73 protein-coding genes, 4 tRNA genes, 4 pseudogenes and 1 riboswitch (1 of these 82 running past the window's edge) are annotated in these 115343 nt (G+C 71.6%); of the genes and pseudogenes, 63 read left to right on the forward strand and 18 right to left on the reverse strand.

What is annotated here, in order from left to right; all coding sequences use genetic code 11:
* Positions 1 to 242 (reverse strand): hypothetical protein (locus IF83_RS30585; RefSeq protein ID WP_037680993.1); only part of this gene is annotated, 242 nt, incomplete at its 3' end.
* Between the two features lie 17 nt (positions 243 to 259).
* Between IF83_RS30585 and IF83_RS31355 the strand changes: the two genes are divergently transcribed.
* From IF83_RS31355 to IF83_RS0123230, 7 genes are all read left to right on the forward strand, one after another.
* Positions 260 to 1861, forward strand: coding sequence for an ADP-ribosyltransferase (locus IF83_RS31355; protein ID WP_051723225.1), 1602 nt, complete (start codon positions 260 to 262; stop codon positions 1859 to 1861).
* A 60-nt stretch (positions 1862 to 1921) separates the two neighbouring features.
* Complete coding sequence (locus IF83_RS0123205) at positions 1922 to 2353, forward strand: hypothetical protein (RefSeq protein WP_030547217.1); 432 nt, start codon at positions 1922 to 1924, stop codon at positions 2351 to 2353.
* A 13-nt stretch (positions 2354 to 2366) separates the two neighbouring features.
* Positions 2367 to 2639 (forward strand): hypothetical protein, encoded by a 273-nt coding sequence (locus IF83_RS0123210; RefSeq protein ID WP_051723227.1) that lies wholly within the window; start codon positions 2367 to 2369, stop codon positions 2637 to 2639.
* A gap of 41 nt (positions 2640 to 2680) precedes the next feature.
* Positions 2681 to 4024 (forward strand): type VII secretion integral membrane protein EccD, encoded by a 1344-nt coding sequence (gene eccD, locus IF83_RS0123215; protein ID WP_030547221.1) that lies wholly within the window; start codon positions 2681 to 2683, stop codon positions 4022 to 4024.
* A gap of 40 nt (positions 4025 to 4064) precedes the next feature.
* Positions 4065 to 5222, forward strand: a complete 1158-nt coding sequence (locus IF83_RS0123220) for a nucleotide-binding protein (RefSeq protein WP_078843775.1) — start codon at positions 4065 to 4067, stop codon at positions 5220 to 5222.
* The gene (locus IF83_RS0123225; protein WP_030547225.1) at positions 5219 to 9208 is read left to right on the forward strand and encodes a type VII secretion protein EccC; all 3990 of its coding nucleotides are present in this window, start codon (positions 5219 to 5221) and stop codon (positions 9206 to 9208) included. The genes IF83_RS0123220 and IF83_RS0123225 overlap by 4 nt, the downstream gene beginning before the upstream one ends.
* Before the next feature lie 76 nt (positions 9209 to 9284).
* Positions 9285 to 10730 carry a DUF6177 family protein gene (locus tag IF83_RS0123230; RefSeq protein WP_030547227.1) on the forward strand — a complete coding sequence of 482 codons (1446 nt, stop codon included), beginning with the start codon at positions 9285 to 9287 and terminating at the stop codon, positions 10728 to 10730.
* A 189-nt stretch (positions 10731 to 10919) separates the two neighbouring features.
* On the opposite strand, the gene IF83_RS0123235 is transcribed toward IF83_RS0123230, so the two are convergent.
* A complete protein-coding gene (locus tag IF83_RS0123235; protein WP_030547229.1) occupies positions 10920 to 12140 on the reverse strand; it encodes an acyltransferase family protein in 1221 nt (406 codons plus the stop codon).
* 426 nt (positions 12141 to 12566) lie between these two features.
* On the opposite strand from IF83_RS0123235, the gene IF83_RS0123240 reads away from it, so the two are divergent.
* The gene (locus tag IF83_RS0123240; protein ID WP_030547231.1) at positions 12567 to 12761 is read left to right on the forward strand and encodes a hypothetical protein; all 195 of its coding nucleotides are present in this window, start codon (positions 12567 to 12569) and stop codon (positions 12759 to 12761) included.
* Between the two features lie 101 nt (positions 12762 to 12862).
* On the opposite strand, the gene IF83_RS0123245 is transcribed toward IF83_RS0123240, so the two are convergent.
* Together IF83_RS0123245 and IF83_RS0123250 are read right to left on the reverse strand one after the other, a co-directional pair.
* Positions 12863 to 13228 carry an ArsC/Spx/MgsR family protein gene (locus IF83_RS0123245; RefSeq protein ID WP_030547233.1) on the reverse strand — a complete coding sequence of 122 codons (366 nt, stop codon included), beginning with the start codon at positions 13226 to 13228 and terminating at the stop codon, positions 12863 to 12865.
* Positions 13229 to 13308: 80 nt separating this feature from the next.
* Positions 13309 to 13382: transfer RNA gene (locus IF83_RS0123250), tRNA-Gly, on the reverse strand.
* Between the two features lie 147 nt (positions 13383 to 13529).
* On the opposite strand from IF83_RS0123250, the gene IF83_RS0123255 reads away from it, so the two are divergent.
* The 5 genes from IF83_RS0123255 to clpX all read left to right on the forward strand — a co-directional run bounded on the left by IF83_RS0123255 (position 13530) and on the right by clpX (position 18483).
* Positions 13530 to 13606: transfer RNA gene (locus tag IF83_RS0123255), tRNA-Pro, on the forward strand.
* A 289-nt stretch (positions 13607 to 13895) separates the two neighbouring features.
* A complete protein-coding gene (gene tig, locus IF83_RS0123260; protein ID WP_037680995.1) occupies positions 13896 to 15350 on the forward strand; it encodes a trigger factor in 1455 nt (484 codons plus the stop codon).
* Positions 15351 to 15667: 317 nt separating this feature from the next.
* On the forward strand, positions 15668 to 16270 hold the full coding sequence (locus IF83_RS0123265; RefSeq protein WP_030547236.1) for an ATP-dependent Clp protease proteolytic subunit: 603 nt from the start codon (positions 15668 to 15670) through the stop codon (positions 16268 to 16270).
* 68 nt (positions 16271 to 16338) lie between these two features.
* Positions 16339 to 17016 (forward strand): ATP-dependent Clp protease proteolytic subunit, encoded by a 678-nt coding sequence (locus tag IF83_RS0123270; RefSeq protein ID WP_030547238.1) that lies wholly within the window; start codon positions 16339 to 16341, stop codon positions 17014 to 17016.
* A gap of 180 nt (positions 17017 to 17196) precedes the next feature.
* Complete coding sequence (gene clpX, locus IF83_RS0123275) at positions 17197 to 18483, forward strand: ATP-dependent Clp protease ATP-binding subunit ClpX (RefSeq protein ID WP_030547240.1); 1287 nt, start codon at positions 17197 to 17199, stop codon at positions 18481 to 18483.
* A 117-nt stretch (positions 18484 to 18600) separates the two neighbouring features.
* On the opposite strand, the gene IF83_RS0123280 is transcribed toward clpX, so the two are convergent.
* From IF83_RS0123280 to IF83_RS0123290, 3 genes are all read right to left on the reverse strand, one after another.
* Positions 18601 to 19443, reverse strand: a complete 843-nt coding sequence (locus tag IF83_RS0123280) for a hypothetical protein (protein WP_030547242.1) — start codon at positions 19441 to 19443, stop codon at positions 18601 to 18603.
* A gap of 115 nt (positions 19444 to 19558) precedes the next feature.
* On the reverse strand, positions 19559 to 20473 hold the full coding sequence (locus IF83_RS0123285; RefSeq protein WP_030547244.1) for a hypothetical protein: 915 nt from the start codon (positions 20471 to 20473) through the stop codon (positions 19559 to 19561).
* A 28-nt stretch (positions 20474 to 20501) separates the two neighbouring features.
* Positions 20502 to 21455 (reverse strand): hypothetical protein, encoded by a 954-nt coding sequence (locus tag IF83_RS0123290; protein ID WP_030547246.1) that lies wholly within the window; start codon positions 21453 to 21455, stop codon positions 20502 to 20504.
* A gap of 118 nt (positions 21456 to 21573) precedes the next feature.
* Here IF83_RS0123290 and IF83_RS0123295 point away from each other — a divergent pair, with 118 nt between their 5' ends.
* The 10 genes from IF83_RS0123295 to IF83_RS0123340 all read left to right on the forward strand — a co-directional run bounded on the left by IF83_RS0123295 (position 21574) and on the right by IF83_RS0123340 (position 35491).
* Positions 21574 to 24210, forward strand: a complete 2637-nt coding sequence (locus IF83_RS0123295; protein WP_030547248.1) for a valine--tRNA ligase — start codon at positions 21574 to 21576, stop codon at positions 24208 to 24210.
* Positions 24211 to 24410: 200 nt separating this feature from the next.
* Complete coding sequence (folC, locus tag IF83_RS0123300; RefSeq protein WP_030547250.1) at positions 24411 to 25940, forward strand: bifunctional tetrahydrofolate synthase/dihydrofolate synthase; 1530 nt, start codon at positions 24411 to 24413, stop codon at positions 25938 to 25940.
* Between the two features lie 3 nt (positions 25941 to 25943).
* Positions 25944 to 26282 (forward strand): DUF4233 domain-containing protein, encoded by a 339-nt coding sequence (locus tag IF83_RS0123305; protein WP_030547252.1) that lies wholly within the window; start codon positions 25944 to 25946, stop codon positions 26280 to 26282.
* Positions 26283 to 26399: 117 nt separating this feature from the next.
* Positions 26400 to 26813 carry a nucleoside-diphosphate kinase gene (gene ndk, locus IF83_RS0123310; protein WP_030547253.1) on the forward strand — a complete coding sequence of 138 codons (414 nt, stop codon included), beginning with the start codon at positions 26400 to 26402 and terminating at the stop codon, positions 26811 to 26813.
* A 317-nt stretch (positions 26814 to 27130) separates the two neighbouring features.
* Complete coding sequence (locus IF83_RS0123315) at positions 27131 to 28150, forward strand: rod shape-determining protein (protein ID WP_030547255.1); 1020 nt, start codon at positions 27131 to 27133, stop codon at positions 28148 to 28150.
* A 203-nt stretch (positions 28151 to 28353) separates the two neighbouring features.
* Positions 28354 to 29292, forward strand: a complete 939-nt coding sequence (gene mreC / locus IF83_RS0123320; RefSeq protein ID WP_030547257.1) for a rod shape-determining protein MreC — start codon at positions 28354 to 28356, stop codon at positions 29290 to 29292.
* Positions 29293 to 29295: 3 nt separating this feature from the next.
* On the forward strand, positions 29296 to 30003 hold the full coding sequence (gene mreD / locus IF83_RS0123325; RefSeq protein WP_030547259.1) for a rod shape-determining protein MreD: 708 nt from the start codon (positions 29296 to 29298) through the stop codon (positions 30001 to 30003).
* 94 nt (positions 30004 to 30097) lie between these two features.
* Positions 30098 to 32227, forward strand: a complete 2130-nt coding sequence (mrdA, locus tag IF83_RS0123330; RefSeq protein WP_051723229.1) for a penicillin-binding protein 2 — start codon at positions 30098 to 30100, stop codon at positions 32225 to 32227.
* Entirely contained in the window at positions 32224 to 33423 is a 1200-nt protein-coding gene (gene rodA, locus IF83_RS0123335) for a rod shape-determining protein RodA (protein ID WP_030547263.1), read from the forward strand. The genes mrdA and rodA overlap by 4 nt, the downstream gene beginning before the upstream one ends.
* A 121-nt stretch (positions 33424 to 33544) precedes the next feature.
* A complete protein-coding gene (locus tag IF83_RS0123340; protein ID WP_030547265.1) occupies positions 33545 to 35491 on the forward strand; it encodes a TIGR03960 family B12-binding radical SAM protein in 1947 nt (648 codons plus the stop codon).
* Between the two features lie 1184 nt (positions 35492 to 36675).
* Here the strand turns inward: IF83_RS0123340 and IF83_RS0123345 are convergent.
* Positions 36676 to 38289, reverse strand: a complete 1614-nt coding sequence (locus IF83_RS0123345; RefSeq protein WP_051723231.1) for a recombinase family protein — start codon at positions 38287 to 38289, stop codon at positions 36676 to 36678.
* A 294-nt stretch (positions 38290 to 38583) separates the two neighbouring features.
* On the opposite strand from IF83_RS0123345, the gene IF83_RS0123350 reads away from it, so the two are divergent.
* The 6 genes from IF83_RS0123350 (at position 38584) to galE (ending at position 47668) form a co-directional block, all read left to right on the forward strand.
* Entirely contained in the window at positions 38584 to 39387 is an 804-nt protein-coding gene (locus IF83_RS0123350; protein WP_037681001.1) for a TIGR03936 family radical SAM-associated protein, read from the forward strand.
* 217 nt (positions 39388 to 39604) lie between these two features.
* Positions 39605 to 43765, forward strand: a complete 4161-nt coding sequence (locus IF83_RS0123355) for an Rne/Rng family ribonuclease (RefSeq protein ID WP_030547271.1) — start codon at positions 39605 to 39607, stop codon at positions 43763 to 43765.
* Between the two features lie 518 nt (positions 43766 to 44283).
* A complete protein-coding gene (gene rplU / locus IF83_RS0123360; protein WP_019709073.1) occupies positions 44284 to 44604 on the forward strand; it encodes a 50S ribosomal protein L21 in 321 nt (106 codons plus the stop codon).
* A gap of 14 nt (positions 44605 to 44618) precedes the next feature.
* On the forward strand, positions 44619 to 44876 hold the full coding sequence (gene rpmA, locus IF83_RS0123365) for a 50S ribosomal protein L27 (protein ID WP_019709074.1): 258 nt from the start codon (positions 44619 to 44621) through the stop codon (positions 44874 to 44876).
* Between the two features lie 181 nt (positions 44877 to 45057).
* A complete protein-coding gene (gene obgE / locus IF83_RS0123370) occupies positions 45058 to 46497 on the forward strand; it encodes a GTPase ObgE (RefSeq protein WP_030547273.1) in 1440 nt (479 codons plus the stop codon).
* Positions 46498 to 46687: 190 nt separating this feature from the next.
* Positions 46688 to 47668, forward strand: a complete 981-nt coding sequence (gene galE, locus IF83_RS0123375) for a UDP-glucose 4-epimerase GalE (protein ID WP_030547275.1) — start codon at positions 46688 to 46690, stop codon at positions 47666 to 47668.
* Between the two features lie 153 nt (positions 47669 to 47821).
* Here the strand turns inward: galE and IF83_RS32495 are convergent.
* A pseudogene (locus tag IF83_RS32495) lies at positions 47822 to 49765 on the reverse strand (hypothetical protein); the annotation flags it as partial.
* Between the two features lie 444 nt (positions 49766 to 50209).
* Between IF83_RS32495 and proB the strand changes: the two are divergent.
* The 5 genes from proB to IF83_RS0123405 all read left to right on the forward strand — a co-directional run bounded on the left by proB (position 50210) and on the right by IF83_RS0123405 (position 55545).
* Positions 50210 to 51328, forward strand: a complete 1119-nt coding sequence (proB, locus tag IF83_RS0123385; protein ID WP_051723232.1) for a glutamate 5-kinase — start codon at positions 50210 to 50212, stop codon at positions 51326 to 51328.
* 361 nt (positions 51329 to 51689) lie between these two features.
* The gene (locus IF83_RS0123390; protein WP_078843777.1) at positions 51690 to 52205 is read left to right on the forward strand and encodes a hypothetical protein; all 516 of its coding nucleotides are present in this window, start codon (positions 51690 to 51692) and stop codon (positions 52203 to 52205) included.
* Between the two features lie 102 nt (positions 52206 to 52307).
* Positions 52308 to 53630: a glutamate-5-semialdehyde dehydrogenase gene (locus IF83_RS0123395; RefSeq protein WP_051723234.1), complete on the forward strand. Its 1323-nt coding sequence runs from the start codon at positions 52308 to 52310 to the stop codon at positions 53628 to 53630.
* Between the two features lie 91 nt (positions 53631 to 53721).
* Positions 53722 to 54330, forward strand: a complete 609-nt coding sequence (locus tag IF83_RS0123400; protein WP_030547283.1) for an SCO2584 family spore wall biosynthesis protein — start codon at positions 53722 to 53724, stop codon at positions 54328 to 54330.
* 93 nt (positions 54331 to 54423) lie between these two features.
* Positions 54424 to 55545, forward strand: a complete 1122-nt coding sequence (locus IF83_RS0123405; protein WP_030547284.1) for an SCO2583 family membrane protein — start codon at positions 54424 to 54426, stop codon at positions 55543 to 55545.
* Between the two features lie 14 nt (positions 55546 to 55559).
* On the opposite strand, the gene IF83_RS0123410 is transcribed toward IF83_RS0123405, so the two are convergent.
* Positions 55560 to 56642, reverse strand: a complete 1083-nt coding sequence (locus tag IF83_RS0123410; RefSeq protein ID WP_030547286.1) for a M48 family metallopeptidase — start codon at positions 56640 to 56642, stop codon at positions 55560 to 55562.
* A gap of 201 nt (positions 56643 to 56843) precedes the next feature.
* Between IF83_RS0123410 and IF83_RS34155 the strand changes: the two genes are divergently transcribed.
* The 8 genes from IF83_RS34155 (at position 56844) to IF83_RS0123450 (ending at position 61569) form a co-directional block, all read left to right on the forward strand.
* A complete protein-coding gene (locus IF83_RS34155; protein ID WP_037681011.1) occupies positions 56844 to 57008 on the forward strand; it encodes a hypothetical protein in 165 nt (54 codons plus the stop codon).
* 43 nt (positions 57009 to 57051) lie between these two features.
* A complete protein-coding gene (gene nadD, locus IF83_RS0123420; protein ID WP_030547287.1) occupies positions 57052 to 57675 on the forward strand; it encodes a nicotinate-nucleotide adenylyltransferase in 624 nt (207 codons plus the stop codon).
* A 31-nt stretch (positions 57676 to 57706) separates the two neighbouring features.
* Entirely contained in the window at positions 57707 to 59578 is a 1872-nt protein-coding gene (locus tag IF83_RS0123425; protein ID WP_051723236.1) for a LytR C-terminal domain-containing protein, read from the forward strand.
* A 139-nt stretch (positions 59579 to 59717) separates the two neighbouring features.
* Positions 59718 to 60158, forward strand: coding sequence for a ribosome silencing factor (gene rsfS / locus IF83_RS0123430; protein ID WP_030547291.1), 441 nt, complete (start codon positions 59718 to 59720; stop codon positions 60156 to 60158).
* A complete protein-coding gene (locus tag IF83_RS0123435; protein WP_030547293.1) occupies positions 60155 to 60808 on the forward strand; it encodes a histidine phosphatase family protein in 654 nt (217 codons plus the stop codon). The genes rsfS and IF83_RS0123435 overlap by 4 nt, the downstream gene beginning before the upstream one ends.
* A 136-nt stretch (positions 60809 to 60944) precedes the next feature.
* Positions 60945 to 61017 (forward strand) — tRNA-Ala (locus tag IF83_RS0123440).
* Positions 61018 to 61174: 157 nt separating this feature from the next.
* Positions 61175 to 61336, forward strand: a complete 162-nt coding sequence (locus IF83_RS34160; RefSeq protein WP_167343622.1) for a hypothetical protein — start codon at positions 61175 to 61177, stop codon at positions 61334 to 61336.
* Positions 61336 to 61569 carry a hypothetical protein gene (locus IF83_RS0123450; protein ID WP_019706682.1) on the forward strand — a complete coding sequence of 78 codons (234 nt, stop codon included), beginning with the start codon at positions 61336 to 61338 and terminating at the stop codon, positions 61567 to 61569. The genes IF83_RS34160 and IF83_RS0123450 overlap by 1 nt, the downstream gene beginning before the upstream one ends.
* Here IF83_RS0123450 and IF83_RS0123455 read toward each other — a convergent pair.
* The gene (locus IF83_RS0123455; RefSeq protein ID WP_107046857.1) at positions 61548 to 62921 is read right to left on the reverse strand and encodes a glycosyltransferase 87 family protein; all 1374 of its coding nucleotides are present in this window, start codon (positions 62919 to 62921) and stop codon (positions 61548 to 61550) included. The two genes, IF83_RS0123450 and IF83_RS0123455, sit on opposite strands and share 22 nt — an antisense overlap.
* Positions 62922 to 63171: 250 nt before the next feature.
* Between IF83_RS0123455 and IF83_RS0123460 the strand changes: the two genes are divergently transcribed.
* A tRNA-Ala gene (locus IF83_RS0123460) sits at positions 63172 to 63244 on the forward strand.
* Between the two features lie 217 nt (positions 63245 to 63461).
* Here IF83_RS0123460 and IF83_RS0123465 read toward each other — a convergent pair.
* Together IF83_RS0123465 and IF83_RS0123470 are read right to left on the reverse strand one after the other, a co-directional pair.
* A complete protein-coding gene (locus IF83_RS0123465; RefSeq protein ID WP_030547296.1) occupies positions 63462 to 65033 on the reverse strand; it encodes an NADH-quinone oxidoreductase subunit NuoF family protein in 1572 nt (523 codons plus the stop codon).
* Positions 65030 to 66457, reverse strand: a complete 1428-nt coding sequence (locus IF83_RS0123470) for a ferric reductase-like transmembrane domain-containing protein (RefSeq protein ID WP_051723238.1) — start codon at positions 66455 to 66457, stop codon at positions 65030 to 65032. The genes IF83_RS0123465 and IF83_RS0123470 overlap by 4 nt, the downstream gene beginning before the upstream one ends.
* A 372-nt stretch (positions 66458 to 66829) precedes the next feature.
* On the opposite strand from IF83_RS0123470, the gene leuS reads away from it, so the two are divergent.
* The 9 genes and pseudogenes from leuS to IF83_RS31360 all read left to right on the forward strand — a co-directional run bounded on the left by leuS (position 66830) and on the right by IF83_RS31360 (position 80909).
* Positions 66830 to 69736, forward strand: coding sequence for a leucine--tRNA ligase (gene leuS / locus IF83_RS0123475; protein ID WP_030547300.1), 2907 nt, complete (start codon positions 66830 to 66832; stop codon positions 69734 to 69736).
* A gap of 172 nt (positions 69737 to 69908) precedes the next feature.
* The gene (locus IF83_RS0123480; protein WP_030547302.1) at positions 69909 to 70691 is read left to right on the forward strand and encodes a hypothetical protein; all 783 of its coding nucleotides are present in this window, start codon (positions 69909 to 69911) and stop codon (positions 70689 to 70691) included.
* Between the two features lie 246 nt (positions 70692 to 70937).
* Positions 70938 to 71786, forward strand: coding sequence for a DegV family protein (locus IF83_RS0123485; RefSeq protein ID WP_030547304.1), 849 nt, complete (start codon positions 70938 to 70940; stop codon positions 71784 to 71786).
* A gap of 726 nt (positions 71787 to 72512) precedes the next feature.
* Positions 72513 to 73178: a ComEA family DNA-binding protein gene (locus tag IF83_RS0123490; protein ID WP_347877119.1), complete on the forward strand. Its 666-nt coding sequence runs from the start codon at positions 72513 to 72515 to the stop codon at positions 73176 to 73178.
* Positions 73175 to 75043: pseudogene (locus tag IF83_RS0123495) on the forward strand (ComEC/Rec2 family competence protein); the annotation flags it as partial. The gene IF83_RS0123490 and the pseudogene IF83_RS0123495, both read left to right, overlap by 4 nt.
* Positions 75044 to 75089: 46 nt before the next feature.
* Positions 75090 to 76634: a site-specific integrase gene (locus IF83_RS0123500; RefSeq protein ID WP_030547316.1), complete on the forward strand. Its 1545-nt coding sequence runs from the start codon at positions 75090 to 75092 to the stop codon at positions 76632 to 76634.
* A gap of 74 nt (positions 76635 to 76708) precedes the next feature.
* The gene (locus tag IF83_RS0123505; protein WP_030547318.1) at positions 76709 to 78385 is read left to right on the forward strand and encodes a hypothetical protein; all 1677 of its coding nucleotides are present in this window, start codon (positions 76709 to 76711) and stop codon (positions 78383 to 78385) included.
* Positions 78382 to 80481, forward strand: coding sequence for a hypothetical protein (locus IF83_RS0123510; RefSeq protein WP_030547320.1), 2100 nt, complete (start codon positions 78382 to 78384; stop codon positions 80479 to 80481). The genes IF83_RS0123505 and IF83_RS0123510 overlap by 4 nt, the downstream gene beginning before the upstream one ends.
* Entirely contained in the window at positions 80478 to 80909 is a 432-nt protein-coding gene (locus tag IF83_RS31360) for a hypothetical protein (protein ID WP_078843782.1), read from the forward strand. The genes IF83_RS0123510 and IF83_RS31360 overlap by 4 nt, the downstream gene beginning before the upstream one ends.
* 488 nt (positions 80910 to 81397) lie before the next feature.
* Here the strand turns inward: IF83_RS31360 and IF83_RS34995 are convergent, their stop codons facing one another.
* The 5 genes and pseudogenes from IF83_RS34995 to IF83_RS0123535 form a co-directional block, all read right to left on the reverse strand.
* Positions 81398 to 81595 carry a hypothetical protein gene (locus tag IF83_RS34995; protein WP_030547323.1) on the reverse strand — a complete coding sequence of 66 codons (198 nt, stop codon included), beginning with the start codon at positions 81593 to 81595 and terminating at the stop codon, positions 81398 to 81400.
* Between the two features lie 79 nt (positions 81596 to 81674).
* Positions 81675 to 82403 (reverse strand): annotated as a pseudogene (locus IF83_RS32500) (transposase); the annotation flags it as partial.
* Positions 82404 to 82558: 155 nt separating this feature from the next.
* Positions 82559 to 83272 (reverse strand): 4'-phosphopantetheinyl transferase family protein, encoded by a 714-nt coding sequence (locus tag IF83_RS35000; protein ID WP_347877120.1) that lies wholly within the window; start codon positions 83270 to 83272, stop codon positions 82559 to 82561.
* Between the two features lie 30 nt (positions 83273 to 83302).
* Positions 83303 to 84127 (reverse strand): annotated as a pseudogene (locus tag IF83_RS35005) (metallophosphoesterase family protein); the annotation flags it as partial.
* A gap of 67 nt (positions 84128 to 84194) precedes the next feature.
* A complete protein-coding gene (locus IF83_RS0123535; RefSeq protein WP_030547328.1) occupies positions 84195 to 85349 on the reverse strand; it encodes a phosphoribosylaminoimidazolecarboxamide formyltransferase in 1155 nt (384 codons plus the stop codon).
* Between the two features lie 29 nt (positions 85350 to 85378).
* Positions 85379 to 85465: riboswitch (ZMP/ZTP riboswitch) on the reverse strand.
* Between the two features lie 534 nt (positions 85466 to 85999).
* On the opposite strand from IF83_RS0123535, the gene fabD reads away from it, so the two are divergent.
* From fabD to IF83_RS31365, 11 genes are all read left to right on the forward strand, one after another.
* Complete coding sequence (gene fabD / locus IF83_RS0123540; RefSeq protein ID WP_030547330.1) at positions 86000 to 86866, forward strand: ACP S-malonyltransferase; 867 nt, start codon at positions 86000 to 86002, stop codon at positions 86864 to 86866.
* Between the two features lie 51 nt (positions 86867 to 86917).
* A complete protein-coding gene (locus IF83_RS0123545) occupies positions 86918 to 88177 on the forward strand; it encodes a hydroxymethylglutaryl-CoA synthase family protein (protein ID WP_030547332.1) in 1260 nt (419 codons plus the stop codon).
* 68 nt (positions 88178 to 88245) lie between these two features.
* Entirely contained in the window at positions 88246 to 88491 is a 246-nt protein-coding gene (locus tag IF83_RS0123550; RefSeq protein ID WP_030547334.1) for an acyl carrier protein, read from the forward strand.
* Positions 88484 to 89704 (forward strand): beta-ketoacyl synthase N-terminal-like domain-containing protein, encoded by a 1221-nt coding sequence (locus IF83_RS0123555; RefSeq protein ID WP_030547335.1) that lies wholly within the window; start codon positions 88484 to 88486, stop codon positions 89702 to 89704. Before IF83_RS0123550 ends, IF83_RS0123555 begins: the two co-directional genes overlap by 8 nt.
* A 20-nt stretch (positions 89705 to 89724) precedes the next feature.
* Positions 89725 to 90993: a hydroxymethylglutaryl-CoA synthase family protein gene (locus IF83_RS0123560; protein WP_030547337.1), complete on the forward strand. Its 1269-nt coding sequence runs from the start codon at positions 89725 to 89727 to the stop codon at positions 90991 to 90993.
* Positions 90990 to 91757 carry an enoyl-CoA hydratase/isomerase gene (locus IF83_RS0123565; protein ID WP_030547339.1) on the forward strand — a complete coding sequence of 256 codons (768 nt, stop codon included), beginning with the start codon at positions 90990 to 90992 and terminating at the stop codon, positions 91755 to 91757. The genes IF83_RS0123560 and IF83_RS0123565 overlap by 4 nt, the downstream gene beginning before the upstream one ends.
* On the forward strand, positions 91754 to 92503 hold the full coding sequence (locus IF83_RS0123570) for a polyketide synthase (RefSeq protein ID WP_030547341.1): 750 nt from the start codon (positions 91754 to 91756) through the stop codon (positions 92501 to 92503). The genes IF83_RS0123565 and IF83_RS0123570 overlap by 4 nt, the downstream gene beginning before the upstream one ends.
* Positions 92504 to 92508: 5 nt before the next feature.
* Entirely contained in the window at positions 92509 to 100104 is a 7596-nt protein-coding gene (locus IF83_RS0123575; RefSeq protein ID WP_030547342.1) for an SDR family NAD(P)-dependent oxidoreductase, read from the forward strand.
* The gene (locus IF83_RS30615) at positions 100101 to 107753 is read left to right on the forward strand and encodes an SDR family NAD(P)-dependent oxidoreductase (protein ID WP_158711099.1); all 7653 of its coding nucleotides are present in this window, start codon (positions 100101 to 100103) and stop codon (positions 107751 to 107753) included. The genes IF83_RS0123575 and IF83_RS30615 overlap by 4 nt, the downstream gene beginning before the upstream one ends.
* Positions 107750 to 113302, forward strand: coding sequence for a beta-ketoacyl synthase N-terminal-like domain-containing protein (locus tag IF83_RS0123585; RefSeq protein ID WP_051723248.1), 5553 nt, complete (start codon positions 107750 to 107752; stop codon positions 113300 to 113302). The genes IF83_RS30615 and IF83_RS0123585 overlap by 4 nt, the downstream gene beginning before the upstream one ends.
* Before the next feature lie 11 nt (positions 113303 to 113313).
* Positions 113314 to 115343, forward strand: partial view of a type I polyketide synthase gene (locus IF83_RS31365; protein WP_051723250.1) — the 5' end (the start) only. Its footprint extends 2515 nt past the window's final position; only the first 2030 of its 4545 coding nucleotides appear in the window; its start codon is at positions 113314 to 113316; the stop codon falls past the right edge of the window.

Here is a 115343-nt window from a genome sequence, read left to right on the forward strand (position 1 = left end):
ATCGATGAGCACAACGCGCTCCAGTCCGAGGTGACGGCCACGGTCGCGGCGTTCTGGGAGGCGGAGCGCACGGCCGCGAACAAGATCACGGCGTTGGTGGGCGGTACCCAGTACCGGGCGAATGACGGCTCGGACGGCAAGAACATGTACGGCTTCTCGGCCGAGGACATGAAGGACGCCGAGGTGCCGTGGGGGACGGCGGAGAACGAGAAGTACCACTGGTACGAGGTCCACCAGCACATCAAGAGAGGGCCTGGGCATGCTCGTCGTCGGCACCGCCCTCTACACCTCACCCCTCGCCTACGCCGTCCCCGACTCCGCCCTCCCGCAGTGGATGAAGGACTCCAAGCAGGTGGCCAAGGAAGCCGGCAAGGCGATGCTGGCCTGGGACACCTGGAAGGAGAACCCGGCCCGCGCCGCCGGAGCCGTCACCTTCAACGTCCTCACCACCGTCACCGGCGTCGGCAACGTCGCCAAGGGCGGCACGGCGGCCAAGGCCGCCGCGCTCGTCAGCAAGACGGGGAAGTTCATCGACCCGATGACCTATGTCGCGGGGGCGGCCGGCAAGGTCACCAAGATCTCGGACGTGCTCGGCGGGCTCAAGAACATGTTCCCCGAGAAGATGCCCGAACTGCCGGGCACGGCGAACATGCCGGACGGCACGGTCAAGCTCCCGGACGGTTCCCTGCTCTCGCCCGACGGCACCCTTAAGCTGCCCGACGGCACGGTGAACGTCCCCAACCCCTCGGCGCTGCCGAACGGTTCCGTCCTGCCCGACGGCTGGACGATCGACCCGGACACCACCCCGCCCACCGCGCCCGCGCACGCCCCGGCGCCAACCCCCGCCCTGGCTCACGCGGGTGCCCCCGATCCGGGCTTCCCCCGGCGGCCCGACACACTCGACAGCACGCCCCTGTTCCCGGCGGCACACGGTGACGCGCTGCCGCCCGGCGGCGTGATCGACCACACCTTCGGCGGCCAGGGCGGGCCCGCCGACTCCGTCGCGCACCACACGGATGCGGCCACCCACACGGATGCGGCCACCCACACGGACCCGGCGCACCACACCGATCCGGCCCACACCCCCGACCCCGCAGGCCCGGCCCCCGATGCCGGCGGCCCGGGCGGCCCGGGCGGTGGCGGTCCCGTTGACCCGCCGTACACCCATGCCGGCGACCCGCCGGGCACCCCCGCCGGCGCCGGCGATCCGCTGCCGGACCCGGCCAACTGGGACAACCTCACTCCGGAGGAGATGCACCGCCTCGCCTCCTGGGAGGTCTCGCAGGGCACCGTCCCCTTCGTCAACGACGTCGACGCCGCCCGCTACGGTGCGGCCTACTGGAACGACTACGCGGAGAACCTCTCCCCCTCCCAGAAGGAGGCGTTCCTCGACTACACGAAGGAGAGCAACCCGGGCGGCGTCACCTACCACGAGATCAACGGCTTCCTGCGCGGCAACGACGCCTACGGCCTCCCGGCCGTCCGGCACGACATCGCCGAGATCGACGGGGCGATGGCCGCCCGCCCCGTCCCCGAGGACGTCATGGTGGTGCGCGGCACCGGGCTCGGGCACCTCAACCTCTCCTCTCCGCTGGAGATGGAGGGCCGGGTCTTCGACGACGGCGCCTACATGTCCACCTCGCTCGGCGACCAGCCGGTGGCCGCGTTCGCGGACAAGGAGGCGATCCTGCATCTGCGGGTCCCGAAGGGAACCCCGGCGACCTGGGTCGAGAAGGTTTCGGCCTTCGGCGGCGGCGAGCGCGAACTCCTGCTCGCCCGTGGCTCGGCATTCAAGGTGACCAGGGTTTTCTGGGACAATGGCCAGTGGCAGGTCTACGGCGAGATCCTGCCCCGGCCGTAGCCGGTGAGCAGGCGGTACACCGCACCGGAAACGCGGCCGAAGCGGGAGAAGGGGGCACACATGGGAACGGATCCGCGCGCTGTACCGCGGTTCACGGAGGACCTGCGACTGCGGCAGACCGGCGGCCCCGCCGTCTACGGCCACACCACCGGCAAGCCGGTCCGGTATCTGACGGTCGCCAACGACCGCGCCGGCGTGATCGGTTACCTCTGGGCCAATGACGAGGACGGCGCCGCCGGCTGGGAGCCGCGCCCCGCCGCGGGCGGTGACGCCTTCAACGGCGCCCGGCCGTGGCTGGCGAGGCTCCGGGACGCCAAGGCCCGCGAACTGCCGCCCACCGCGGCGCTGCGGGAGATCGCCGAGGAGCCGGCTACCGAGGAGCCGGCCGCCGGTGAGCCCCCCGCCGGGGGCGCGGCCGGTACCGTCGTCCCCGGCCCGCTCGCCGAGGCACCGAGCCTCGCCGCCCTGCGCGACCTCGCCGCGAGCGGCTGAGGGCGCGGCGGCCATGGCCACCAAGGACTACGACAGCCAGCTCCTGGAGTCCGTCTCCGTACGCCGCCGGCGGATGCGGGACGCCCTCCTCTACGGCCCGCAGCGCGCCCGGCGCACGGCGGACGAACGGCTCGGCAAGCTCTTCGCCGGCATCGCCATCGCGGCGGTGATGTGCGCGGGCTGCGTCGGCTGGTCGTTCATCCAGGACAAGCTGGCGGAGCAGAAGGCCAACAAGCCCGGGCAGATCTCCTCGCCCGCGGTCGTCAGCCCGGAACCGAAGCGGTGAACCGGTGATATCCCGATGGTAGGTTCGATCAAGTGGTGAGCATGGGGGCGCGGAGCACGGAACTCAGCAGGGTCACCCTGGTCGGTGAGCGGAGGCGGGTCGATCTCGTCCTGCCCTCCGACGAGCCGGTCGGCCGGCTGCTGCCGGACGTGATCCAGCTGCTCGACGACCGCGTGGCCGCCCGGCCCGAGCTGCGCCGGCTGGTCACGGCCTCCGGCGCCGTACTGCCGCTGGACTCCACCCTCTCCTCCTCCGAGGTGCGCGATGGAGCCGTCCTCCGGCTGGTCCGCGCGCAGGACGCCCCGGCCGCGCCCGTGGTGCACGACGTCACCGACGAGGTCGCCGAGGACCTGGACCTGCGTGCCTGGCGCTGGCGGCCGGTGGCCCGCCGCGCCACCGCCGGAGCCGCGACCGTCGCCTTCGCCGTCACCGCGGCACTGCTCGCCCGGGACTCCTTCGACAAGTCCGCCGTCGCCGGGGCGCTGCTGGCGCTGACCCTGCTGCTCGCGGTCGCCGGAGCGCTCGCCGCCCGGCTCGGCGGCGGCAACCGCGGACTGGCCACCACGCTCCAGCTCGCCGCCGGCACGCTCGGCCTGCTGGCCGCCTGGACGGCCGCCGACGCGGGGTCCTGGCCGGGCGAGGCGCGGCTCGCCGGCGTCACCGCGGCGGTGGTCCTGACGCTGCTGCTGCTCGGGCTGTTCACCCCGGTCGGCCGGGGCGGACTCATCGGCGCGGCCGCCGCGTTCGTCACGACCGGCACCTGGCTGCTGACCGGCGCCCTTCAGGACGAGCCGGCCCGGGTCGGTGCCGTGCTGGGCGTGGTCTCCGTCGTCGTCCTCGGTCTGCTGCCCCGGCTGGCGCTGATGGCCGCCGGGCTGACCGCGCTGGACGACCGCCGCTCCGCGGGGGCCTCCGTCAGCCGCCACCAGGTCGACACGGCGCTGGCCGCCGCGCACCGCGGGCTGGCGCTGGCCACCATCGTCACCGCCGTGTCCGCCACCGCCGCCGGGCTGCTCACCTCCACCCTGTCGAACCCGTGGGCGATCTCACTGACCGCGGTGCTCGCACTGGTGCTCGCCTCGCGCGCGCGGGCCTTTCCGCTCGTGGCCGAGGTCGTGGTGCTGCTGGGCGCCGCCGCCGTGCTGCTGGTGCGGCTGGTGACGCTCTGGATCGACTCGCTGGACGGTGCGCCGTACGGGCCGCTCGGCCTGCTCGCCCTGATCGCGCTGCTGCCGGTGGGCGTGCTCGCCGTGCAGCCGCCGGAGCACGTCCGGGTGCGGCTGCGGCGCTTCGTCGACTTCATCGAGTCGGTCGGCGTCATCGCGCTCTTCCCGCTCGCCGTGGGCGTGTTCGGCGTGTACGGACGACTGCTCAACGCGTTCTGAACCACGGGACGCGGGACAACGCCTCTGAGGGGGGATACGGATGGCCGGGAACGATTGGCAGGGGGACGTCCTCCACCAGCTCAGCGGCGCCGGCGTCGGCCAGGCGCCGCCCGAGGCCGCTGCCGCCGCGGCACCGCGGCAGCAGGCCCAGCCGGGGCAGCCGGCCCCGCGGGACGGGGCTGCCGGCCCCGGCGAGCAGGCGCAACCGCAGCCTGGCATGAGCCCGTTCGCGCAGGCCCCGGCGGCACCGCGGCAGGCCGCCCCGCGCCCCGCGCCCGTCTCCGTCCCCGTGCTCAACCCCGACCTCGCCCGCGCGCAGGGCAAGCCGCGCCACGGCGAACCGGCCGCCGCACGGGCCGGGCGCGGGCTGCGCAAGCTCGTCGGCTCCTCGGCCGCCGCCGAGGTGGAGGCCGTCACCCGCGTCGCGCAGGACCTCCAGCAGCCCATCACCACCGGCCGCCAGATCGTCGTCACCAGCATCCGCGGCGGCGCCGGCAAGACGACCGTGGCCGCCCTCCTCGGCCGGACGTTCGAGCACTACCGGCACGACCCGGTGCTGCTCGTCGAGGCCGACCCCTCCCTCGGCACCCTTCCGATCCGGATGGGCGCCGAGACCGTCCGCTGGACCTGCGGCGACCTCGCACAGATCATCGACCCGTCCATGCAGCTCACCGACATCACCGGCTACCTGGTGCAGCTCCCCGAGGGCGGCTGGCTGCTCCCCGGCAGCCAGGGCACCGTCGGAGCCCGCCTCGAACTCGCGCAATACCGCGAGGTGATGGTGGCGCTCCGCCGCTACTTCGGCCTCACCGTCGTCGACTGCGAGACGCTGCCCAGCGAGCTGTCCCGCACCGCGCTGGTCGCCGCCCAGGCGCGCGTGCTCGTCGCCCCCGCCACCCTCGAAGGCGTCGCGAGCACCCGCGCCATCCTCGACTGGATGGCGGGCGTACCGCGGCCGAAACTGCTGCCGGGCACCGTCGTCGTCCTCGTGGCCTCCGCCCCGCACATGACGATGGACGAGGAGGCCGCCGCCGCCCACCTGCGGCTGGAGGGCGTCGAGGTGGTGCACCTGCCCTACGACCGGCACCTCGCGGCCGGCGGCGTCATCCGCACCGGGATGCTCGGCGAGAACACCCGCGCCGCCGCAACCCGGCTCGCCGCCGAACTCCTCAACCGCGCCGTGGGCGGCCGCCGATGACGACCCGGCTGATCCACCGCCCCGCCCGCACCGAGCGGCCCGCCGCCGCGCCCCCCGCCCGCACCATCGAGGCACCGCCCAACCTGCCGGAGGGCAAGACCGGCAGCGGCGCGATGGCCCTGCTGCCGATGGCCGGCGTGATGAGCTCCGTCGTGATGATGACGGTCGTGCGGAACAGCCAGTTCGCCGCCATCGGCGCCGTCGTGCTGGTCGTCGCCGTCATCGGCGGCGTCGGCATGCTGCTGTCACAGCGCGGCAAGGCCCAGCGCACCCGCCGCCAGCAGCGCGAGCGCTACCTGGAGTACCTGGAGGAGCTGCGCGAGGAACTGGCCGCCGAGGAGCGCGAACTGCGCCAGACGGCCCGGGTCCTCAACCCGCCGCCCGCCGCGCTCTACGACATCGTGCGGGACCCGTCCCGGCTGTGGGAGCGGCGGCGGCTCGACGCCGACTTCCTCAAGGTGCGCGTCGGCACCGGGGAGATGCCGCTGCGTCCCCTGACCGTCGGGCAGCAGAGCGGCAGCGTGCTCACCCCGCCCGACCGGTTCATGCTCAACGAGGCCGGAGCGCTCATCAGCCGCTTCGGCACCACCGGCGATCTGCCGCTGACCGTCCCGCTCGACCGCGCGGGCAACGCCAGCGTCATCGGCGACCGCGAGGGCGTGCTGCGCGTCGCCCGCGCGCTGCTCGTGCAGACCGCCGCCACCCACGCCCCCGACGACGTCCACATCGCCCTGGGCTGCCCCGGCGACCGGATGACCGACTGGGAATGGCTCAAATGGCTCCCGCACCTCCTCGACGGCGACGAGCGCGACGGCCCGGTCAGCGCCCGCCGCATCGCCCCGGACATCCACCAGCTCGCCCGGCTCCTCGGCCGCGACCTGCGGCAGCGCGCGAGCTACGCCGCCGAGCTGCGCCGCGGGCTGTCCAACCGGGAAGCCCTCGCCATGGCCGGCCGGCTGCTGGTCGTCAGCGACGAGTACGGCGCCACCGCCCAGGACCTGCCGCGGCCCGACGAGGCCGTCTCCCTGCGCGACATGGGTGTCACGGTGCTCCATCTGCTCTCCGAGCGCGTGCAGGAGCCCGGACAGGTGTCCCTGCGCATCACCGTGGACGGCGACCGGGTCACCGTCGAGGACCTGCGCGGCGAGCAGCCGCTGGTGGCGCACGGCACCGTCGACGACGTCACCACCGCCGGGGCCGAGGGCCTCGCCCGGATGCTGGCCCCGCTGCGCCTGTCCGCCGAGTCGCTGGTCGACGCGCCGCTGTCCGGGCCGGTCGACTTCGCCGACATGCTCGGCATGGACGACCCGGCCGCCGTCGACATCGGCGCCCTGTGGGCGCCCCGCGGCGAACGCGCGTTTCTGCGCGTGCCGATCGGCATCAACGACTCCCGCGAACCGGTCCTGCTCGACCTGAAGGAGTCCGCGGAGCTCGGCATGGGCCCGCACGGCCTGTGCGTCGGCGCCACCGGCTCCGGCAAGAGCGAACTGCTGCGCACCCTCGTCCTCGCCCTCGTCGCCACCCATCCGCCGGAGGACCTGGCGATGGTGCTCGTCGACTACAAGGGCGGCGCCACCTTCGCGCCCTTCGCGGACCTGCCGCACGTCGCCGGCGTCATCACCAACCTGGAGAACCAGGCCGGGCTGGTCGAACGCGTGCACGCCAGCCTCGCCGGCGAGGTGCAGCGCCGCCAGCGGGTCCTCAAGGACGCCGGGAACGTCGCCGACATCGCGCACTACGCCGCCCTCCGCGAGACCCGGCCCGACCTCGACCCGCTGCCGCACCTGTTCGTCGTCATCGACGAGTTCGGCGAACTCCTCACCGCCAAGCCCGACTTCATCGACCTCTTCCTGTCCATCGGCCGCATCGGACGCTCCATCGGCGTGCATCTGCTGCTCTCCAGCCAGCGCATCGAGGGCGGCAAGCTCAAAGGCCTGGACACCTACCTCTCCTACCGGCTCGGCCTGCGCACCTTCTCCGCCGACGAGAGCCGCACCGTCCTCGACACCACTGACGCCTTCCACCTCCCGCCGCTCCCCGGCTTCGGCTACCTCAAGGTGGACACCTCGGCGTACGAACGCTTCAAGGCCAGCTACGTCTCCGGCCCGTACACCGGGCCGGTGCGCCGGGAGAGCGAGGAGGACAGCGGCCCCGCCGTGCTGCCCTACCCGGCCTACAACACCCTCGACCAGCAGCGTTCCAAGGACAGCGGCTCCGCCTCCGAGCCCTACTCCCGGCACCGCAACCCGGGCCCGACCGTCATGTCCGTCATCGTCGACCAGCTCAAGGCGGCCGCCGCCCCCGTGCGCCGGATCTGGCTGCCGCCGCTGCCCGCCGCGCTGCCGCTCGACACCGCCGCCGGACCGGTCGAGGCCGGCGGACAGGGCATGCGGCTCGCGGTCCGGCCCGGCCCGATGAAGGTGCCGCTGGGCCTGCTGGACGACCCGGCCAAGCAGTGGCAGGGCCAGTGGGTCCTCGATCTGACCCTGGCCGGCGGCCATGTGGCCGTCATCGGCGGCCCGCAGTCCGGCAAGACCACCCTGCTGCGCACCCTCGCGCTCTCGCTCGCCATGACCCACACCCCGAAGGACGTGGGCATCTACGGGCTCGACCTGGTCGGCGGCGGCCTCCAGGCACTCGCCGGGCTGCCGCACGTCGGCGGCATCGCGGGCCGCGCGGACCGCGAGCGCGCCCTGCGCACCGTCGAGGAGGTGCGCGGCATGCTCGCCCTGCGCGAGGACCTCTTCCGCGAACAGAACATCGACTCCGTCGACCGGCTGCGCGAACTGCGCGCCGAGGGCAAGCTGCCGCAACTGCCGTCCACCGACGTCGTCCTGCTCGTCGACGGCTTCGGCGCCCTCCGCGACGACTTCGAGGAACTGGACGACGCCGTGGTCGACCTCCTCAAGCGCGGCGGCGGCTACGGCATCCACGTGGTTGCGGGCATGCTCCGCTGGAACGACGTCCGCATCGCCACCCAGTCCACCTTCGGCACGCGCGTGGAGCTGCGGCTCAACGACCCCAGCGACAGCAGCATCGACCGCAAGCTCGCCGAGACCCTGGCGCCGGACGAGCCCGGCCGCGTCCTCACCGACGGCAAGCTCTTCGCCCAGGTGGCGCTGCCCCGGATCGACTCGCTAACCTCCACCACGGAACTCGGCCCGGCGGTCGAGCAGGCGGCCCGCTCCGTCCGCGCCGCCTGGCCCGGCGACCTGGCGCAGCAGGTGCGGGTCCTGCCGCCGCGCGTCCACCTCTCCTCCCTGCCGTCGGTCACCGCCCAGCCGCAGCGCGTCCCGATCGGCCTCGACCAGACCGCGCTGGCGCCCGTCCTGCTGGACCTCTTCGAACGCGACCAGCATCTGCTGGTGCTCGGCGACAGCGAGTGCGGCAAGAGCAATCTGCTGCGGCTGGTCGCGAACGGGCTCATGGCGCGCCACGGCGAGGACGACCTCGTCTTCGCCGTCATGGACCCGCGGCGCGGGCTGCGCACCCTGGTGCCCGAGGAGTACCGGGGCGGCTACGCCCACAACTCCAAGATCTGCGGGGCGCTCTCGGCGGGCATCGCCAAGGAGCTGGAGAAGCGGATGCCCGACGACCTCGCCGACCAGGACGCCCTGGCCGACGGCGCCTGGTACACCGGCCCGCGGATCGTCATCCTCGTCGACGACTACGACATCCTCACCACCGCCGGGCAGCAGCCGCTCCAGCCGTTCCTGCCGTTCATCCCCTCCTCTGCGGACATCGGGCTGCACTTCGTCGTCACCCGCCGCGTCGCCGGCGCCTCCCGCGCCATGTACGACCCGTTCCTCACCACGCTGCGCGAGAGCGGCACCTCGGCCCTCGTCATGGCCGGTGACCGCTCGGAGGGACAGCTCTTCCCGGGCGTCTACGCGGGCGCCCAGCCGCCCGGCCGCGGACTGCTCGTCCGCCGCGGCGAGCCGAACCGGCTGATCCAGACCGCGCTCGCGGACGGCACCGGGGCATGACGCCGGCCACGCCGGCCGCGCCTTCGGCGGCACCCGCGCCGCCCGCGGCATCCGACCCGAGACCCGAGGATCCCGTATGACGAAGGACATCATCGCGCTCACCGGGAAGATGCCCGACGCCTGGAGCGTCGTCGCCGGCTTGCTCGCGGGCGGACCCGACCTGCGGCTCCGCACGGCCGGCGAGGGGGCGGTGCTCCAGCTCTGCGACGAGAGCGGCCGCCCGCTGGTGTCGGTCGAGTCGCCCGTGCTGGTGCAGGTGCCGGGCGAGACGGCCCGGCTGCTGGGCCCGGAGGCCGCGCCGGGCGGGGACGAGCCGCTCTGGTGGGTCGAGGCCCGGGCGTCCACGGCCGTGCCGGAGGCGGAGCGCCTGGCGGGCGCCTTCGCGGGACGGCTCGCCGGGATGCTCGGCGGCACGGTCTGGCCGCCGGGCGCGGGCGACGCGGCCGGCGACGGCGAACCGGTGCCCCCGGGCGTCACCGCCGCCCCGGCTCCGGTGGCCGCGCAGCCGGCTGTCGACGTCCTGACCGACAAGGTCGCCGTCGTCCTCCAGGACCGGCCCGTGATCGCCATGACCGCCTGGCTGTCCGACGCCCGCCGCGCCACCGTCGCCTCCGACCGCGGACTGCAGATCGTCACCCCGCACACCAGCCGGCTGTCGTTCGCGACCCGCTCCGTACTGTTCGGCCCGCCGTCGCGCTGGGTTGTCCAGGACGGCGAGGGCGGCTACTTCGACGGGCTGTCCGGCGCGGTGCTCCGCTGGCAGGACGGGGCCTTCGGCCCGGCGCCGGGGGAGTCCGGCGAGACCCCGGTCGCCGAGGTCTTCAAGGACACCGCGCCCACCGGGGAGCGCCAGCTCGCCGTGTCCGTGCGCACGGCGCACCCGGCCGACGACCAACTGGTGCTCGGCGGCGCGCTGGAAGCCGTCTGGCAGACGGCCACGGGCGGTCCGCCGGCCGGCTGGGGCACCGCGGAGCCGGTGAACCTGCCGTGGTCGCGGCGGCGCCTCACCGAGCTCGCGTACGAGCGGGCGCCCGAGCCGACCTGGACGGTCGCCGTCGGCACTCCGGAGCGCCCGGCCGTGGCCACCCTGCGCGTGATCCGCACCAAGGAGGGCGTGGAGGAGGACATCACGTTCACCGCCGGGTACGGCGAGGACGAGCAGCCGCCGCTCGACGCCCTCGCGGAACTCGCGGGCGAACTGGTGTCCCGGCACAACCTGGTCAGCATGCTCGTCCAACTGCGCGCCGCCGGCCGGGACCTGAGCGTGCCCGCCCGGCTCCAGGCGCCGCCCGTCCCGGTCGGCTTCGCCATCGGCGCGGAGGAGATCCGGGAGATCGGCGCGGACCACGCCCGCCGGCCGCCGCTGACCGTGCGCCCGGTCCAGCTCGGGGCCGCCGCCCGGCCGGGCTTCTACTACCCGCTCGGTGACGGCTCCTCGGCGGACGGCTGGACGAACCTCGACGTCCTGATGCGGCACCTGCGGCGCACGACGGCTCCGTCCCCGGAACCGCCCGGGGCGTAACGGCGGCCGGCGCGGCCGGCGCGGTCGGCGTTCCACGGCACACGAAGGCGCCGCGGCCCCCGGCGGGAAATCCCGGGGGCCGCGGCGCCGTGTTCGTGCGGGCTGTCCGTTGCGGCTGTCCTTGCGGCGGACGAGACGGCGGGACGGGGAGGCGGGACGGGGAGGCGGGGCGGGGAGGCGGTGGGGTGCCTAGCCGAGGCCGGCCGCCTTGCCGTCCCCGGCGGTCGCCGCCCCCGGCTGCTTCTTCGTCCGGCCGCGGGCCAGTTCGGCCGCGTCACGCCGGAACGCCCAGGTCATCTTCGGTTCCATGGCGAAGCGGAACACCCGCTGCACCGGCGTGGTGCACAGCACGGTCACCACGGCCGCCGCGAGGACCGTGAGCACGGCGGCGCCCCAGACGGTGTTCACCCAGGCCGCGTCGTACCAGTCCCAGAAGCGCGAGCCCTTGGCCAGGAAGCCGTGCAGCAGATAGCCGTAGAGCGTGCCGGCGCCGAGGGCGGTGAACCACATCTCGCGCCGCGGCACCCAGGCGTAGAAACAGGCGGCCAGCACCATGGAGCAGCCGAACAGCGCCGGCGTCATCACCAGACCGGTCCACCAGGGCGCGGTCAGCTCCTGCACGCTGTCGCGGTGGTAGAACCAGCTCGACGCCATCCGCGGCGCGGCCCAATAGGAGAAGAGCAGCGCGGCGGCGAACACCGGCACGGAGAGGATCCGCACCTCGCGGCGGCGTACCAGCTGGAAGTGCTCCGGCTTGAGCATCAGGCCGACCACGAAGAACGGCAGGAACTGCAGGACCCGCTGGAGGTCCAGGTCGTCGCCGATGTCGGGGGAGACCGAGGCCAGGACGGCGATGGCGAGCGCGAGCGGGACGGGCCAGCGCACGATCTTCCACAGCGGGGTGGTGAGCCGCCAGACGAACAGCGCGACCAGGAACCAGGTGAGGTACCAGGGGTCGAGCAGACTGATCGGGTAGCCGGGATCGTCGTTCGCGTACCGCTTGAAGTAGCTGTAGACCGTCTCGAAGATGACGTACGGCACGGCGACGCCGGTGACCAGCCGCTGGAGCCGGTCGGTCCGCATGTCGAAACTGCGGGAGAAATAGCCGGAGATGACGATGAAGGCCGGCATGTGGAAGGCGTAGACGAACATGTACGCCGCTTCGGCGATACGGCTGTCCGCGGTCAGCGGCTGCCAGGCGTGGCCGATGGCCACGAGGACGATCGCCAGGTATTTGGCGTTGTCGAAGAACGGATCGCGCTTCTTGACGGCGCCGTTTCCGCCCGGAGGAGTGGGGGAACCTCCGGGATGCGGCGTCGCGGAGCCGGGGGACGGGGTGAGGGGGGACGCGCGGGTCTCCGGGGGGAGCGGCGTCCGCTGATGGCCGTGGGGGCGCAGCACGTTCGTCACGGGCCCTCCCAGCGGAACTGGGGGAGGGCGGACCGGGACGTCACCGCGCACGAGGGGGACGGGGCAGCGTGCAACATCTGAGGCACCATAGCGTCGGGGGGTGTAGTCCGTAAAACCTTCCCCCTGCTCTCCTTCGTTGACGGCTGCTACCCCGTCCGGCGCAGCTCAAGGGGGGCGATCCGCCCGTTTGATGGGCATCGGTCCCCGTCCGCGAACATGACATGGATCACGCGCCCGGGCCCCCGCGGACCCGGTCGTTTGCTCGAGGGGGAGCCATGGGCATAGGGCTGGCGTGAACAGATGGCCGACGAAATACCAACAGGGAACAACCCCATCCCCCGTTGGTGGCACCATGGTCCCGGCGTGGGGTGCGGGGCCGCACTTCCGGGGCCGGTGACGTCGTTCCGACCGAGGGTGGGATCAGTTGTGGTCATTTCGCTGTCTGCTGTTGTCGTCCTGCTGATCATCATGATCGTGCTGATGAAGTCCGGGTCGCTCAAGGGCGGACCGGCCCTGGTGGCCGTGCTGTTCGGCTTCTTCCTGGCGTCGTCGGGCATGGCCCCGACCATCCAGAGACTGCTGGACTCGCTCGCGGACACGCTCAACCAGATCAGCTTCTGACGGGGGCGCCTCCGCACGGGGACCGCGGGCCGCCCGCAGGGGCGCCCCGCGGGCGCGCACCGGCTCCCCGCTCCCGCTTCCCGGCGCCCCCGGGCGCCTTGTCAGCGTCCCCGCGCGATGGTGTCCCGGACGGTGCCCTCGTCGCGGCCGACGGCGGCGGTGCCGTCGTCGGCGGTGATGATCGGGCGCTGGATCAGCCGCGGATGCGCGGCCAGGGCCCCGATCCAGCGTTCCCGCTCGGCCGGCTCCCTCGGCCAGGTGCCGATCCCCAGTTCCTTCGCCTCCGCCTCCTGGGTCCGCGTGATGTCCCAGGGCTCCAGCCCGAGCCGGTCCAGTACGGCGCGCAGCTCGTCCGTGCTCGGCGGGTCCTCCAGATAGCGGCGGACCGTGTACTCGGCGCCCGCCTCGTCGAGGAGCCGTACGGCGGAGCGGCACTTCGAGCACGCGGGGTTGACCCAGATCTCCATGCGGTCACCCTACTGATCCGGCCGTGAACGACCTCGGGGCCGGCCGGAAGAGAAGATCTTCCGGCCGGCCCCGAGGCCCGTGGAGCGGGCGACGGGAATCGAACCCGCGTAGCCAGTTTGGAAGACTGGGGCTCTACCATTGAGCTACGCCCGCATGCGCCGCGGAGGGAAGCGGAGTGACACCGCCGCGGCACGCTGAGCATCGTAGCGGGTCCCGGCGGCCGCTCGCACACCCGTAACCGGCCTCCCCGGTTACGGACCCCGGCGCACCTGCGGCCATGTACCCTACGTCTCGCACCAGCGGGGTGTGGCGCAGCTTGGTAGCGCGTCCGCTTTGGGAGCGGAAGGCCGTCGGTTCGAATCCGGCCACCCCGACCACCACCACCGTTCCCCGCCTCCCCGGGTGCGACGGTCCGCGTCGGGGCGGGGACGCGGCCCGGAGCGGCCGTCGGCGCGCAGCCGCCGCCGAGGAGCGCGGCCGGGGGCGGGCCGCTCCCGTTAGGGGCGGGATACGGCTTGCGGTTACTATGCAAGCTGCGTGCCCGTGTCCGTCTGTGTCGGTCATCCAAAGCGATCCGCCCAGTCGATCCACCGCATGGGGCGCCATCGGCAGAGAGTCGAGATCCCTCTGCAGAATCCCAGAAGTCAGCCCCAAGGAGACCGAACCGTGAAGAGCGCCGTGGAGACCCTGAACCCGACCCGGGTTCGGCTCACTGTCGAGGTGCCCTTCGAGGAGCTCAAGCCCAGCCTCGACGCGGCGTACAAGAAGATCAACCAGCAGGTCACGGTGCCGGGCTTCCGCAAGGGGAAGATCCCCGCCCGGGTGATCGACCAGCGGTTCGGCCGCGGCGCGGTGCTGGAGGAAGCCGTCAACGACGCGCTGCCGAAGTTCTACACCGAGGCGGTGAACGAGGGCGACCTCAACCCGCTCGGCCAGCCCGAGGTCGACATCACCGAGCTCAAGGACGGTGAGGTCCTGGCCTTCACCGCCGAGGTCGACATCCGCCCGTCCCTGGAGATCCCGGACTACTCCGGCATCGAGGTGACCGTGGACGCCGTCGAGGTCACCGACGAGGACGTGGACAAGGCGGTCGAGCAGCTCCGTGACCGCTTCGCCTCCACCACCCCGGTCGAGCGCGCCGCCGCCGAGGGCGACGTCGTGACGATCGACCTGGAGGCCAAGGTCGACGGCGAGGTCCTGGAGGACGGCGTCGCCAAGGGCGTCAGCTACACCATCGGCTCCGGCGAGCTGCTCGACGGGATCGACGAGGCCGTCACCGGTCTGGAGGCCGGCGGCAGCGCCACCTTCACCTCCGAGCTCAAGGGCGGCTCCGCCCAGGGCAAGGAGGCCGAGGTCAAGGTCGACGTCACCGCCGTCGCCGCCCGCGAACTGCCCGAGCTGGACGACGACTTCGCCCAGCTGGCCAGTGAGTTCGACACCCTTGAGGAGCTGCGCGCGGACAGCCGCAAGCGCCTGGAGCAGTCGAAGGTGTACGAGCAGGCGACCCAGGCGCAGGAGAAGGTGCTGGACGCCCTCCTGGAGCTGGTCGAGGTCCCGATCCCCGAGAAGCTCCTCGAGGACGAGGTGGGGACCCGCAAGCACAACCTGGAGCACCACCAGCTCGGCCAGATGGGCATGGACCTGGACGGCTACCTCAAGATCCAGGGCAAGACCGCCGAGGAGTTCGACGCCGAGCTGCGCGAGCAGGCGGAGAAGGGCATCCGCACCCAGTTCGTCCTGGACGAGCTGGTGAACAAGGAGAAGCTCTCCGTCGGCCAGGAGGAGCTCACCGAGCACCTCATGCGCCGTGCCCAGTCCTCCGGCATGAGCCCCGACCAGTTCGCCCAGGCCGTCGTCGAGGGCGGCCAGGTGCCGATGCTCGTGGGCGAGGTCGCCCGGGGCAAGGCGCTCGCCGTGGTCGTCGAGGCCGCCACGGTCAAGGACACCAACGGCGAGATCGTCGACCTGGAGGACGAGGAGGACGAGGCCGCCGCGGAGACCGCCGAGTCCGCCGAGACGGCCGAGGCCGCGACCGAGGAGTCCGCCCCCGAGTCCGGTGACATCGCCGCCGGCCAGGAGGCGACCGAGAAGGCCGCGAAGACCGGCGAGACCGGCGCCTGATCCTCTCTCCGCGCCCCGGCGCGGAACCCGCGGGACCGCTTGCGGCAGGCCCGGACGCGCCCCGCGTCCGGCCCTGCCGCGTCCCGGCGTGCCCCGTCCGGCCGCCCCGCGCCGCCGGGCCTGCGCTCACAGCGAACAGCTGACAATGCGGGATGGCGCCCGCCGACCAGCGCGTTAGGGTCCGTAGATACGGGGGCAGGGGAGTCTCCGGAAGGCGCCGGGAGCGCCCCGGTCACCACCCGGATCCCCGGCCCGAATGACACGCTGAGACGGCCCGTCGCCGTCCGACTAGAGCAGGTGGACACGTGACGATCCCGATGCCCTCCGCCGCCGCTGAGCCCAATTTCGGCGGTCTCGGCGACCAGGTCTACAACCGGTTGCTCAACGAGCGGATCATCTTCCTCGGCCAGCCCGTGGACGATGACATCGCCAACAAGATCACGGCGCAGCTGCTGCTCCTGGCCGCAGACCCGGACAAGGACATCTACCTCTACATCAACAGTCCCGGCGGCTCGGTGACGGCCGGCATGGCGATCTACGACACCATGCAGTACATCAAGAACGACATCGTGACCATCGGCATGGGCCTGGCCGCCTCCATGGGCCAGTTCCTGCTGAGCGCGGGGACCCGCGGCAAGCGCTTCGCGCTGCCGAACTGCGAGATCCTGATCCACCAGCCCTCCGCGGGCCTGGGCGGTTCCGCCTCGGACATCAAGATCCACGCGGAGCGGCTGCTGCGCAACAAGCGCACGCTGGCGGAGCTCACGGCCTTCCACACCGGCCAGACCGTCGAGCAGATCACCCACGACTCCGACCGCGACCGCTGGTTCACGGCCCAGGAGGCCAAGGACTACGGCCTGATCGACGACGTCATGCCCTCCGCCACCGGCGTTCCGGGCGGGGGCGGAACCGGGGCCTGAGCCCTGACGGCAGCCCCGAGTCCAGACCCCTCAGCCCATAGATCGCCACCAGGACGGTGAACAGTCATATGAACAATCTCTCCGGCAGCGGCCTCCCCGAGGGTCTGCGCGCTCAGTACGACACCGGTCGCCAGGCCGAGTCCCGCTACATCGTGCCGCGCTTCGTCGAGCGCACCTCCCAGGGCGTGCGCGAGTACGACCCGTACGCGAAGCTCTTCGAGGAGCGCGTGATCTTCCTCGGGGTGCAGATCGACGACGCCTCGGCGAACGACGTCATGGCCCAGCTGCTCTGCCTGGAGTCCATGGACCCGGACCGGGACATCTCGATCTACATCAACAGCCCCGGTGGCTCGTTCACCGCGCTGACCGCGATCTACGACACCATGCAGTTCGTGAAGCCGGACATCCAGACGGTGTGCATGGGCCAGGCGGCGTCCGCCGCGGCCGTGCTGCTCGCCGCCGGCACCCCCGGGAAGCGCATGGCCCTCCCCAACGCCCGGGTCCTCATCCACCAGCCGTACAGTGAGATCGGGCGCGGTCAGGTCTCCGACCTGGAGATCGCGGCGAACGAGGTCATCCGGACCCGCTCGATGCTGGAGGAGCTGCTCGCCAAGCACTCCACCACGCCGATCGAGCAGATCAAGGACGACATCGAGCGCGACAAGATCCTCAACGCGGACGAGTCCCTGGCGTACGGTCTGATCGACCAGATCGTTTCGACCCGGAAGAGTTCCGTTTCCGCATAACTGCGGTATCCCCCTTGGGCCGAGTCGGTCCAAGGGGGGCCCGGACCGGGGGCCCGGCAAGGTACCGTCGGGAGGGGGCGGCGGACCGTGACGACCGACCGCGTCGCGGACTCCGGACAACCCAGACAGGCACCAGGGTCCGATGATCAGGGCGGATCCCAGGCGAAGGGGAAGCACCTCGTGGCACGTATCGGTGACGGCGGCGATCTGCTCAAGTGCTCATTCTGCGGAAAGAGCCAGAAGCAGGTGAAGAAGCTCATCGCAGGCCCGGGTGTCTACATCTGCGACGAGTGCATCGACCTCTGCAACGAGATCATCGAGGAGGAACTCGCCGAGACCTCCGAGGTCCGCTGGGAGGAACTCCCCAAGCCCCGCGAGATCTACGAGTTCCTCGAGGGGTACGTCGTCGGGCAGGAGGCCGCGAAGAAGGCCCTGTCCGTCGCCGTCTACAACCACTACAAGCGGGTCCAGGCCGGCGAGAACAGCCGCGACAGCCGGGACGACGGGATCGAACTGGCCAAGTCCAACATCCTGTTGCTCGGCCCCACCGGTTCCGGCAAGACCCTGCTGGCGCAGACCCTGGCCCGGATGCTCAACGTCCCGTTCGCCATCGCCGACGCCACCGCGCTGACGGAGGCCGGCTATGTCGGCGAGGACGTCGAGAACATCCTGCTGAAGCTGATCCAGGCGGCCGACTACGACGTCAAGAAGGCCGAGACCGGGATCATCTACATCGACGAGATCGACAAGGTCGCGCGGAAGAGCGAGAACCCGTCGATCACCCGTGACGTCTCCGGCGAGGGCGTGCAGCAGGCCCTGCTGAAGATCCTGGAGGGCACCACCGCCTCGGTGCCGCCGCAGGGCGGGCGGAAGCACCCGCACCAGGAGTTCATCCAGATCGACACCACCAACGTGCTGTTCATCGTGGGCGGTGCCTTCGCCGGTCTGGAGAAGATCATCGAGTCCCGGGCCGGCGCCAAGGGCATCGGCTTCGGTGCGACCATCCGCTCCAAGCGGGAGATCGAGGCGAGCGACCAGTTCCAGGAGGTCATGCCGGAGGACCTGGTGAAGTTCGGCATGATCCCCGAGTTCATCGGGCGGCTTCCGGTCATCACCTCCGTGCACAACCTCGACCGCGAGGCGCTGCTGCAGATCCTGGTGGAGCCGCGCAACGCGCTCGTCAAGCAGTACCAGCGCCTCTTCGAACTGGACAACGTCGAGCTGGACTTCGACCGCCCGTCCCTGGAGGCCATCGCCGACCAGGCGATCCTGCGCGGCACCGGGGCGCGGGGCCTGCGCGCCATCATGGAGGAAGTGCTGATGTCCGTGATGTACGAGGTGCCGTCCCGCAAGGACGTCGCCCGCGTCGTCATCACCGCCGATGTCGTGCACTCCAATGTGAACCCGACGCTCGTGCCGCGCAGCCGCGGCGGCGAGCCGGGGGAGCGGCACGAGAAGAGCGCCTGAGCACCACGGCGTCGGCACAACGGCCTGCACAGCACAACGCCGAAGGGGCGGACCGGAGTTCACCGGTTCCGCCCCTTCGGCGTCTGTCCCGCGTCATGCCGTCACACTGTCACGCCGTCACTTCGGCTTGACGGTTTCCGCTTTGACCTTCCCGACCGTCTCGGAGAACTCCTTGAGGTCCACGGAGCCCTCGGAGGTGTAGTCGGCGGAGACGACGGCGACCACGGCCATGGTGGAGTTGTCCGCCCAGGCGCAGGCGGGCATGTAGATGTTCGCCAGGCCCTGGCCGGTCTTCACCAGCTGGCAGCTGAGGGTGTCGCCGTTGATCTCGTAGTCCGTCTGCTTCTGGACGACCTGGGAGCCCGGCTGGCCCTGCACCATGCCGTCCAGCGCGTCCTTGCGCATGTCCTCCGGGTCGGAGTCGATGTCGCCCCAGGCGCCCGAGAGGATCAGCGCGCCCTTCTCGATGCTGCCGCCCTTCAGATACTGGCCGACCACCGCGGTGCCGTCGGACGGCAGTTCGTCCTGGAGGATCTTGCGCTGCTGCTCCAGCTGCGCGCTGTCCTCGGCGCGTTCGTAGTCGCCGCCGAGCAGGGTCTGGGGCGTGGTGAGCTTCTCGGTGCCCTCCGGACCGCCGAGGAGCGCGGCGACCCCGATCCCGACCACGGTCAGCAGCGCCACCGAGCCGGCGACGATGCCGATGACGGCGCCCTTGCCGAGCCCGCGCGACGGGGGCGGCGGCGGGGTTTGCGGCCAGGGCTGCCCGGCGGGGCCGCCCTGCGGCGGGTACCCCGGGCCGCCCTGGGGCGGGTAGCCGTAACCGGGCTGGGGCTGCTGCGGGACGTGCGGCTGGCCCTGCTGGGGGTAGCCGTAACCCGGCTGCTGCGGGGCGCCGTACGGGTTGGGCGGCTGTCCACCGCCGTACGGACCGGGTGACGGCGGAGGCTGGTTGTGGCTCATGAGGTCCCCCCTCGGGACGCGCTCTGCTGGTGGTTCTCGCTCCCGGTGCTCTGGTGCGCCGAGGGCTGTGGACATGCGTGGTGCTGTCGCGCGCGGTGCGCGCGCTGTTCCGGGGTCACTTCTCGACGCGGGTTTCGTTCCGGGCCGTGTTCGTCATCTCCGCGACCTCGTCGGTGGACTTCAGTTCGCTGGAGTCGTCCATCGACGTGATCTGGAACTGGACCACGCCGAGAGCACTGGTGTCACCCCAGGCGCAGAACGTCGCCCCGGAGGTGACCTCGGCGGCGCCCGAACCGGCCGTCGCCTTCTGGGTCTTGCATTTCATGACCGTCCCGTCGAAGCCGTCCGGGGAGTACTCCCCGACCGGGGTGACCTCTTCGATCCGCACGGTCGCGGAGACCGCTTCCTGGTTCTTCTCCATCTGCGCGAAGAGGTTGTCGACAGCGGCCACGGGGTCGTCGATCTCGCCGTACACACCGGCGACGACCACATTGTCACTCGCGGCGTTGGTGTAACTGCCGGAGACGGAGGTGCCGTTCCTGACGCCCAGCTTCGCGGCCTCCTTCTCGCCGGCCAGCCCGCCGCCCTGCGCGTCACTGCCCTCGGCCTTGGTGTACTCGCCGTTGATCAGCTTCTTCGGCAGCTTCATGGTGTACGGGGCGGTGTCACCGCCGCCGCCCGGGCCTCCACCGCTCAGGAGGACGACACCACCGGCGACCGCGGCCACCGCCACCACCGCACCCGCCACGATGCCGATCGTCCTCCCCCTGCCGCGGCCCGCCGGGGGCGGGGGCGGGGGCACCTGGCCGTACGGCTGCGGCTGCCCCTGGGGCTGCCCGCCGTACGCGCCGGGGTACGGGCCGGGCTGCCCGGCGTACGGGCCGGGCTGCGCGCCGTACGGCCCCGGCTGCGGCGGCGGGTAACCATGGCCCGGCTGCCCCGCGGGCTGCTGCGGGAAGCCGTACCCCGGTCCGCCCTGCGGCGGCTGGTGCGGCGGGCCGCCGTACGGGCCCGGCTGGTGGTGGCTCATGCGCGGACTGTCCTCTCCCCGTGACGGATCACTCGCCGAGCTTGACCCGGGCGTCTCCGCGCACCTTGGCCGCGGTCTCCGCGACGGCGTCCAGATCCGCCTTGCCGGCGAGCACGGCCAGCGGATCGATGACCATGACGCCGCCCACGGTGCTGGAGTCCGCCCAGATGCACACGGGCAGCTCGGCCTCCTTCACCGGGGCGTTCGGGTCGTCATTGGTCGTCTTGAACTTCTGGCACTTCATCACGGCGCTGCCCAGACCGTCGGGCTCGGCCTCCTCGGGGCTGCCGAGGACCTCGACGGTCCCCTCGTCCTCGGCCATCGTCCGCAACACGGTGAACATGGCGTCGATGACCTGCTCCGGATTGTCGACCGTGCCCCAGACGCCGGTCAGCAGCATCTGCTTCTTCGAGGCCGTCGCGTACTCGGCCTGGACGGGGTGGGGGTCCTTGACGCCGGGGAGCTGGTCGAGCGATTCGCGGTCCTTGCCGGAGAACCCGGAGTCGTCCTTGCCCTCGCCCTTGCGTTCGAACTCCCCGGCCACCGTCTGCGGGGTGGTCAGCTTGTGCGGGCCGTCGTCGTCGGATCCACCGGTGAGGAAGACCAGCGTGCCCGCGATCGCGGCCACCGCCACCGCGGCGCCCACGATGAGACCGGTCCGCTTGCCCTTGCCGCCGCCCGGCGGGGGCGGGGGCACCTGGCCGTAGGGCTGGGGCTGCCCGTAGGGCGGCTGCGGGCCGCCGGGCTGCGGGCCGTACGGGCCGGGCGCGCCGCCGTAGGGACCCGGCTGCGGCGGCTGACCGTACGGGCCGGGCTGCGCTCCGCCCTGCTGCGGATACCCGTAGCCCTGCGGGGGCACCTGGCCCGGCGCCTGCGGCGGGAAGCCGGGGCCGGGGGCTCCGGCCGCACCGCCCGGGCCGTACGGGCCGGGCGCGCCGCCCCCGTACCCGCCCGGCTGCGGCGGCGGCTGGTGGTGACTCATGGATCCCCCTCGGTGCACAGAACAGTTGGGCCCATCCTCCCCGACGGCTTATGCGGGCTTTACCCCGGGGCGGCAACGGGTTCGTAACAGCGCGGGCACCGCCCTTAGACTGACGGTCGTGACCGACAATTCCCAGCGCCCCGGGACCGGGGCCCACAGCAGCGACCCCGCCCACCTGCCGACCCAGTACGCACCGGCCGACGCGGAGGGGCCGCTCTACGAGCGCTGGGTAGAGCGCGGTTACTTCGAGGCGGACGCGAAGAGCGGCAAAGAGCCCTACACCATCGTCATCCCCCCGCCCAACGTCACCGGCTCCCTCCACCTCGGCCACGCCTTCGAGCACACGCTGATCGACGCCCTCACCCGCCGCAAGCGGATGCAGGGTTACGAGACGCTGTGGCAGCCCGGCATGGACCACGCCGGCATCGCCACGCAGAACGTCGTCGAGCGCGAGCTGGCCAAGGAGGGCAAGTCCCGGCACGACCTGGGCCGCGAGGCGTTCACCGAGCGGGTCTGGAAGTGGAAGGCCGAGTCCGGCGGGCAGATCTCCGGCCAGATGAGGCGCCTGGGCGACGGCGTCGCCTGGTCCCGCGAGCGCTTCACGATGGACGAGGGCCTCTCGCGCGCCGTCCAGACCATTTTCAAGCGGCTCTACGACGACGAGCTGATCTACCGCGCCGAACGCATCATCAACTGGTGCCCGCGCTGCCTCACCGCCATCTCGGACATCGAGGTCGAGTACCAGGACGACGAGGGCGAGCTGGTCTCCATCCGCTACGGCGAGGGGGAGAGCTCCATCGTCGTCGCCACCACCCGCGCCGAGACGATGCTCGGCGACACCGCCGTCGCCGTCCACCCGGACGACGACCGGTACCGCCACCTGGTCGGCACCGAGATCGAACTGCCGCTCACCGGCCGCCGCATCCCGGTCGTCGCCGACGAGCACGTCGACCCGGAGTTCGGCACCGGTGCCGTCAAGGTGACGCCCGCCCATGACCCGAACGACTTCGAGATCGGCCGCCGGCACGACCTCCCCAGCCTCACGGTCATGGACGAGCACGCGGTCATCACCGCGCACGGCCCGTTCCAGGGCCTGGACCGGCTGGAGGCGCGCAGCGCCATCGTCGCCGCGCTCCGCGCCGAGGGCCGGATCACCGCCGAGAAGCGCCCGTACACGCACTCCGTCGGCCACTGCTCGCGCTGCAAGACGACCATCGAGCCGCGGCTGTCGATGCAGTGGTGGGTGAAGGTCGGCCCGCTGGCGAAGGCCGCGGGCGACGCCGTCCGCGACGGCCGGGTCGCCATCCACCCGAAGGAGATGGAGTCCCGCTACTTCGGCTGGGTCGACAACCTCCACGACTGGTGCATCTCGCGGCAGCTCTGGTGGGGCCACCGGATCCCGGTCTGGTACGGCCCGAACGGCGAGACGGTCTGCGTCGGCCCGGACGAGCAGCCGCCGTCCGGCGAGGGCTGGCAGCAGGACAGCGACGTCCTGGACACCTGGTTCTCCTCCGGCCTCTGGCCGTTCTCGACCCTCGGCTGGCCCGAACGGACCGAGAGCCTCGAGAAGTTCTATCCCAACTCCGTCCTGGTCACCGGCTACGACATCCTCTTCTTCTGGGTCGCCCGGATGATGATGTTCGGTCTGTACGCGATGGACGGCACCCCGCCGTTCCACACCATCGCCCTGCACGGCATGGTCCGCGACCAGTTCGGCAAGAAGATGTCGAAGTCCTTCGGCAACGCGGTCAACCCGCTGGACTGGATGGACAAGTACGGCTCCGACGCCGTCCGCTTCACCCTGGCCCGCGGCGCCAACCCCGGGGTCGACGTGCCGATCGGCGAGGACTGGGTCCAGGCGTCCCGCAACTTCGCCAACAAGATCTGGAACGCCACCCGCTTCGCCCTGATGAACGGCGCCACGGTCGAGGGTGAACTCCCCGCGGCGGAAGGGCTGTCGGCGGCCGACCGCTGGATCCTCTCCCGGCTGAACGCGGTCGTCGCCGAGGTCGACGCGTACTACGACGACTACCAGTTCGCCAAGCTCAGCGACACCCTCTTCCACTTCGCCTGGGACGAGGTGTTCGACTGGTACGTCGAGCTGACCAAGACCGTCTTCCAGGCCGGCGGCCCCGCCGCCGAGGCCTCGCGCCGGGTCCTCGGCGAGGTCCTCGACGTCACGCTGCGCCTGCTGCACCCGGTGATCCCGTTCGTCACCGAGACGCTGTGGACGGCGCTCACCGGCCGCGAATCGGTCGTCATCGCCGACTGGCCCGCCGACAGCGGCTTCCGTGACGCCGCCGCCGAGCGGGAGATCGGGGCGGTCCAGCAGGTGGTCACCGAGGTCCGCCGGTTCCGCGCCGACCAGGGCCTCCAGCCCGGCCAGAAGGTCCCGGCCCGGCTGGATCTGACGGGCACGGGCCTCGCCGGCCACGAGCCCGCCATCCGGCAGCTGCTCCGCCTCCAGCCGGAGGGCGAGGGCTTCACGCCCACCGCCACCCTGCCGGTCGCGGGCGCCACGGTCGCGCTGGACCTCTCCGGCACCATCGACGTGGCGGCCGAGCGCAAGCGGCTCACCAAGGACCTGGCCGCCGCCGAGAAGGAGAAGGCCCAGGCCACGGCCAAGCTCGGCAACGGAGCGTTCCTGGCCAAGGCCCCGGACCACGTCGTGGACAAGATCCGTACCCGGCTGAGCACCGCCGAGGCGGACATCGAGCGCATCACCGCGCAGCTCGCGAACCTGCCGCAGGGCTGACCGGCGGTCCCGCCGCACCGTCCCCCGCGCCCGGCCTTCCGCCGGACGCGGGGGACGCGGCGGTCCGTGACGTTCCCTCCGTACGCCCGTTCCCCTCGTCGGCCGGGCGGGCCGGCCCGCCGGGCCCACCGCGGCGGGGGTGACCGGGAGCACGGCCCGGTCGGGCCGCGGCACCCGTACGGCTCCGTAGACTGACCCCCGTGAGTGAGCGCGCCCCGCACGGGAATCCCGAGCCCGACGAACCCGAGGACCCCTTCGACAGGATCGTCGAGGCGGAGACCGACCGCGATCCGGACCTGGCGGTGATCGAGGCGGGCAGCCGCACCCTGCGCACCCAGGCCGGTCCGCTCGGGGCCGACGAGGTCCCCGGCCGCCCGGAGGACCCGGAGACCGACCGACTGCTCCGGGAGGTCGAAACCGAACTGGCGGGCCGCTGGCCGGAGACGAAGCTGGAGCCGTCCCTCACCCGCATCAGCGCGCTGATGGACGTCCTCGGCGAGCCGCAGCACTCCTACCCGTCGATCCACATCACCGGCACCAACGGCAAGACCAGCACCGCCCGCATGATCGAGGCCCTGCTGACCGCCTTCGAGCTGCGCACCGGGCGCTACACCAGCCCGCACGTCCAGTCGGTGACCGAGCGCATCAGCATCGACGGCGCGCCCGTCCCCGCCGCGAAGTTCATCGAGACATACCGCGACATCGCGCCGTACGTCGAGATGACCGACACCGCGCAGGAGCACCGGCTCTCCTTCTTCGAGGTGCTCACGGGCATGGCGTTCGCCGCCTTCGCCGACGCGCCCGTGGACGTCGCGGTCGTCGAGGTCGGCATGGGCGGCAGCTGGGACGCCACCAACGTGATCGAGGCCGGCGTCGCCGTCGTCACGCCCATCGACCTCGACCACACCGACCGGCTCGGCGGCTCGACCGGCGAGATCGCCGTGGAGAAGGCCGGGATCATCAAGCCGGGCGCCACGGTCGTCCTCGCCCAGCAGCCGGTGGACGCCGCGCAGGCCATGCTCAAGAAGGCCGTCGAGGTGGACGCCACGGTGGCCCGCGAGGGCATGGAGTTCGGCGTGATCAGCCGCGAGATCGCGGTCGGCGGGCAGCTCCTGGCGCTGCGCGGCCTCGGCGGTGAGTACCCGGAGATCTTCCTGCCGCTGCACGGCGCGCACCAGGCGCACAACGCGGCGGTCGCGCTGGCGGCCGTGGAGGCGTTCTTCGGCATCGGCTCCGAGCACGCCCGGCTGCTGGACGCCGACACGGTCCGCACGGCCTTCGCCTCGGTGGTCTCACCGGGCCGGATGGAGATCGTGCGGAAGAGCCCGACGGTCGTCCTGGACGCGGCGCACAATCCGGCGGGGGCCCGCGCGGCGGCCGCGACGGTCACCGAGGCGTTCGGCTTCAGCCGGCTGGTCGGCGTGGTCGGCCCGAGTGCGGAGAAGGACGTCAAGGGGCTGCTGGAGGCCTTCGAGCCGGTGTTCCACGAGATCGTGGTGACCCGCAACTCCACCCACCGGGCCATGGACGTGGACGAGTTGGCGGCGCTCGCCGTCGAGGTGTTCGGCGAGGACCGGGTGCAGGTGGAACCCCGGCTGGACGACGCCCTGGAGGCGGCGATCACCCTGGCCGAGGAGGAGGGCGAGTTCGCCGCCGCGGGAGTGCTGGTGACGGGCTCGGTGATCACGGTGGGCGAGGCCCGGCTGCTGCTGGGGAAGGGCAGGGGCTGAGCGATGCGGACGCTGTGTGCGAGCACGCTGATCGGTGAGTTCTTCGTGATCGGATTCGCCGGGCTGGTCGTGATGCGGACCTCCGACCTCTCCACCGGCCTGATCTGGGCCGTGAGCGGCACGGCGATGGTGCTCTGTCTGGCCCTGGCCGGCGTGCTGTCCCGGCCGGGGGCGGTGGGGATCGGCTGGGCGCTCCAGGTGGCGCTGATCGCCGGCGGTCTGGTGGTGCCCGTGATGTTCTTCCTCGGGGCCGTCTTCGCCGGCCTGTGGTGGGCCTCGGTGCACTACGGCCGCAAGATCGACGAGGCGAAGGCCCGGCACGCCTCGGGCGCCGCGGCCTGACCCGGCCCCGCCGTCCGGCGGCGGGGTCCGGGAAACCGGCGGCGGCGTGCCGCCCGTACCGGCCGCCCCTGTAGCCTCGTGCCACCCCGCACCCGCAGAAACGAAGGAGCTCATGCCGTGAGCCAGCGCACGCTCGTCATCCTCAAGCCGGACGCGGTCAGGAGGAATCTGATCGGCGAGATCATCGGCCGTATCGAGCGGAAGGCGGGCTGGCGGATCAGCGCGCTGGAGCTGCGCGAGCTGAGCCGCGAAGTGCTGGAGCAGCACTACGGCGAGCACGTCGGCAAGCCGTTCTACGAGCCGCTGGTGGAGTTCATGTCCTCCGGCCCGGTCGTGGTGCTGGCCGTCGAGGGGGAACGGGTCATCGAGGGCGTCCGCGCGCTGGCCGGCCCGACCGACCCGATCGCCGCCGGTCCCGGCAGCATTCGCGGCGATTTCGGCACCATCGTGCGCGAGAATCTCATCCACGCCTCGGACTCCGAGGAGTCCGCCGAACGGGAGTTCAAGCTGTTCTTCCCCGGGGTGGTCTGAGTCTCCCGGAGGACCGTCGTGCCCGGCGCCAATATCTGACGTCCTGTCAGTCGTAACCCCCGTGTGACCTGGGGCGGCCGAGGAAACCGGCCGCCCCTTGGCATATGCGCGGCCCCGGAGGGGAACCCATCCCTCCGACACGACGTCAGCATGACAGAGGCAGGCATTCCTTCCCCCGACAATGGGAGGGCCGTCGCGCGAAGCCGCCGCGGTCGTGACTACGATGGAAGCTTCACACCCACCGTGCTCACCCCGCCTGACCTCAAAAGTCATCATTTCCAGCTGGGAAGGCCAGACATATCCTCATGGGGAACAACATGTCGTTCATCGGCCGTGACATGGCTGTCGACCTCGGCACCGCGAACACCCTGGTGTATGTCCGAGGCCGCGGCATCGTCCTCAATGAGCCCTCGGTCGTCGCCATCAATACGAATACCGGCGGAATTCTGGCGGTCGGCGCCGAGGCGAAGAAGATGATCGGCCGCACCCCCGGCAACATCGTCGCCGTCCGCCCGCTCAAGGACGGCGTCATCGCCGACTTCGAGATCACCGAGCGGATGCTCCGCTACTTCATCCTCAAGATCCACAAGCGGCGTTATCTGGCCCGTCCGCGGGTGGTCGTCTGCGTGCCGTCCGGCATCACCGGGGTCGAGCGCCGCGCCGTGATCGAGGCGTCCACGCAGGCCGGTGCCCGGCAGGTGCACATCATCGAGGAGCCGATGGCCGCCGCGATCGGCTCCGGCCTCCCGGTCCACGAGGCCACCGGCAACATGGTCGTGGACATCGGCGGCGGCACCACCGAGGTCGCCGTGATCTCCCTCGGCGGCATCGTCACCGCCCAGTCGATCCGGGTCGCCGGGGACGAGCTGGACAACGCGGTCATCCAGCACATCAAGAAGGAGTACAGCCTCCTCCTCGGTGAGCGTTCCGCCGAGAACATCAAGATCACGATCGGCTCCGCCTTCGACTCCGGCGAGGACGAGCACACCGAGATCCGGGGCCGTGACCTCGTCAGCGGCCTGCCGAAGACCGTGGTGATCTCCTCCGCCGAGGTCCGCAAGGCCATGGAGGAGCCCGTCCACTCCATCGTCGACGCCGTCAAGACCACCCTCGACAAGTGCCCGCCCGAGCTGTCCGGCGACATCATGGACCGCGGCATCGTTCTGACCGGCGGCGGCGCCCTGCTCCGCGGCCTCGACGAGCGGCTGCGCCAGGAGACGGGCATGCCGATCCACATCGCCGAGAACCCCCTCGATTCCGTCGCGCTCGGCTCCGGCAAGTGCGTGGAGGAGTTCGAGGCGCTCCAGCAGGTGCTGGACTCCCAGCCCCGCCGCTAGACCCCGGGTGCGCGCCGCGCCGGCACCGTCCGGCCGGCGCGTCACCCGCCGCCCCCGCGGGGGACCGCGCACACCAAGGACGTCACCCCGTTCCGCCGTCGGAACCGCTGGTGGCCCCGGATCCTTCCGGGACCACGGCCCCCGATGATGACCGGCCCCGGCGCACCGCCGACCGGTCCGATGAGGAAGGCACGCCGCCGCACGTGAGGGACACACGAGAGAGCCGGCTGCTCCTGGTGCTGCTGATCGCCATCGCGTTCGCACTGATCACGGTGGACATCCGCGGCGGTGAGGAGTCGCCGCTGGACGGCGCCCGGGAGGTCGCCGCATCGGCCTTCGGGCCGGTGGAGAACGGCGTCGCGTCCGCCGTCGACCCGATCGGCAACGCCATCGGCGCCGTCCGCGACTCGGGCGAGCGGCACAGCCGCATCGCGGCCCTGGAACGGGAGAACGCCGCCCTGAAGCTCAAACTCGGCAGCGACGACCGCACCCGCAGCCGCGCTGGCGAACTCGACAAGATGCTCAGAACCGCCGGCGCCGGCCAGTACGGCATCAAGGGCGCCCAGGTCATCGCCATAGGAGCGGCCCAGGGCTTCTCCTGGACGGTCACCATCGACGTCGGCAGCGAGGACGGCATCGCCCGCGACATGACCGTGCTCAACGGCGACGGCCTCGTCGGACGCGTCACCACCGTCGGCCCCTCGACCGCCACCGTGCTGCTCGCCAACGACCCCGACTTCACCGTCGGCACCCGGCTGGAGGGCAGCGGCGAACTCGGCTTCGCCACCGGCCAGGGCGGCCGCGACCTCCGCGTCCAGCTGCTCAACGGCAAGACCGTGGTCAAGAAGGGCGACCGGATGGTCACCTTCGGCTCCCAGGGCGGCAAGCCCTTCGTCGCCGGCGTGCCCGTCGGCGAGGTCACCCGCGTCGACCCCTCCCGGGGAGAACTCACCCGCACGGTGCAGGTCCGGCCCTTCGTCGGCTTCACCAAGCTCGACATCGTCGGCGTCGTCGTCCAGCCGCCCCGCAAGAACCCACGCGATGCCGTGCTGCCGCCGAAGCCGAAGCAGCCGAAGCCGACGCCCACGGTGACGGTCACCGCCACGCCCACCGCCTCCATCCCCGCCCCCGACGGGAACTGACCGATGCGCCTCAACCGGATCCTGCTCTCCGCGGCCCTCGTCGTCGTCGCCCTCGTCATCCAGGTGAGCGTGCTCGCCCGGCTGCAGCTGCCCGGCGCCGTCCCCGACCTGACCCTCCTGGTCGTCCTCGGACTGGCCCTCGTCTACGGCCATGTCAGCGGCGCCCTGATCGGCTTCAGCGCCGGCCTGCTCGCCGACCTCGCGCCCCCGGCCGACCACGCCGTCGGCCGCTACGCCCTCGTCCTCTGCCTGATCGGTTACCTGACCGGCCTGGCCAAGCCGGAGAGCGGCCGGCTCCGCTCGGCCACCGCCCCCCTGCTGGCCGTCGTCATCGCGGCCATCGGCACCACCCTGCTCTACGCGGGCGTCGGCGCCCTCGTCGGCGACACCTCCGCCCGCCAGGTCGGCCTGCCCGGCCTGCTCGCCACGGCCGCCCTCTACGACCTGCTGCTGGCGCCCTTCGTCGTCCCCGGGGTGATGGCGCTGGCCCGCCGCACCGAGAGCGACCCGCTGGCGGAGTCCGCGGGCGGCACCGGCAGCGGCAAGGGCGCCTACGGCAACTGGCTGAGCAGCGGCACCGGGCAGCGGCTCGGCCTCGGGCGCGGCGGCCGGGGCGGAGGCCGCATCGGCGGCCAGCGCGGCGGGCTGCTGGGCGGCGGCCGGCCCGCCAGGGTCCGCGCGTCCCGCATCAAGGGGGTCAAGCGGCTGTGAGGACGCGCCCGGGCACCCCCGTACGACCCGACGACCGAGCCGGCCGGGCCGCGCGCACGGCACCGCCGGCGGCAGCACCCCAGGGGGCAGCGCAGTGAGCAACATCCCGGAGACCGGGCGGACCTCCCGGGTCACCATCCGGCTCATCGCCATCCAGATCCTGGTCTTCTCCCTCCTCGCCACCCTCGCCGGGCGGCTCTGGTACATCCAGATCCGCAACGGCGACGAGTACACGGCCGAGGCCGCGGGCAACCACGTCCAGCAGGTCGTCAAACCGGCCGTCCGCGGCTCCATCCTCGACGCCCGCGGCGTGCCGCTCGCCGACAACGAGACCCGTCTCGTCGTCTCCGCCAGCCGCACCGAACTGCTGAAGATGCGGGACGACGGCGAGGCCGTGCTGACCCGGCTCGCCGGTGTGCTCGGCATGGAGCCCAAGGAGGTCCTGGAGAAGGTCCGCCTGTGCGACGCCGAGACCAAGCAGCCCTGCTGGAACGGCTCCCCCTACCAGCCCATCCCGATCACCGACGAGGCGACGGCGCAGCAGGCGCTGACCATCCGCGAGCGCGCCGAGGACTTCCCCGGCATCACCGCCGAGCCCACCGCCGTACGCCGCTACGCCGCGCCCGGCGGCGCGGACACCGCCCAGGTCCTCGGCTATCTGTCGCCCGTCACCGACGAGGAGATCAAGGAGGCCGAGGACACCGACTCGCCCTTCCTCCGCTCGGACCAGGTCGGCCGCTCCGGCCTGGAGCGGTCCTACGACAAGTGGCTGCGCGGCAAGGCCGGCGTCACCCGGTACGAGGTGGACAAGCTCGGCCGCGTGATGGGCATGACCGAGAGCGACCCGGCCGTGGCCGGACACAACGTGATCACGAGCATCGACGCCCGGGTGCAGGCGCTCGCCGAGAAGGAACTGCACCTGGCGATGAAGGAAGCCCGCAAGCAGCACGACCGCAACACCAACCGCAACTACGAGGCCGACGCCGGCGCCATCGTCGTGATGGAGGCCAAGACCGGCCGGGTCGTCGCCATGGCCTCCAACCCGGACTACGACCCGAACGCCTGGGTCGGCGGCATCTCCGGCAAGGACTACGCCAAGATGACCAACAAGAAGTCCAACTACCCGCTGCTCAACCGGGCGATCCAGGGCCAGGCCGCCCCCGGCTCCATCTTCAAGGTCATCCCGACCGCCGCCGCCGTCAACGCCGGCTACGACTTCAACGGCAACTACGCCTGCACCAGCTCATACAGCATCGGCAACCAGGTCTTCAAGAACTTCGAGTCACAGGACCACGGCCTGATCGACCTCGGCCGGGCGCTGGAGGTCTCCTGCGACACCGTCTTCTACCGCCTCTCGCACCAGGAGTGGCGCAAGGACGGCGGCCTCAAGCCGAAGAAGAACGCCAAGAACTGGTTCTACGAGACCGCCCACCAGTTCGGCCTCGGCGAGAAGACCGGCATCGACCTCCCCAACGAGGTCACCGGCCGCGTCCCCGACCGCCAGTGGAAGCAGGACTTCTGGAAGGCCAACAAGGAGAACTGGTGCGAGCGCGCCAAGCAGTGGCCCAAGAAGAAGGACTACGTCACCGTCCTCTCCCGGGAGAACTGCCTGGCCGGCATGAAACTGCACGCCTATGACTCGGTGAACTACTCCATCGGCCAGGGCGACACCCTCGTCACCCCCATACAGATGGCGTCGGTCTACGCCGCCATCAGCAACGGCGGCACCCTCCACACCCCGACCGTCGGCAAGGCGATCGTAAGCCCCGACGGCAAGGAGGTCGAGGAGATCGAGCCGAAGGCACACGGCAAACTGCCCGTCGACAAGAAGACGATGCGGCAGATGGACAAGGCCCTGGAGGGCGTCGCCACCCGCGGCACCGCCGCCTGGCGCTTCGGCGGCTGGCCGCAGGACAAGATTCCGATGCACGCCAAGACCGGCACCGCCGAGGTCTACGGCAAGCAGACGACCTCCTGGTTCGCCACGTACACCGAGGACTACGCGATCGTCATGACGATCTCCCAGGGCGGCACCGGCTCCGGCGCCTCCGCCCCCGCCGTGCGCAACATCTACAACGCGCTCTACGGCATCGACGAGAAGGGCGGCATCAACAAGAAGAAGGCGCTGCTGCCCAAGCCGCAGAAGAACCTGCCGGAGATCCGCGAGGACGGCTCGATCAAGGCGGCCGCGATGCCCAAGGCCGGACGGAGGGGCGGCGAGTGACCGCGCCCGGCTTCGGCTTCTCCGTCAGCCGCTACACCCCCCGGCAGGGCGCCTGGGGCCGGCTCACCGCGCGCGACTCGATACTCCGCCGCCTCGACTGGCCCATGCTGCTGGCCGCGCTGGCGCTCTCCGGCCTCGGCTCTCTGCTGGTCTGGTCGGCCACCCGCAACCGCACCGAGCTCAACAACGGCGACCCGTACGACTTCCTGGTGCGCCACACCCTGAACGTCGGCATCGGCCTGGCGCTCATGGTGGGCACCGTCTGGCTCGGCCACCGCACCCTGCGCGGCGCGGTGCCGATCCTCTACGGGCTCTCCCTGGTCCTGGTCGCCCTCGTGCTGACACCGCTGGGCACCACCATCAACGGCGCGCACGCCTGGCTCGACATCGGCGGCTTCTCCCTCCAGCCGTCCGAGTTCACCAAGGTCACCATCATCCTCGGCATGGCGATGCTGCTGGCCGCGCGGGTGGACGCGGGCGACCGGGTCCACCCCGACCACCGGACCGTGGTGCAGGCCCTGGCCCTCGCGGCCGTGCCGATGGCCATCATCATGCTGATGCCCGACCTCGGCTCCGTGATGGTCATGGCGGTGATAGTGCTGGGCGTGCTGCTGGCCTCCGGCGCCTCCAACCGCTGGGTCTTCGGGCTGATGGGCACCGGCGCCGCCGGCGCCGTCCTCGTCTGGCAGCTCGGTGTGCTCGACGAATACCAGATCAACCGGTTCGCCGCCTTCGCCAACCCCGAGCTCGACCCGGCCGGCGTCGGCTACAACACCAACCAGGCCCGGATCGCCATCGGCTCCGGCGGCCTCTACGGCACCGGGCTCTTCAACGGCACCCAGACCACCGGCCAGTTCGTACCGGAGCAGCAGACCGACTTCATCTTCACCGTGGCCGGCGAGGAGCTCGGCTTCCTCGGCGCCGGCCTCATCATCCTGCTGCTCGGCGTCGTCCTCTGGCGCGCCTGCCGCATCGCCCGGGACACCACCGAGCTGTACGGCACGATCGTCGCCGCCGGCATCATCGCCTGGTTCGCCTTCCAGTCCTTCGAGAACATCGGGATGACCCTCGGCATCATGCCCGTCGCCGGCCTGCCGCTGCCCTTCGTCTCCTACGGCGGCACCTCGATGTTCGCCGTCTGGATCGCGGTCGGCCTGCTCCAGTCCATCAAGGTGCAGCGGCCCCTCTCGGCCTGAGCCCGGCCGCGCCGCCGCCCTCGGTCCGTCCCCGTGCCGCCCCCGTTCCGTCCGCGTCCGCCCGGTCCCGAACGGGCGGTACGCTGGATGGTCCCCCTATCCGCTCATGAGAGACACCGCGATGCCTGTCGAGTCGGTCTTCCCACGCCTGGAAGCGCTTCTCCCGCATGTTCAGAAGCCCATCCAGTACGTCGGCGGAGAACTCAACTCCACCGTCAAGGACTGGGACGCCTGTGACGTCCGCTGGGCGCTCATGTACCCGGACGCCTACGAGATCGGACTGCCCAACCAGGGCGTCATGATCCTTTACGAGGTGCTCAACGAGCGCGAGGGCGTCCTCGCCGAGCGCACGTACAGCGTCTGGCCCGACCTCGAGAAGCTGATGCGGGAGCACGGGGTCCCGCAGTTCACCGTGGACGCGCACCGCCCGGTCAAGGCGTTCGACGTCTTCGGCCTGAGCTTCTCCACGGAGCTCGGCTACACCAACATGCTCACCGCCCTCGACCTGGCCGGCATCCCGCTGTCGGCCGCCGAGCGGACCGAGGACGACCCCATCGTCCTGGCCGGCGGCCACGCCGCCTTCAACCCCGAGCCGATCGCGGAGTTCATCGACTGCGCGGTCATCGGCGACGGCGAGCAGGCCGTGCTCACCATCACCGAGACCATCCGGGCCTGGAAGGCGGAGGGCCGGCCCGGCGGCCGCGAGGAGCTGCTGCTCCGGCTGGCGAAGACCGGCGGGGTGTACGTCCCCCGCTTCTACGACGTCGAGTACCTGCCGGACGGCCGGATCGCCCGTGTCGTGCCCAACGCCTCCGGAGTGCCGTGGCGGGTGTCCAAGCACACTGTCATGGACCTCGACGAGTGGCCGTACCCCAAGCAGCCGCTGGTCCCGCTGGCCGAGACCGTGCACGAACGGATGTCCGTGGAGATCTTCCGCGGCTGCACCCGCGGCTGCCGCTTCTGCCAGGCCGGCATGATCACCCGCCCGGTGCGGGAGCGGAGCATCACCGGCATCGGCGAGATGGTGGAGAAGGGCCTGAAGAACACCGGCTTCGAGGAGGTCGGCCTGCTCTCGCTCTCCTCGGCCGACCACAGCGAGATCGGCGACGTCGCCAAGGGCCTCGCCGACCGCTACGAAGCGGACAAGATCGGCCTCTCCCTGCCCTCCACCCGGGTCGACGCCTTCAACATCGACCTGGCCAACGAGCTCACCCGCAACGGCCGCCGGTCCGGCCTCACCTTCGCCCCCGAGGGCGGCTCCGAGCGCATCCGCAAGGTCATCAACAAGATGGTCTCGGAGGAGGACCTGATCCGCACGGTCGCCACCGCCTACGGCAACGGCTGGCGGCAGGTGAAGCTGTACTTCATGTGCGGCCTGCCCACCGAGACCGACGAGGACGTCCTCCAGATCGGCGACATGGCGGTCAACGTCATCGCCAAGGGCCGCGAGGTCTCCGGCAGCAACGACATCCGCTGCACCGTTTCCATCGGCGGCTTCGTCCCCAAGCCGCACACCCCCTTCCAGTGGGCCCCGCAGCTCTCCGCGGAGGAGACCGACGCCCGGCTGGCCAAGCTCCGCGACAAGATCCGCGGCGACAAGAAGTACGGCCGCTCCATCGGCTTCCGCTACCACGACGGCAAGCCCGGCATCGTCGAGGGCCTGCTCTCCCGCGGCGACCGGCGGATCGGCGCCGTCATCCGCGCCGTCTACGAGGACGGCGGCCGCTTCGACGGCTGGCGTGAGTACTTCTCCTACGACCGCTGGATGGAGTGCGCCGCGAAGGTGCTCCCGCCGCAGGGCGTGGACGTCGACTGGTACACCACGCGCGAGCGGTCCTACGAGGAGGTCCTGCCCTGGGACCACCTGGACTCCGGCCTGGACAAGGATTGGCTCTGGGAGGACTGGCAGGACGCCCTCGACGAGACCGAGGTCGAGGACTGCCGCTGGACTCCCTGCTTCGATTGCGGGGTCTGTCCACAGTTCGACACATGGCCGCAACTGAGCCCTACGGCAGGTAAGAGCCTGCTCCCACTCACTCCCATCAACACAGGCAGGGAGGGGAAGTGAGCAGGTCAGGGAGGCCGTTACCTCTCCCTGAGCGCGCCCGTGAGGCGGTAGTCGAGGCGCTGGCCAAACTGTCCGAGAATGAGCGGGAGCAGGCCGTACAGGCGCTCTCTCGGATGGGTGCTCGACGTATGGAGCGAACCCCTGCCCCCGCTCCTCGTGCGCCGATACCGACAGATACAGAAGCGTCCCGAGTGTCCGTCTCCGCCTCAATCGAGTGGGTGTAGCCGGACCCCTGCCCACACGCAGAAAAGGGCCCCGACCTTCCCGAGTCGTTCATGACCAGGAAGAGCCGGGGCTCTGTGTGTTGTCGCTGCTGTGTGACTGTGTGATGGCCGTTGAGTGAGCGGCTGAGGAAGTTGGGCCCGAGGCTGCGTGATCTCTTGCGAGCGTGGTGCGTGGCGAGTCCCTGGCCGGTCGGGTGGCTGTCGACGTGCGCCGACTCGGACCGGAGGGGCGGGGGATGACCCGCGAGTACGGGACCCCCACCGCCGTGTCTTACCGGCCAAGATCGCGCCACGGTTTCAGGGTCGATCAAACCCGCACGATCCGGTCCGAGAACTCGCGGTGAAGGCGGTGCAAGTGAGAGGCCAGTGCCTCGTGAGTGGGCCAATCGTTCAGGTGGCGGACGGTGCGCGGCCGCATGGCTTCGCCCGTGAACGTTGTACTTGCCGCGTTCAGCATGCTCAAGCTTCAGATCCGGCTCGTTGCCACCGTCAAGGAGGGTGACAAACGTCGGCAACGGCGGCAGCCAGGGAGAGCCCAATGCGGCGCTGGGCCTGCCAGGCGTCAAGCTTGCGATGGCAGGACTTCGCCAACGGCGCGTAGTGCTCAGGGTCGGCGGAGCTCATAGCATCACGACCGTCTCATGGGACTTGAAATCTTCTGGTGCGAGTGGCAGGCCAAGCCCCTCGACGGACGGTGCGGCGGTCGACGTCGAGTGCATGAGCCGCACCGGCCGCACAGGTCACCAGGGGTTCCGGCGCCTCTGCACATCGTTCGCTGTCGTCGAGCGAGCCGAGGAGTGTCGGTTCAGGCCCCCTGTCGGTCGTTCCCCCGTGGTTGACAGGGGCTCTGTGCTGTACGCAAAGACCCCGCCTGCCGGTGGTGACAGACGGGGTCTCGAAGGTGAGCCGGTTACGGAGGGTCGAAGCTGGCCGGCGCGGAGAGTGATCGGCGCCAGAGCCTCACAGCTCGACGGCGAACGCGTCCTCCTTGATGACCAGCCGGTCTTGCGCATCCTTGGGGAGGAGGACTCGAAGGCTCACGTTCGGGGCGCGCTGCCCCTTCACCTTCGTGCGGGTCACCTCGCACTTGATGCCGACTCGACGGGCGTCCTCCTCCAGCGCTTCGAGCCCTCCCGACTCCCAGCGTTCGCACCACGTCTCGCCGTTGTGGACGTTCTCCCATCTGTCCTGAAGGGTCGCAGGGTCGACGGCATCCAAGTCCTTCAAGAGCTTGTCGAGCGTCGCCTGAGCCTGCTCCCGAGCGAACGCTGAAGAGGCGTACCGTCCTCCCGCTTCGAGCTCCCTCATGTAGTACGCCGCAGACTCCTTCAGCCGCTTCACTTCCGACCGCATCTCCGACGCCTCGGCGTACTCGCGCACTTGCACGGGGAAGCCGCCGAGAGCCTTCAGGAGGCGCTGCGAGAGAGCGAGGTAGAGGGCATCGGGGGCAGGGATGCCGAGCCCTCCGCTCTTACAGTCGGTGCACCGCATGTAGGAGTAGGAGCGCCCTTTGTTCGAGGTTTTCTTGACGAGCATGTGTCCCTTGCAGTCCGCGCACACGATGACCCCCAGGAAGCGGGTCGCCCCTCCCGGCTGCCGAGGCGGCTGTTTCCTCGACCGGCCGTCGAGCACCGCCTGAAGAGAGTCGAACTCCTCCTGAGTGAAGATCTCCGGAGCGACCCGTATCGGCTTGCCCTGCCTGTCGAGCACGAACCGAGAGCGGCGCACTCCTCCGTGCTTGTGCTCCTCGGTGCGGTAGCCGAGCGTGGCAGGGTTGCGGAGACGGCGGAGGAGAGTCGTCGTCGTGAGCCCTTCGCTCATGAGTCCCGAACGAACCATGCACCGGACCATGAACCGAGCCGACCGACCGCGCAGAGCCATGCGCCGAGCCCAGTGCAGAGCCGTGCGCGCATCGGGGTCGACGGCCAGCCGGGGGCGTCCATCCCTTCCCTCTTCCGTGACGTATCCGTACGCCGGCTTGCCGACGAGCCACGCATCCTGAGTCTTGGCGTACTCCCACAGGGACGTGACGCGGGTCGACGTGTTGCCCGCTTCGATCTCCGCGATACCGCCGATGACCGTAACGAGAACTTTGCCGATGGTCGTAGACAGGTCGATCGGGTCGTTCTTCGATACGAGGTTCTTCCCGTATCGCTCCGCCCACTGGACCATGACCGATAGGTCCGACAGGTTGCGGATGAAGCGGTCCAGCTTCCAGAAGAGCAGAGCATCAAACTCGGGTGCTCGGTCGTTCAGCCACTCGCCGAGGCTCTTGCGCTTCCACGGCGGAACCTTCGTTGCCGAGACGTTCAGGTCCGATGCGACGCCGACGACCCGATACCCCTTCTCCCTGGCGAGTAGGCGTAGGTCGAGTTCCTGCCGGACGGGGGACGTCGTGTCGTCGGTGAACACGGACAGGCGGACCGAGAGCAGGGCTCGGGGGGAGTCCTCGGGGAGCAGGGCCTCGACCTGCTTCAGCTCCTCCAGTAGCGCCAGGTCTGCCGGTGTCCACTCGGCCTCGACGTCGTATGCAGCCCGCTCGGCCGCCGTTGCTCGCTTGCTCTTCGTTGCCACGACCAGCAGGTTACCGGTTGTGGTGGCGTTTCACTCTATGGCAGATGGGCACCACCATCCAGATCCGGGGGAGAAGCTGCTGGCCACTCACGGTCGTCGAGCAGCCGGTACGCCGACCGCCACGGCGGGGCTCCGGTCCCGGCGGCCGTGTCCGTGTCGGCGCACCCGTTTCCGCTCCCCTGCGGGAACCTTCGGTGTCCGTCACACGTACCCTGGGAAGCAGGACGACCGTGACTCACGAAGGACTGAGCGACCCTGGGCAAGCGACAGCCCGAAGGCCCCCCGCCCGCACCGGTGGCGCAGCGCATCCGTCTGCGCTACACCAAGCGGGGCCGCCTCCGGTTCACCAGCCACCGCGACTTCCAGCGCGCTTTCGAACGAGCACTGCGGCGTGCCGGAGTACCGATGGCGTACTCGGCCGGCTTCACCCCGCACCCCAAGGTGTCCTACGCCAATGCCGCACCCACCGGCACGGGCAGTGAGGCCGAGTTCCTGGAGATCGCGCTCACCGAGCCCCGCGACCCGGAGAAGCTCGGGGCGCTCCTCGACGCGTCCCTCCCCGCCGGCCTGGACATCACCGACGCGGTCGAGGCCCGGACCTCCGGCCTGGCCGACCGGCTGCAGGCCTCCCTGTGGGAGCTGCGGCTTCCCGGGGTGAGCCCCGAGGAGGCCCGCCGGGCCGCCGCCGCGTTCCTCGCCGCCGAGTCGGTGGAGGTCGAACGGCGCACCAAGAACGGGATGCGCACCTTCGACGCGCGCGCCGCCGTCGTACGGCTGGAAGCCGGGGAATCACCGGCTGATGGGCCGGGCGACACGGCCTGTGCGATACTGCGCCTGGTAGTACGGCATGCCACACCCGCCGTACGACCCGACGACGTCCTGTCCGGCCTCCGAGCTACGGCCGACCTGGCGCCGCCGGTCCCCGCAGCGGTGACCAGGCTGGCGCAGGGGCTGCTCGATGAGGAGTCCGGCACGGTGACCGACCCGCTCGTGCCCGACCGCGAGGCTGTCACGGCCGCCCCACCCACGGCCGCCGTACCGACCGCCACGACGGAGGCACCGCCGTTCGGCGGAGCAGCGCCGGTGGGTTCCGCGTAAGGACGGTCGTCGAAGCGCCGCCGACGCACCAGGGAGCCACCCGGGTCCGGCGACGCGTTGACACAGAAGCTTTCGCCGGGCCGTCCCCACGGACCGGCGAGTGAGACGACAGCTCCCGTGCGGCGCCCAGGCCCCGGACCGCGGAACCGCGCACATCACGCGGGCCGCGACCGGACACCGGCCCGGCGCCCGGGAGCGTGACGGGAGAAACGCCCGCATGCCCCAGTCCATGGATCCCCATGAGGCGGCGCGCGACAGCGCCGCCGGGGACACCCCCGAGAACAACAGCCCCAGCGACACCCTGCCTCCGCGGCGGCGCCGTGCGGCCTCCCGCCCGGCGGGTCCGCCCTCCGCGCCGGTCGCCGACGCGCAGGCCCAGGAGGAGACCGGGGCCACGACGGTGATCGCGGACTCCGCGCCCGCCGCTCCGGCGGCCCTCTCCGCGCTGTCGGAGGGGGAGACCGCCGCCGAGGCGGCTCCCGAGCCCGCGGCCCCGCGGCGCCGGCGGGCGGTCCGCAAGGCCACGGCACCGGCCGGCGCGCCCAGAGCGGCCGAGGAGCCGGAGACCGTGGCACCGGAGGCCGCCGAGGAGCCGGAGGAGGCCGGGCCGGCCGAGGAGATCGCCGCCGCCCAGGAGGAGGCCGCCGCCGAGGCGGTCGCCGAGGAGGACGACGAGCTCTCCGGCGGCACTCCGGCGGCGGAGGCCGCCGAAGCGGCTCCCCCCGAGCCCGAGCCCGTGGCCGCCCCCGCCGCAGAGGCGGAGGCCGCTCCCCGTGCCCGTACCCGCCGCCGTGCCGTGCGCAAGGCGACCGCTCCGGCCGGTGCGCCCACCGTCACCGGTGACGGTGACCTGGCCGAGCCCACGGTCGTCGGCGACCAGACCCCGGCGGTGGCCCCGGCCGACGAGGCCGCGGCCGCCCCGTCCGGCGAGGAGGCCCCGCGCCGTACCCGTCGCCGCGCCGTCCGCAAGGCCACGGCTCCGGCCGGTGCCCCGGCCGAGGCGGCCGCCGCGGCCGGGGGAATCGAGGCCGCGCAGGGCGGCGCCCCCGAGGCCGGGGCTCCGTCGGAGAGCCCCGCGCAGCCGCTGACCGAGGGCACCGTGACCGTCGCCGACGCCGTGGAGGCGCCGAGAGGCCGCACCCGCCGTCGTTCCGCGCGCCGCGGCGAGACCGGTCTGGCCACTCCGGAGCTCGCTCCGGTGGCCGATGACGCCGCCGTGCCCGCCCGTGGCGAAGCCGGGGCGGCCGCGGAGACGGAGCGTGCGGAGGGCTCCGCCGAGGAGCGGCCGGCCCGTTCGCGCCGCCGGGCCGAGCGCCGGCAGCCCGCGGCCGAGGCCGGGACGGAGGCAGCGGCGGGAGCCGGCGCCCCCGGGAATGCCCCGTTCGCGGCGCCCGAGGCACCTGCGGCGGAGCCCGAGCCGGAGCCGGGCGGCCGTACGCGCCGCCGCGCCGTCCGGCCGCCGACGGCCGTGTTCCAGGCACCGGTCTTCACCGAGCCCATGTTCCAGACGCCGGAGCGTGCCGCCGCCGAGGCCGCCGCGGAGGCGGCGGAGGAAGAGCCCGAGGCCGGGGAGGCGGCCGAGCGGCAGCCCGCCGCGGCCACCGGCGGCACACGCCGTCGCCGCCGCCGGGCCGGCGCCGCGGAGGACACCGGTCCCGAGGCCGGCACCGCCGCCGAGGCCGCCGAGGAGGAACAGCCGGAGGCGGCCGCCGAGCCGCAGGCCGGTGAGGAGGAGTACGGCGAGCGCCCGTCCCGCCGTCGCCGCCGGGGTGGCCGTCGCCGCCGCCGGGGCGAGGGCGAGGGGAACGGCGAGGCCGGCGAGGAGGGCCCCGAGGACGCCGGGACCGAGGGCGAGGACGCCGGGGAGCCCACTGCCGAGGGTGACCGCGAGGGCGCCGGTACCGGGCAGCGGGAGGAGCGCGAGGAGCGGGACGAGCAGGAGGAGGACCACGGCGGCGCGGGCGGCACCAGCAGCAGCCGCCGCCGTCGCCGCCGGCGTCGGCGCAGCGGGGACGCGGGCGACCACCCGGTCGACGCCTCGCAGGACGACCCGGAGCGCACGGTCGTCAAGATCCGCGAGCCGCGCAAGAAGGAGGAGCCCGGCACGGGCTTCGACGAGGTGCAGTCCATCAAGGGTTCGACCCGGATGGAGGCGAAGAAGCAGCGCCGCCGCGAGGGCCGCGAGCAGGGCCGTCGCCGCGTGCCGATCATCACCGAGGCCGAGTTCCTGGCCCGGCGCGAGGCCGTCGAGCGGGTGATGGTCGTCCGCCAGAGCGGTGAGCGCACCCAGATCGGCGTGCTGGAGGACGGCGTCCTCGTTGAGCACTTCGTCAACAAGGAGCAGGCCACCAGTTACGTCGGCAACGTCTACCTGGGCAAGGTCCAGAACGTGCTGCCGTCGATGGAGGCCGCGTTCGTCGACATCGGCAAGGGCCGCAACGCCGTGCTGTACGCCGGTGAGGTCAACTTCGACGCGCTCGGCATGTCCGGCGGTCCGCGCCGGATCGAGACCGCGCTCAAGTCGGGCCAGTCGGTTCTGGTGCAGGTCACCAAGGACCCGATCGGCCACAAGGGTGCCCGGCTCACCAGCCAGGTGTCGCTGCCCGGCCGCTACCTGGTCTACGTGCCCGAGGGCTCGATGACGGGGATCAGCCGCAAGCTGCCGGACACCGAGCGCTCCCGGCTGAAGCAGATCCTCAAGAAGATCGTCCCCGAGGACGCGGGCGTCATCGTGCGCACCGCCGCCGAGGGCGCGTCCGAGGACGAGCTGGCCCGGGACGTCGAGCGGCTGCAGCAGCAGTGGGCCGACATCCAGAAGAAGGCCAAGGGCGGCGGCGCCCCCACCCTCCTCTACGGCGAGCCGGACATGACCGTCCGCGTCGTCCGCGACATCTTCAACGAGGACTTCTCCAAGGTCATCGTCAGCGGTGACGGTGCCTGGGAGACCATCCAGGGATATGTCTCGCACGTCGCCCCGGATCTCACCGACCGGCTGCAGAAGTGGACGTCGGACGTCGACGTCTTCGCCACGTACCGGATCGACGAGCAGCTGATGAAGGCGCTGGACCGCAAGGTCTGGCTGCCCAGCGGCGGTTCGCTGGTGATCGACCGGACCGAGGCGATGGTCGTCGTCGACGTCAACACCGGCAAGTTCACCGGCCAGGGCGGCAACCTGGAGGAGACGGTCACCAGGAACAACCTGGAGGCGGCCGAGGAGATCGTGCGCCAGCTGCGGCTGCGCGACCTCGGCGGCATCATCGTGATCGACTTCATCGACATGGTGCTGGAGTCCAACCGGGACCTGGTGCTGCGCCGGCTGCTGGAGTGCCTGGGCCGTGACCGTACGAAGCACCAGGTGGCCGAGGTCACCTCGCTGGGTCTGGTGCAGATGACCCGCAAGCGGGTCGGCCAGGGACTCCTGGAGTCGTTCTCGGAGACCTGCGTCCACTGCAACGGACGCGGCGTCATCGTGCACATGGAGCAGCCGTCGGCGCCCGGCGGTGGCGGTGGCAAGCGGAAGAAGAAGGGCAAGGGCGGCGCGGCCGCGGCGGAGCCGCACATCCACGCCCCGGAGCCGTCGGACATCGGCGCCGGGGGCGAGGCCGCGGTGGCCGCGATGGCGTCCCCGGAGACGCCGGCCGAGGTGGCGGCGGAGGCCGCCGAGCCGGTGGCGCTGCCGGAGCCCGCGTTCAGCCCGGACGAGGAGCTGTTCAGCAGCGCGGCCGAGGCGGAGGCGGCGGCCTCCCGGGTCGGCCGCGGCCGGCGCCGGGCGGTCCGCAAGGCGTCCGCGCCGGCGGGCCCGCCCAAGGCGGCCGCCGGGGAGGCGGTCGTGGTCGTCGCCCCGGCCGAGCCCGGGACGCGGCCCGAAGAGGTGCGGGAGCCCGTGACGGAGACGGTGGCGGAGCCGGCGGCCGAGGCCGCTCCGGAGCCCGCGCCGGCCGCCGAGGCGGCGCCTGTGGCCCGTACCCGCCGCCGTGCCGTGCGCAAGGCCTCGGCCCCCGCGGGTCCGCCGAAGGGCACCGAGGAGCCGGAGGAGACGGCCGTGGTGGTCGTTCCCGCAGGTGAGCCGGCCGCGGAGCCGGAGCCCGTCATGGCCGGGGCGCAGCCGTCCGCGGGGCCCGAGACGGAGCCCGCGGAGGGCCAGGAGCCCGCGGCCGCCCCGGCGAAGAAGGCGGCGAAGCGCGCCGCGGCCAAGAAGGCGACGGCGAAGAAGGCCGCCACCAAGAAGACGGCGGCCAAGAAGGAGCCGGGCACGGTGAAGAAGGCGGCCGCCAAGAAGACCACGGCGAAGAAGGCCGCCGCCAGGAAGACGGCGAAGAAGGCCGTGGCGCCGGAGCAGTCCTCCGCCCCGGCCGCGGCCTCGGCCGACGAGTCGTAGCCACGGCGGGCCGCACGGCCCGTGTGTGCGCCGGGCCGGTGCGCCCCCTCCCTTCCCGGGAGGGCGGGGCACCGGCCCGGCGCCGTGCGGGGTCGTCCCGTCGGCCGCGCGGGAACGCGTCCGGGCGGCCGCGCGGGAACGCGTCCGGGCGGGGCCTCCCGGCGCGGGGCCGGAGCGCGGTATGCGAGCGGTGGCCGGGCGGGTGGCGCCCTCCGCCCCGGGCGCCCCGGGCGACGTGCGCGCCGTGAACGTCAGCGGGGAGCCGTCCCGGAACGCCCCCGGAACGCCCCCGGACCGTAGGGGACCGGTGGCCGTGAGGGCCGGTTTGACCGGCGTGTCAAGGCCCCGTAATCTTGACCGTCGGCGTGTGTACGCCAACCCCTTGAGCACATCCCTCCCGGTCCGCCGGGGGAGGCCGCTCGTCCTTCCGGAAACCGCGGTACGGATCCTTCGGAGATCCGGCTTCCGCGTGAGCGGCTGGCATCAGGGGTCCCGTTCGAGCAGAGAGTGAGATCCGCGTGTACGCCATCGTGCGCAGCGGTGGTCGCCAGCACAAGGTTGCTGTCGGCGACATCGTTGAGGTTGACAAGATTTCCACCGGCAAGGTCGGCGACACGGTCGAGCTCTCGACCCTGCTCGTGGTCGACGGCGACGCGGTCACCAGCGACCCGTGGGTCCTCGCGGGCATCAAGGTCCAGGGCGAGATCGTGGACCACCACAAGGGCGCCAAGATCGACATCCTGCGGTACAAGAACAAGACCGGTTACCGCCGGCGCCAGGGCCACCGCCAGCAGTACACGGCGCTGAAGATCACCGACATCCCCGCGGCTGCGAAGTAAGGGACTGAGAACACATGGCACACAAGAAGGGCGCATCGTCCACCCGGAACGGGCGCGACTCCAATGCCCAGCGGCTCGGCGTGAAGCGCTTCGGCGGTCAGGTCGTCAACGCCGGTGAGATCCTGGTCCGCCAGCGCGGCACCCACTTCCACCCGGGCAACGGCGTCGGCCGCGGCGGCGACGACACGCTGTTCGCCCTCGCCGCCGGTGCGGTGCAGTTCGGCACCAGCCGCGGCCGCAAGGTCGTGAACATCGTTCCGGTCGCCGAGTAATCAGCCCGGACGCGAAGACACAGCACCGAGGGCGGGCCGCCCTTCCCGTCGCGCAGCGCACGCTCGCGGCGGGAAGCCGGTCCGCCCTCGGCGCGTTGACCAGGCAGTACCGCAGAGCAGTACCGCAGAACAACCCCGTCACCAGGCCGGAAGGCCGGTACGCACAGCAGGAGGCACCCGTATGACCACCTTCGTGGACCGCGTCGAACTGCATGTCGCCGCGGGTAACGGAGGCCACGGCTGTGCCTCCGTTCACCGTGAGAAGTTCAAGCCGCTCGGCGGCCCCGACGGCGGCAACGGCGGCCGGGGCGGCGATGTGACCCTGGTCGTCGACCAGTCCGTCACCACGCTCCTCGACTACCACCACAGCCCGCACCGCAAGGCCGGCAACGGCAGGCCCGGCGAGGGCGGGAACCGTTCCGGCAAGGACGGCCAGGACCTGGTGCTGCCGGTCCCGGACGGCACCGTCGTCCTCGACAAGCAGGGCCGGGTGCTCGCCGACCTCGTCGGCCAGGGCACCACCTACGTCGCCGCGCAGGGCGGCCGCGGCGGTCTCGGCAACGCCGCGCTGGCCTCGGCCCGCCGCAAGGCTCCCGGGTTCGCGCTGCTGGGCGAGCCGGGGCACACCGGGGACATCGTCCTGGAGCTCAAGACGGTCGCCGATGTGGCGCTGGTCGGGTACCCGAGCGCCGGCAAGTCCTCGCTGATCTCGGTGCTCTCCGCCGCCAAGCCGAAGATCGCCGACTATCCGTTCACGACCCTGGTGCCCAACCTGGGCGTGGTGACGGCCGGTTCGACCGTCTACACCGTCGCGGACGTTCCCGGGCTGATCCCGGGCGCCAGCCAGGGCAGGGGCCTGGGCCTGGAGTTCCTGCGCCATGTCGAGCGCTGCTCGGTGCTGGTGCACGTCCTGGACACCGCCACCCTGGAGTCCGACCGCGACCCGCTCTCCGACCTCGACACCATCGAGGAGGAGCTGCGGAGCTACGGCGGCCTGGGCGACCGGCCGCGGATCGTCGTCCTCAACAAGATCGATGTGCCGGACGGCAAGGACCTCGCCGAGATGGTCCGTCCCGATCTGGAGGCCCGCGGTTACCGGGTCTTCGAGGTGTCGGCCGTCGCCCACACCGGTCTGAGGGAGCTGTCCTTCGCGCTGGCCGAGATCGTGGCGAGGGCGCGCGCCGCCAAGCCCGAGCAGGAGGCGACCCGGATCGTCATCCGCCCGAAGGCGGTGGACGACGCGGGCTTCACCGTCACCCGCGAGGGCGAGGACCTGTACCGGGTGCGGGGGGAGAAGCCCGAACGCTGGGTGCGGCAGACGGACTTCAGCAACGACGAGGCCGTCGGCTATCTCGCGGACCGGCTCAACCGCCTCGGCGTGGAGGACGCCCTGGTCAAGGCGGGTGCCCGGGCGGGCGACGGCGTCGCGATCGGCCCGGAGGACGACGCGGTCGTCTTCGACTGGGAGCCGAGCATGGCCGCGGGCGCCGAGATGCTCGGCCGCCGCGGCGAGGACCACCGCCTGGAGGCGCCGCGCCCGGCCGCCGTACGCCGCCGCGACCGGGACGCGGAGCGGGACGAGGCCGAGGCGGAGTACCGGGGCTTCGACCCCTTCTCCTGACCGGCCCGGCCGGGCGTTCCGGACCTGCCGGCCGCGCCCGCCGGCCCCTCGTCCGGTCCCGTCCGGCCTCCCGTACGGAAGGGGACCGCGGACCACGGGCCCCGCCCGCCCCGTACGCCGGGGGCGTGCGGGGCCCTCCGCGCACCGGGAACCGTCCTGCCCCCGTCCGCACACGGCATAGGGTGGCGCCATGACGTGGTTGATCACAGGCGGTGCCGGCTACATCGGCTCCCATGTAGTGAAGGCACTGACCGGCAGCGGTGAACGCGCCGTCGTGCTCGACGATCTGAGCACCGGGGAAGCCGGGCGGCTGCCCTCCGGCGTCCCCCTGGAACGGGGGTCCGTCCTCGACCGGGAGCTGCTGGACCGCGTCCTGCGCGAGCACGCCGTGACGGGTGTCGTGCACATCGCCGCCAAGAAGCAAGTCGGCGAGTCGGTGGAGAAGCCGCTGCTCTACTACCGGGAGAACGTCGAAGGGCTGCGGACGGTGCTCCAGGCGGCCGCCGACGCCGGGGTGCGCCGCTTCCTCTTCTCCTCCTCGGCCGCCGTCTACGGCATGCCGGAGACCGATCTCGTCACCGAGGCCACCCCCTGCGCGCCGATGAGCCCGTACGGCGAGACGAAGCTCGCCGGCGAGTGGCTGGTGGCCGCGACCGGGCGGGCGCACGGCATGGCGACGGTCTCCCTGCGCTACTTCAACGTGGCCGGTGCCGCCTCGCCCGAGCTGAGCGACGCGGGCGTCTTCAACCTCGTCCCCATGGTCTTCGAGCGGCTCTCCGCGGGGCGGCCGCCGCTCGTCTTCGGGGACGACTACCCCACGCCGGACGGCACGTGCGTCCGGGACTACATCCACGTCGAGGACGTCGCCGACGCGCATGTGGCGGCCGTCCGCCGGCTCACCGCCGACCCGGAGACCGCCCTGGTGCTCAACATCGGCCGCGGGGAAGGGGTGTCGGTGACCGAGATGATCGGGATCATCGGCGAGGTCACCGGCCTGGACGCGCGGCCCGAGGTGCGGGAGCGGCGGCCCGGCGACCCGGCGCGGGTGGTCGCCTCGGCGGAAATGATCGGCAAGGAGCTCGGCTGGACGGCCCGGTACGGGGTGCGGGAGATGGTGGAGTCGGCCTGGGCCGGCTGGTGCGCCCGGCACCCGGAGACCGGCACGGGCTGAGCCCGTACGGACGCCCGGCCGGCGTCCCGGGGCCGGGACCACCGGCAGGGCCGGGGCGGCCGGGACCACGGACAGGGGCGGGGCCCCCGGGGGCTCCTCCTCCGGCCCGCCCCCGTCCTTTGTTCCCGGCCCCCCCCCCCCGCCCCCGGGGCCGGCGACCGCGGCCTCGTTGAAGCGGACCAGGGACGGCGGGTCCGACGGGCCGAGCAGATAGGTCTTCAGCTCGGCGCGGGCCGCCGCGAGGGTGTCCTTCTCCGGATTGCGCACGGCCTCCAGCAGTTCCGGGAGACCGTCGGCCTCCGGGGTGAGGATGGCCGCCGCCCGTACGGTCGGGAAGCCGGCCCGGAACTCCTTCTCGTCGAGCCCGCTCGTGTTGGCCACCGCGTAGGGCTTCTCACTGGTCAGGTAGTCGGAGACGACGCTCGACACATCGCTGATCAGCAGATCGGCCTGGTTGAAGCAGGTGTAGATGGCGGGCCGGGGGCCGGTGATGATCTGGTGCTCCCACTCGGGGAAGGACGCCCAGTACGCGCGTTCCCAGGCGGCCGTCGCCGCCACCACGGCCGCGGCGCGGTCGGTGTCGGGCGTCGACTGGATCATCATCCGCTCGGCCTCGTCGGCGTCGGGACGGAAGTGCGTACTGGTCAGCCGGTCCAGTTCGACGGCGCGGCGGCGCAGCTCGGCGGCGGCCTCCGGGCCCGGCCGCGGTCCGCCGCGGCGGGCGTTGGCCTCGGAGATCATGGCCTGGATGCGCTCGTTGGCACGGGCCGCGCGCGGGTCGACGGAGCCGGTCATGGGGTGGGGCTTGTAGAGCAGCCGCACGCCCGGGTCGGCGAGCAGCCGGCGGACGATGTTCTCACCGGCGAGGATCACCGAGGTGTTGCCCGGGTCGTTGGTCCAGCCCTCCCAGGTGGGGGCGTAGAGGACGGTGGTGAGGCCGTCGTCGGCCGGCGGCCCGGCGTAGGGGCGGATCGGCGACAGCTGCGGGCGGCCGACCTCCACCACGTCCCGGTCGTCGACGCCGATGTCGGCGAGCTGGTAGCGCTCGCGCGCGGCCGGACCGGCCACCCACACCTCGTCGTACGCCTTGGCGTAGGGGTTGCAGCTGGAGAGCTTGTCGCTCTCGCCGTGGTTGATGAACGCGTGCTTGATCGAGGGGATGCGCAGAACCTGCGAGGTCTTACCGGAGTTGGCCGGGTGCAGCATCATCTTGAGCGTCGAGTGCTCCAGATGCATCAGATGCGCGACCTTCGGGATGCAGAGGATCGGCACGTCCGTGGCGTCGATCTTCTGCACCATGAAGCGCTCGCGGAGCACGATGACCGGCCTGCCGTCGAGCTGCGGCAGCGTGGAGAGCCACATGTTGGCCTGGTACGCCGAGGTGGTGCCGCCGGAGAAGTACATGCCGACCGTGGGCCGGTACTCGGCGAGCCAGGTGTCCAGCCACTTCAGCACCTGCGCCTCGGTCGCCGAGCGCTTGGCCGGCAGCAGCCAGCCCGCGAGGTACAGGGTGCCGGCGATGGAGACGGCCAGCGCGAGGGCCAGCCCGATGCCGCCCCAGAAGGCGTCCCGGGTGACCACGGTGGCCAGCAGGCCTGCGGTGACCGGCATCGAGAAGGTCAGCAGCCGGTGGCCCGGACGGCGGGACAGGATGCGCGGCGGCGCGGGGGAGAGCCGCAGGGCCGAGGTGTCGATGTTCCGGGTGACGATCGGCAGCGTCCGGCTGCGGCGCACCAGCACCGCGGTGGCCTGGCACGCGAAGTGCGTCATGTAGAAGGCCAGCAGCCCGATGGTCAGCGGAGAGTGCTCCGCGATCGGGTTGATGTCCTCCACCCGGAGGAGCCCCAGCACGATCAGCATGTCCCGCAGCAGTTGCCGGACGGTGACGTCGAAGCGGACCTTGCCCAGCAGCGACAGCAGCCCCGGCTGCTTCAGCTGGAGATACAGATCGAGGGCGAGCCCCCCCGCCGAGGCGATGACGAAGGTCGGCACATGGGGCAGCAGGGCACCCGCGAGCTGGCCCGTATAGGCCGCGAACATCGCGAAGAGTGCTGTGAGCTGCACAACACGGCGGGTGGCTGGTCCGGCAGAGGGCACGAGCTGAGCTCCTGGCGGGGGGAGTGGACGGGAGATGACCGCGTGGGTCCGGTGCGCGCGCCGCGGGCTGAACGCGGGCTGCCACGGAGAACAACCACTGACCGTATGACGTGCGCCGCCGCTATGACAATTTCACGTGACGGGTGTCACCGGGGTGACCGGCGGCCTGATCCGTCATGACCGTTTCATAACGTTCCGGGAGCCGGGGCCGGGGCCGGGGGCCGTCCCGGCCGCGGCCCGCGGATCTCCCGGCCGGGCCGTTCCGCCGTCCGCCCCCCGGGGCCGTCCTCCTGGTCCGTCCCGCGAGGCGGACGGCCCGGCGGACGGCCCGTGACCTGGCGTAGATTCTCCGGGAGACAGCGGTTCGATCATCCGGCCGGCCGCGGTCCGGCGGACGGCGAGAGAGAAGGAAGCGGCGCGGTGTCAGGGGCAGCGGGATCGGCAGTGGACAGGGACGACGTCACCTCGGCCCGGAGGATCGTGGTGAAGGTCGGCTCCTCCTCCCTGACGACCTCGGCGGGCGGGCTCGACGCCGACCGCGTGGACGCCCTCGTCGACACCCTGGTCACCGCGCGCGGCGACGGCGCGAAGGAGCTCGTGCTCGTCTCGTCCGGAGCGATCGCCGCCGGCCTGTCACCGCTCGGGCTCCGCCGCCGCCCCCGGGACCTGGCCCGCCAGCAGGCCGCCGCGAGCGTCGGCCAGGGGCTGCTGATGGCCCGGTACACCGCCTCCTTCGCCCGCTACGGCATCCGCGTCGGCCAGGTGCTGCTCACCTCCGACGACACCAGCCGCCGGGCCCACTACCGCAACGCCTACCGCACCCTGGACCAATTGCTGGCCATGGGCGCCTTCCCGGTCGTCAACGAGAACGACACGGTGGCCACGGACGAGATCCGCTTCGGCGACAACGACCGGCTCGCCGCCCTCGTGGCCCATCTCGTCCGCGCCGATCTGCTGCTGCTGCTCTCGGATGTCGACGCCCTCTACGACGGCGACCCCGGCACTCCGGGCACCAGCCGGATCCCCGAGGTCAGGGGCGTGAAGGACCTGGACGGGGTCTCCATCGGCAGTGCCGGCAAGGCCGGGGTCGGCACCGGCGGCATGGTCACCAAGGTCGAGGCCGCCAGGATCGCCGCCGCCGCGGGCATCCCCGTGGTGCTCACCTCCGCCAGCCGTGCGGCCGACGCGCTCGCGGGCCGGCCCATCGGCACCCACTTCCACCGCACCGGGCGGCGCTCCGCCGGCCGGCTGCTGTGGCTCGCCCACGCCTCGACCCCGCTCGGCGCGCTGACCTTGGACGACGGAGCCGTACAGGCCGTCGTGGAACGGCACAGCTCCCTGCTGCCGGCCGGCATCGCCGCCGTGGAGGGCGACTTCAGCGCGGGGGACCCGGTCGAGCTCCGCGACACCGCCGGGACCCCCGTCGCCCGCGGGCTGGTCAGCTTCGACGCCAAGGAGATCCCCCGGCTCATCGGCCGCTCCACCCGCGACCTCGCGCGGGAGCTGGGGCCGGCCTACGAGCGGGAGGTCGTCCACCGCGACGATCTCGTCGTGCTCGGCTAGGTCCTGTCGGGCACATAGCGCTGTCCGCCCCGAAGGGCGGGCTCCGCGGCGTCTGGTGCGTGCGATCGCAAGGCGGAGGAGGAGAGCGCAGCGTGCTGCGCCGACGATCGACAACGCGGCGAGCGTGCGTGAGGACCGGCCGGCGCCCTCACCCCGCCGCCGCCGAACGGCCGGACTCCGCTCTTTTCACCGGTGACCTTTTCCGAAAACCCCGCACGGCCGCCCGCGGGCTGGTCAACTCTTGGTACGGGCGCCGGGACGGCGGCCGGGGCCGCGCTCCGCGGAGGGGGAGCGGGCCCGTCAGCAGCACACGGCCCGCCCGCGGGGACGCGGAGCGCCGCATCGGAACAGGAGGCCGCCGGTGAGACGAGGGCGCCTGGAGGCGCTGCGCCGGGTGACGGCGGAGCGGAGGGCTCCGGCCGGCACCGGCGGGGGCCGCGACCGCACTTCACGCCCGCCCGTCTCCGTCGTCCCGGCCGCACCCGCCGCCGGGACCGGGCCGCGCGAGGGCGGCCCCGGGAAGGGGGAGCGCGAGCCGTCCCGGCTGTGGCACATCACCCTCAGCGTCTCCGGCGTGCGGACCCCGCCGGCCGAGGTCCGCAGGGGGCTGGAGCAGCTCGCCCACGACCATCCCTTCCTGCTGACCGGCCGCTACGCCGCCGACCACGCCGAGATCCGGTACTGGGAGGAGGCGCGGGACCTGCACGACGCGGCGGCGGTCGCGCTGCGGCTCTGGGGCGAGCACCGCTCGACGGCGGGGCTGCCGCCCTGGGAGATCGTCGGCCTGGAGGTCGTGGACCGGGAGACGTACCACCAGCGCGTCACCGAGGGCTACGGTCCGCCACCCGTCTCACCGGTCGGCGTCCATCCGTTCTGACGCGGTCCGGCGCCGTCCGCCGCCGCTCCCGGACCGGGGCCGGCCGTCTCGCGCAGCGGAACAGGCGCTGATCCGCGGGCGCGGCTCAGTACCCTGGGCCCCATGAGCGTCTTCCCTTCGCCCCTCGCCGATCCCATGCCGCAGTCCCCGGTCATCCGGGCCGCCTACCGCGCCCGTGCCGCGGCCACCGAGATCGCCCCGCTGCCGCGGTCGGTCAAGGACGACGTGCTGCGCGCGATCGCCGACGCCCTGGAAGTGCGCATCAAGGAGATCGTCGAGGCCAACGCGGAGGACGTGGAGCGCGCGCGGGCCGCCGGCACCAGCGAGGCGATCATCGACCGGCTCACCCTGACCCCCGAGCGGATCCGCGCGATCGCCGCCGACGTCCGGGCCACGATGGCCCTGCCCGACCCGGTCGGCGAGGTCGTCCGCGGCTCGACCCTCCCCAACGGGCTCGACCTGCGCCAGGTGCGGGTCCCGCTCGGCGTGATCGGCATCATCTACGAGGCCCGGCCGAACGTCACCGTGGACGCCGCGGCGCTCTGCCTGAAGTCGGGCAACGCGGTGCTGCTGCGCGGCTCCTCCTCCGCCTCCTCCTCGAACAAGGCCCTGGTCACCGTGTTGCGGGACGCCGTCGGCGGGGCCGGACTGCCGGCCGACGCCGTGCAGCTCGTCCCCGGCGACAGCCGCGAGTCGGTACGGGAGCTGATGCGCGCCCGGGGCATGGTCGACGTGCTGATCCCGCGCGGCGGCGCCTCGCTGATCCAGACGGTCGTCGAGGAGTCCACCGTGCCCGTCATCGAGACCGGCACCGGCAACTGCCACGTCTACATCGACGCCGAGACCGACCTCGACATGGCCGTGGAGATCCTGGTCAACTCCAAGGCGCAGCGGCCCAGCGTCTGCAACGCCGCCGAGACCGTCCTCGTCCACCGGGACATCGCCGAGGCGTTCCTGCCGCGGGCCCTGGCGGCGCTGGCGGAGGCCGGGGTGACCGTGCACGCCGACGAGCGGGTGCGGGAGATCGCCGGGCGCGCGGAGACCGGGGCGACCGTCGTCGAGGCCACCACCGAGGACTGGGAGACCGAATACCTCTCCTACGACATCGCCGCCGGGGTCGTGGACTCGCTGGACGCGGCCGTGGCCCACATCCGGCTCTGGTCCTCCGGCCACACCGAGGCGATCGTCACCACCTCGCAGGCCGCCGCCCGGCGGTTCACCCAGTTGGTGGACTCCACCACGGTCGCCGTGAACGCCTCCACCCGCTTCACCGACGGCAGCCAGTTCGGCTTCGGCGCGGAGATCGGCATCTCCACCCAGAAGCTGCACGCCCGGGGCCCGATGGGCCTGCCGGAGCTGACCTCCACGAAGTACATCGTGACCGGTGACGGCCACGTCCGCGGCGGTGGCCGCCCGGCCTGCTGACCCGCGCGACGGCCCGGCGCACCACCGGTGCGCCGGGCTGATTTTCAGCTCGCCCTGCCCAAAGCGGCCGGACCGGGGCTAACCTGGACGGGTGCCGGAGGATGTGGGGGGCAGGCCGTTCCCGGACGGTGACGAGCCCGACAGCCACCACCACGGGGCGGCGGACGACGAGTTCGCCACCGTGGCGTTCGACGAGGACTTCATCCGGGCGGCGCCCGTCCATGAACCCAGCGCCGTCGAGCGGATGCTGGCCGCGGCCCAGGCGCGGGCGGAGGCCGAGGCGGCCCGCCGCTCGCGGCCCGGAGTCCCCACGACCGACGAGGAGCTGTACGAGCTCTACGGCGTCGGCCGCGCGGAGCCCGAGAGCGGAGACTCCTGGTACGAGGCCGCCGGCGGGGAGCACGATCCGCACGACCCGTACGGTCCCTACGGCGGCACCCTGCGCCCGTACCGCGGCCGGGTCCGCTGGCACCGGCCGGTGGCCTGGATCCTCGCCGTGGTGATGGGGGTCGGCATGGTGGCGCTCGCCTTCGCGGCGGTCTACCGCGGGGAGTCCGGTGCCCGGCAGGACCCCGCGCCGCCGCCCGCCACCACCGGGGTGGACGGGGACCGGATCGGCGGACTCGGCGGCTCGCCGGGAGGAGTGCCGCCCGTCTCCGCGGACGCCCCGCGGCCCACCGCCTCGGCGGCCGGGCGCTGAGGGCCGGCGTCACCCGGACAGCCGAAACGGGGGCCGCGGAATTTGCCCGGATCCCCGCGTTTACCAGGGGCCCTTCCGACCTACTCTGTTGGTATGGCCGGTCCTGGAGACCCACCTGAGGGGACACCCGAGGGCGTCCCGGGCGGTGGCGACGACGACTACCGATCCGTCGTCTTCGACGAATCGTTCGTGCGCGCTGCCCGGCTCCAGGAGTTCTCCGCGCAGGAGCGGCTCGGCGACCGCGCTCCGGCGGTCCGCGACCGCACTCCCTGGGACCGCGGCCGGGGGCACCGGCAAGTGATCCTGCTGGTCGTCCTGATCACCCTGGCCTTCAGCACCGCCGTCTATCTCGGGGTGCGCAGCCCTTACCAGGCGGCCGCGGAGCACGACCCCGGGCCGCTGCGGAGCTCGGTGCTTCCGCTGGCCCCGCGCGGCAGTGTGCCCGGGGCGGCACCGGACACGCTCTTCGAGCACAGCCCGGCAGCGGAATTCCGGGTGGGCGCCGACGGCGTCTCGCTGCCCGCGGCCCGGCGCACCGGGAGCTTCACGGACAGCCAGGTGCTCGCCGCGCTCGACGCCGCGAAGGAGTACATCGTCCGGTCCTCCCTCGATCCGGAGGTGCTCACCGGCGGCACGGTGCGCCCGGTGCGGGTCCTGGTGGATCCGCAGCAGCAGGAACAGTTCGACCGCAGCATGGAGGACCCGGCCGACGACGGGCGGCACGCCGCCTCCGGGTGGCTCGTCCGCTTCGACCCCGACGAGGTGGCGCTGGCCGACCCGGGGATACGGGTGCGCGGCAGCCTCGCCATCGCCGAGGCGGGCCCGGACCAGCTGGAGGTCACCGGCGACCACACCTTCGTCTACGCGCTCAGCCCGGCGGACGCCGCCGAGCGGGCGGAGAAGGGGGACGGCGGAAACAACGGGAACGCCTCGCTCTTCACCGTGCGCCGCGAGACGCGGTTCCGCTTCGACCGCGGCGATCTGCGCGACCACCGCGTCGAAGTGGTGCAGAGCCAGGTGCACGCGGGCCCGATGAGCTGCGCCGCGGACACGGCCCGGTATCTGAGGCCGCTGCTCGCCGGGGAGCGCGCGGACCGGAGCGGCCCGGCCGAGACCGACCCGTTCGCACCGGGCCGGTCCACCCCGGCGCTCTGCGGTGAACTCGCGGACGAGGCCCAGCCGGACCCGCCCCGCGGCTCCCGCCGGACCTCCTAGCCGGCCCCGGCCTCCTAGCTGCTCCCGGAGGGCTTGGAACCACTGCCGCCGGAACCGCCCGCACCGCCGCCGTTGGCCGCCCCGGTGAACTTCTCCCGGAGCTTGCCGCCCAGGTCGCCCGCGCCCCCGGCGATGTCCCGCACCAGGCCCATGAGCGGGTCCTTGCTGGTGCGCACCGTGTCGGCGTAGTGGCTCGCGGACTCCTTGATGGAGTCGGTCACCGAGGTGTCCTTGTCCTCCTCCCGGCGCGGGTAGTGGCCGTCCATGAGCCGCTGGTAGTCGCGGCTCGCCGCCCACTTCTTCAGCTCGGCGGCGCGGACCGTGGTGAAGGGGTGGCTGCGCGGCAGCACGTTCATGATCTTCAGCACGGAATCCCGCAGATCGCCGCCGGCCTCGTACTCCTCGGCCTGGGCCAGGAAGGCGTCCACGTTCATCTCGTGCAGATGGTTGCCACCGGCTATCTTCATCAGGCCGCGCATCGACGCCTCCAGGTCCTGCCCGACGAGCAGCCCGGCCCGGTCCGCCGAGAGCTCCGACTTGCGGAACCACTCGCGCAGTGCCGTCACGATCGCCATGATCGCCACATTGCCCAGCGGGATCCAGGCGACCTTGAGGGCGAGCCCGGTGAGGAAGAGCAGGATGGTCCGGTAGACCGAGTGCCCGGACAGCGCGTGGCCCACCTCGTGGCCGACGACCGCCCGCATCTCCTGCTCGTCGAGCAGTTCGACGAGGCCCGTGCTCACGACGATGATGGGCTCGTCGAGACCGATGCACATGGCGTTGGGCTGCGGATTCTGCTGCACGTACATCGCCGGGACCTTCTCCAGGTCCAGGATGTGGCAGGCGTCCAGCAGCATGGTGTGCAGATGCGCGAACTGCTGGTCGCTCACCCGCACCGAATCGGACAGGAAGAGCAGCCGCAGCGAGCGCTCGGGCAGCAGCCCGCTGAGCGCCTTGAAGACGGTGTCGAAACCGCTCAGCTTGCGCAGCGCGACCAGCGCGGAGCGGTCGGCGGGATGCTCGTAGGCACGCGAGGAGATCCCCGGGAACCGCCTGCGGTTGCGGTCCGGCACGCGCTCATGGCTTGCTTCGGTCATCGTGACCCCCCTTGTCGGCCCGGATGTGTGGCCTCAGCCCCCGTGCGGTCCCCACCCTAGTTCGCGGCGGTGACAGCGGGATGACGCCGGTCGGACTCCGTAGGACGCCAGGAGTCGGCGTGAGGTTGCGCCGGGGCCCCGCTTACGATGAGGGCGCTACGAAGCGTCCCTGCCCGACGAACACCTGGATAGGTCTGCGAGATGAGTCTTCCCAGCTCCGCCCACGCCCTGATCGTGCTCGCCTCCGAGGGCGGTGAGCACGGCGGGAACCACGAGAGCCTCAACCCCTATCTCACCGGTGGGGGCGCGCTGTTCGCGCTGCTCCTGCTCCTCTGGATCACCACACGGCTCAACCGCGACCGCTGAGGGCCGGGACGCTGCCCCGGACCGGGAAGTAGGCTCTGCACGCATGGGAGAGCAGGACATGCCTGTGACCGGTCCGGCGAAGCGCCGGCTGGGAGTGATGGGCGGGACGTTCGATCCGGTCCACCACGGCCACCTGGTCGCGGCCAGCGAGGTCGCCGCCAAGTACCACCTGGACGAGGTGGTGTTCGTACCCACCGGGCAGCCGTGGCAGAAGAGCCACCAGAACGTCTCCCCGGCCGAGGACCGCTATCTGATGACGGTCATCGCCACGGCGTCCAACCCGCAGTTCTCGGTCAGCCGGATCGACATCGACCGCGGCGGCAAGACCTACACCATCGACACCCTCCGGGACCTGCGGGAACGAAACCCCGAGGCGGACCTCTTCTTCATCACCGGAGCGGACGCCCTCTCCCAGATCCTGGGCTGGCGCGACGCCCCCGAACTGTTCTCCCTGGCGCACTTCATCGGCGTCACCCGGCCGGGTCACGTGCTCTCCGACCCCGGTCTGCCCGACGGCGGCGTCTCACTGATCGAGGTACCGGCGCTCGCGATCTCGTCGACGGACTGCCGGGCGAGGGTGGCGGCGGGCGCACCCGTCTGGTATCTGGTGCCGGACGGGGTGGTGCGCTACATCGACAAGCGCGGGCTGTACCGGGACGCCGGTTGAGCGATCCGGTCCGGCAAGGGAAGGGGCACTGGTGAACGACGCACACTCCGGGCGGTACGGGAGGCCCGAGGACGGCCGGGACCCCTACGTCTACGACCCGTACACCCAGCAGTACTACGACCCCTCCCAGGGCGGCGGCGACCCGGCGCAGGCCGGCCGGGCGCGCCGGCCGGACCAGCCGGAACAGCCGTACGACCCGTACGGTGCCCCCTACGGTGAGCAGGGCTCCTACGGTGAGCAGGGCTCCTACGGCGAGGGCACCTACGACCCGTACGGGTACCAGCAGCAGCCGCAAGGGCAGCAGCCCCAAGCCCAGCCCCAGTCCCAGCCCCAGCAGTTCGACGCCTACGGCCGCCCCCACCAGCCGTACCCGGACCAGCGGCAGCAGGGCTACGGCTACGACCCGGCCGCCTACGGCGCGGCGGGTCCCGCCACCACCGGACAGCAGCCGCAGCCGGGGACGTACGAGAGCCCGCACCCGTACCCGGGGCAGCAGACCGGGGACGAGACCTGGGTCCCCCGGCAGCAGGCCCGTACCGCGGAGTCCCCCGCGGGGCCGGCGCCCCGGCGCGCACCCGCCGCCGGCGGACGGGGTGACGGCCCGGGCGGCGGCGCGGACGGCGGGGGAGACCCCGGCTACCGCACCGAACAGTTCTCGTTCATCGAGGAGCCCGACGAGGACGCCGAGGACGTCATCGACTGGCTGAAGTTCGCCGAGACCCGCACCGAGCGGCGCGACGAACGCAAACGGAAGGGCCGCAACCGGCTGGTCGCCCTGGTCGTGGTGCTCGTCCTCTCCCTGGTCGGCGGCGCCGGATACCTCTGGTACGCGGGCAAACTGCCCGGCCTGTCCGGTACCGGCGAGGGAACGCCGGCGGCCGGCGGCCCCCAGAAGCGCGACGTGATCATCGTGCATCTGCGGCACACCAAGGACGGCGGCAGCTCCACCGCGCTCCTGGTCGACAACGAGACGACCGGCAAGGGCACCACCCTGCTGCTGCCGAACGCCCTCGCGGTCTCCGCCGAGGGCGGCGGTTCCACGACGCTCGGCAGCTCCGTCGAGGAGGACGGCAACGGCCCGACCCGCGACGCCCTGAACACGCTGCTCGGCTCCGAGATCAAGCACAGCTGGCGGCTCGACACCCCGTATCTGGAGAATCTCGTCGAACTGGTGGGCGGCGTCACCGTCGACACCGACGCCGACGTCCCGGGCGAGAAGAAGGGTGAGGAGCCGCTCGCGCGGAAGGGCGAGGACGTGAGCCTCGGCGGTCGGGCGGCCGTCGGCTACGCCACCCTGCTGCGCAAGGGCGAGGAGCAGACCGACCAGCTCCAGCGCTTCGGCCAGGTGATGCGGGCCGTGCTGCGGAAGATGCCCGGCGAGGCGGAGATGGCCACCGAGACGGTCCGCTCCCTCAACCAGATCGCCGACCCCTCGCTCACCGAGGCGCAGCTCGGCGCCTCCCTGGCCGAGCTGGGGGAGCAGGCCAAGGGCGGCGAGTACGCCACCGAACTGCTGCCCGTGCGGGCGGACGGCACCCTCGCCCCGGAGACCGCCGAGACCGTGGTCAAGGACGTCCTCGGCGGCAAGGTCACCAACGCCGACCCGGACGCCGCCCCGAGGATCAGCGTGCGCAACGCCACCGGCGACGACGCGGCCGCCGAGAAGGCGCGGGTCGCCCTGGTCAACGGCGGCTACACCGTGGTGAACGGCGGCAGCGCCGATGCCGCCCGGGAGCTCTCCCAGGTGACGTACACCGGTGCGGACCAGGCGGCGAAGGCCAAGGAGATCGCCATCACACTGGGCCTGCCGGAGAGCGCGGTGAAGAAGGGCAAGGGAGCCTCGAACGCCGATGTGACGGTGGTCCTGGGCCGGGACTACCGGGCCGGGACGGGCTCCCCCTAGCCGGGGCCGCACCCCGGCCGCGGCCCCGGCGGACAAAGCCGTACGGCGCTGTCCGCCGGGCGTGCGATCCTGGATACCGGTCGTGGCGCCCACCGGGCACCGCGGCCGGTACTGACGTTCCCCGACCGAAAGCCTGCCTGTGACCGCCACGGACCGCTCCATCGAGCTGATCAACGCCGCCGCCCAGGCGGCCGCGGACAAGCTCGCGCACGACATCATCGCGTACGACGTCAGCGACGTGCTGTCGATCACCGACGCCTTTCTGCTCGCCTCGGCTCCCAACGACCGCCAGGTCAAGGCCATCGTCGACGAGATCGAGGAGCGGCTGAACAAGAAACTGGGCGTCAAGCCCGTGCGCCGCGAGGGCGACCGGGAGGCCCGCTGGGTGCTGCTCGACTACGTCGACATCGTCGTGCACGTCCAGCACAGCGAGGAGCGTGTCTTCTACGCGCTGGAGCGGCTCTGGAAGGACTGCCCGGAGCTGGAGCTGCCCGCCGACGCCGCCGCCACCCGGGGCCGGTCCGAGGAGTACGCCAGGAGCGCGGCCTCCGAGGCCGGGCAGGACGGTGAGCTGAACTGAACGGCAGCAGCAACGGCCGCGGCCGCCGCATCATCCTCTGGCGCCACGGCCAGACCGCCTGGAACGTGGAACGCCGCTTCCAGGGGACGACCGACATCGAGCTGACCGGCACCGGCGTCGCCCAGGCGCGCCGGGCCGCCCGGCTGCTGACCGCGCTGGAGCCGCAGGCGATCGTGGCCTCCGACCTCCGGCGCGCCGCCGACACGGCGGCCGAGCTGGCCGTTCTGTGCGGTCTGGAGGTCACCCACGACGCGGGCCTGCGGGAAACCTTCGCCGGCAGCTGGCAGGGGCTGACCCACGAGGAGATCGTCGAGCGCTACGGCGAGCAGTACGCCCGCTGGAAGCGCGGCGAGGCGGTGCGCCGCGGCGGGGGCGAGCTGGAGACCGAGGTGGCCGACCGGGCGGCGCCCGTGGTCATGAGCCACGCCGACAAGCTCGCCGACGGCGGCACGCTCGTCGTCGTCAGCCACGGCGGCACGATCCGCACCACCATCGGCCGGCTGCTCGGCCTGGACTCCCACCACTGGGAGGCGCTCGGCGGCCTCTCCAACTGCTGCTGGTCCGTGCTGAGCGAGGGCGTGCGCGGCTGGCGGCTCACCGAGCACAACGCCGGGACGCTGCCCGAGCCGGTGCTCGGCGACGACACCTGAGAGCTGGCCCGTCCCGGCCGTTCGCCGGGCGTCCGGGGGTGCCCGGGGGCGGATTTCTCATTCCGGCTGGTCACCGGTTAAGCTTCTGCTCGTTCACAACGCGGCGGCGGAAACCCGGTCGGCGCGCGGCGAGCGCGGGGCTATAGCTCAGTTGGTAGAGCGCCTGCATGGCATGCAGGAGGTCAGGAGTTCAATTCTCCTTAGCTCCACCCCCATTCGATCCCGTCTCCCTCCGGGGAGGCGGGATCGTCGCGTTGCGGGAGAAACCGGAACGACAGCGGCCGCGACCGGCGACTCCTGCGGGCGGGGCGCTGACCGGGCCGGTCCTCCCATGGCAGAATCGGACGCCGGAAGGGGAGGAGTCAGATGCCGACGAGCGCGATCGAGGCGGCCGCCCGTCCTCCGGCCGGCACCGTGACCCTTCTCCACTGCCCCTCCTGCGGATCGGCCCTGGTCGCCCAGGTGCTCGGGGACAACGGCGGAGTCTCCTACGTCTGCACGGCCTGCGGCCACAGCTGGAGTGACTGATGGGTGCCCACAGCCGGAAATGCGACTGGTGCGGCAGCGGTACGCCCGTCGTGCGGGACATGGAGCCGCTCGACTCCGACTACCAGTACTGGTGCGAGGAGTGCGCGCGGGCCCTGATCATCGTCGGGGACCCGATCGAGACCTACCGCGAGCTCGACGGCGAGCCCATCTACGGCCGTCTGCTCGACGAGTACTGCACGCTGAAACGCTTCTACTCCTTCGCCACGGCCTGACGCGCCCCCGCCCCGGCCGGCACCGCCGCGGCCCCCGCCCCGGCTCCCGCCGCCTCGGCCGCCGTCGCGGCACGGCGCCGCAGAGCCCGTACGGCTACCACCGCGGTGAGACCTATGAAGGCCGCCCCGCACAGCGGATAGCCGGCCGAGAGCAGCATCTGCCCGCCGTGCTGGCGCAGTTCCGCCCGCTCACCCGGGGTGTGCGGCACCCACCACAGGGCGTACGAGCAGAAGAGCAGCGCGGACGCGGCCGTGGCCGCCTTCCACACCCGCCGGCCGGATCGGTGCAGCGTCTCGGAGACCAGCAGCACCAGCAGGGGTATGCACCACACCCAGTGGTGCGACCAGGAGACCGGGCTCACCAGCAGGGCCGTCATGGCGCAGGCCACGGTGGCCCAGGCGTCCAGCCCGGCCAGCAGCGCGGCCGTCCCGGCGGCCAGCCCGGCGACGGCCACCACCGCGGCGGCCCCGGCCCACCACAGCCCCGGGTCCGGGGTGTGCAGCAGCCGGGCGAGTGCCCCGCGCAGCGACTGGTTGGCGGTCTGCTCGACGAGGCCGGGACGGTCCGTGCTGAACACCACCTCGGTCCAGAAGCGCCGCGAGTCGCGCGGCAGTGCCACCGCGGCCAGCAGGGCGGTCCCGAGGAACGCGGCGCACGCCGTCAGCGACTGCCGCAGCAACGGGTTCCAGAAGCCGGTACGGTCCCCGGCCCGGCCCGCCGGGCCCACGTGGCCCGCCGGCGCCGAACGCCGTCCGCGCAGCCGCTGCCAGCCCTTGACGGTGCCCGCCACCGCCAGCAGGACCGCGAACAGCGCGGGCGTCAGCTTGAGCCCCGCCGCGACCCCGATGCCGATACCGGCCCAGCGGTAGCCGGCGTCCCCGGGACGCCGGGAGAGGTCCCAGAGCACCAGTACCGCCAGCAGCAGATTTATCTGGCCGTAGCGCAGCGTCGTCCAGACCGGCTCGCACCAGACCGCGGCGGCGGCCAGGGCGAGCGCCACCGCCGGGCGGGGCCACCACAGCGGGCGGCCCACCAGCCGCAGCGCGAGGTGGACGAGCACCACCAGCAGCGTCAGGTTCCCCGCGGTCGCCAGGGTCCGCATCTCGCCCACCCCGAGCAGGGTGAGCGGCATGAACAGGAGCGCGGCGAACGGCGGATACGTATTGGGCAGCCGCGCCTCGGTGGCCCGCATCGCGTACAGGTCCGCGCCGGCGCGCGCGGCCCAGCCCTCGGCGCGGTAGACCATGAGGTCGATCATCGTGACGTCCGCCAGGCGCTGGGCGCACCAGAACACCGCGAAGGAGAGGAGGCAGAGCGTCAGGGCGGTGGACAGCGGCCGGCCCCGGATCAGTTCACGCGTCGCCGGGGAGAGGGAGGGGGCGAGGGCCTTGTCGGCCGACTCCGTGGCGCTCACGCTGCGGGGCTCCAGTCGGGTTCGGGGACGGACCCGGCTGTACTCCGGGCGCGGGGACCGATGCTAACCACCCGGGTACCCCGGTGGCGCCGGGCGATGATCCCGGCCGCGGGCAATGATTTGGCGCTGAGCGGTGGAGTCCGTGTAATGTTGGCGCAGCCGCCACGGGGAACCGGGGCAGAAGCACGGGGCTATAGCTCAGTTGGTAGAGCGCCTGCATGGCATGCAGGAGGTCAGGAGTTCAATTCTCCTTAGCTCCACAGTGAACACAGTGAGCCGCGCTTCACAGTGAACAGAGCGGGCCGTCCGATCGGACGGCCCGCTCTGTCGTTCCTGTCGTTCCTGTCGTCCCCCGCCACCCCCGCCGTCAGCCCTCGGCGCGCCCGGCGGGGAGCGTACGGACGCCCGACGCGCGGTGCCCCGCCCGCGTCACCGGGACGCGGACGGGGCACCGGCAGCGGCCGTGCGCGGCCCGGCTCAGCCGCCGCCGCGCGGCAGCGCCTTGCGGCCGCCGGAGGGCGGCAGGGAGTTGCGCGGGGCCGGCGCCTCCTCCAGCCGCAGCGCCAGCTCGGGACAGCGGCGGACGGCCCGCTGCGCCTCGCCCTGGAGGTGCAGCGGCACGGGGGTGTCGGCCAGCACCGGATAGCCGTCCGGACCCTGCCGGACCAGCTCGGGGAGCACCCCCACGCAGATCAGCTGGCCCTTGCACAGGGTCCAGTCCACCATCAGCTTCTGCCCGCTGGGGATGCCCTCCTCCTGGTAGCCGGGCGACGGGAGCGGCAGCACACCGTGCGTGGGCCGGCCGCAGCCGCCCTGGAGCGCGTGCGCCGCCAGGTCGTCGGTGAAGGCGCTCAGCGAGGAGGTGAGGAACCGTACGGAGCCGTCCGGGTGCGCGCAGGCACCGCGGCCCTTCACCGACTGGGTGACCTGCCGGAGCGCCTCCAGCGCCGTACGGCCGCCGCCCCCCAGCACCTCGGCGAGCCCGGCCGCCGCCGCGGGCAGACCGAGCTTGCAGGGGCCGCACTGGCCCGCCGTCTCGGCGGCCAGCCAGTTGGCGACCCGCAGGCACTCGCCCAGCGGGCAGGTGTCCGGGCTCAGGGGCAGCAGCGCGCCGGCGCCGAGCGCGCCGCCCGCCGCGTCCATCGAGGCCCGCGAGATGGTGGCGCCGTGCGCCGACATCCCGTCCATCCACTTGCCGTGGTAGCCGCCGGACAGTACGCCCTGCGGCATCGGCGGGGCACCGGCCAGCTCCAGCACGTACCGCAGCGGCACCCCGCTGGGCACCTCCATGACCAGCGGCCGCGGCACGGAACCGGAGACCGTGAGCATGACGGTTCCGGGCTCGGTGCTCAGGCCGATGCTGCCGTAGCGGTCGGCGCCGAGCCGGGCGGCCACGGCGAGCTGGGCGAACGTCTCGCAGTTGGACAGCAGCGTGGGCGCGTTGGCCACGCCCGAGTCGGAGGCGCGGACCTTGCGGCCCGGCGGCAGCGACGGCCCTCCGTTCGCCGCCCGGATCACCGCCGACGACTCACCGGAGACCATCCGCTCGGGCGTGCGGATGATCCGCGCGCGCAGCGGCTGCCCGCGGCGGTCCGAAAGCCCCCGTTCGGCCAGGGCCTGCCGCATCGACGCCTCGGTCGAGTCACGCGTGACGGCGATGACGAGAGTGCGGGCGCCCAGTGCCTCGGCCGCCAGCAGGGCCCCGTCCAGCGGCAGATGCGGGGCCCGGTTCATGAGCAGGGTGTCCTTGCGGCAATTGGGTTCCCCCTCGCTGCCGTTGATGACGACGACGGGGCGGACCCCGCGGCGTATCGCGGACTTGGCGACCGCCCGCAGCTTCTTGCCGAAGGGGAAACCGGCACCGCCCTTCCCCTTCAGCGAGATGAGCTCGGCCAGTTCGGCCAGGCGCTCCCCGGGCATGGGCTGGAGTGGCCCGTGCACCTTCAGGTGCATGTCGAGGTCGAGGCGGTGGGTGAGGTCCAAGCCGGCGGTCAGCTGGGGGACTCCGACGACCCGGAGATCGAGTACGTCGGGCAGCTCGGCGTTTATGGTCGGCCTCCTGCGGTTTCTTGCCAGGGTTCACCGGGCGGGGGCGGATACGAGAATCCGGTCGAGGTGTCGGTCAGCGGGTCGGGCTGGGGCGCGGGCCTGAGGTTCTCGGCCGGTGCGGGCGGCGGCGGGGACGGCGTCGGCCAGCGCTCGGATGATGCCAGATGCGTCACGCCGGGGAACGGCTCGGTCAGCGGATCGCGCAGCGGGTCCGGGCCGCGGCCGGCCAGGGGGTCTCCCGCCTGCCGGGGGAAGGCCTCCGCGGACGGGTCCCCCTGGCCCGTCACCGAGCCCGTCACCGAACCGGTCAGCGGCTGGCCCGCCGGGCCGCCCGGCCCGCCCCAGCCGCCGCCGTAACCGTCCGGTCCGCCGTATCCCGCCGCCCCGCCGTATCCGCCCGTACCGCCGCCGGAGTCCGGGTAGGCCGGCATCTGCCGGGTGGGAGCCTCCGCGAAGCCCTGGCTGCCCGCCGCGGGCGCCATCAGAGGGTCTCCCCGTCCGCCGGACGTCTGGTCGGACGCCATCGCGCGGTACCCCGCCGACAGGCCGGAGCCCAGGCCACTGCCGATCGGCACCGCGCGGGTCGAGTCGAGTGGCGGCCGCATCTCGTCGCGGCCCCCGGCCGAGGCGGGCGCGGACGCCGCCGCACCGCGGGGCCGGGCCCCCGCGCCCGGCAAGGGGGAGACCGAGGTGTCGCGGCGGGCGCCCTCCCCGTCCGCCGCGGGGGAGCGGCGTCCGGTGTCGGCGTCCGGCTGCATCACCGACAGCACCAGCCGGGCGATCCGCCGCCGCTGCGGCTGGGGCAGCAGCCGCGCGGCCACCGCCAGGCCCACGGCCAGCAGGGATATCCCGTACATGGCGGTCACCCAGCCGGCCGCCGGGCGGCCTGCGTAGAGGCCGTGCAGCACGGCGAAGCACCACGACGGATAGGCCACGGCGTGGATGGCGCGCCAGCGGCCCGCGACCTCTCGGTTGGGCACGAAGGTGCTGCGCAGCGCGCCGGTGGAACCCGCGATCACCATGAGATAAGCGGCCATCGAACCCATGCCGATCAGCCCGCCCGCGCCGGTGATGCCCAGGCTGAAGGGGATGAGGGCGGCGATCAGGGGAGCGTGGTCCAGCGAGACCTTGACCGCGACGTGCACCACCAGGAAGCCGAGCGAGGCGACGGCGACGGCGCGGTGGACCCCCTGCGCCAGCAGCCGGTCCCGCGGGTTCAGCAGCAGCCGGTGGGCCGCGATCAGACCCCAGACCACGGACGCGGTGAGCGTGAGGAGCGAGAGGACGCCGGCGCCGAAGTCCAGGAAGGCGCGGAAACGGTCGCCCGTGGCCAGGGCCAGGACGAGCGGGACAACGAGCAGGAGCGCGACCGACGCGGCGAAGACCTTGGTCTGCGACGCGGCCGGTTTGGGGAGGGAGGGCATGTTCCGTGGAACCTTGCGATGAGGTTTCATGCGAGGCGACTCCTGTGACGCGAGGAAGGGGTCCCGGCTCCGCATGCTGAGTGGCCTGTCGGGCAACGTCCGGGCGTATGGATATTTGCTCGAACGACCAATACGGACCGGGAGCGCCCGGTGTTCAATCGGCGGCTCGGTGCGTCGGCCGGGACCGCTGCGGTACCCTGACACGCATGCGTGCCGTACGCCTTCTGCTTAGCGAGCCGCGCTGATCAGTCCCGGCCGGTGGAAGAACCACCGGGCCGGAATCGGCGCGGCGTCCCCTCCTGTGCGAGGGGTTTTTCCATTTCCGGGACATGCCTCGCAGAGGGCAGAGACGATCGATGGAGCTTTGAGACGATGAGCGACACCCATTCCGCCCCCGGGCCGGCCGCGGCGCCCTTCCGGTACGAGGCGGCCCTGGCAGCCGACATCGAGGCACGCTGGCAGGACTTCTGGGACGCCGAGGGCGTCTACGAGGCACCCAACCCCACCGGCGACCTGGCCGCCGACGGCGGCGCCGGTACGGCGGACCGGCCGAAGAAATACATCATGGACATGTTCCCGTACCCCTCGGGCGCGGGACTCCACGTGGGCCATCCGCTGGGCTACATCGCCACCGACGTCTACGCCCGCTTCAGCCGGATGACCGGTCACAACGTCCTGCACACCCTGGGCTTCGACGCCTTCGGCCTGCCCGCCGAGCAGTACGCCGTGCAGACCGGCACGCACCCGCGGACCAGCACCGAGGCGAACATCGGGAACATGCAGGCCCAGCTGCGCCGGCTGGGCCTGGGCCACGACAAGCGCCGGTCGTTCGCCACGATCGACCCGGACTACTACAAGTGGACCCAGTGGATCTTCCTGCAGATCTTCAACTCCTGGTATGACGAGGCGGCGGACAAGGCACGGCCCATCGCCACCCTGATCGAGCAGTTCGAGAGCGGGGAGCGCGAGACCCCGGCCGGATGGCGCCCCTGGAGCGAGCTGGACGCGGCCGGACGGGCCGGTCTGCTGGGCGAGTACCGGCTGGCCTACGCCTCCGACGCGCCGGTCAACTGGTGCCCCGGCCTGGGCACCGTGCTGGCCAACGAGGAGGTCACCGCCGAGGGCCGCTCCGAGCGCGGCAACTTCCCCGTCTTCAAGGCCAAGCTGCGCCAGTGGAACATGCGCATCACCGCCTACGCCGACCGGCTGCTGAACGACCTGGACGCGCTGGACTGGCCCGAGGCCATCAAGCTGCAGCAGCGCAACTGGATCGGCCGCAGTGAGGGCGCCCGCGTCGGCTTCCCGGTGCGCACGGCCGCCGGAGCCGAGCGCGCGGTCACCGTCTTCACCACCCGCCAGGACACCCTGTTCGGCGCCACGTACATGGTGCTGGCCCCGGAGCACGAGCTGGTCTCGGGCGAGGACTCGATCGTTCCGGCCGCCTGGCCCGAGGACACCCACGCCGTCTGGACCGGCGGGCACGCGACCCCATCCGAGGCCGTCGCCGCGTACCGCAAGCAGGCCGCGTCGAAGTCCGACGTCGAGCGGCAGGCCGACGCCAAGGAGAAGACCGGCGTCTTCACCGGCGCTTACGCCGTCAACCCGGTCAGCGGCGAGCGCGTTCCCGTCTTCATCGCCGACTACGTGCTGATGGGGTACGGCACCGGCGCCATCATGGCCGTACCGGCGCACGACAGCCGTGACTTCGCGTTCGCGCGCGCTTTCGAGCTGCCGATGCGCTGCGTCGTCGAACCGTCCGACGGCCGCGGCACCGACCCGGCCGGCTGGGACGACGCCTTCGCCTCGTACGACGCGCGGATCGTCAACTCGGCGGGCGACGGCCTGTCGCTGGACGGGCTGACCGTCACCGAGGCCAAGGCACGGATCACCGACTGGCTGACCGAGCGCGGCATTGGCGAGGGCACCGTCAACTTCCGCCTGCGCGACTGGCTGTTCAGCCGCCAGCGCTACTGGGGTGAGCCCTTCCCCATCGTCTACGACGAGGACGGCGTCGCCCACCCGCTGCCCGAGTCGATGCTGCCGCTGGAACTGCCGGAGGTCGACGACTACTCCCCGCGCACCTTCGACCCGGACGACCCCGACACCTCCCCGGAGACCCCGCTCTCCCGGAACGAGGAATGGGTGAACGTGCGTCTGGACCTGGGTGACGGGCGCGGCCCGCGGATGTACCGCCGCGAGACCAACACCATGCCCAACTGGGCCGGTTCCTGCTGGTACGAGCTGCGCTACCTGGACCCGCACAACAGCGAGAAACTGGTCGATCCCGGGATCGAGCGCTATTGGATGGGCCCGCGCGAGGGGCAGCCGCACGGCGGTGTCGACCTGTACGTCGGCGGCGCGGAGCACGCCGTGCTGCATCTGCTGTACGCCCGTTTCTGGTCCAAGGTGCTGTACGACCTGGGGCACGTGTCCTCCGCCGAGCCGTTCCACAAGCTGTACAACCAGGGCATGATCCAGGCCTACGTCTACCGGGACAGCCGCGGCATCGCCGTCCCGGCCGCCGAGGTCGAGGAACGCGACGGTGCCTTCTGGTACGAGGGCGAGAAGGTCACCCGGCTGCTGGGCAAGATGGGCAAGTCGCTGAAGAACGCCGTCACGCCCGACGAGATCTGCGCCGAGTACGGTGCGGACACGCTGCGCCTGTACGAGATGGCAATGGGCCCGCTGGACGTCTCCCGGCCCTGGGACACCCGCGCGGTCGTCGGCCAGTACCGGCTGCTGCAGCGGCTGTGGCGCAACGTCGTCGACGAGAACACCGGCGAGGTGACCGTCACCGACGCCGAACCCGGCGAGGCCGCCCTGCGGGCCCTGCACAAGGCGATCGACGGCGTCACCCAGGACATGGCCGCGCTGCGCTTCAACACGGCCATCGCCAAGGTCACCGAGCTGAACAACCATCTGACCAAGGCGGGCGGCCCGGTGCCCCGGACGGTGGCCGAGCGGCTGGTGCTGCTGGTCGCGCCGCTGGCTCCGCACATCGCCGAGGAGCTGTGGCACCGGCTGGGCCACACGACCTCGGTGGTCCACGAGCCCTTCCCGGTCGCCGACCCGGCCTATGTCCAGGACGAGACCGTCACCTGCGTGGTGCAGGTCAAGGGCAAGGTGAAGGCGCGGCTGGAGGTGGCGCCTTCCATCACCGAGGGCGAACTGGAGGCGCTGGCCCTGGCGCAGGAACCGGTGCGTGCCGCGCTGGGCGGTGCGGACATCCGCAAGGTGATCGTGCGAGCGCCGAAGCTGGTCAACATCGTCCCGGCGTGACCCCGGCCCGTAGGGGTTTCTCAGGGTTTTTCCCGGGCGGGCCGGGGGTTCGGACGGAACCCCCGGCCCGCCCCGGGCGTTTACCGTGGAGGGGTGGGGCGCGCGGTGCCCCACTGCGCGGCCACCGGTCCGGACGCCGCGCACCGGTGCACGAAGACTGCAGGGAGCGTTCATGGAAGCCGCGATTCTGGTGGTGGTCCTCTTCTTCGTGCTCTTCGTCGCAGCCGGGGTCTACGCGACGGCCAAGGCCGTGGGTGCCGCCAAGCGCGGTGTCGACCGCACGGTCGCCCAGGCCCGCCGAACGGTCGAGGACACCACGCTCAAAGCCCGGCAGCTGGCCCTGCCCGGGGCGGCGGGCGAGGTGGCCCAACTGCGGCTCTCCCTCCGCACCTCCCTGCGGGCCACCCAGGAGACCCTGCGGGCGGCCGCGCCGGACGACGCGTCGCTCGGCGAGGCGCTGAGCCTGTTCGACCGGCTCAGCACGCACGGCCGGGAACTGGACGCCGAGCTGAAGCGGCTGGAGAGCGAGCCCGACAAGAGCCGGGTGACCGCACGCCTTCCCGAACTGCGGGAACGCACCGAGCGAATCGTGCACTCGGCCGACTCCCTGCGCTGGGCCGCACAGGACCGCGCCCACCGGTTCGCCGACGACGACCTGGGCGACCTGACCGGCCAGATCCAGATGGAGGCGGGCGCGCTGCGGCACTGGACGCCGACCGGGACGGCGGCTGGTACACCGGCCGGCGGCGACGCCGGCCCGGCGGAGGCCGCGGACGCCGCAGGGCCGGACCCGGCCCGCGCGAAGCCCGCAGGACCGGACGCCTCACGGCCGGACGCCGGGGAGGCCGGAGCGCAGGAGGCCCCGCGCACACCGCCTGCCCTCACGGCCCGCGAGCCCCGGCTGCGCACCGGCTTCCCCTGGGAGAAGACCCGGCGCCCCGAGAGCACCACATGAGTCGTCCGCGCGGCGGTGCGTTTCCCGCAGTTGCGGTCGCAGTCGCAGTCGCAGCCGCGGCTGTCCGGCGGGTGACGGCCGTGGGGCCGTGGGCCGAACCGGCGTCGCCGGACCGGTGCGTGCCGGTCCCGCGCATCCCGGCGCCCGGCCTGCCGGCGCGGTGTCCGTCTGTTCCGGCCGGGACCGGCGGCCCACAGGCCTCCCCCGCGCTGTCCGCGCCTGTCATCCCCGGATAACCTCCCCTTCATGTCCCGCCATGTCGCGATCGTCACCGATTCCACGGCCTATCTGCCGCCGCAGGCGATGGAACGGCACGCCATCCGGGCCGTACCACTGACCGTGGTGCTCGGTGACCGGGCCCTGGAGGAGGGCACCGAGGTCTCCGCGCGGTCCGTCGCCCAGGCGCTGAGGCACCGGACACCGGTGACCACGTCCCGGCCGAGCCCGGAGATGTTCGCCGCCACCTACCGTGAGGTGGCCGCGGCCGGGGCGTCGGGCATCGTGTCCCTCCATCTGTCGGCGGAGATGTCCGGCACGTATGACGCGGCCGTGCTCGCCGCACGCGAGGCGCCGGTCCCGGTGCGGGTCGTGGACACCGGCATGGTCGCGATGGCCCTCGGTTTCTGCGCACTGACCGCCGCGGAGACGGCCGAGGCGGGAGGCACTCTGGACGAGGCGGTGGCCGCGGCCGAGAAGCGCGCGGAGGGCACCACGGCCTACTTTTATGTGGACACCCTCGACTATCTGCGGCGCGGCGGCCGGATCGGTGCCGCGCAGGCGCTGCTTGGTTCGGCACTGGCGGTGAAGCCGCTGCTGAGACTGGGCGGCGGGCGGATCGAGCCGCTGGAGAAGGTGCGCACGGCGTCGAAGGCCATCGCCCGGCTGGAGGAGATCGTGGTGGAGCGGGCCGCTGCGGGCCCGGTGGACATCGCGGTGCACCATCTCGCCGCCGGGGACCGGGCGGAGGCCCTGGCGGACCGGCTGCGGAGGCGGGTGCCCGGGCTGGCCGAACTCCTGGTCAGCGAGGTTGGCGCGGTGATCGGCGCCCACACCGGGCCGGGGCTGCTCGGCGTGGTGGTGTCGCCGCGGATCTGACCGCGGCCCGGCAAGGCCGCGGCCGGACGCCTCCGGGCGACGGCGGAGTGGTGACGCGGTCGCGGGAACACTTCCCTGCTCCGCCGGCGGAAGCCGCGCGCCGTTGAGAACGGCGGGAACCCCGACCGGATCACCGGGCGGCCGGATGCGGAGGAGCCGGGAGGAGCGCGCCAGAAGGGCGCGGAGACGCGGGAGCGACACGGCGGGAAGACAAAAACGGTTCATGCCCCGCAGTGAAGCGGCATCGGGGCCGAATCGGCGGGCTGGGGCCGGACATTCATCCGAAGCGGGCACGGAGTTTTCCACAACCGGCGAGTTATCCACGGCATTTCCGGCTTTTCCGCCGAGCACGGCCACGCGTCCTACCGTCGCCGCATGGACATCCGATCACACACCGTGACGACCGCGTCGGGACCGGGCCGTGGTGCCACACGTGGGCCCGGAAGGCCCGGGGCGGACCGCCGCGCCCGGCGCAGGCACCGCTCCCCCCGGACAACGCCTGTGTACGGCCGGGACACACCGGACGGGACGAGGGCGCGCGCGACGGCTCTCTTCGGCGGTCTCCCGGCCCGCGCGCCGGTGATCCCGGAACCGGCGGCCCCGCCGGAGCCCGCGCCCGCGCCGGTGAGCGACCCGGATTCGCGGGGGCGGAGGAGCGGGGAAGCGCGTCCGCTGCCGTGGTACTCCCGATGGCGGCTCGCCCTCGGCGAACGGCTGCCCTTGTGGGTGAGTCTGCGCTGCGGGGCGGAGCCGAGGACGCTTGCCGCGCTCGCCGTCCTGCTCGTGGTCGCGGTCGGATTCGCGGGCCACCACTTCTGGTCCGGACGGCCCGAGGCGGTGCGGGTGCCCGCGGCCGAACCGGCCGGCGCGGCCGGTCCCGTGGCCCTCCCCGGGGCCGCGGAACCGGCTCCGCCTCCGTCTCCCGGGCCCGTCCGTCCGGCCGGAGACCGCGCCGTCGTGGTGGATGTGGCGGGCAAGGTCCGCAAGCCGGGGATTCGCCGGCTCCCCGCGGGATCGCGGGTCGCGGACGCGCTCGAAGCGGCCGGTGGCGTCCGTCCGGGCACGGACACCACCGGGCTCAACCGGGCCCGCGTCCTGACTGACGGTGAACAGATCGTGGTGGGCGGCCCCGCGGCTCCGCCCGTCTCCGGCGGGGGAGCGGCGGGCGTACCCGGTCCGGCGGCCAGGGGCGCGGCCGCCGGACCCGTCAGTCTCAGCACCGCCACACTCGAGCAGCTGGACGGCCTCCCCGGTGTCGGGCCGGTCCTGGCCCAGCGCATCCTCGAACACCGCGACCGTCAGGGGGGTTTCACCTCCGTCGACCAGCTTCGCGAGGTGAACGGCATCGGCGACCGCAGGTTCGCCGACATCCAGCCCCTGGTGCGGCCATGAGCGGGGTGACCGCACCCGCCGACGCTCCCGTCCGGAGCGCTGACTCCCCGCGCCCGCGCCCAGAGGGTCTGGATCTGCGGTTGCTGCCCTGCGCTCTGGCCGCTTGGGCGGCTGCCGCCGCGGCGGTCGGAGTCCGGCCCGTCGTGGCGGTGGTCGGCGCGGGCTGCTGCGCGGTGACGGGGCTGGCGGTGCTGCTCGTGGCTCTCACCCGAGGCCGGACTGCGAACCCCGGCCGGGACCGTACCGCCGTCCGGACGGCCGCCGGGGAACCGTCCGGTGCGGGCCCGGTGGCGGGGCCGGCCGTGACACGGCGCCGGGGCAGCACAGGGGTCGCACTGGCGGCGGTCCTCTTCTGCGCGGCGGCCGCGGCCGGCTCGGGAGCTCTGCGCGCCGCCGATCTGCACCGGGGTCCGCTGCCCGGCCTGGCACGGCAGTCGGCGGGGGTCACGGCCGAGGTGACCGTCACCGGTGATCCGAGGCTCACCCGTCCGCGGGTGAACGGTCCGCGGAGCACCCCACCCGCCGTGGTGCTGACGGCCGAGGCCCGGCGGGTCACGGCCGGGGACGGCACGGTCACCGAGGTCCGCACACCGGTACTCGTCTTCGTTCCGCTCCGGGCCGTCGCCGGGCGGTCCGAGGACGAGCGGCGCACGGGGGTGCGAGAGCGGGCGGCGTGGCTGCGGCTGCTGCCGTCCACGCGGCTGCGGCTGCAGGCGCGGGCCGTGCCGTCGCAGGGCGGGGGCGACCGGGTGGCCGCCGTGCTGCGGGTCACCGGTAAGGGACCGCCGGTGGTGGTGCGGGGACCGACCGCCGTGCAGCGGGGGGCCGGTGAGCTGCGGGCGGGTCTGCGGAAAGCGTCCGACGGACTGTCGGCCGACGCGCGGGCGCTCCTCCCCGGACTGGTGGTGGGCGACACCTCGCGGGTACCGGCCGATCTCGACCGGGCCTTCCACGCAACCGACTTGGTGCATCTGCTCTCCGTGAGCGGCGCCAACCTCACGATCGTGCTGGCTCTGCTGATCGGCCCCCCGCATCTGGCCATCCGGGCCGAACGGCGCGGACTGGCGCCCCGGTTCGGGATCCCGCTGCGCGGCACGGCCCTGCTCGGCGGACTGCTCACCCTGGGCTTCGTCATCGTGTGCCGGCCGGAGCCGAGTGTCCTGCGGGCCGCCGCCTGCGGTGGGATCGCCCTGCTGGCCATCGCCACCGGCCGGCGGAGATCGCTGCTGCCCGCGCTGGCCGCCGCGGTCCTGCTGCTCGTCCTGTACGACCCGTGGCTCGCCCGCTCCTACGGCTTTCTGCTCTCGGTGCTGGCGACCGGGGCGCTGCTGACCGTCGCCCCGCGCTGGAGCGCGGCCCTGCAGCGACGCCGGGTCCCCGGCCGGCTGGCCGAGGTGCTGGCCGCCGCCGCGGCGGCACAGGCCGTGTGCGCGCCGGTGGTCGCGGTCCTGGCGGCACGGGTGAGCCTGGTCGCGGTTCCCTGCAATCTGTTCGCCGAACTCGCCGTGGCCCCGGCCACGGTGCTGGGTTTCGCCGCGCTCGCGACGGCCCCGCTCGCGATGCCGGCCGCCGAGGCGCTGGCCTGGCTCGCCGGGTGGCCGGTGGAGTGGATCGCGGCCGTGGCCCGCGCCGGCGCGGCGCTGCCGGGCGCGGAGCTGGACTGGCCGGGCGGCTGGACCGGCGGGCTGCTGCTCGCCGCCGTGACGGCGGCGCTGGTGCCGTTGGGTCCGCGGCTGGCGCGCCACCCATGGCTCTGCGCGGGCTGTGCCCTGGTCCTGCTGGTGGCCGTGGTCCGCCCGGGGCCGCTGCCGCGGTTCGTCACCGGCTGGCCCCCGCCGGGGTGGCGGCTCACCGTGTGCGACGTGTTCCCTGTTGAATCGACGTGTTGAAGCCGAAGCAGGAGGGGACATTATGACTGGCTGGCGCGTCTTCTGGGTGCCGAAGAGCCGTGCGGTTGATCCGCAGAGGGTGCCCGCTTTGGCAGGTTTGGGCGATCTGGCGGAGAGGGAGGACCACACGGGAATCCACGCAGGGGACCCGATCTTCTTGTCGCCTGACTACCGAATTGATGAACTGCTGAGTCTGTATCTGTGCCGGTCTTCCTTCGCCCGTCTCGCGGTGGAGACCAAGCGGAATTACACCGATGACTACGCGATCTTCTTTGACTTCCTCTGGGTCAGGGGCAAGGCGTGGAACGAGGCCACGGCCGATGATCTCTGGGACTTCGAGGACTGGCGTACGCGCTCGCCCCGGAACCCGGAGAAGGTCGGCGCCGCACGTTGGAACCGTGGTCTTGCTGCGCTGACTCGCCTGTACAAGTGGGCTGTTGCCACGGAGAACATGGCGAGCAACCCGATCCTGATGCATGCCGTGGCCGGCTATCAGGGCGACGTGGTGCAGACGCCGGAAGCCCGGGCGAAGGAGGCCAAGTCCAGTGATGTGCACTGGCTGACACCGCGGATGTTCCGGCTCTGGGTGGACGTAGGTCTCCGCGGCTATACGGTGGAGGGTCTGCCGTCGCCGGACTGGCGGGGACGTCTGGAAGTTCGCAATGTCGCCTTCGCTGATCTGCTCTTTTCCTCGGGGATGCGGCTGACCGAGGGAGCGTCGCTGCTGACGATCGAGGTGCCGAGGCTGCGACTTGGAGGCCCGCGCTACTACACAGGGCGGCTTGCGAAGCGGGTGACGAAGTCCAAGCGAGCTCGCACCTACTACGTGGCATCGCCTGTGGTCGGCGAGGTGGAGAGTTACATGGAGTCGCTGCGGGCCCGGGTGATCCGACGTGCGCAGGCGAGGGGCCGATATGACGCCCTGGAGGAGATGCGCCTGCTCACGAAGGTCACCGGGCGTCGCAAGAAGATCCTGCACTGGGTCGACCGAGACGGCATGGTGGGGAGGACGCCGCTGACGGAGGCGCCGGTGGAGGAGCGGATGACGTACTTCACCGAGGGCCCCACGGGCCCGGAACCGGTGTGGTTGTGGCTGAACGAGCAGGGACTGCCGTTCCATCCGGCATCGTGGGAGAACGTCTTCTGTACGGCTTCGGACCGGTGCGACGACGTTCTGGGACCGGTGATGGCGGAGCCGCCGTTTTGCACTCCGCACATGTGCCGGCACTCCTTCGCCCTCTACATGCTCGTGGTGCTACACCACGTCATGGACGTGCGTATGGGCCTCACCCCTGAGGAGAGGCGGGACTTCCGGCTTCTCTACGGCGATCCGTGGCGCATGGTGCAGGATCTGCTGGGTCACCGGGACATCGAGCTGACCCGCAAGATCTACCTGGCGCCCGTCTCGGACCTGCAGATCCGGGCGCTGATGGCCGACCCGGCACCGCGGGACACCGAGGCCGGCGGCCTGAGCGTGTCCGATGCACGGGTCACGTCGCTGCTGGCCCGCATCGCGGAGGAGAGCGACGGCATCCAGGACATCGACACGCTGCTGGAGACGGCGTGAGCCGGAGGGGCCGCAAGGCGGCTCTTCCTGAGGCCGGGCATCGGCGGCCGGCGGTTCTGGATACATCCGGGCTGGTGGTGCGTCACCGCAACAAGCTGGGCACCGTCAAGGAGTTCGACTTCGCCGAGTTGTCGTTCACCCCGGCGATGCGGCGGTCCTTGGCCGGACTGTTCGCGGCCAAGTGCGCTCCCGGCGGCGGCTGGGACAGCCACGACACCTCCGTCCACATCTGGCGGCTGCTGAGAGCCTTCGGCGAGTACCTGACCGAGACCGACCAACAGCCGGACGACATAGCGGACTTGACGGCCGGGACCTGGATGGCCTGGCGGCTGAGCCGCCCACAGACCCAGATGGGGTACGTCCAGATCACCTCGGTAGCGGGCTTCCTACAGCTGGACTCGCGCCTGGCACAGCCGGTACGGGTGGCCATGGCCAAGCGGGTGCCGCGGGTGAAGGTCGAGGAACACGCCTTCACCCCTGACGAGTTCGAGGAGGTCCGCCGCTCGGCCCGGCAGATGTTCCGCTCTGCGCTGCTGCGGATCCGGGAGAACGTCCAGTTGCTGGAGGCCTGGCGCTCAGGCGGCATCGAGCCCCAGGACCTGCAGAACTGGCTGATCGGTGAGGGGCTGGACTGCCTCGCCCGCACCGGCCACATACCCCGCTACCCGAGAGGTGACGGCCGAATGCGTCCGGTCTTCCGCTACTCGAAGGCCATGGGCGGCGACGGCGCCATTTACACCTGGAGGCGCCTGTACCTCTCCCGCCGGGAGGCCACGGCACTCGGGGTCTTGCTCGCCGCGGAGCACGGCCTGAACGCCACCACGGTCGGCGAGATGCGCACGCCCAGGGCGACGCCTGACTCGGGCGAGGGCCGCTTCCCGGTCTACCGGATGGAACTGGAGAAGCGGCGCAAGGGCGAAGCCGATCACTTCGAGACCCGCAACCTTGCCGACTTCGGCGCCGATTCGCCCGGACGTCTGATCACCGAGGCATTGGAGGCCACCGCCCCGGCCCGCGCCTACCTGGCATCCGTGGGCTGTACCGCCGACAGGTTTCTGATCTGGCACGAAACCCGCCCACGTCACTGGCAGGACACCAACGAGGCACTGATCCGGGAGGGCCCCTTCGGCCTGGGCCTGACCAAGCCGGATTTCGACGACTACGGAACCCACTTCGGCCCGGACGGGGGCGGCGTCATGCGCCGGACTCGCAAGACGGCGAACGTGGTGCACCGGCGTGAGCCGGGGCAGAACAGCCAGGACACCCACGACAGCGTCTACGTCATCCCCGAACCGCAGGCCCAGCAGGCCGCCATCCCGGTCATCGCGGCAGGAGTCGAGGACGCCCTGGAGTCCGCCCGCCGCACCGTGTTCACGGCCAAGCTCACCGACGCTCCCGAGGACGGCGAGGTGGAGGCCGCCACCAACGGCTGTGCGGACTACGAGAACAGCCCCATCACCGGGCCCGGCGCCAGCTGCGGGGCATCGTTTCTGCTCTGCACCGCATGCCCCAACGCCCGCGTCCACCCCGGCCATCACTCCCGTCTGGCCCACCTGCACCGTGCCATTGGGGAGCTGGAGGCCGTGCTGCCCAAGGCGGTCTGGGACGCGGAGTGGTCCGAGCCCCACGACCGGCTGTCCGACCTCAAAAGACGCCTGGGACCTGCTCTTTGGCGCCGGGCCCTTGCCAATGTCACCGCCGAGGACCGCCAGGTCGTCGGCGACCTGCTGAACGGACTCTACGACCTGTGACCGTCGCTCTCCTGGAAGACCTTCCCGACCGCCCGGGCCCCGATACGCCCGTCATCGCCGCTGACCTGATCGTCAACCCGAACGCCCCCAACGCCCGCTACAGCGACATGATCTGGCCGCTGTCTCCCCTCAACGCGAACCCGAGCGCTTCGCGGAACGCACTGCACCTGGACGCCTTCCCCGCGCCGCTTCGGGAGGAGTTCACCTACCTGGCCTGGTCGATGATCAACCGGGCCCTGCCGGACGACTTCCTGGTCGGCCGTGTCCCTACCTGGCGGACCCGACAGAGCCCCGGCAAGCTCTACTCCACCGTGCAGCGCTGGCGAGCCCTGGCCGAGTGGCTGGTCAAACGGGACATCACCACCCTCGCGCAGTGCACGACGGAGGACGTGCGGGCGTTCGCGCTCGACAACCTGCGCACCCCGAAGTCACGCGAGTACGCGGCATCGTTCCTGACGTCGATCTCGCGGCTGTGGGCCTTCGACTTCTACGACGCCCAGCCGCTGGGGATCGGTGAACCGCCGTGGCACTGGGAGGGGATCGACGACTTCCTGCCGGCGGCAACCGCGCGCGGTGAGAACGCGACCGAGCCGATCACGGCGGCCACGATGGGACCGTTGCTGATCTGGGCTTTGCGGGTCGTCGACGACTTCGCCGAGGACATCATGCGGGCCTGGGAGAAGGCCACGGACATGACCGCCCGGGCCGAGGCCACGGTAACCAACAAGCTGGGCCTGGCCCGCATCAAGGACTACGTCGACGCCCGCCGCGACCGCGGCGAGCCCATCCCCAGCTGGGTCCAATCGCATGGGCGTACGGAGTGCATCCCCTACATCTCCGCCCTGACCGGCGCCTCCATGGGCCAGGTCGACAGGGTGCTCAGACGGGGCTACCGGAGCGAGTACGCCCGCGCGAATCTCGGCCCCAGCCCCCTGAAACTCAAGATCAAAGGCCGTATCGACGGCACCCCGTGGACTAAGGCGATCGACTTCGGCGACGTCGATTCGCTGATGCGGCACCTGGGCACGGCCTGCTTCATCGTGCTGGCCTACCTGACCGGCATGCGGCCGGGCGAGGTGCTGAGCCTGCGCAGCGGAAGCTGCCCCGAACCCGACTCAGGACCGCACCTGATCTACGGAAACGTCTACAAGACCGCCCGCGACGAGGACGGCAACTACCTGTCCGAGGGGATGCTGCGCGAGATGCCGTGGGTCGCCATCGCCCCCGCGGTCAACGCCATCCGGGTCCTGGAGCAGATCGTCCCCGAAGGCGACCTGCTGTTCGACGCACACGCCCACGACTTCCGCTTGCGGCGCAAGTTCACCGGGTCCATCACCTACGCGACGATGAGCGATCGCATCGAGCACTTCGCCACCTGGGCCTCCGACCAGGCCATCCGCCTGGAGCGTCCGCATGAGACCGTCCCCGCCGACCCGCACGGAGCGATCGGCACCGAACGGTTCAGACGGACCCTGGCCTGGCACATCGCCCGCCGCCCCGGCGGCCTGGTAGCCCTGGCGATCCAGTACGGCCACATGCGCACGGTGGTCAGCGCCGGCTATGCCTCGCGCAGCCGCGACGGCATTCACGACCTCCTCGACATCGAAACCGCCCGGGCGACCGTCGACACCCTCGCCACACTCAACGCCGACCTGAGCGAAGGAGTCGGCATCTCCGGACCGGCAGCCCGCCGCGCGATCAACGCAGCTGCCCACGCCCCGGAGTTCCTCGGCACCGTGATCAGCGTACGGACCGCCCAAGACATTCTGGACAACGCGCAACTGTCTGTCTACGACAATCCCGGCAGCTACCTGATGTGTGTCTACAACCGTGACAAAGCCCTGTGCCACCGTCTGGAGGGCCAACAGGATGCCCCCAGTCTGGACCGATGCCAGCCGTCCTGTGCGAACATCACCCGCACCGATCGCCACGCCGAACAACTCATCGCCTTGGCGCGGAAGTTGGAGAAGCAAGCCGGGTCCGAACTCGTCCCCGTCCCGCTGGCTGACCGGTTCCGCCGCCGCGCCAGCCGCCTCCGATCTTTTGCCGACGAGCACTACCGCAACCGCGTCACCGTCCAGGAGGACCTGTCATGAGCCCCGCTCCCGATGAACGCGACCGCATCCGGGCCGCCATGGATCGGATCTTGGCCGACAGCCCTGAACACTCCAACGGCGCCTTGACCATCGTGGCCCTGGCCCAGGAGGCTCAGGTCCCGCGCAACGCACTCACTCAGCGCCACCTGGACCTGAAGAACGAGTTCTACGAAAAGGTCCGGGCCCGCGGCGCCATGCCGGACAGTGAGAAGCGGCTGCGGCGGCAAGTGACCAAGCTCAAGGAACTTCGGGCGGCGGACGCCAAGGAGCTTGCGGCCCTGCGGTCCGACGTCGAAGCTCTGGTCGGCGCCCTGCACCAGGTACAGATGGAGAACCGGCAACTGCGTCAGCGACTCGCCGCCCCCGACCCCACCGTACGTTCGCTGCCCACGCAGCCCCGGCCGCGAGCCGCCCGCAGGCGTTCTTGAGCGGCAACACCAGAAAGCCGGCGCCCGCATACAAGCCCGCGGTGCCCACGCTCAGGCGGACGCCACTGCCAGTAGCGCGTGAGCCCAGGCTCGCAACGCCGACCAGAACTGGACGGCGTCCGCTCCGGCGCACACGTACGCCGATCTGATCACCAGCGCCCTCGCCCTCGAAGGGAAGATCATATTCGTGGAGGCGGACTTCAACCGCAGCGGGCGTCGCCCCGCTGTGATGGTGGCCAGAGCGGCAGCGATACGCCCCCTGTGCCGGGCTGTCGTACGAGTGGTCAGAAAGACATTCGGAAAGCTAAGACGCCCGGCGTCATCAGCGCCGCTGATGCCACACGCCTCTCGCGGGATTCGGGAACGCTGACGGCATCGCCGCAGGCCAGAGCGGTCACGTGTGGCGACCGATACGTACGCCCTCACCGGATGTGCGCACCGCGCCAACACGCCAGACCGGTACGCGAGTTCAGTATCTGCAACGCACCTCAGGTTCGGGTCAGTTGCCGGGCGGCGGTTTCAAGCCGTTCATCGGAGAGGGCGGGGTTGGCGACGGCCCTGGCGATCAGCGTGGCGCCGACGAGTGCGCTGAGGGTGAGCATGGCCTCGGCGCGCGCTTCCTCGGGGTTGTTGCCGCCGAAGCGGTCGAAGTAGCCCCGAATCCGCTTCTCGTAGGCCTCCTTCAAAACCTGGTCGCTGCGCCCGGCGGCAGCGCTGATGACGCGCGGCCGGGAACACCTGAGCGAGCGCGTCTCGCAGGCCCATGGCACCGTCACCGACGACGAGTTCGAGGTCCGTCATGCCGCGCCGGCGGCAGTCGCGCAGCAGGTCGGCCCACGACTCGGTGGACTCCTGCAAACCCTCGGCCACGCGATGAGCCCCTTGGAGTCGTCCACACGCACCCCCATCAGGACCAGGACGCAGGAGTGGGCCTTGGCCCAGGCGGACCTGGGGGTGCACGCCGTCCGCCCATACGTGCACGTAGTCGCTGCCCGACAGGTCACGCTCCTGGAACGCGGTGTGGGCCTGCTGCCACTGCTTCGTCAGCCGGGTCACGGTGGTCGGCAACAGCCCGGCCGTCGAGCCGAGGAACTGCTCCAGCGCGGGCACGAAGTCGCCACTGGACAGGCCGTGCAGGGAGAGCAGCGGCAACACCTCGGAAACGTTTGGGGACTTGCGGCACCGCGGAGGCAGGATCCTCGAGGAGAACCGTCGGCGCTCACCGGTCTCCTCGTCCACACGGCGGTCGTTCGCCCGCGGCGCACTGACCTCGACCGAGCCCGCGGCGGTGGTCACCGCCCGCTCGCGGTGGTGGCCGTTGCGGACCACCAGGCGGCGGCCCCGCTCGTCGCGCTGGTCGGCCAACTCGGCTATGTGAGCGTCGACTTCGACCTCCAGCGCGGCGGCCAGCACCCGGTTGGCGCTCTCGCGGACGATGTCGTCGATCAGTGAGCCGGTGGCGGTCGATCCGTCTTCGTTGACTACACCAAGCACGGGCGTGGCTTTCCGACCCGCGCAGCCACGCAGGCCTACTCGATGACCATCAATCGATCACTCGGGAAGGTACGCCCTTCGCGTTCAGCCCGAGGCCGATCCACAGGCCTTGAGCATGGCTCTGGCAGCTGAGCCGTAGCGGAGTGAACTGATGGCTACCTACTTCTGGCCGGGCCCGGAGATCGATGCCGCGCAGGTGAGCAGGCGTCACCGGGCACGCAGATCGCGGTGGCGAGAAAGCCGGACTCGGCGCCCCAGCGCCCGGTGAAGCCGTCCAGAGGGGTGCCACCGATCATAGGAGGCGGCACCAGCAGCTTTGCCGAGATGGTCCTGGCCCGGGGATCGATGTCTATTAGTGCTTCGTCGAAGCCGAGTTCCCGGCGTGTCAACGGGTACCAGGCCTTGAACACGGATTCCTTGGCGCTGAACAGCAGCCTGTCCCAGCGCACGTCCGGAAGCATGAGGAGCAGGCGCCGGACCAGCTCGCGTTCCGCAGGAAGCGCAATGTTGTCCAGAACCCCTTCCGGGAGGGACGAGTTGGGCTCGGCGTCGATACCGATTGAGGCGACGTGCGGAGTGACGGCGACCGCTGCCGCTCGGTAGGAGTGGCAGTGCGTCAGGCTACCGCTGACACCTTCAGGCCACTGGGGCGCGCCCCGCCGGTCGGCCAAGAGCGGGGCGGGGAGGTGTCCCAGCGTGCTGAGGGCTTTGCGAGCACAACTACGGGTCGTGGCGAACTCGCGTTTGCGTTTGTTGACCGCGCTTTCCACCATGGCCCGTTCCTCGGCGAACATATAGGTGTCCGGCGGATCTGCGGGGTCATGGAAGGTCTCGACCGTGACCACCTCGGGGGGCACCAGCTCGGCCATCAAGCGAGGGGCCGGATCTGTCGAATCGGCCCGGGGGAGGATCTGCCGCAGCAGGGGGCGGGTCGGCCGTGGCTTCCATTCGCGCGGATAGCCCAGGGACACTTCCTCGAACCGGACTCCGTCGTAGTGGGTCACCCGGGGGATGTGCAGATGCCCATAGACCACCGCGACGGCATCGAAGCGCCGGTGCCAGTCGGCGGTCAGTTCGGTGCCGCACCACTGGGCGAACTCCGGATGATGCAGGACCTCGGTCGGATGCCGGACCAGCGGATAGTGGTTGACGAGTACGGTACGGGAGCCCGGCGGCAGTTCCGACAGCCGCTGCTCGGTCACCCGTACCCGCTCGCGGCACCAGGCGTCCCTGCTTCCGTGGGGATCGGGATGGAGGAATCGCTCGTCCGCGCAGACGATGCCCGCGTCGTACGCGGCCTGCAGTGACTCCTCCTTCGTACGGGTACCGGGAGCGCGGAACGAGTAGTCGTACAGCACGAAGAGCGGTGCGACCGTGACGGGCCCGCCTTCGCCCTCCCAGACCGGGTAGGGATCCTCCGGAGTGCTGATGCCCAGGTCGCGGCAGAGTTCCACCAGGGCCCGATAGCGCTGCTCGCCCCGCAGCTTGACCGGATCGCTCGGGTGCGTCCATAGTTCGTGGTTGCCCGGTGCCCAGACAACCTTCGCGAAGCGGTCGCGCAGGAGTCTCAACGCCCCCTCGATGTCGGCGTATCGCTCTGCGATGTCGCCCGCCACCAGGAGCCAGTCCTCGCCGTGCGCGGGGCGGAGCGACTCCACGATCTGCCGGTTCTCGGCATGGCCGATGTGGAGGTCGCTGAGGGCGAGCAGCCTGCCGCGGCGCATGGGCAACTCCTGTGAACTGGAAGAGGGGACGGCTGATCCGGCGCAGCACCTTCGGACCGTTCGGCGCTCAGTGGTGGAACAGCCGCAGACCGGTGTGCGCGAGCGCGATCCCGTGCTCGCGGCAGGCGGTTTCGACCTCGCCGGACCGGACGGAGCCACCCGGTTCGGCGATGGCCGAGACGCCGTGTCGCTGCGCGTGGTCGACGTTGTCGCGGAAGGGCAGGGCGCCGTCGGAGACGAATGACACCCCGGTCAGCGTGCCCAGCCAATGGGCGCGCTCCTGCGGGGTCAGTGAGGTCGCCGGCGCGCGCAGCACCTGTGCGAAACGGCTCTCCTCGTCCGGGGTCAGATCGCCTTCGATGAACCGGACCTGCCAGTTGATGCGCTCCTGGCGTCGGATGTCCGGCTTGAAGTCCAGACCCCTGACGGCCGGATGGCGCCGCAACCACCACGTGTCCGTCTTCGTTCCGGCCAGTCTGGTGCAGTCGACCCTGGACTGCTGTCCGGCGCCGATCCCCAGGGCCATCCCGTCGCGCAGGTAGCAGACGGAGTTGGACTGGGTGTAGCGCAGCACCGCGAGTCCGAGCAGCAGGTCGTCCTGCTGCGCGGCCGTGATGTCTCCGTGCCGCGGAGTGAACAGGCCCCGGGTGAGCGGGAGTTGATCCCGGTCCTGTGTCAGCCGGAGCCCGAACACCTCGCGGGTCTCCCGCGGGGGCGGTGCGGCGGCGCCGTCCACCTCGAGGACGAGGAAACGGCCGTTCTTCTTCCTGCTGAGTCTTTCGACGGTGCCCGGGGCGTAGCCGGGCGCGACGATCCCGTCGCAGATCACCCGGCTCAGCAGATCGGCAAGTTCGTCGTCGACCGGGTGGGAGACGGCGGCGAAGTCACCGTACGAGGATTTGGGGTCGGCGTCCCGGGCCCGCAGGTAGGCGCTCGCGAGTGTGCCGACAGCGGAGTCACCCAGGCCGTAGAGGTCCTCGATGACCGCGTCCAGCGGCCCGGACACGGCGGCGCCCGCTGGTGAGACGTGCTTGAAGGAAGCCGCCGCGGGCTTGCCGAGTGCTGCGCTCGCTTCGCTGACGAGCTGCCAGGCGTTGAGCGCGTCCAGCAGATTGATGAAGGACGGTTCGCCGTTCAGAAGCCGGACGGGCCACTGCCCGGAACGTGTCGGAGACACCTCGGCGCGGCGTTGTTGAGGGTTGGTTCCATAGCGAAGCTCCACGTCATGACTCCTTGTGAGGACATCGTTGACGGGAGCACCCAGGCGGGCGGCACTCACATCGGAGTGGATGGCCGCTCCCCGGTGGTTGTCCACCCGCGCCAGTCGCGACCGTCGGCAACGATACAACGCCGACAGGGAAGTTGATCAAGGGTTGGGCAGGGATTGTGACGAGGGCAACGCGCTCGGTGGCCGATCTCCATCCCCAAGAGATTCCCAAATCCCCTGGTGGTGGGCGAGTTGATGCGTGTAGATATTGCGGCCGTCACCTTCTCCTGCCAACAGCCGGTTTGAAGACTGCACTTGACAACTGCTTAGCGATCCCGTTGGGATCAACGGGCGCGGCGGCTCCGTCCGATGGTCGCCAGCCGTGATGTATGAACAACGCGGACTCGTTTTGTACGTGCTGACTACGGGGTGATTTAAGAATGGGAGACCTCGTCGGCGATGTGGCCGATGAGGGTGATCCGAGCCGAGTTCGTAGTCTGTTCAGATGCTGGTTACTCCGGTGTCATGCCGTCATGGCTCCTAACTCCTCATGCCGTCGATGCGGACGGCGGTTCGCCCCTGCATTCTTCGGCGACTGGACATGGTGATTCGGTCGCTGCTCAAATCGGTTTCGTATTGGTCCGGGAAGGCAGGACAGGAGTGAAATGAGCACGTATGTTTTTCCGGGGCAGGGATCGCAGCGCAAGGGCATGGGGCGTGCCCTCTTCGATGAGTTTCCTGGACTGACGGAGCGAGCTGACGAGATTTTGGGATACTCGGTCAAGAAGTTGTGCACCGAGAATCCGAATCAGCTCCTGAACGAAACGCAGTACACTCAACCAGCCGTCTATATTGTCAATGCCCTGACGTACCTGAAGCGGACGAAGGAAACGGGGCAGGTGCCGGAGTATGTGGCCGGGCACAGTCTCGGGGAATACAACGCCCTGCTAGCCGCCGGTGTGGTGGATTTCGAAACCGGCCTGAAACTGGTACGGAAGCGAGGCGCCGCCATGGGGCGTATCGAAGGCGGCGGTATGGCGGCGGTGACAGGACTCAGCCGTGAACGCGTTTCCCGTCTGCTGGACCAACACGAGCTCACCGAAATCGAGGTGGCGAACGACAATGCTCCGACACAAGTGGTGGTGTCCGGCCTGAAGTCGGGGATCGCCGCGGCGCGTGAGGTCTTCGAGTCGCTCCCCGGGGGCGTGGGATTCACCGAACTCAAAACGAGTGGCGCCTTCCACAGCCGACACATGGTGCCGGCCCAGAATGAGTTCGCACAATATCTCGCCGACGAGTCACCACGTTTCAACGCGCCCACCATCACTGTCATCGCGAATGTGGATGCCAAGGCGTACGACGTCTCACGGGTCGAGGCGTGCCTGACCGAACAGATAACCCAGCCCGTGCGCTGGACCGAGACGATTCGCCATCTGCTCTCCATCGGGCAGGAGCAATTCGTGGAGATAGGGACGGGGCGTGTGTTGACCTCCTTGATCGAACGCATCCGCACGGCGGAGGAAAGCGGCTGAGCCGGCTGCGGCCGGGAGCGGGGTGAGTGGCTTGGACACGAGGGGAAACCGATGAGGTCTGCTGGTATCGAGGCGATGAACGTCTTCGGCGGCACGGCGTATCTGGACGTCATGCAGCTGGTCGACCATCGCGGACTGGACAGGGCGCGCTTCGAGAACCTGCTGATGAAGCAGAAGGTGGTGGCTCTGCCCTGCGAGGATCCGGTCACGTTCGGTGTCAATGCCGCGAAGCCGATCGTCGACGCGCTGTCCGACGAGGAGCGGTCACGGATCGAAATGGTCATCACCTGCACCGAATCGGGCATCGATTTCGGTAAGTCGCTGAGCACCTATATGCACCATTACCTGGGGCTGAGTCGCAACTGTCGACTGTTCGAAATCAAGAACGCCTGCTACTCCGGAACCGCTGGATTCCAGACGGCAGTCAACTTCGTACTCTCGCAGGCATCACCCGGTGCCAAGGTGTTGGTCATCACCACCGACATCTCCCGGTTCACGGTGGTGGACGGCGGTGACGCTCTGACCGAAGACTGGTCGTTCGCGGAACCCAGTTCGGGTGCCGGTGCGGTGGCCATGCTGGTGGGCGACGAGCCGAAGATCTTCGAGGTGGACGCCGGCGCCAACGGCTATTACGGGCATGAAGTGATGGACACCTGCCGCCCGACAGCCGACAGCGAAGCCGGTGATGCCGACCTGTCACTTCTGTCGTATCTGGACTGCTGCGAGCAGACCTTCCTGGAGTATCAGCGCCGGGTGGCCGACGCTGATTACCGGGAAACATTCCACCACCTGGCCTTCCACACGCCGTTCGGCGGCATGGTCAAGGGCGCGCACCGCACCATGATGCGGAAGATGTCAAAGTCCTCCCGAGCAGAAATCGAGACGGACTTCCAACAGCGGGTGGAGCCGGGGATCCGCTACTGTCAGCGCACCGGGAACATCATGGGAGGAACCGTATTCCTCTCGCTGGCGAGCACGATCGACAACTGCTCCATCGATGCTCCGCGGCGCGTCGGGGTTTTTTCCTACGGCTCCGGATGCTGCTCGGAGTTCTACAGCGGAGTCATCACTCCGGAAGGCCAGGAGAAACTGCATGGAATGCAGATCGCCCGGCATCTCGACGAGCGTCACGCGCTCACCATGGCGGAGTACGAGGGCCTGCTGACCGGTGGCGGCGCGGTGGCTTTCGGAACCCGTAACTGGAAGCTGGACCCTGCCACGCTGCCCGTCGGCATGGCGGCCGACCGGATGGCCGGGCAGTTGGTGCTGCAGGAGATCAACGAATTCCACCGAGAGTACGTCTGGGCCTGACCGTTCGGCAGTCGGCGCAGCAGGAAGAACCCGGCAGCCAGAACCGCAGGAAGAAGAGGAGCAGCGATATGCAGCGGGACGAGATCTTCGAAATGGTGAAGGGGCACATCTACGAAGTGCTTCCCGATCTGGAGGGGCAGCCGATCAACTGGGAGGACCGGCTGACGGACCTCGGGGCGAACTCTGTCGACCGGGCCGAGGTGGCCATGCTTGCCATGGAATCCTTGTCCCTTCAGATGGCCCGAGTCGAACTCGCCGGCGTGCAGAACATAAGCGACCTGGTCGATGCACTGCATTCGAAGTCGAATGCCTGAAGACCTCGTCATAACCGGCTGCGGTGTGGTCACCGCGGTCGGTACGGGAAAGCAGGAGTTCACGACCGCTCTGTTCTCCGGTGCCGGGAACTTCGGCGTCATGGCCCGCCCCGGCAGAAGCGGAGAACACGACTTCCTGGGCGCCGAGATCGCTGAACCGGCCCTCCCCGAACGGTTCCCCAAGAAGCTCCTGCGTACGGTCTCACTCTCCGGGAAGGCGGCGCTGCTCGCCCTGCACGAGGCATGGGAGGAGGCGCGCCTGGAGCGGGCCGACCCCGAGCGTGTGGGCCTGGTCGTCGGAGGATCCAACATCCAGCAGCGCGAGTTGGTGCTCAAGCAGGAGGCGTACCGAGGCAGATCCGCCTATCTGCCGCCCACGTACGCGTTCTCCTACCTGGACAGCGACCTGTGCGGGCTCTGCAGCGAGCAGTTCGGCATCCAAGGCATGGCGCACACCGTCGGAGGTGCCTCGGCGAGTGGTCAGATGGCCGTCATCCAGGCGGCGCAGGCCGTGCGTTCGGGAGCGGTCGACGTGTGTGTCGCGATCGGTGCCCTGGCCGATCTGTCCGCCTGGGAATGCCAGGCACTGCGCTCGATCGGCGCCATGGGCTCCGACCGTTTCGCGGACCAACCCGAGCTGGCCTGCCGGCCGTTCGACGCATCGAGCGACGGATTCATCTACGGGGAGGCCTGCGGTGCGGTCGTCGTCGAGCGTGCCTCGGCGGGCGCCGGGCGAGGAGCGCGACCGTACGCGGCGCTGACGGGATGGGGCGTCGCGCTCGACGCCAACCGGAACCCGGATCCGTCCGTCGGCGGTGAGAGCCGGGCCATCCGGCAGGCGCTCGCCCAGGCCGGTCGGCGACCGGGGGACATCGACTACGTGAACCCGCACGGCACGGGATCCGGTGTCGGTGACCCGGTGGAGCTGACGGCCCTGCGCTCCTGCGGACTTGACGGGGCGTATCTGAACGCGACCAAGTCGATCACCGGCCACGGACTGAGCGCGGCGGGAACGGTGGAGATCATCGCCACGCTGCTGCAGATGGAGGCGGCGACTCTGCATCCGACGCGGAATCTGGAAACCCCGATCGACCCGGCATGGAACTGGGTGCGGGAGCGGTCCGTGCTCCAACCGGTCACCCACGCGCTGACGTTGAGCATGGGGTTCGGCGGCGTGAACACCGCACTGTGTCTGCAGAACGCGAACGGCTGAGGGAGAGAGGCGGCAAGGCGATGGACACAGTTCCCGTCGGCATAGAAGCGATGAACATCTATGGGGGCAGCACCTGCATCGACGTTCCCGGGCTGATGGCACACCGAGGCTTGGACACGTCGAAGTCCGCAGAGCTGATGGTGCATCAGAAGACGGTCGCGCTGCCCTTCGAGGACCCGGTGACATTCGGAGTCAACGCCGCGAAACCGTTGGTGGACGCGCTCAGCGAGGCCGAACGGGACCGCATCGAGATGCTCGTCACCTGCACGGAATCGGGGCTCGACTTCGGGAAGTCCCTCAGCAGCTATCTCCACCACTACCTGGGGCTCAACCGGAACTGCCGCCTGTTCGAGGTCAAGAACGCCTGCTACGCCGGGACCGCGGGCCTGCAGACGGCCGTCGACTTCATCCGGTCCCGTACTTCGCCCGGGGCGAAGGCATTGGTGATCGCCACCGACGTGTCGCGGCACGCCGTCCCCGACGACGCCGAGGCGATCACCATGGACTGGGCCTTCATGGAACCGACGTCCGGGGCCGGGGCCGCCGCCGTCCTGGTGGGCGAGGACGCCCGGGTCCTCCACCTCGATGCCGGCGCCTACGGATCGTACGGCTATGAGGTGATGGACACCTGCCGGCCGACACCCGCCGGAGAGGTCGGCGACGCCGATCTCGGCCTGATGTCCTACCTGGACTGCTGCGAGCAGACCTTTCTCGCGTACCGGCGCCGGGTCCCGCAGGCCCACTACCGGGACACGTTCGGCTATCTGACCTTCCACACCCCCTTCGGGGGCATGGTGAAGGGCGCCCACCGCACCATGATGCGGAAGTTCGCCAAGGCCCCGCGCGCCCAGATCGAGGCCGACTTCCAGGAACGGGTCGCACCAGGTCTTCGCTACGCCCGGTACACCGGGAACATGATGGGCGGCAGCGTCTTCGCCTCGCTCGCCGCGACCATCGCGCACGGCTCCTTCGACGAACCCCGCAGGATCGGCTGCTTCTCCTACGGATCCGGCTGCTGCGCCGAGTTCTACAGCGGCGTCGCGACGGCTCAGGGGAGCGAGCTGCTGCGCGAACTGGACATCGAGCAGGCCCTGCGCGAGCGGAACGTGCTGACGACGGAGGCGTACGACCAGGTACTGCGGGACAGCTCCGCCGTGGCGTTCGGCACCCGCAACGTCGAGCTGGACCCCGTGGGGTACGCCAAGGAACTCGGGGCCGTGCACGGCGCACCCGGACTGGTCCTGGAACGGATCAGTGAGTTCCACCGCGAGTACGGGTGGGCGGCATGACCTACCGAACCATCAAGGTCGACACGGCCGGTACCGTCTGCCGCATTCGGCTGGACCGGCCGGAGGCGAAGAACTCCCTCAACGAACTCCTCGTCGCGGAACTCCTCGACGCGCTCGACCGGCACCAGGCATCCGTCACCGTGGTGGTGCTCGAAGGGCTGCCGGACTACTTCTGCTTCGGCGCGGACTTCCAGGAGCTCACCACCACCGCGGCCGCCGCGGGCGAGCGGACGGAGCACGGTCCCGAGCGGCTCTACGAGCTGTTCCTGCGGCTGGCCATCGGCCCCTTCGTCACGGTCGCGCACGTGCGCGGAGTCGCCAATGCCGGCGGCGTCGGGCTGGTGGCGGCCAGCGACATCGTCATCGCCGACGACACCGCGCGGTTCAGCCTCTCGGAGCTGCTCTTCGGCCTGTACCCGGCCTGCGTGCTGCCTTTCCTCATCCGGCGCTGCGGATCACAGAAGGCGCACTACATGACGCTGATGACGATGCCGTTCGACGCCGCGACGGCCGCCTCCTACGGACTCGTGGACGCGACCGGCCCGAACGGTGAGGCCCTGCTGCGCAGGCACCTCACCCGGCTGAAGTGCCTGCCGGCATCGGGGATCGCCCGGTACAAGCGCTTCCTCCACGCGCTGGACGACGGCCTGACCGCGGCGCGGCCGTCCGCCCTGGCGGGAAACCGGGAGGTCTTCTCCGACGAGCGGAACCTGACCCTGATCCGCCGCTACACCGAGGAAGGAATACTGCCTTGGGAAGCGTGAGCGAACCGGTCGTCGACCTTCGTGAAGTCGAGCCGGGGATCGTCCTGTTGACCATGCAGGACCGGGTGCACAAGAACGCCTTCACCCCGGAACTGGTGGACGGACTGCTGAACGCCTTCGAGACGGTCCGCCGCGATGACACGTGCAAGGTCGTCGTCATGACCGGCTACAGCAGCTACTTCTCGTCCGGCGGAACGCAGGACGGCTTGCTCGCCATCTACGAGGGCCGAAGCAGGTTCACCGATCTGAACCTGTACAGCCTGGCGCTCGAATGCGACGTGCCCGTCATCTCCGCGATGCAGGGGCACGGCATCGGCGGTGGCTTCGTCATGGGCCTGTACGCCGACTTCGTCGTACTGAGCCGGGAGAGCGTCTACACCGCGAACTTCATGCGGTACGGCTTCACCCCCGGCATGGGCGCCACGTGCATCCTCCCCAGGAAACTGGGGCTCCCGCTGGCGCAGGAGATGCTGCTCAACGGCGCCAACCACCGGGGTGCCGAACTCGCCGCCCGGGGCGTGCCGTTCCCCGTGCTGCCGCGCAAGGACGTCCTGCCCGAGGCGCTGCGGCTGGCCAGAGAACTGGCCGACAAGCCGGCCGTGTCCTTGAAAGCCCTCAAACAGCATCTGGTGGCGCCGATCCGCCAGGCGCTGCCGGACGTCATCCAGGCCGAACTCGCCATGCACGAGCTGACGTTCCACCGCGAGGAAGTCCGGCAGCGGGTCACCGCTCTGTTCGGAGAGTGAGAGAGATGCAGACCAAAGACCTTCTGCTGGCTCTGCGGTCCGGCAGGATCGGACTCGACGACGCCCGCAGCATGCTGACCGCCGAGTCGGCCGCCCGTCGCACCCAGGAGCCCACGACACCGCCCCCGACCGGTACGAGAGCCACGGCACAGCACGCCGTCGCGGTCATCGGCATGTCCGGCCGCTACCCCGAAGCCGAGGACCTCGGCCGGTACTGGGAGAACCTGCGCGCCGCACGCTCCTCGGTCACGGAGGTGCCCGCCGACCGCTGGGACATCGACACGCACTACGACCCCCGTCCCCGTCGGCCCGGCAGGACCGACTGCAAATGGCTGGGCGCGCTGTCCGACGTGGATGCCTTCGACCCGGCATTCTTCGGAATACCGCCGAACGAAGCCCACGCGATGGACCCCCAGCACAGGCTCTTCCTCCAAGAGGCCTTCCGGGCCTTCGAGGACGCCGGATACGGGCGGGAGCGGCTCGACGGCCGCGACTGCGGCGTCTACCTGGGCCTCGCCAGCCACGAGTACGAGACCCTGCTCGCCCGGTACGCCCCGGGCACCGGTAACGCGACCGGAACCAACGGGGCCATCGCGGCGGCCAGGATCGCCTACCACCTCAACCTCACCGGCCCCGCCATGGCGGTGGACGCGGCCTGCACCTCCTCCCTGGTCGCCGTGCACCTGGCCTGCCAGGCGCTGCGCGCCGGCGAGACCGACCTGGCCCTGGCCGGCGGCGTCAGCCTCTATCTGGAGGCCGACCGGTACACGAGCATGAGCGCCGCCGGCATGCTCTCCACGACCGGGCAGTGCCGCCCCTTCGACAAGCGGGCCGACGGATTCGTGCCGGGCGAGGGCGTCGGGACGCTCGTGCTCAAGCGCCTCGCCGACGCGGAGCGGGACGGCGACTCCATCCACGGCGTCATCACCGCGACCGCCGTCAACCAGAACGGCAGCACCAACGGAATCACGGCGCCGGGCAAGCGCAGCCAGGTCAAGCTGATCCAGCAGGTGTACGCGGCGCGCGGCATCGATCCCGCCGGCATCGGCTACGTCGAGGCGCACGCCACCGGCACCACCCTGGGCGACTTCATCGAACTCGACGCACTGGCAACGGTGTTCGGCCAGTACACCGAGGAGCGCCAGTTCTGCGCCGTGGGCTCGGTCAAGGGCAACATCGGCCATGGGACCGCGGCCGCGGGAGTGGCGGGGCTGCACAAAGTGCTGCTCTCTCTGCGGCATCGCACCCTCGTGCCCACATTGCACGTGGAAGAGCCCAACCCACACTTCGATTTCGCGTCCTCGCCCTTCTACCTGAACACCCGGACCCGCCCGTGGGACGCCCGCGAGGGCCACCCCCGCCGCGCCTGCGTCAGCGCCTTCGGCTTCAGCGGCAGCAACGCCCACATCGTGCTGGAGGAGTACGTTCCCGCCGCCGCACCACGGCCGGGCGTCGCGCGGGGCGGCCGGTACCTGTTCGTGCTGTCCGCGAAGACCTCCGACGCGCTGGCCCGACAGGCCGACCGACTGCGCCGCCACCTGGCCGACGAGCCCGGGACCGATCTCGCGGCCACGGCCCACACGCTGCAGACCGGGCGCGAGGCGATGGACGTGCGCGCGGCCTTCATCGCCGCCTCGCGCGAGGAACTGCTCGGCGCGTTGGACCGCCACGTACGCGACCACGAGGCCGGGCACGCCGTCACGGACCCGCAGCGCACCACCGCGGCCCCCGGGCGCGCTCCGGAGCGGGAGCGCCGCCGGTGGCTGCAGGAGGCGGCGCTGCCGGAGCTCGCCGACGCCTGGCTGCGCGGTGCGGACTTCACCTGCGACGAGTGGGCCCTCCTCTACGACGGCACGCCGCGCCGAGCGCACCTCCCCGGCTACCCCTTCGCACAGGACCGCTACTGGTTCACCGCCCTCGACCCGGTCGAGCCGACCGCACCGGCCGCCGAGCCCGCCGCGCGCGCAGAGCCCGATCCGCAGGCTCCGGCCGACGACACCGTCCGCTTCCACGCCGACGACCCCTACGTCCGCGACCACACCGTGGCAGGCGTGCCGACCCTCATCGGCATGACCCATGCCGGGCTGGCGCTCGACTGGTTCTTCGACCGCTTCCCGCAGCACGACGCGGCCCAGCTGAGCAAACTCACGTTCCTGCGCGCCGTCGAGGTGCCCGCCGGGACCCGCGCCGAACTCCGGGCGGCACCGGACACGTCCGCGACCGGACCGGACCTGCGCCTGCGGGTCGTGCACCGCAGCGACGCGGGCGAGCTGTGGGCCCCGGTCGCCGAGACCCGGGTGCGCGCCGCCACCTACGAGCCGGAGACGCTCGACCGCACGGTGGTCCGGACCGGGCTGTCACCGGTGGACCCGGAGCGGCTGTACGGACGCAATCCGGCGATCGAGATCGGGGACACCTTCAAGACCTTCGCCGAGCTGTACGCGGACGACGCAACGGTGCTGGCGGCCGTGGACGCCACGGGCGACGGGGCGCGGGGCCGCACTCTCGACCCACTGCTGCTCTACAGCGCCTTCCAGGCGGCCCTGCTGTTCCTCGACAGGGACGACGCACCGGCGGACTCCGCCGGGTACCTGCCCTTCGGCATCGAGGGCGTGCGGGCCCGGCGCACCCCGGTCACCGGACGGGTGTGGCTGACGGTGCGGCTGCGCCGTGACTCGGGCGAACTCGTGGTGTTCGACGCGGACTTGACCGACGAGGCCGGTGCGGTGGTGGCCCGGCTGACCGGCTGCTCCATGAAACGCATCCGTACGGCACCGGACCCGGTGGCCGCGGGCGACGAGCTGCCCGCCGCCATCCGGGGCTACCTCACCGACAAGCTGGCGGCACTGCTCGACGTCCCGGCACACGACATCGACCCGCGGGCCAATCTGATGGACCTGGGCGCCACCTCGGACCAACTGGTCGCCCTGGCCGGGGAGATCGAGCGGGACAACGGGCTCGACCTGAGCCCCGCCCTCTTCTTCGAGTACCCGAGCCTGGCCCAACTGGCGGACCACTTCCACCAGGACCACCCGAAGGCCTTCGCGGCCCGTTCCACAGGTGCGCGGCCCGCGGCCCCGACACGGACGGCGCCCGCCCCCGCGAGCGCCGGTCCCCACGACCGTGCCGGACACGACGCCGGGCAGGAGGACATCGCGGTCATCGGGATGCACGGAATGCTGCCCGGTGCACAGGACCTCGACGAGTTCTGGCGCAACCTCGTCGACCGCAAGGACGTCATCACCGAGATCCCGCGGGACCACTGGGACTACCGCCCGTGGTTCGACGCGTCCCCGGGCGCCCACGACAAGACGTACTGCAAGTGGGGCGGGTTCCTCGACGACGTCGACGCCTTCGACGCGGAGTTCTTCCGTGTCTCGCCCCGCGAGGCCGAGTGGATGGACCCCCAGCTGCGGCTGCTGCTGCAGAGCGTCTATGCGACGGCCGAGGACGCGGGCGCCGCCGCACGGCTGCGCGGCAGCGACACGGGCGTGTTCATCGGGGTCTGCTGTCACGACTACCTGGACGTGATCAACGAGCGGCAACTGCCCGTCGAGCCGTACGCGGGGCTGGGCAACCACCACACGGTCCTTGCCAACCGGGTCTCCTTCGCCCTGGACCTGCACGGCCCGAGCGTGGCGGTGGACACCGCGTGCTCCTCCTCCCTGGTGGCGCTGCACCAGGCGTGCCAGGCGCTGCGCAGCGGGGAGTGCACCACGGCGTTCGTCGGCGGGGTGAACCTGCTGCTGTCCTCGTACCACTACCGGTTCTTCAGCAGCGTGGGCGCTCTGTCGCCCACGGGCCGCTGCCACACCTTCGCCGCGGAGGCCGACGGATACGTACCGGGCGAATGCATCGGCACCGTGCTGCTCAAGCCGCTGAGCCAGGCGGTCGCGGACGGGGACCGGATCCACGCGGTGATCAAGGGCTCGGCGGCCCGGCACGGCGGATACACCCCGTCCTTCACCGCGCCGAGCGTCGCAGGCGAGGAGAACGTCGTCGTCAAGGCGTGGCAGGACGCCGGGATCGCGCCGGAGACGATCAGCTACGTCGAGGCGCACGGCACCGGCACCAAGCTGGGCGACCCCATCGAGATCACCGCGCTGAACCAGGCGTTCAAGCGGTACACGGAGCGCGAGGCGTTCTGCTCGGTGGGCTCGGTCAAGGCGAACATCGGGCACACCGAAGGCGCGGCGGGCCTCGCCGGGCTGCTGAAGGTGATCCTTCAGATGCGCCACCGGCAGATCCCGCCGCTGCCCCGGCTGCGCGAGCACAACCCGCTGATCAAGTGGGACGGTGGAGCGCTGCGGGTCAACACCGATACCCAGGAGTGGCTCGCCCCGGAAGGGGCCCCGCTGCGCGCCGGGATCAGCTCGTTCGGCATCTCGGGCGCCTACGCGCACGTGGTCGTCGAGGAGTACCTGCCCGCTGCCGAGGACCGGCCGCACACCGGTACGCCCGACGCCGCGGTCCGTCCGGTGGCGGTCGTGCTCTCCGCGCGGGACGAGGAGCGACTCCGGGACCGGGCGCGGCTGTTGGCGCGAGCACTGCGTGACGGGCACCTGACCGACACCGAGCTGCCCGACATCGCGTACACCCTCCAGACCGGCCGCGAACCGATGCGCGAACGCATGGGCTGCGTCGTGTCCTCCGTCGGTGAACTGGCCGACATCCTGGAGGAGTTCGCCGCGGGCCGCACCCACGACCGAGTCCACCGCGGCCGCGCCGGCTTCGGGGACGCCGACGCGCCGACCGTGCCGCGGAACGCCGCGCCGACCCCGCAGGAGTACGCGGAGCTGCTCGACGCGTGGGTGCACGGCGCCCCGTACGACTGGGAGTCGCTCCACGAGGCGGCCCGGCCCCGGCTCATCGGCCTGCCGACGTATCCGTTCGCACGCGACCGCTACTGGCTGCCCGCCACGGGAACGGAGGCGGCAGACCCGGCGCCGTCCGTCGCCCCCGCACCCTCGGACGGTGGCGGTCCGGCCGGTCATCCGCTGCTGCCGACCGCGGGGCCGGACAGCGAACACACCAGGTTCCGGCCGGAGTTCTCCGGCACGGAGTTCTTCCTCGCCGACCACCGGGTGCTCGGCCGCAGCATCCTGCCGGGAGCCGCCCACCTGGAGCTGGCTAGGGCGGCGGTGCAGGCGCAGCACAGGTCCCGCGGGCTCGCGGACCGCGCCCTGCGCCTCGCCGACGTCGCCTGGACGGCACCGGCCGAGATGGCGGAGGACCCCCTGCGCCTCGACGTCACCCTGACGCCCGGACCCGACGGCGCGACCGGCTTCACCGTGCACGGGACCCCGGACCGGCCCGGCACGGAACCCGTCCTGCACTCTCGCGGCCGTGTGCTGCCCGTGCCGGACGAGCAGGCGGAGCGGGCGTCACTCGACGTGGCCGCGATCCGCGCCGCCTGCACCGAACGCCGGCTGACGGCGCAGCAATGCTACGAGGCGTTCCGCCGGGCCGGGATGGAGTACGGACCCGCGTTTCGCGGCATCGAGTACATCGGCGTCGGCACCGGCCAGGCCCTGGCCCGGCTCTCGCTGCCGGACGCCGTGCGCGACACCGCCGACGCGTACGTACTGCACCCGAGCCTGCTCGACTCGGCGCTGCAGGCGGTCGTCGGACTGATGCTGCCGCCCGCGGGCATGCCCCAGGACCTCGACGGTCCCGCTCTGCCGTTCTGCGTCGACACGGTCGACGTGCTCGCCCCGTGCCGCACTTCAGGGTGGGCCCGGGTGCGGGAACGAACCGGCACGAAGGCGCTGCGCCTGTTCGACCTGGACATCTGCGACGAGGACGGGACGGTCTGCGTCCGGATCCGCGGCGCGGCCTGCCGCACCCTGCGGGCGGCGCCGTCCGCCGCCCCCGGGCAGCCCGCGGCCGAGGCGCCCATGGAGACCGTCCTCGCCACCCCGGTGTGGGACGCGCTGCCGCTCGACGCCGGTACCGGGACGGTGACCACCGAGGGCCGCACGGTCCTCGCGGGCGTCGCCTCCCGCACCCGGCGGGGGCTCACGGACGAATTCCCCGACGCGACCTTGCTCGACCTGGCGCCGGACGCATCCGTGGCCGAGCTGCGCGACCTGCTCGACGGATGCGGGCCCATCGGACACCTCGTGTGGGCGGCGCCCAGCGGGACGGTCGAAGAAGGCGGCTGGGAGTCCGTGCCACAGGCTCAGCACGACGGCACGCTCCAGCTGTTCCGCACGGTCAAGGCGCTGCTGGAACTGGACTACGGACAGCGCGAGCTGACCTTGACCGTGGCCACCCGGCAGAGCGAGCCGTGCGGACCGTGCGACACCGTCGATCCGACACACGCGGGCGTCCACGGGCTGGCCGGTTCGCTCGCCAACGAACACCCCGGGTGGCAGGTACGCGGTGTCGACCTCCCGGCCGACGGCCCCTGGCCCGCGGGCGCGCTGCGCCGCCTGCCCCAGCAGACCGGTACGGACGTGCTGGCCCTGCGGTCCGGTGCCTGGTACCGGCGACGGCTGATCCCGGTCGAAGGCGCCGCACCGGGCCGACGCACCGGCTACCGGCACGGCGGCGTGTACCTGGTGATCGGTGGGGCCGGGGGACTCGGCGAGACGTGGTCCGAGTACCTGATCAAGACCTACCGCGCCCGCATCGTATGGGTCGGACGGCGGGCCCAGGACGCGGCCATCACCCGCAGCATCGAACGCCTCGCCCGCTTCGGACCCGCACCGGTGTACGTCCAGGCGGACGCCACCGACGAGACCCAGCTGCGCCGAGCGTGCCGGGTCACGCTCGACCGTTTCGGCGCGCTGCACGGAGTCGTGCACGCGGCGATCTCGCTCCTAGACCGGAGCCTCGCGCAGATGACCGAGGAGCGTTTCCGGGCCGGCTACGCGGCCAAGCTGGACGTCGGTGTGCGCATGGCGCAGGTCTTCTCCGACGTGCCGCTCGACTTCGTCCTGTTCTTCTCGTCGGTGGTCTCGTTCGTCAAGGGCGCAGGACAGGCCAACTACGCGGCCGGCTGCGCCTTCAAGGACGCCCTCGCCCACCGGCTCGCACAGGAGTGGCCGTGCGCGGTGAAGGTCATGAACTGGGGCTACTGGGGGAGCGTCGGGGTCGTGGCGTCCGCCGCGTACCGCGAGCGGATGGCGCGCGAGGGCATCGGGTCCATCGAGCCGGCCGAGGGCATGGCAGCCCTGGAGTTCCTGCTGTCGTCCCCCTTCGAGCGACTCGCCCTGATGAAGGTGGCGGATCCCGGCCGCATCGCCGCCCTGGACATGACGCAGAGCCTGACCGCGACGGCAGGTGCGGCCGGGCCCGCCGAACCGGTCAGTGACGCGACCGTGCTCGGACAGCTGCGCGATCTGGCCGGTGCCCGGATCGGCGGGCGGATCCAGGCGTCCGACGACGGACGCGAACTGACCGCGTACGGCTTCGCGCCCGCGCAGCTGACCGAGCTGGCCGAGCGGATCGGCGAGCACTACCGGGTGCACCTGACGCAGGCGGCATTCATCGACCACCCGACGCTTCCCGAGCTGGCACGGTTCATCGCCGACCGGGTGCCGCGGCACGCCGCGGCCCAGACGGTGGGCGCATCCAACGGAGGGGACAAGCAGTGAGGTTGACGCAGGCGGCGCAGCAGCGGATGGAGCGGCTGCTGCAGCAATTGCTGCGGGCTCAGCTGGCGGAGCTCGGCGCCCCGGACGGGGCAGAGCTCGACGACGTCATGGCCGGCGCGGCCATCGACCCGGCCTACCGGGAGTGGACGCGCGAGACCCTCCGGGTGATCCGGGAGGGCGCCGCGGCCGACGGCACCGGGCCGGGAGCCACCGCCGGGCTGTGGCAGGAGTGGGACCGGACACTGCCCGAGTGGCAGAGCCTGCCGACGCTGCGCGGGCGGGCCGCCCTGCTCGACCGTACGGTGCGCCGGATCCCCGACATCCTGACCGGACGGGTGCCGGCCACCGAAGTGCTCTTCCCCGACTCGTCGCTGCACCTGGTGGAGGCGGTGTACAAGGACGATCCGGCCGCTGACGCCGGGCGGGAGGCGCTGGCCGCACAGGCCGCTGCCCGCGTGGCCCGGCTGGTGGACCGGCAGCCCGGCACGAAGGTGCGCATCCTGGAGATCGGCGCCGGGACCGGAGCGACGAGCGAAGCCGTACTGGACCGGCTCGCGCCCTTCGCCGACAGCATCGAGCAGTACACGTACACCGATGTCTCCGCGGCCTTCCTGACCCACGCGGAACGCACGTACGGTGCGCGGCACGCCTTCATCGAGTGCCGGACCTTCGACGTGGAGCGGCCGCCGCAGGAGCAGGGCCTGGCCGTCGGTGCGCACGACCTGGTGATCGCGGCCAACGTGCTGCACGCGACCACATCGGTGCGCGAGGCGCTGCGGCACGCCAAGGGACTCCTCAAGCCCGGCGGACTGCTGTTGGTCAACGAACTGGTCGGCAACACCCTGTTCGCCCATCTCACCTTCGGGCTGCTGGCGGGCTGGTGGCGCCATACGGATCCGGAACTGCGGCTGCGCGGCTGCCCGGGCCTGAGCGTGGACACATGGAAGCGGGTGCTGACGGAGGAGGGGCTGACGCCCGTGCTCTGCCCCGACGTCCCCGGCGCCGAGCCGGGGCAGCAGCTCCTGGGCGCCGAGAGCGACGGCTTCGTACGACGCGGGCAGCCGCGGCGGGAGCACCGCGGACAGCCGGACACGGCGGCGCCCGTGCCGGGGCCCGCCACGGCGCGGGACGGCCACACGGCCGCCACCGCGGACAACGGGCCCGGCACGGAGTACGCGGCGGACGACACCGACGCGCTCACGGCACGGGTGACGCCGTATCTGACGACGCTGATCGCCACCGCCCTCAAGTACCCGACCCACAAGATCGATCCGACCGAGCCGCTCCAGAGCTACGGCCTGGACTCCCTGGTCGTCACCCAGCTCAGCTCCGAACTACGCGACAAACTCGGCAAGTTGAGCAGCACGGTGTTCTTCGAGCACCAGACGGTCGCGGAACTGGCCGCTCACCTCGTCACCACGCACGGCGCCCGGCTCCCCGCGCTGCTGGGCCTGACCGAGGACGCCGCCGCCCCGGACCAGCCGCGGCGGCGGCCGACGTCGGCCGGGGAGCCCGCGGAGCGCTCTGCCGTCACCCCGGCGGCTTCCGACGCGCAGGACATCGCCGTCGTCGGATTCGCGGGCCGCTACCCCGGCGCCGAGGACGTCCACGCGTTCTGGCGCAACCTGCGCGACGGCCGCAGCGGCATATCGGAGATCCCTCCGCAACGCTGGGACTGGCGACGGTACTTCGACGCCGAGCGCGGCGCCGTCGGCACCATGTACTCCCGGTGGGGCGGATTCCTCACCGACGTCGACGCGTTCGATCCGCTCTTCTTCCGTATCTCGCCCGCTGAGGCGGAGCGGATGGACCCGCAGGAGAGGCTGTTCCTCGAAACGGCGTACGCGGCCGTCGAGGACGCCGGATACACGCCCGCCGCGCTGTCCGGCACCCGCCAGGTCGGTGTCTTCGTCGGCGTGATGAACGGCAACTACCCCACAGGGGCGCACTACTGGTCCGTGGCGAACCGGGTCTCCCACGCCCTGGACTTCCACGGTCCGAGCCTGGCCGTGGACACCGCGTGCTCCGCCTCGCTCACCGCCCTCCACCTCGCCGTGGAGAGCCTGCGCAGCGGCGCTTGCGAGTGCGCCGTCGTCGGCGGTGTCAACGTGATCGCCGATCCCGTCCACTACCTGCGTCTGAGCTCCCTGACCATGCTCTCCTCGGACGACCGGTGCAAGGCGTTCGGGGCGGGGGCCGACGGCTTCGTCGACGGGGAAGGCGTCGGAGCGCTCGTCCTGAAGCCGCTCGGCGCGGCACTGGCCGCGGGCGACACCGTCCACGGTGTCATCAAGGCCAGCCACCTCAACGCCGGAGGGCGCACCAACGGCTACACGGTGCCCAACCCCCGGGCCCAGTCCGCCCTCGTCACCGCATGCCTGGAGCGAGCCGGCCGCGACGCCCGGTCCATCAGCTACGTGGAGGCCCACGGCACCGGCACGGCGCTCGGCGACCCCATCGAAGTCGCCGGTCTCACCAGGGCGTTCGAGCGGCACACCACGGATCGCCAGTTCTGCGCGCTCGGCTCGGTCAAGAGCAACATCGGACACCTGGAGAGCGCGGCCGGAATCGCCGGGGTCACCAAGGTGCTGCTGCAGCTGCGGCACGGGCAGATCGCGCCGTCGCTGCACGCGCAGTCCCCGAACCCCGAGATCGATTTCACCGCCACGCCCTTCATCCTCCAGCAGGAGGCCGGTCCCTGGCGGCGTCCCGTCCTGGAGGACGGCGAGCATCCGCGGCTCGCGGGTGTCTCGTCGTTCGGCGCGGGCGGCGCCAACGCACACGTCCTGATCGAGGAGTTCGTCCCGGCGGGCGCCTCCGGCTCGCACAGCGCCGAGGCGTCCGTCGCCGCCACCCGGTTCCCCGTCGTCCTCTCCGCCATGGACGAGGACCGGCTGCGCGAGCGGGCCCGGCTGCTGCTTGCGGCGCTGCGCGACCCCGACCGCGGCTATCGCGAGGCCGACCTCGCGCGCATCGCGTACACCCTGCAGACCGGCCGGGAGGCCATGGCGGCACGGCTCGCCTTCATGACCGGTTCGCTCGACGAACTCGCCCGTACGCTCCGGAAGTTCCTCGAAGGCGACGAGACGGCCGGGCTCCACCAGGGCTTCCGTCCCCCGTACGAGGAGCAGGAGCGCGACAGGGAACGCACGGGCGGCAGCAGCGTGGCGGAACTGCTCGCGGACGGGCAGTACGACGCGGCACTGCGGAAGTGGGCGGACGGCGCCGACGCCGACTGGGAGAGCTGCTTCCCGCAGCCCCGGCCCCGCCGGATCTCACTGCCGACCTATCCGTTCGCCCGGGGCAGGTACTGGATCACGCGACAGGAGACGCCCGCACCGGCCACCGCGACGGCCACCACACCCGAGCCCGCAGGTGACCCCGCACTGCTGCTCGTCCCGGACTGGACCGCGTCCGAGGCGGCCGCATCCGGTACCGGCCCCGTGGAACGGTTCGCCCACCACGACGTCATCCTCTGCGGAGCCGGCCTGCCCGACGGCCTGCCGGACCATCCGCAGGGGCGGGACGGACGGCCACAGGTCACCGTGCTGCGCACCGCCGAGCAGCGGGCCGACCGCCGCTTCGAGGACCTCACCGTGCAGCTGACACAGGTCCTGCGGGACGTGCTGCGCCGTGCCGTGGGCGGCCGCTCGCTCCTCCAGCTCGTCGTCGCCGGTGAGGGCCCGGACGCCGCCCTGTCCGAACTCTCCGGGATGCTGCGGTCCGTGACGCTGGAGAACCCCAGGGTGGTCACCCAGCTGATCGAGGCGGGCGACCGGGCGGACCGGCTGACTCGGGTGGTCATGGAGAACGCCGCCCACGCCCGCGACCGGCACATCCGCCACGCGGGCGGGGAGCGTCTGGTGGCCGGGCACCGCACAGCCGTCGAACCGGCGGCCGCCCCGGTGCCCTGGAAGGACCGCGGCGTCTACGTGATCACCGGTGGTGCGGGGGCGATCGGCTTGCACCTGGCCAGGGACATTGCGCGACGCACGACCGGGACCACGATCGTGCTCACCGGGCGGTCGGACCCGGACCGGCCGGAGTGCCGGGCCGCGCTCCGAGAGCTCGGATCCCTTGGAGCACACGCCGAGTACCGAACCGTCGACATCACCGACCCGGCGCGGACCGACCGTCTGATGGCCGACATCCGCAGCAGGTTCGGCGGCCCGAACGGTGTGATCCACTGCGCGGGCGTGCTCGACGACGGCTTTCTCATCGGGCGGACCGCTGCCGACGTGCGCCGGGTCCTGGCCCCCAAGGTGACGGGTCTGGTGAATCTCGACGAGAGCACCAAGGACGAGGCACTCGACGTCTTCCTGGCGTTCTCGTCGGCTGCCGCCGTCGTCGGCAACGCCGGGCAGGCGGACTACGCCGCCGCCAACGGCTTCATGGGGCACTACACCGCTCGTCGCAACGAGTTGACCGCCGCTGGGGAGCGGCACGGGCATGCGTTGTGTGTCGACTGGCCGTTGTGGCGGGACGGCGGCATGTCCATGGACGCGGAGACACAGGAGCGGCTCCGCGTATCGACCGGGGTGACCGCGCTGGAGACCGAAAGCGCACTCAAGGCGCTGTATCGAGGGCTGGCCGCCGGAGCTGAGCGGCTGGCCGTGTTCGCGGGAGCCGGGGACAGGATCATGAACTACGTGAACGACACCGCCGTTCCGCGCAGCCCGCGGGCGGAACGGGCCGCCGTCGGCGAGGACACGCTGCGCGAAGCGGTGGTGCGCCGCCTCAAGCAACAGTTCGGCAGCGTCGTGAAGATGAGCGAGGAGAGCCTCGACGTGCGGGCTCCGCTGGAGACGTACGGGATCGACTCCGTGATGATCACCCGGTGGAACCGGATGCTCGAGGACGACTTCCCCGACCTGCCCCGCACCCTGTTCTTCGAGCGGCGCACCATTGCGCACGCCGCGGAGTACCTGCTCTCGGAGTTTCCCGCCGAGTGCGCCGCCTGGACGGGCGCGGCACCGGCACCGCTGACCCCCGGATCCGGCGCACCGGCCGAGCCGGCTCCCGCCGTCGCCGCACCGGCTGTCCGGAGCGCGGCGACGACGATGCAGCGGGAGCCGATCGCCATCGTCGGCATCTCCGGGCGGTATCCGCAGGCGGACAACGTGCAGGAGTTCTGGGAACGCCTCGCGGCGGGCAGCGACTGCATCACCGAAATCCCCTCCGACCGCTGGGAGTTGGACGGCTTCTACGATCCGGACCCGCAGGACGCGGCCGCACACGGCAGGAGCTACAGCAAGTGGGGCGGCTTCCTCGACGGATTCGCCGCCTTCGATCCGCTGTTCTTCCAGGTGTCCCCGCGCGAGGCACGTCTGATGGACCCGCAGGAGCGCCTGTTCATCACGGCGGTGTGGGAGGCCATGGAGGACGCCGGGTGCACGCGGGAACAGATGGCCAAGGCCTACGGGGGCGATGTCGGGGTGTTCGCCGGCATCACCAAGACCGGCTACAACCTGTACGGTGCCGAGCCCCGCGCCGCCGGATGGCGCGGGGAACTGCACAGTTCCTTCGCCTCGGTGGCCAACCGTGTCTCGTATCTGCTGGACGTCCACGGGCCGAGCATGCCGGTGGACACCATGTGCTCGTCGTCCCTGACGGCCCTGCACGAGGCGTGTGAGCACATCCTCAGGGACGACTGCCGCATGGCGGTCGCAGGCGGTGTCAACCTGTACCTGCACCCGTCCAACTACGTCGGCATGTGCGCCCATCGCATGCTGGCGGCCGACGGCCGCTGCAAGAGTTTCGGCGCGGGCGCCGATGGCTTCGTACCGGGGGAGGGCGTCGGCGTCGTCATCCTGAAGCGGCTGTCCGACGCCCTCGCCGACCATGACCACATCCATGCCCTGATCCCGGCCACGGGCATCAACCACGGTGGCCACACGCTCGGTTACACCGTGCCCAACCCCACGGCGCAGAGCGTGCTCATCCGCAAGACGCTCGACAAGGCAGGCATCGACGCCCGGTCCGTCAGCTATGTCGAGGCGCACGGCACCGGCACGGAACTCGGCGACCCCATCGAACTGGCTGGGCTCACCGAGGCGTTCCGGAAGGACACCCAGGACGACGGGTTCTGTGCCATCGGGTCGGTGAAGTCCGGTATCGGCCACCTGGAGGCCGCGGCCGGGATGGCAGGCCTGACCAAGGTCGTCCTGCAGATGCGGCACGGTGCCCTGGCGCCCAGCCTGCACGCCGAGCGGATCAACCCCAACCTCCGCTTCGAGGGAACTCCGTTCACGCTCCAGCGGGAACTCGGCGAGTGGAAGCGGCCCGCGGTGGTGCGCGACGGCGAGGTGACGACAGCACCCCGCATCGCAGGGGTCTCCTCGTTCGGTGCGGGCGGCGCGAACGCCCATGTCCTGATCGAGGAGTACATCCCGTCGGCCGACGCGGACGGCCGGACCCGTCCGGCCCGCCCCGTCACCCGCGAACACCCCGCCCTCATCGTTCTGTCCGCCCGCACCCCTGAACAACTCGAGGCCAGAGCAGCCCAGTTGGCGCAGGCGATCCGTGACGGGGCGGTGACGGACGAGCGGCTGCTCGATGCCGCGTTCACGCTGCAGACGGGGCGCGAGGAGATGGCGGAGCGGCTCGCCGTGACCGCGGTGAGCACGGCCGAACTGCACAGTCGGCTGACCGCCTATCTGGCGGACGGCCCGGACGCGGTGGCCGGTGTGTACCGGGGGCGTACGCGCCAGCACAAGGAAGTCCTCGACCTGCTGCTCGACGACGACGGCATCGGTGCGGCCGTCGCGGCGCTGGCCACCAACGGCGCCTACGGAAAGCTGCTGTCGCTGTGGACCATGGGGATGAAGGTGCGGTGGGAGCAGCTGTACGGGGACGTCCTGCCGTACCGGATGAGTCTGCCGACCTATCCGTTCGCGAACGAGCGGTTCTGGATCAGGGACGAACTCGCGGCAACGCAGCAGACTTCCTCCCCCGCTTCTGCGGCTTCCCCGACTTCCCCGACTTCCTCGTCTTCCTCGTCTTCCCTGTCTTCCCCGCAGCCCCGGCCCGTCCCCCTGGCGCGACGCGAGCACGCCCCTGCCCCCGCACCGGCGCAGGCCGCCGCGGTCGACCGGCGCGGCGAACCGTCGCACCGCATCCGGCTGTCGGTGCTGCCGGAGAGAGCGCGCCCGGCGACCGTGGAACCGGCGCCGACCGTGGAACCGGCAGCGACCATGGAACCAGCGGCGGCCGCGCACGAGGTGCCCGCCCCGTCGCCCCGCCCCGTCGCGATCGCCCGGCCGGAGCCCGAACAGCCGGGCCCGGTTCCGGCCGCGATCTCCGATGAGCGGTTGGAGGAGGAACTCGCGGCAGGGCTGTCCGAGATCCTGGCGGTCCCGCGTGACGAGATCGACGCGGACCGGAGCTTCGCCGACCTCGGGCTCGACTCGATCGTGGGTGTGGAATGGGTGCAGTGGGTGAACGCCAAGTACAGCCTGTCCGTGACGGCGTCGAAGATCTACGACTACCCGACCGTCCGTGAGTTCCGCCAGTTCCTCATGCCGAAGCTGGGCCGGACGGCGCCCGCGCAGGGGCTGTCCGTCCTCGTCCAGGGCGTGCAGCGCGGCGAACTCGACGTCGACGCGGCGCAGCAGCTGTTCCAGCACCTCGACAAGGAGCCCCGCCGGTGAACCCCCAGGACGTGTTCGCCGCGCTGCGAAGCGGCGACCTCACCGCCGAGGAGGCCGAGAGCCGACTGCGCGCGCTGCTGGCTCCCGCCACGGCCCCGGAGCCACACGACCGCGGTGTGCCCGAACCGAGCGGCGACGAGGACGGCGACGAGGACGTCGTGCGATGGCTGCACGCGGAGCCGGGGATCGCGCTGGTGGTGATGGAGGACCGCGCGCACAAGAACACCTTCTCGTCGGCCCTGGTCTCCGGTCTCACCCGTGCCTTCGCCCAGATCGAGGCGGACGAGTCCGTCCGGGTCGTCGTACTCACCGGCTACGACAGCTACTTCGCGTCCGGCGGGACGAAGGACGGGCTGCTCGCCATCCAGGAGGGCCGGGTCAAATTCACCGACCTGGGGGTCTACCACCTGCCGCTCGACTGCCGGCTGCCCGTCATCGCCGCGATGCAGGGGCACGGCATCGGCGCGGGTTGGTCCATGGGGATGTTCTGCGACTTCGCGGTGTTCAGCAGCGAGAGCTACTACACCAGCAACTACATGAAGTACGGGTTCACGCCGGGTGCGGGAGCCACGCTGATCTTCCCCGAGCGGTTCGGCGGCGCGCTGGCCCGGGAGATCCTCTTCGCGGGCCGCACATACCGGGGCTCGGAACTGGCCGAGCGTGGCGTGCCGTTCCCGGTGGTCCCGCGGTCCCAGGTCCGCGACACCGCGCTGGAGTTCGCGCGGGAGCTCGCGCAGGCGCCGCGTGAGTCCCTCATCGGCCTCAAAAGCCTGCTCGCAGAGTCCGTACGCGGCCGAGTGGCGGGCTCCCTGGAACGCGAACTGGACATGCACGAGCGGACGTTCGTGAACAAGCGCGAGGTCCGCGACCGCATCCAGGCACTGTTCGGAGGCGGCGCGTCCGACGCCCCGAAGCCCGTCGACCGCACCCGGCCGACCGAGCAGAAGCCGCAGACGCCGCAGACAGCGGAGATGCCGCAGACGGCGCAGTCGGCAGAGCGGAGGAAGCGCGGGGAGCGCGGGGAGGGGGACTCCCGTCGGGCGATCGCCGTCATCGGCATGGCCGGCCAGTTCCCGATGGCGCCGGACCTCGGCGCGTTCTGGGACAACCTGGTCGCCGGGCGCGACTGCGTGTCCGAAGTTCCCCCCTCGCGCTGGCCGTTGGAGGCGTACGTCGATCCCGACCCGAAGGCGCTCGGCAAGACGTACAGCAAGTGGATGGGCACGCTGGAGACCGCGGACGCCTTCGACCCCCTGTTCTTCAACATCTCGCCGGTCGAGGCCGAGCACATGGACCCCCAGCAGCGGATCTTTCTGACCAGCAGCTGGCACTGCGTCGAGAACGCCGGGATCGCGCCATCGGCCCTGTCCGGCACCAGGTGCGGTGTGTTCGTCGGATGCGGGCCCAGCGAATACGGGCAGTACCTGATGCGGAAGGGCGACAACCCGCAGGGCTTCACCGGTGCGGCGTCCTCGATCCTGAGCGCCCGTATCGCCTACCTGCTCAACCTCAAGGGCCCGAACCTGGCCATCGACACGGCGTGCTCCTCCTCGCTCGTCGCCATCGCCGAGGCATGCGACAGCCTGCTCCTCGGCAACAGCGACCTGGCACTCGCGGGCGGTGTCTCGGTGCTCTCCGGCCCGTCGATGCACGTCATGACGAGCAAGGCCGGAATGCTGTCCAGGGACGGCCGGTGCAAGACGTTCGACGCCGGCGCCGACGGCTTCGTACCGGGGGAGGGGGTCGGCGTCGTCCTGCTGAAGCGGCTGGACGACGCCGTGCGCGACGGTGACCCGATCCGCGGTGTGATTCGTGGCTGGGGCGTCAACCAGGACGGCCGGACGAACGGCATGACGGCCCCGAGCGCGGCTTCCCAGGCGCGGCTGGAGCGGGACGTGTACGAGCGCTTCGGCATCGACCCCGAGACGATCACCATGGTCGAGGCGCACGGCACCGGCACGAAACTCGGCGACCCCATCGAGGTCGAGGCGCTGACCGAGGCGTTCCGCACCTTCACGGATCGCACGGGGTACTGCTCGCTGGGCTCCGTGAAGAGCAACATCGGTCATCTGCTCACGGCGGCGGGCATCGCCGGCGTGCTGAAGGTCCTGCTCAGCCTGCATCACGGCACGCGGGCGCCGACACTGCACCTGGAGACGGTGAACGAGCACATCGCTTTGGAGGAGGGCCCGTTCTACCTGAACACCGAAGCGGAGCCCTGGGACGCCACCGACGGCGTCCCACGGCGGGCGGCGGTGAGTTCCTTCGGATTCAGCGGCACCAACGCCCACCTCGTCATCGAGGAGTACGTGCCCGAGCCCGCGCCCCCGCGGCGGCCCGCCCTTGAGGAGCGACAGCGTCCCGTCCTGCTGGTCCTGTCCGCGAAGACGGAGCGTCAACTGCGTTCCTACGCCGCCAGGTTCCGCGACGCGGTGACGGCGGCCGACACGCTCGACCTGGCCGACTGGGCCCACACGACCCAGGTGGCCAGGGACCCGCTGAAGCACCGGATGGCGGTGGTGGCGGCCTCTCGCGCCGAACTCCTCACGGCCCTCACCGGATTCGTCGACGGAGGCGCCCCCGGGGCGTGGGCCACGCAGCCGGGCGAACTGTCCGCCACCGGGGCGCTCGCTCGCGCCGCCGACGAATGGCTGTCCGGCGGCCGCCCCGACTGGGACCAGCTGTGGGGGGACCAGCGCCCCCGCCGGATCCCCCTGCCGGGATACCCCTTCGCCGACGAGCGCTACTGGCTGGCGGAGTTCCGGGACTCCTTCGGCTGCACCGCTCCCGAGCCCGCCGCGGACCGGCCCGCCGTGCCGGACGGCGACGCCGCCTCGCCACCCCCGGACGATGCCACCGAGGTGCTCACCGAGGAACTGTCGCGCCTTCTGAACATCGACCGGCAGCGGCTGTCCCCCGAGACCGCCTTCCACGAGATCGGCGTCGACTCGCTCGCCGTGCAAAGGCTGCTGGACCGCCTGGAGGACGTATTCGGCGAGATTCCCGCCGAGGCGTTCTTCACGCACAAGACCATCGGCGCGCTGGCCGGGTTCCTGGCCGACCGCGGGCCCGCGCGGCCGACGGCCCCCCAGGCGGCGCCCGGCCCGGCTCGTCCGGACACCGGAACGCGGACCGCTCCCGCCACGGTCGGCGAGGCCTCTGCCCGTGGGGACATCGCCGTCGTCGGGGTGAGCGGCCGGTACCCCAAGGCGCCCACGCTGCAGGACTTCTGGACCAATCTGGAGTTCGCCCGCGACTGCGTCGTCGAGATCCCGAAGGAGCGATGGGACCCCCGCGACTACGGCTCGCGACCCGGCGCCCGGCGCGGCAAGGGCGAGGGCATGTACTGCACCTGGGGCGGTTTCCTGCCCGACGTGGACCGCTTCGACGCGGACTTCTTCGGCATCTCGCCGCTGGAGGCCAAACACATGGACCCACAGGAGCGGCTGTTCCTGGAGACGGCCGCCGCCTGCCTGGAGGACGCCGGGTATGCGCGCGAGCGGCTGCACGACGCCACCGCGGCGGACGGCCGCGCCAGCGTGGGCGTGTTCGTCGGAGCCACGTTCAACAACTACCAACTGCACCAGGCGGAGTCGTACCGGGACGGGCACTTCACCCCCGTCAACTCTCAGCTGTACTCGATCGCCAACCGGGTCTCCTACCTCTACAACCTGCGCGGACCGAGCATGTCCGTGGACACCGCCTGCTCGTCCTCGCTGCTCGCCGTGCACCTCGCCTGCGAAAGCATCCGCAGTGGTGAGTCCGAGATGGCCCTGGCCGGCGGGGTGAACCTCTCGCTGCACCCGAGCAAGTACGTCTCGCTGTGCGCCGGGCAGTTCGCCGCCAGCGACGGTCGGTGCCGGTCGTTCGGCAAGGACGGCGACGGCTACGTACCGGGCGAGGGCGTCGGCGCGGTGCTGCTGAAGCCGCTGGCGGCGGCGGAGCGGGACGGCGACCACATCTACGGCGTCATCAGGGCGACAGCGGTCAACAACGACGGCAGGACCTTCGGCTACAGCGTGCCGAACCCCACGGCGCAGGCCGAGGTGATCGGCCGGGCACTGGAGAAGGCCGGGGTCGACGCCCGGACCATCAGCTATGTGGAGGCGCACGGCACCGGCACCAAACTCGGCGACCCCGTGGAGGTCGCCGGGCTGACGCAGGCGTACGCCAAGGACACCGAGGACACCCAGTTCTGCGCCATCGGTTCCGTCAAGTCCGGCATCGGACACCTGGAGGCGGCGGCCGGCATCGCCCAACTCACGAAGGTGCTGCTGCAGTTGAAGCACCGGCGGCTGGCGGCATCGCTCACCCACTCAGACGAGCTGAACCCGCACATCGACTTCGAGGCCACCCCCTTCCGTGTGCAGCGGGTCACGGGCGAGTGGCGGCGGCCCGTCATCACTTCCGGCGACGGCTCGGTGCGCGAGGTGCCCCGGCGAGCCGGGATCAGCTCCTTCGGCGCCGGGGGCGTCAACGTGCACGCCATCGTCGAGGAGTACACGCCCGCCGCGGCACCCGGCGCGCCGGCGACCCCCGTGATCATGCCGCTCTCGGCGCGGAGCGCGTCCGCGCTGCAGGCCCGTGCCGCGTCGCTGCGCGCCCACCTCGCCTCGGCGCGGGAACAGCCGGGCGGACTCGGCGCAGTGGCCCACACCCTGCAAACGGGGCGGGACGCCCACGAGCACCGGCTCGCCTTCGTGGCGACGGACGCGGAGGACGCGGTGCACACCCTGGACGCCTACCTCCAGGGAACCGGCAGCGGGGCGCGCTGGTACACCGGCCAGGTCGCCGTGGACGGTACGCGGACCTCGCTCGGGGCCCCGGCCCCCGCTCGGCTTGAGGAGACCGCGCGGGCCTGGACGCGGGGTGCGGTCGTCGACTGGTCCGCGTACCAGGGCGGAACCCGTCCGACGCGGGTCCCGTTGCCGACGTATCCCTTCGAGGGGGACCGCTTCTGGACCGGGCGCACGGGATCCGGCACCGGTGCCCTGACCCGGCCACCGCGACAGCGGGAAGAGACGGCGGCGAGCGGGCACCCGGTGCCTTTGCGGCCGCACGCGTCGGCCGGCTCGGCGCCGGACGCGCCGACCGGGCCCGAAGAACCGGCCGCTGTGCCCCCGCCGGGCACGTCTGCGGTACTGGCCGCACTGGCGGAGGCGATGGAGTTCGAGCGGGACGACATCCTGACGGCCTTTCTGCGGGAGCGGCTCGCCGAACTGCTCGACTATCCGCCCTCGGAGCTGCCCGACTCGGACCGGGGCTTCTTCGACCTGGGGATGGAGTCCGTCATGGTCGAGAAGTTCCGGCTGTCCATCGAGGCCGAACTCGGCGTCTGTGTACCGGACACGGCGATCTTCGAACACCCCTCGGTCGCGGCGCTCACCGCGCATCTGCGGGAGCTGATCGCCTGGGACGACATCGAGCGGATCGAGCAGCCGGCCGCCCCCGCGTCAGCGGCGGCCGCGGACGACAGCGCGGAACTCGCGGACGTGGCCGCGCAGTTGCGGCAGGAACTGGTCGAACTCGGCGCGATCGCAAAGCAGTAGGAGGGGGCGGCATGACCGTGGAAGTGAAGCCGGACGACTACCAGGCACTCCTGTCGGAGTCGCTGCGCGTCATCAGGAAACTCAGGCAGGAAGGACAGCAGGGCGCGAGGACGCGCGAGCCCGTGGCCATCGTCGGCATGGGCTGCCGGTTCCCCGGCGGCAGCAGTACGCCCGAGGCGTACTGGGAGTTCCTCAGCGGCGGCGGTGACGGTGTCGTCGAGGTGCCCGCCGACCGGTGGGACATCGACGAGTTGTACGACCCCGAGCCGGGCAAGCCGGGCAAGGTCTACCTCCGCGAGGGCGGATTCCTTCAGGAGGACATCCGCGGATTCGACGCGCACTTCTTCGGGATCTCGCCCGTCGAGGCAGCCGAGATGGACCCCCAGCAGCGGCTGCTCCTGGAGGTGACCTGGGAGGCGCTGGAACGGGCGGGGATTCCCGCCGACGGTCTCAGGGGCACCAGGACCGGGGTGTTCGTCGGTGTGATCGGCTCCGAGTACGCCGGCCTGCCGCGGGCCGAGCAGTACGGCAACCCCTACACGCTGACCGGCGCGATGTCCTCCATCATGTCCGGCCGCGTCTCCTACGTCCTCGGTACCCAGGGACCGTCGCTCTCGGTCGACACCGCCTGTTCGTCCTCGCTCGTCGCCGTCCATCTCGCCTGCGAGAGCCTGCTCAGGGGAGAGTCGGACACGGCTCTCGCCGGTGGCGTCAACCTGCTTGTGTCGCCCACCGGCTTCGCTTCGCTGTGCGACCTGGGCGCCCTGTCCAAGGACGGGCGGTGCAAGTCCTTCGACGCGAGCGGGGACGGCTACGGCCGGGGTGAGGGCTGCGGCGTCGTCGTGCTCAAGCGCCTGTCCGACGCCCAGCGGGACGGCGACCCGGTCCTGGCCGTCATCAGGGCCAGCGGTGTCAACCAGGACGGCCCCGGCAGCGGCCTGACGGTGCCCAACGGTTCGGCACAGCGCGACCTGATCCGCCGGACGCTCACCGAGGCCGCCGTGTCCCCGGCCGAGATCGGCTACTTCGAGGCGCACGGCACCGGGACGGCACTGGGTGACCCGATCGAGTTCCAGGCGATCAAGGACGTGTTCGCGGGCGACCCGTCGCGCCGACAGCCACTGCGCATCGGCTCGGTGAAGAGCAACATCGGGCATCTGGAGGCCGCGGCCGGTGTGGCGGGCCTCATCAAGCTCGTGCTGTGTCTGCAGCACGGCAGGATCCCGCCCAATCTGCACCTGAACACGGTCAACCCCAAGATCCGGCTGGCCGACGTGCCCGCGGTGGTGCCCCACGACTGCGAGGAGTGGCCCGTGGGCGGGGGCCCCCGCACCGCCGCCATCAGCTCCTACGGCTTCAGCGGCACCAACGCCCACGCGATCGTCGCCGAGGCACCGCGACCGGAACGGGCCGCGCCCGGTGCGGAGCACGGTGAACGCCCCGTGCACGTCCTGGCGCTCTCGGCACGGAGCAAGGGCGCACTGCGGGACCTCGCCGACGCGTACGTGAACCACCTCGCCGGTGGCGACCTCCCGGCGCTCGGCGATCTCTGCCACACCGCGAACACGGGACGCAGCCACTGGACGCACCGCCTCGCCGTGGCCGCCGCCGACCCCGCCCAGTTGCGGCGGCAGTTGAGGGAGTGGACCCCTCCTCCCGCGTCCGGCGCACGCTCCGGTACCGGCCCCCGAGTGGCCTTCGTGTACGAGGGACGCTACGACGACCGGCTCGCCAGGGAGCTGTACGCGACGCAGCCGGTGTTCCGGGACGCGATGCGGGCCTGCGACGAGGCGGTCCGCGCCCGGGGCGGAGCGGGGATCGTCGACGGCCTCTCCGGCACGGCCGAGCGGACCCCGCCCGCGGCCGACCCGCGCCACCACGCCGTCGCGGCGTTCTGCCTGGAGTACGCGCTGGACCGGATGTGGGCGTCCTGGGGCGTGCGCCCGCAGGCGGTCGTGGGCCGAGGCAGCGGTCAGTACGCCGCCGCCTGCGGAGCCGGGGTCATGGACCTGCACACGGCGCTGGCGTTCCTGCTGCCGGG

The sequence above is a fragment of the Streptomyces albus subsp. albus genome (genome assembly GCF_000719865.1).
Classification (GTDB): Bacteria; Actinomycetota; Actinomycetes; order Streptomycetales; family Streptomycetaceae; genus Streptomyces; species Streptomyces albus_E.

What these genes read in the sequence shown, in the direction of transcription:
- IF83_RS0123225 (WP_030547225.1), top strand. Translation starts at nt 5,219, where the DNA reads ATGACGACCCGGCTGATCCACCGCCCCGCCCGCACCGAGCGGCCCGCC.
- IF83_RS0123290 (WP_030547246.1), bottom strand. Translation starts at nt 21,455, where the DNA reads ATGAGTCACCACCAGCCGCCGCCGCAGCCGGGCGGGTACGGGGGCGGC.
- IF83_RS0123405 (WP_030547284.1), top strand. Translation starts at nt 54,424, where the DNA reads ATGGCCGGTCCTGGAGACCCACCTGAGGGGACACCCGAGGGCGTCCCG.
- IF83_RS0123450 (WP_019706682.1), top strand. Translation starts at nt 61,336, where the DNA reads ATGGGTGCCCACAGCCGGAAATGCGACTGGTGCGGCAGCGGTACGCCC.
- IF83_RS0123395 (WP_051723234.1), top strand. Translation starts at nt 52,308, where the DNA reads ATGAGCGTCTTCCCTTCGCCCCTCGCCGATCCCATGCCGCAGTCCCCG.
- IF83_RS0123550 (WP_030547334.1), top strand. Translation starts at nt 88,246, where the DNA reads ATGCAGCGGGACGAGATCTTCGAAATGGTGAAGGGGCACATCTACGAA.
- IF83_RS0123270 (WP_030547238.1), top strand. Translation starts at nt 16,339, where the DNA reads ATGAACAATCTCTCCGGCAGCGGCCTCCCCGAGGGTCTGCGCGCTCAG.
- IF83_RS0123245 (WP_030547233.1), bottom strand. Translation starts at nt 13,228, where the DNA reads ATGGAGATCTGGGTCAACCCCGCGTGCTCGAAGTGCCGCTCCGCCGTA.
- IF83_RS0123265 (WP_030547236.1), top strand. Translation starts at nt 15,668, where the DNA reads ATGCCCTCCGCCGCCGCTGAGCCCAATTTCGGCGGTCTCGGCGACCAG.
- IF83_RS0123315 (WP_030547255.1), top strand. Translation starts at nt 27,131, where the DNA reads ATGTCGTTCATCGGCCGTGACATGGCTGTCGACCTCGGCACCGCGAAC.
- fabD (WP_030547330.1), top strand. Translation starts at nt 86,000, where the DNA reads ATGAGCACGTATGTTTTTCCGGGGCAGGGATCGCAGCGCAAGGGCATG.
- IF83_RS0123545 (WP_030547332.1), top strand. Translation starts at nt 86,918, where the DNA reads ATGAGGTCTGCTGGTATCGAGGCGATGAACGTCTTCGGCGGCACGGCG.
- IF83_RS0123230 (WP_030547227.1), top strand. Translation starts at nt 9,285, where the DNA reads ATGACGAAGGACATCATCGCGCTCACCGGGAAGATGCCCGACGCCTGG.
- IF83_RS0123485 (WP_030547304.1), top strand. Translation starts at nt 70,938, where the DNA reads ATGTCCCGCCATGTCGCGATCGTCACCGATTCCACGGCCTATCTGCCG.
- IF83_RS0123470 (WP_051723238.1), bottom strand. Translation starts at nt 66,457, where the DNA reads ATGCCCTCCCTCCCCAAACCGGCCGCGTCGCAGACCAAGGTCTTCGCC.
- IF83_RS34155 (WP_037681011.1), top strand. Translation starts at nt 56,844, where the DNA reads ATGAGTCTTCCCAGCTCCGCCCACGCCCTGATCGTGCTCGCCTCCGAG.
- IF83_RS0123555 (WP_030547335.1), top strand. Translation starts at nt 88,484, where the DNA reads ATGCCTGAAGACCTCGTCATAACCGGCTGCGGTGTGGTCACCGCGGTC.
- IF83_RS31355 (WP_051723225.1), top strand. Translation starts at nt 260, where the DNA reads ATGCTCGTCGTCGGCACCGCCCTCTACACCTCACCCCTCGCCTACGCC.
- IF83_RS0123205 (WP_030547217.1), top strand. Translation starts at nt 1,922, where the DNA reads ATGGGAACGGATCCGCGCGCTGTACCGCGGTTCACGGAGGACCTGCGA.
- IF83_RS35000 (WP_347877120.1), bottom strand. Translation starts at nt 83,272, where the DNA reads ATGGCCGAGCTGGTGCCCCCCGAGGTGGTCACGGTCGAGACCTTCCAT.
- IF83_RS0123285 (WP_030547244.1), bottom strand. Translation starts at nt 20,473, where the DNA reads ATGAGCCACCACCAGCCGGGCCCGTACGGCGGCCCGCCGCACCAGCCG.
- IF83_RS31360 (WP_078843782.1), top strand. Translation starts at nt 80,478, where the DNA reads ATGAGCCCCGCTCCCGATGAACGCGACCGCATCCGGGCCGCCATGGAT.
- IF83_RS0123355 (WP_030547271.1), top strand. Translation starts at nt 39,605, where the DNA reads ATGCCCCAGTCCATGGATCCCCATGAGGCGGCGCGCGACAGCGCCGCC.
- IF83_RS0123340 (WP_030547265.1), top strand. Translation starts at nt 33,545, where the DNA reads ATGCCTGTCGAGTCGGTCTTCCCACGCCTGGAAGCGCTTCTCCCGCAT.
- rpmA (WP_019709074.1), top strand. Translation starts at nt 44,619, where the DNA reads ATGGCACACAAGAAGGGCGCATCGTCCACCCGGAACGGGCGCGACTCC.
- eccD (WP_030547221.1), top strand. Translation starts at nt 2,681, where the DNA reads ATGGGGGCGCGGAGCACGGAACTCAGCAGGGTCACCCTGGTCGGTGAG.
- mreD (WP_030547259.1), top strand. Translation starts at nt 29,296, where the DNA reads ATGCGCCTCAACCGGATCCTGCTCTCCGCGGCCCTCGTCGTCGTCGCC.
- IF83_RS0123560 (WP_030547337.1), top strand. Translation starts at nt 89,725, where the DNA reads ATGGACACAGTTCCCGTCGGCATAGAAGCGATGAACATCTATGGGGGC.
- IF83_RS0123220 (WP_078843775.1), top strand. Translation starts at nt 4,065, where the DNA reads ATGGCCGGGAACGATTGGCAGGGGGACGTCCTCCACCAGCTCAGCGGC.
- IF83_RS0123565 (WP_030547339.1), top strand. Translation starts at nt 90,990, where the DNA reads ATGACCTACCGAACCATCAAGGTCGACACGGCCGGTACCGTCTGCCGC.
- IF83_RS0123480 (WP_030547302.1), top strand. Translation starts at nt 69,909, where the DNA reads ATGGAAGCCGCGATTCTGGTGGTGGTCCTCTTCTTCGTGCTCTTCGTC.
- IF83_RS0123500 (WP_030547316.1), top strand. Translation starts at nt 75,090, where the DNA reads ATGACTGGCTGGCGCGTCTTCTGGGTGCCGAAGAGCCGTGCGGTTGAT.
- galE (WP_030547275.1), top strand. Translation starts at nt 46,688, where the DNA reads ATGACGTGGTTGATCACAGGCGGTGCCGGCTACATCGGCTCCCATGTA.
- nadD (WP_030547287.1), top strand. Translation starts at nt 57,052, where the DNA reads ATGGGAGAGCAGGACATGCCTGTGACCGGTCCGGCGAAGCGCCGGCTG.
- IF83_RS0123410 (WP_030547286.1), bottom strand. Translation starts at nt 56,642, where the DNA reads ATGACCGAAGCAAGCCATGAGCGCGTGCCGGACCGCAACCGCAGGCGG.
- IF83_RS34160 (WP_167343622.1), top strand. Translation starts at nt 61,175, where the DNA reads ATGCCGACGAGCGCGATCGAGGCGGCCGCCCGTCCTCCGGCCGGCACC.
- IF83_RS0123305 (WP_030547252.1), top strand. Translation starts at nt 25,944, where the DNA reads ATGCGGACGCTGTGTGCGAGCACGCTGATCGGTGAGTTCTTCGTGATC.
- IF83_RS0123210 (WP_051723227.1), top strand. Translation starts at nt 2,367, where the DNA reads ATGGCCACCAAGGACTACGACAGCCAGCTCCTGGAGTCCGTCTCCGTA.
- IF83_RS0123280 (WP_030547242.1), bottom strand. Translation starts at nt 19,443, where the DNA reads ATGAGCCACAACCAGCCTCCGCCGTCACCCGGTCCGTACGGCGGTGGA.
- obgE (WP_030547273.1), top strand. Translation starts at nt 45,058, where the DNA reads ATGACCACCTTCGTGGACCGCGTCGAACTGCATGTCGCCGCGGGTAAC.
- IF83_RS0123575 (WP_030547342.1), top strand. Translation starts at nt 92,509, where the DNA reads ATGCAGACCAAAGACCTTCTGCTGGCTCTGCGGTCCGGCAGGATCGGA.
- leuS (WP_030547300.1), top strand. Translation starts at nt 66,830, where the DNA reads ATGAGCGACACCCATTCCGCCCCCGGGCCGGCCGCGGCGCCCTTCCGG.